The organism is Pseudomonas azerbaijanorientalis (genome assembly GCF_019139795.1).
Lineage (GTDB): Bacteria > Pseudomonadota > Gammaproteobacteria > Pseudomonadales > Pseudomonadaceae > Aquipseudomonas > Aquipseudomonas laurylsulfatiphila.
This window is the reverse complement of the sequence record NZ_CP077078.1, coordinates 113,094-227,371: the sequence shown is the minus strand read 5'-3', so window position 1 is coordinate 227,371 and position 114,278 is coordinate 113,094. Positions and strand designations below refer to the sequence as shown.

109 protein-coding genes (1 of these 109 only partly in view) are annotated in these 114,278 nt (G+C 59.8%); 58 read left to right on the top strand and 51 right to left on the bottom strand.

From position 1 onward, the window contains the following. The 5 genes from KSS91_RS01075 to KSS91_RS01055 form a co-directional block, all read right to left on the bottom strand. On the bottom strand, positions 1-1,139 hold the 5' portion of the coding sequence (locus tag KSS91_RS01075; RefSeq protein WP_217836799.1) for a GGDEF domain-containing protein. It extends 880 nt beyond the left edge of the window; the window shows 1,139 of its 2,019 coding nt (coding positions 1-1,139); it begins with the start codon at positions 1,137-1,139; its stop codon lies off the left edge, out of view. Next, complete coding sequence (locus KSS91_RS01070) at positions 1,136-2,014, bottom strand: endonuclease/exonuclease/phosphatase family protein (protein WP_015092913.1); 879 nt, start codon at positions 2,012-2,014, stop codon at positions 1,136-1,138. The genes KSS91_RS01075 and KSS91_RS01070 overlap by 4 nt, the downstream gene beginning before the upstream one ends. A gap of 14 nt (positions 2,015-2,028) precedes the next feature. Further along, entirely contained in the window at positions 2,029-2,670 is a 642-nt protein-coding gene (dsbA, locus tag KSS91_RS01065) for a thiol:disulfide interchange protein DsbA (protein WP_126048484.1), read from the bottom strand. Positions 2,671-2,869: 199 nt separating this feature from the next. Next, a complete protein-coding gene (locus tag KSS91_RS01060) occupies positions 2,870-3,499 on the bottom strand; it encodes a c-type cytochrome (protein ID WP_015092911.1) in 630 nt (209 codons plus the stop codon). A 45-nt stretch (positions 3,500-3,544) separates the two neighbouring features. Beyond that, a complete protein-coding gene (locus KSS91_RS01055; RefSeq protein ID WP_015092910.1) occupies positions 3,545-3,835 on the bottom strand; it encodes a c-type cytochrome in 291 nt (96 codons plus the stop codon). A 191-nt stretch (positions 3,836-4,026) separates the two neighbouring features. On the opposite strand from KSS91_RS01055, the gene yihA reads away from it, so the two are divergent. Further along, positions 4,027-4,671 (top strand): ribosome biogenesis GTP-binding protein YihA/YsxC, encoded by a 645-nt coding sequence (yihA, locus tag KSS91_RS01050; protein ID WP_008018454.1) that lies wholly within the window; start codon positions 4,027-4,029, stop codon positions 4,669-4,671. Between the two features lie 346 nt (positions 4,672-5,017). Here yihA and polA read toward each other — a convergent pair whose 3' ends face one another. Continuing rightward, positions 5,018-7,822 (bottom strand): DNA polymerase I, encoded by a 2,805-nt coding sequence (gene polA, locus KSS91_RS01045; RefSeq protein WP_217836798.1) that lies wholly within the window; start codon positions 7,820-7,822, stop codon positions 5,018-5,020. Between the two features lie 74 nt (positions 7,823-7,896). Here polA and KSS91_RS01040 point away from each other — a divergent pair, with 74 nt between their 5' ends. Both KSS91_RS01040 and KSS91_RS01035 read left to right on the top strand, forming a co-directional pair. After that, positions 7,897-8,187, top strand: coding sequence for a DUF2782 domain-containing protein (locus KSS91_RS01040; RefSeq protein WP_015092908.1), 291 nt, complete (start codon positions 7,897-7,899; stop codon positions 8,185-8,187). Positions 8,188-8,244: 57 nt separating this feature from the next. Beyond that, positions 8,245-9,195 (top strand): homoserine kinase, encoded by a 951-nt coding sequence (locus KSS91_RS01035; protein WP_015092907.1) that lies wholly within the window; start codon positions 8,245-8,247, stop codon positions 9,193-9,195. Between the two features lie 84 nt (positions 9,196-9,279). Here the strand turns inward: KSS91_RS01035 and znuA are convergent, their stop codons facing one another. Continuing rightward, positions 9,280-10,200, bottom strand: coding sequence for a zinc ABC transporter substrate-binding protein ZnuA (gene znuA / locus KSS91_RS01030; protein WP_217836797.1), 921 nt, complete (start codon positions 10,198-10,200; stop codon positions 9,280-9,282). A gap of 66 nt (positions 10,201-10,266) precedes the next feature. Here znuA and zur point away from each other — a divergent pair, with 66 nt between their 5' ends. From zur to KSS91_RS01010, 4 genes are read left to right on the top strand one after another with little or no spacing between them, the layout of a single operon-like run. Continuing rightward, positions 10,267-10,749, top strand: a complete 483-nt coding sequence (gene zur, locus KSS91_RS01025) for a zinc uptake transcriptional repressor Zur (RefSeq protein WP_008045818.1) — start codon at positions 10,267-10,269, stop codon at positions 10,747-10,749. Further along, positions 10,749-11,534, top strand: coding sequence for a zinc ABC transporter ATP-binding protein ZnuC (gene znuC, locus KSS91_RS01020; protein WP_217836796.1), 786 nt, complete (start codon positions 10,749-10,751; stop codon positions 11,532-11,534). Before zur ends, znuC begins: the two co-directional genes overlap by 1 nt. Continuing rightward, the gene (gene znuB, locus KSS91_RS01015) at positions 11,527-12,315 is read left to right on the top strand and encodes a zinc ABC transporter permease subunit ZnuB (RefSeq protein ID WP_015092904.1); all 789 of its coding nucleotides are present in this window, start codon (positions 11,527-11,529) and stop codon (positions 12,313-12,315) included. Before znuC ends, znuB begins: the two co-directional genes overlap by 8 nt. Positions 12,316-12,352: 37 nt before the next feature. Next, complete coding sequence (locus KSS91_RS01010) at positions 12,353-13,069, top strand: PA5502 family lipoprotein (RefSeq protein ID WP_217836795.1); 717 nt, start codon at positions 12,353-12,355, stop codon at positions 13,067-13,069. A gap of 123 nt (positions 13,070-13,192) precedes the next feature. On the opposite strand, the gene katE is transcribed toward KSS91_RS01010, so the two are convergent. Then, positions 13,193-15,331 carry a catalase HPII gene (gene katE, locus KSS91_RS01005; protein WP_217836794.1) on the bottom strand — a complete coding sequence of 713 codons (2,139 nt, stop codon included), beginning with the start codon at positions 15,329-15,331 and terminating at the stop codon, positions 13,193-13,195. A gap of 210 nt (positions 15,332-15,541) precedes the next feature. Between katE and KSS91_RS01000 the strand changes: the two genes are divergently transcribed. The 3 genes from KSS91_RS01000 to KSS91_RS00990 are packed head-to-tail and all read left to right on the top strand — an operon-like array spanning position 15,542 to position 18,057. Then, a complete protein-coding gene (locus KSS91_RS01000; RefSeq protein WP_217836793.1) occupies positions 15,542-16,549 on the top strand; it encodes a methionine ABC transporter ATP-binding protein in 1,008 nt (335 codons plus the stop codon). Further along, a complete protein-coding gene (locus KSS91_RS00995) occupies positions 16,549-17,223 on the top strand; it encodes a methionine ABC transporter permease (protein WP_008002212.1) in 675 nt (224 codons plus the stop codon). Before KSS91_RS01000 ends, KSS91_RS00995 begins: the two co-directional genes overlap by 1 nt. 60 nt (positions 17,224-17,283) lie before the next feature. Then, a complete protein-coding gene (locus KSS91_RS00990; protein ID WP_015092900.1) occupies positions 17,284-18,057 on the top strand; it encodes a MetQ/NlpA family ABC transporter substrate-binding protein in 774 nt (257 codons plus the stop codon). A gap of 173 nt (positions 18,058-18,230) precedes the next feature. On the opposite strand, the gene KSS91_RS00985 is transcribed toward KSS91_RS00990, so the two are convergent. Genes KSS91_RS00985 through KSS91_RS00965 form a run of 5 tightly spaced genes read right to left on the bottom strand, consistent with a single transcriptional unit; the run spans position 18,231 to position 22,133 of the window. After that, positions 18,231-18,866, bottom strand: coding sequence for an SCO family protein (locus KSS91_RS00985; protein ID WP_217836792.1), 636 nt, complete (start codon positions 18,864-18,866; stop codon positions 18,231-18,233). After that, complete coding sequence (gene cyoE, locus KSS91_RS00980; protein ID WP_217836791.1) at positions 18,863-19,762, bottom strand: heme o synthase; 900 nt, start codon at positions 19,760-19,762, stop codon at positions 18,863-18,865. The genes KSS91_RS00985 and cyoE overlap by 4 nt, the downstream gene beginning before the upstream one ends. Next, positions 19,750-20,823: a COX15/CtaA family protein gene (locus tag KSS91_RS00975; protein WP_015092897.1), complete on the bottom strand. Its 1,074-nt coding sequence runs from the start codon at positions 20,821-20,823 to the stop codon at positions 19,750-19,752. The genes cyoE and KSS91_RS00975 overlap by 13 nt, the downstream gene beginning before the upstream one ends. 10 nt (positions 20,824-20,833) lie before the next feature. Further along, entirely contained in the window at positions 20,834-21,427 is a 594-nt protein-coding gene (locus KSS91_RS00970) for a PA_0111/PP_0108 family redox-active disulfide protein (RefSeq protein ID WP_015092896.1), read from the bottom strand. Next, positions 21,393-22,133, bottom strand: a complete 741-nt coding sequence (locus KSS91_RS00965; protein WP_217836790.1) for an SURF1 family protein — start codon at positions 22,131-22,133, stop codon at positions 21,393-21,395. The genes KSS91_RS00970 and KSS91_RS00965 overlap by 35 nt, the downstream gene beginning before the upstream one ends. 71 nt (positions 22,134-22,204) lie before the next feature. On the opposite strand from KSS91_RS00965, the gene KSS91_RS00960 reads away from it, so the two are divergent. Beyond that, positions 22,205-22,408, top strand: a complete 204-nt coding sequence (locus tag KSS91_RS00960) for a twin transmembrane helix small protein (protein WP_053152840.1) — start codon at positions 22,205-22,207, stop codon at positions 22,406-22,408. A 33-nt stretch (positions 22,409-22,441) separates the two neighbouring features. On the opposite strand, the gene KSS91_RS00955 is transcribed toward KSS91_RS00960, so the two are convergent. From KSS91_RS00955 to coxB, 4 genes are all read right to left on the bottom strand, one after another. Further along, positions 22,442-23,329, bottom strand: a complete 888-nt coding sequence (locus KSS91_RS00955; RefSeq protein WP_015092893.1) for a cytochrome c oxidase subunit 3 — start codon at positions 23,327-23,329, stop codon at positions 22,442-22,444. Positions 23,330-23,354: 25 nt separating this feature from the next. Next, positions 23,355-23,906, bottom strand: a complete 552-nt coding sequence (locus KSS91_RS00950; protein ID WP_217836789.1) for a cytochrome c oxidase assembly protein — start codon at positions 23,904-23,906, stop codon at positions 23,355-23,357. Positions 23,907-24,032: 126 nt separating this feature from the next. Beyond that, positions 24,033-25,625, bottom strand: coding sequence for a cytochrome c oxidase subunit I (gene ctaD, locus KSS91_RS00945; protein WP_015092891.1), 1,593 nt, complete (start codon positions 25,623-25,625; stop codon positions 24,033-24,035). A gap of 82 nt (positions 25,626-25,707) precedes the next feature. Beyond that, positions 25,708-26,835 carry a cytochrome c oxidase subunit II gene (gene coxB, locus KSS91_RS00940; RefSeq protein ID WP_015092890.1) on the bottom strand — a complete coding sequence of 376 codons (1,128 nt, stop codon included), beginning with the start codon at positions 26,833-26,835 and terminating at the stop codon, positions 25,708-25,710. A gap of 369 nt (positions 26,836-27,204) precedes the next feature. On the opposite strand from coxB, the gene KSS91_RS00935 reads away from it, so the two are divergent. Then, entirely contained in the window at positions 27,205-27,855 is a 651-nt protein-coding gene (locus KSS91_RS00935) for a hypothetical protein (RefSeq protein WP_015092889.1), read from the top strand. 109 nt (positions 27,856-27,964) lie between these two features. On the opposite strand, the gene KSS91_RS00930 is transcribed toward KSS91_RS00935, so the two are convergent. The 3 genes from KSS91_RS00930 to KSS91_RS00920 all read right to left on the bottom strand — a co-directional run bounded on the left by KSS91_RS00930 (position 27,965) and on the right by KSS91_RS00920 (position 31,616). Further along, on the bottom strand, positions 27,965-29,491 hold the full coding sequence (locus KSS91_RS00930; RefSeq protein WP_217836788.1) for a SulP family inorganic anion transporter: 1,527 nt from the start codon (positions 29,489-29,491) through the stop codon (positions 27,965-27,967). Between the two features lie 90 nt (positions 29,492-29,581). Then, complete coding sequence (locus tag KSS91_RS00925; protein WP_217836787.1) at positions 29,582-30,313, bottom strand: carbonic anhydrase; 732 nt, start codon at positions 30,311-30,313, stop codon at positions 29,582-29,584. A 244-nt stretch (positions 30,314-30,557) separates the two neighbouring features. Beyond that, a complete protein-coding gene (locus KSS91_RS00920; protein WP_217836786.1) occupies positions 30,558-31,616 on the bottom strand; it encodes a PA0069 family radical SAM protein in 1,059 nt (352 codons plus the stop codon). A gap of 208 nt (positions 31,617-31,824) precedes the next feature. Here KSS91_RS00920 and KSS91_RS00915 point away from each other — a divergent pair, with 208 nt between their 5' ends. Both KSS91_RS00915 and KSS91_RS00910 read left to right on the top strand, forming a co-directional pair. After that, positions 31,825-32,130 (top strand): hypothetical protein, encoded by a 306-nt coding sequence (locus KSS91_RS00915; protein ID WP_217836785.1) that lies wholly within the window; start codon positions 31,825-31,827, stop codon positions 32,128-32,130. A 242-nt stretch (positions 32,131-32,372) separates the two neighbouring features. Next, positions 32,373-33,017 (top strand): dual specificity protein phosphatase family protein, encoded by a 645-nt coding sequence (locus KSS91_RS00910; RefSeq protein WP_217836784.1) that lies wholly within the window; start codon positions 32,373-32,375, stop codon positions 33,015-33,017. Between the two features lie 43 nt (positions 33,018-33,060). Here the strand turns inward: KSS91_RS00910 and KSS91_RS00905 are convergent, their stop codons facing one another. Together KSS91_RS00905 and prlC are read right to left on the bottom strand one after the other, a co-directional pair. Continuing rightward, complete coding sequence (locus tag KSS91_RS00905; protein WP_217836783.1) at positions 33,061-33,348, bottom strand: YheV family putative zinc ribbon protein; 288 nt, start codon at positions 33,346-33,348, stop codon at positions 33,061-33,063. Beyond that, a complete protein-coding gene (gene prlC / locus KSS91_RS00900) occupies positions 33,345-35,396 on the bottom strand; it encodes an oligopeptidase A (RefSeq protein ID WP_007969832.1) in 2,052 nt (683 codons plus the stop codon). The genes KSS91_RS00905 and prlC overlap by 4 nt, the downstream gene beginning before the upstream one ends. An 88-nt stretch (positions 35,397-35,484) precedes the next feature. Between prlC and KSS91_RS00895 the strand changes: the two genes are divergently transcribed. After that, positions 35,485-36,030 (top strand): gamma carbonic anhydrase family protein, encoded by a 546-nt coding sequence (locus KSS91_RS00895; protein WP_056726737.1) that lies wholly within the window; start codon positions 35,485-35,487, stop codon positions 36,028-36,030. A gap of 26 nt (positions 36,031-36,056) precedes the next feature. Then, positions 36,057-36,707, top strand: coding sequence for an HAD family hydrolase (locus KSS91_RS00890; RefSeq protein ID WP_217836782.1), 651 nt, complete (start codon positions 36,057-36,059; stop codon positions 36,705-36,707). 125 nt (positions 36,708-36,832) lie between these two features. On the opposite strand, the gene KSS91_RS00885 is transcribed toward KSS91_RS00890, so the two are convergent. The 9 genes from KSS91_RS00885 to KSS91_RS00845 all read right to left on the bottom strand — a co-directional run bounded on the left by KSS91_RS00885 (position 36,833) and on the right by KSS91_RS00845 (position 47,204). Further along, a complete protein-coding gene (locus KSS91_RS00885) occupies positions 36,833-37,459 on the bottom strand; it encodes an ABC-type transport auxiliary lipoprotein family protein (protein ID WP_217836781.1) in 627 nt (208 codons plus the stop codon). Beyond that, positions 37,456-38,394, bottom strand: a complete 939-nt coding sequence (locus tag KSS91_RS00880; protein WP_015092879.1) for an MlaD family protein — start codon at positions 38,392-38,394, stop codon at positions 37,456-37,458. Before KSS91_RS00880 ends, KSS91_RS00885 begins: the two co-directional genes overlap by 4 nt. Position 38,395: 1 nt before the next feature. Continuing rightward, the gene (locus tag KSS91_RS00875; RefSeq protein WP_015092878.1) at positions 38,396-39,199 is read right to left on the bottom strand and encodes an ABC transporter ATP-binding protein; all 804 of its coding nucleotides are present in this window, start codon (positions 39,197-39,199) and stop codon (positions 38,396-38,398) included. Then, entirely contained in the window at positions 39,196-40,344 is a 1,149-nt protein-coding gene (locus KSS91_RS00870; RefSeq protein ID WP_217836780.1) for an ABC transporter permease, read from the bottom strand. The genes KSS91_RS00875 and KSS91_RS00870 overlap by 4 nt, the downstream gene beginning before the upstream one ends. A gap of 54 nt (positions 40,345-40,398) precedes the next feature. Next, complete coding sequence (locus KSS91_RS00865; protein WP_217836779.1) at positions 40,399-41,427, bottom strand: DUF5924 family protein; 1,029 nt, start codon at positions 41,425-41,427, stop codon at positions 40,399-40,401. A gap of 231 nt (positions 41,428-41,658) precedes the next feature. Further along, a complete protein-coding gene (locus KSS91_RS00860; RefSeq protein WP_217836778.1) occupies positions 41,659-43,035 on the bottom strand; it encodes a M16 family metallopeptidase in 1,377 nt (458 codons plus the stop codon). 56 nt (positions 43,036-43,091) lie between these two features. Then, positions 43,092-44,750 carry a Na/Pi cotransporter family protein gene (locus KSS91_RS00855; protein WP_217836777.1) on the bottom strand — a complete coding sequence of 553 codons (1,659 nt, stop codon included), beginning with the start codon at positions 44,748-44,750 and terminating at the stop codon, positions 43,092-43,094. A gap of 293 nt (positions 44,751-45,043) precedes the next feature. Beyond that, a complete protein-coding gene (locus KSS91_RS00850; RefSeq protein ID WP_015092873.1) occupies positions 45,044-45,811 on the bottom strand; it encodes a TerC family protein in 768 nt (255 codons plus the stop codon). An 85-nt stretch (positions 45,812-45,896) separates the two neighbouring features. Then, on the bottom strand, positions 45,897-47,204 hold the full coding sequence (locus tag KSS91_RS00845) for a CitMHS family transporter (RefSeq protein ID WP_015092872.1): 1,308 nt from the start codon (positions 47,202-47,204) through the stop codon (positions 45,897-45,899). A gap of 417 nt (positions 47,205-47,621) precedes the next feature. Here KSS91_RS00845 and KSS91_RS00840 point away from each other — a divergent pair, with 417 nt between their 5' ends. Beyond that, positions 47,622-48,023 (top strand): GFA family protein, encoded by a 402-nt coding sequence (locus KSS91_RS00840; RefSeq protein ID WP_015092871.1) that lies wholly within the window; start codon positions 47,622-47,624, stop codon positions 48,021-48,023. On the opposite strand, the gene KSS91_RS00835 is transcribed toward KSS91_RS00840, so the two are convergent. Then, entirely contained in the window at positions 48,024-48,350 is a 327-nt protein-coding gene (locus KSS91_RS00835) for a DOPA 4,5-dioxygenase family protein (RefSeq protein WP_217836776.1), read from the bottom strand. An 83-nt stretch (positions 48,351-48,433) separates the two neighbouring features. Between KSS91_RS00835 and KSS91_RS00830 the strand changes: the two genes are divergently transcribed. After that, positions 48,434-49,099: an NAD(P)-dependent oxidoreductase gene (locus KSS91_RS00830; protein ID WP_217836775.1), complete on the top strand. Its 666-nt coding sequence runs from the start codon at positions 48,434-48,436 to the stop codon at positions 49,097-49,099. Between the two features lie 59 nt (positions 49,100-49,158). On the opposite strand, the gene KSS91_RS00825 is transcribed toward KSS91_RS00830, so the two are convergent. Further along, positions 49,159-50,109, bottom strand: coding sequence for a choline sulfate utilization transcriptional regulator (locus tag KSS91_RS00825; protein ID WP_217836774.1), 951 nt, complete (start codon positions 50,107-50,109; stop codon positions 49,159-49,161). A gap of 114 nt (positions 50,110-50,223) precedes the next feature. On the opposite strand from KSS91_RS00825, the gene betC reads away from it, so the two are divergent. The 3 genes from betC to KSS91_RS00810 all read left to right on the top strand — a co-directional run bounded on the left by betC (position 50,224) and on the right by KSS91_RS00810 (position 54,389). Then, the gene (gene betC, locus KSS91_RS00820) at positions 50,224-51,738 is read left to right on the top strand and encodes a choline-sulfatase (protein WP_217836773.1); all 1,515 of its coding nucleotides are present in this window, start codon (positions 50,224-50,226) and stop codon (positions 51,736-51,738) included. A 16-nt stretch (positions 51,739-51,754) separates the two neighbouring features. Next, entirely contained in the window at positions 51,755-52,675 is a 921-nt protein-coding gene (gene choX / locus KSS91_RS00815) for a choline ABC transporter substrate-binding protein (protein ID WP_217836772.1), read from the top strand. A gap of 145 nt (positions 52,676-52,820) precedes the next feature. Beyond that, complete coding sequence (locus KSS91_RS00810; protein WP_217836771.1) at positions 52,821-54,389, top strand: SulP family inorganic anion transporter; 1,569 nt, start codon at positions 52,821-52,823, stop codon at positions 54,387-54,389. Between the two features lie 90 nt (positions 54,390-54,479). Here the strand turns inward: KSS91_RS00810 and aroE are convergent, their stop codons facing one another. Together aroE and hemF are read right to left on the bottom strand one after the other, a co-directional pair. After that, positions 54,480-55,301, bottom strand: a complete 822-nt coding sequence (aroE, locus tag KSS91_RS00805; RefSeq protein WP_217836770.1) for a shikimate dehydrogenase — start codon at positions 55,299-55,301, stop codon at positions 54,480-54,482. Positions 55,302-55,314: 13 nt separating this feature from the next. Beyond that, positions 55,315-56,229 (bottom strand): oxygen-dependent coproporphyrinogen oxidase, encoded by a 915-nt coding sequence (hemF, locus tag KSS91_RS00800; RefSeq protein ID WP_126048423.1) that lies wholly within the window; start codon positions 56,227-56,229, stop codon positions 55,315-55,317. 164 nt (positions 56,230-56,393) lie between these two features. Between hemF and KSS91_RS00795 the strand changes: the two genes are divergently transcribed. After that, positions 56,394-57,371, top strand: coding sequence for an NADPH:quinone reductase (locus KSS91_RS00795; protein WP_217836769.1), 978 nt, complete (start codon positions 56,394-56,396; stop codon positions 57,369-57,371). A gap of 116 nt (positions 57,372-57,487) precedes the next feature. On the opposite strand, the gene tsaC is transcribed toward KSS91_RS00795, so the two are convergent. The 3 genes from tsaC to KSS91_RS00780 form a co-directional block, all read right to left on the bottom strand. Then, positions 57,488-58,045 (bottom strand): L-threonylcarbamoyladenylate synthase type 1 TsaC, encoded by a 558-nt coding sequence (tsaC, locus tag KSS91_RS00790; RefSeq protein WP_126048420.1) that lies wholly within the window; start codon positions 58,043-58,045, stop codon positions 57,488-57,490. 54 nt (positions 58,046-58,099) lie between these two features. Continuing rightward, positions 58,100-59,206, bottom strand: a complete 1,107-nt coding sequence (dprA, locus tag KSS91_RS00785) for a DNA-processing protein DprA (protein ID WP_217836768.1) — start codon at positions 59,204-59,206, stop codon at positions 58,100-58,102. A gap of 81 nt (positions 59,207-59,287) precedes the next feature. Next, positions 59,288-60,112 (bottom strand): peptidoglycan-binding protein, encoded by an 825-nt coding sequence (locus KSS91_RS00780; RefSeq protein WP_217836767.1) that lies wholly within the window; start codon positions 60,110-60,112, stop codon positions 59,288-59,290. 187 nt (positions 60,113-60,299) lie between these two features. Here KSS91_RS00780 and def point away from each other — a divergent pair, with 187 nt between their 5' ends. The 5 genes from def (at position 60,300) to KSS91_RS00755 (ending at position 65,013) form a co-directional block, all read left to right on the top strand. Beyond that, a complete protein-coding gene (def, locus tag KSS91_RS00775; protein ID WP_007969867.1) occupies positions 60,300-60,806 on the top strand; it encodes a peptide deformylase in 507 nt (168 codons plus the stop codon). 57 nt (positions 60,807-60,863) lie between these two features. Next, complete coding sequence (gene fmt, locus KSS91_RS00770) at positions 60,864-61,823, top strand: methionyl-tRNA formyltransferase (RefSeq protein WP_217836766.1); 960 nt, start codon at positions 60,864-60,866, stop codon at positions 61,821-61,823. Next, the gene (rsmB, locus tag KSS91_RS00765; RefSeq protein ID WP_217836765.1) at positions 61,820-63,130 is read left to right on the top strand and encodes a 16S rRNA (cytosine(967)-C(5))-methyltransferase RsmB; all 1,311 of its coding nucleotides are present in this window, start codon (positions 61,820-61,822) and stop codon (positions 63,128-63,130) included. The genes fmt and rsmB overlap by 4 nt, the downstream gene beginning before the upstream one ends. A gap of 22 nt (positions 63,131-63,152) precedes the next feature. Beyond that, positions 63,153-64,529 (top strand): Trk system potassium transporter TrkA, encoded by a 1,377-nt coding sequence (gene trkA, locus KSS91_RS00760; RefSeq protein ID WP_046042728.1) that lies wholly within the window; start codon positions 63,153-63,155, stop codon positions 64,527-64,529. Positions 64,530-64,695: 166 nt separating this feature from the next. Next, on the top strand, positions 64,696-65,013 hold the full coding sequence (locus KSS91_RS00755; protein ID WP_217836764.1) for a tetratricopeptide repeat protein: 318 nt from the start codon (positions 64,696-64,698) through the stop codon (positions 65,011-65,013). On the opposite strand, the gene KSS91_RS00750 is transcribed toward KSS91_RS00755, so the two are convergent. From KSS91_RS00750 to KSS91_RS00740, 3 genes are all read right to left on the bottom strand, one after another. Continuing rightward, positions 65,004-65,243, bottom strand: a complete 240-nt coding sequence (locus KSS91_RS00750) for a PilZ domain-containing protein (RefSeq protein ID WP_217836763.1) — start codon at positions 65,241-65,243, stop codon at positions 65,004-65,006. The two genes, KSS91_RS00755 and KSS91_RS00750, sit on opposite strands and share 10 nt — an antisense overlap. A 72-nt stretch (positions 65,244-65,315) precedes the next feature. Continuing rightward, positions 65,316-66,203, bottom strand: a complete 888-nt coding sequence (locus KSS91_RS00745) for a lysophospholipid acyltransferase (RefSeq protein WP_007969875.1) — start codon at positions 66,201-66,203, stop codon at positions 65,316-65,318. Between the two features lie 40 nt (positions 66,204-66,243). Then, positions 66,244-66,801: a DNA-3-methyladenine glycosylase I gene (locus tag KSS91_RS00740; RefSeq protein WP_007985082.1), complete on the bottom strand. Its 558-nt coding sequence runs from the start codon at positions 66,799-66,801 to the stop codon at positions 66,244-66,246. 81 nt (positions 66,802-66,882) lie between these two features. On the opposite strand from KSS91_RS00740, the gene glyQ reads away from it, so the two are divergent. From glyQ to KSS91_RS00720, 4 genes are all read left to right on the top strand, one after another. Beyond that, the gene (gene glyQ / locus KSS91_RS00735; RefSeq protein ID WP_003187265.1) at positions 66,883-67,836 is read left to right on the top strand and encodes a glycine--tRNA ligase subunit alpha; all 954 of its coding nucleotides are present in this window, start codon (positions 66,883-66,885) and stop codon (positions 67,834-67,836) included. Next, positions 67,833-69,887, top strand: coding sequence for a glycine--tRNA ligase subunit beta (gene glyS, locus KSS91_RS00730; RefSeq protein WP_217836762.1), 2,055 nt, complete (start codon positions 67,833-67,835; stop codon positions 69,885-69,887). The genes glyQ and glyS overlap by 4 nt, the downstream gene beginning before the upstream one ends. 6 nt (positions 69,888-69,893) lie before the next feature. Further along, positions 69,894-70,427, top strand: coding sequence for a D-glycero-beta-D-manno-heptose 1,7-bisphosphate 7-phosphatase (gene gmhB, locus KSS91_RS00725; RefSeq protein ID WP_217836761.1), 534 nt, complete (start codon positions 69,894-69,896; stop codon positions 70,425-70,427). Between the two features lie 82 nt (positions 70,428-70,509). Further along, positions 70,510-71,289, top strand: coding sequence for a lysophospholipid acyltransferase family protein (locus KSS91_RS00720; RefSeq protein WP_217836760.1), 780 nt, complete (start codon positions 70,510-70,512; stop codon positions 71,287-71,289). 372 nt (positions 71,290-71,661) lie between these two features. Here KSS91_RS00720 and gyrB read toward each other — a convergent pair whose 3' ends face one another. From gyrB to dnaA, 4 genes are read right to left on the bottom strand one after another with little or no spacing between them, the layout of a single operon-like run. Further along, on the bottom strand, positions 71,662-74,079 hold the full coding sequence (gene gyrB / locus KSS91_RS00715) for a DNA topoisomerase (ATP-hydrolyzing) subunit B (RefSeq protein ID WP_007969881.1): 2,418 nt from the start codon (positions 74,077-74,079) through the stop codon (positions 71,662-71,664). A gap of 5 nt (positions 74,080-74,084) precedes the next feature. After that, the gene (gene recF / locus KSS91_RS00710) at positions 74,085-75,188 is read right to left on the bottom strand and encodes a DNA replication/repair protein RecF (protein ID WP_007969883.1); all 1,104 of its coding nucleotides are present in this window, start codon (positions 75,186-75,188) and stop codon (positions 74,085-74,087) included. Between the two features lie 20 nt (positions 75,189-75,208). Beyond that, positions 75,209-76,312 (bottom strand): DNA polymerase III subunit beta, encoded by a 1,104-nt coding sequence (gene dnaN / locus KSS91_RS00705; protein ID WP_007969885.1) that lies wholly within the window; start codon positions 76,310-76,312, stop codon positions 75,209-75,211. 39 nt (positions 76,313-76,351) lie between these two features. After that, positions 76,352-77,875 (bottom strand): chromosomal replication initiator protein DnaA, encoded by a 1,524-nt coding sequence (dnaA, locus tag KSS91_RS00700; RefSeq protein ID WP_102700987.1) that lies wholly within the window; start codon positions 77,873-77,875, stop codon positions 76,352-76,354. A gap of 566 nt (positions 77,876-78,441) precedes the next feature. Here dnaA and rpmH point away from each other — a divergent pair. The 21 genes from rpmH (at position 78,442) to glmS (ending at position 98,710) form a co-directional block, all read left to right on the top strand. Further along, a complete protein-coding gene (gene rpmH / locus KSS91_RS00695) occupies positions 78,442-78,576 on the top strand; it encodes a 50S ribosomal protein L34 (protein WP_003213577.1) in 135 nt (44 codons plus the stop codon). 16 nt (positions 78,577-78,592) lie between these two features. Beyond that, entirely contained in the window at positions 78,593-78,994 is a 402-nt protein-coding gene (gene rnpA / locus KSS91_RS00690; RefSeq protein WP_015097448.1) for a ribonuclease P protein component, read from the top strand. Beyond that, positions 78,987-79,232: a membrane protein insertion efficiency factor YidD gene (yidD, locus tag KSS91_RS00685; protein ID WP_010207715.1), complete on the top strand. Its 246-nt coding sequence runs from the start codon at positions 78,987-78,989 to the stop codon at positions 79,230-79,232. Before rnpA ends, yidD begins: the two co-directional genes overlap by 8 nt. 2 nt (positions 79,233-79,234) lie before the next feature. Next, complete coding sequence (yidC, locus tag KSS91_RS00680; protein ID WP_015097447.1) at positions 79,235-80,914, top strand: membrane protein insertase YidC; 1,680 nt, start codon at positions 79,235-79,237, stop codon at positions 80,912-80,914. Between the two features lie 79 nt (positions 80,915-80,993). Beyond that, positions 80,994-82,364: a tRNA uridine-5-carboxymethylaminomethyl(34) synthesis GTPase MnmE gene (gene mnmE, locus KSS91_RS00675; protein ID WP_217836759.1), complete on the top strand. Its 1,371-nt coding sequence runs from the start codon at positions 80,994-80,996 to the stop codon at positions 82,362-82,364. Between the two features lie 550 nt (positions 82,365-82,914). Next, positions 82,915-84,813, top strand: coding sequence for a tRNA uridine-5-carboxymethylaminomethyl(34) synthesis enzyme MnmG (gene mnmG, locus KSS91_RS00670; protein WP_217836758.1), 1,899 nt, complete (start codon positions 82,915-82,917; stop codon positions 84,811-84,813). Continuing rightward, the gene (rsmG, locus tag KSS91_RS00665) at positions 84,810-85,454 is read left to right on the top strand and encodes a 16S rRNA (guanine(527)-N(7))-methyltransferase RsmG (protein WP_007969895.1); all 645 of its coding nucleotides are present in this window, start codon (positions 84,810-84,812) and stop codon (positions 85,452-85,454) included. The genes mnmG and rsmG overlap by 4 nt, the downstream gene beginning before the upstream one ends. 18 nt (positions 85,455-85,472) lie before the next feature. Continuing rightward, positions 85,473-86,270, top strand: coding sequence for a ParA family protein (locus tag KSS91_RS00660; RefSeq protein ID WP_007969897.1), 798 nt, complete (start codon positions 85,473-85,475; stop codon positions 86,268-86,270). 9 nt (positions 86,271-86,279) lie between these two features. Further along, positions 86,280-87,152, top strand: a complete 873-nt coding sequence (locus KSS91_RS00655; RefSeq protein WP_095964409.1) for a ParB/RepB/Spo0J family partition protein — start codon at positions 86,280-86,282, stop codon at positions 87,150-87,152. Between the two features lie 148 nt (positions 87,153-87,300). Continuing rightward, complete coding sequence (locus KSS91_RS00650) at positions 87,301-87,708, top strand: F0F1 ATP synthase subunit I (protein ID WP_007969901.1); 408 nt, start codon at positions 87,301-87,303, stop codon at positions 87,706-87,708. Positions 87,709-87,724: 16 nt separating this feature from the next. Continuing rightward, positions 87,725-88,594 carry a F0F1 ATP synthase subunit A gene (gene atpB / locus KSS91_RS00645; RefSeq protein ID WP_015097443.1) on the top strand — a complete coding sequence of 290 codons (870 nt, stop codon included), beginning with the start codon at positions 87,725-87,727 and terminating at the stop codon, positions 88,592-88,594. A 134-nt stretch (positions 88,595-88,728) separates the two neighbouring features. Beyond that, entirely contained in the window at positions 88,729-88,986 is a 258-nt protein-coding gene (gene atpE, locus KSS91_RS00640) for a F0F1 ATP synthase subunit C (RefSeq protein ID WP_003097235.1), read from the top strand. A gap of 58 nt (positions 88,987-89,044) precedes the next feature. Then, a complete protein-coding gene (locus tag KSS91_RS00635) occupies positions 89,045-89,515 on the top strand; it encodes a F0F1 ATP synthase subunit B (RefSeq protein WP_047535495.1) in 471 nt (156 codons plus the stop codon). A gap of 12 nt (positions 89,516-89,527) precedes the next feature. Beyond that, a complete protein-coding gene (locus tag KSS91_RS00630; protein ID WP_007969904.1) occupies positions 89,528-90,064 on the top strand; it encodes a F0F1 ATP synthase subunit delta in 537 nt (178 codons plus the stop codon). Positions 90,065-90,085: 21 nt separating this feature from the next. Continuing rightward, the gene (gene atpA / locus KSS91_RS00625; RefSeq protein WP_007969905.1) at positions 90,086-91,630 is read left to right on the top strand and encodes a F0F1 ATP synthase subunit alpha; all 1,545 of its coding nucleotides are present in this window, start codon (positions 90,086-90,088) and stop codon (positions 91,628-91,630) included. Between the two features lie 50 nt (positions 91,631-91,680). Beyond that, entirely contained in the window at positions 91,681-92,541 is an 861-nt protein-coding gene (gene atpG, locus KSS91_RS00620) for a F0F1 ATP synthase subunit gamma (RefSeq protein ID WP_007934344.1), read from the top strand. Between the two features lie 27 nt (positions 92,542-92,568). Then, the gene (gene atpD, locus KSS91_RS00615; protein WP_007969907.1) at positions 92,569-93,945 is read left to right on the top strand and encodes a F0F1 ATP synthase subunit beta; all 1,377 of its coding nucleotides are present in this window, start codon (positions 92,569-92,571) and stop codon (positions 93,943-93,945) included. Between the two features lie 45 nt (positions 93,946-93,990). After that, positions 93,991-94,416, top strand: coding sequence for a F0F1 ATP synthase subunit epsilon (locus KSS91_RS00610; protein WP_007969909.1), 426 nt, complete (start codon positions 93,991-93,993; stop codon positions 94,414-94,416). 113 nt (positions 94,417-94,529) lie between these two features. Continuing rightward, positions 94,530-95,897: a bifunctional UDP-N-acetylglucosamine diphosphorylase/glucosamine-1-phosphate N-acetyltransferase GlmU gene (gene glmU / locus KSS91_RS00605; RefSeq protein WP_217836757.1), complete on the top strand. Its 1,368-nt coding sequence runs from the start codon at positions 94,530-94,532 to the stop codon at positions 95,895-95,897. Between the two features lie 202 nt (positions 95,898-96,099). Next, a complete protein-coding gene (locus KSS91_RS00600; protein ID WP_095964407.1) occupies positions 96,100-96,876 on the top strand; it encodes a DeoR family transcriptional regulator in 777 nt (258 codons plus the stop codon). Between the two features lies 1 nt (position 96,877). Beyond that, positions 96,878-98,710, top strand: a complete 1,833-nt coding sequence (gene glmS / locus KSS91_RS00595) for a glutamine--fructose-6-phosphate transaminase (isomerizing) (RefSeq protein ID WP_015097441.1) — start codon at positions 96,878-96,880, stop codon at positions 98,708-98,710. Positions 98,711-98,755: 45 nt separating this feature from the next. Here the strand turns inward: glmS and KSS91_RS00590 are convergent, their stop codons facing one another. Genes KSS91_RS00590 through KSS91_RS00575 form a run of 4 tightly spaced genes read right to left on the bottom strand, consistent with a single transcriptional unit; the run spans position 98,756 to position 103,556 of the window. Next, positions 98,756-99,781, bottom strand: a complete 1,026-nt coding sequence (locus KSS91_RS00590) for a DUF2955 domain-containing protein (RefSeq protein ID WP_217836756.1) — start codon at positions 99,779-99,781, stop codon at positions 98,756-98,758. After that, on the bottom strand, positions 99,771-100,880 hold the full coding sequence (locus KSS91_RS00585; RefSeq protein WP_217836755.1) for an HlyD family secretion protein: 1,110 nt from the start codon (positions 100,878-100,880) through the stop codon (positions 99,771-99,773). Before KSS91_RS00585 ends, KSS91_RS00590 begins: the two co-directional genes overlap by 11 nt. Continuing rightward, entirely contained in the window at positions 100,873-102,384 is a 1,512-nt protein-coding gene (locus tag KSS91_RS00580; RefSeq protein WP_217836754.1) for an efflux transporter outer membrane subunit, read from the bottom strand. The genes KSS91_RS00585 and KSS91_RS00580 overlap by 8 nt, the downstream gene beginning before the upstream one ends. Positions 102,385-102,398: 14 nt before the next feature. Further along, positions 102,399-103,556, bottom strand: coding sequence for an AI-2E family transporter (locus KSS91_RS00575; RefSeq protein ID WP_217836753.1), 1,158 nt, complete (start codon positions 103,554-103,556; stop codon positions 102,399-102,401). A 549-nt stretch (positions 103,557-104,105) separates the two neighbouring features. Between KSS91_RS00575 and KSS91_RS00570 the strand changes: the two genes are divergently transcribed. The 5 genes from KSS91_RS00570 (at position 104,106) to KSS91_RS00550 (ending at position 111,392) form a co-directional block, all read left to right on the top strand. Beyond that, complete coding sequence (locus KSS91_RS00570) at positions 104,106-105,008, top strand: LysR family transcriptional regulator (protein ID WP_217836752.1); 903 nt, start codon at positions 104,106-104,108, stop codon at positions 105,006-105,008. Positions 105,009-105,134: 126 nt separating this feature from the next. Further along, complete coding sequence (locus KSS91_RS00565) at positions 105,135-105,761, top strand: glutathione S-transferase family protein (RefSeq protein WP_126048396.1); 627 nt, start codon at positions 105,135-105,137, stop codon at positions 105,759-105,761. Positions 105,762-105,824: 63 nt separating this feature from the next. Further along, the gene (locus KSS91_RS00560; RefSeq protein WP_217836751.1) at positions 105,825-107,855 is read left to right on the top strand and encodes a pyridoxamine 5'-phosphate oxidase family protein; all 2,031 of its coding nucleotides are present in this window, start codon (positions 105,825-105,827) and stop codon (positions 107,853-107,855) included. Between the two features lie 236 nt (positions 107,856-108,091). Further along, positions 108,092-109,288, top strand: coding sequence for a DUF3142 domain-containing protein (locus KSS91_RS00555; protein WP_217836750.1), 1,197 nt, complete (start codon positions 108,092-108,094; stop codon positions 109,286-109,288). Next, positions 109,275-111,392, top strand: a complete 2,118-nt coding sequence (locus tag KSS91_RS00550) for a hypothetical protein (protein ID WP_217836749.1) — start codon at positions 109,275-109,277, stop codon at positions 111,390-111,392. Before KSS91_RS00555 ends, KSS91_RS00550 begins: the two co-directional genes overlap by 14 nt. Before the next feature lie 3 nt (positions 111,393-111,395). Here the strand turns inward: KSS91_RS00550 and KSS91_RS00545 are convergent, their stop codons facing one another. Beyond that, positions 111,396-112,025, bottom strand: a complete 630-nt coding sequence (locus KSS91_RS00545; protein WP_217836748.1) for a LysE family translocator — start codon at positions 112,023-112,025, stop codon at positions 111,396-111,398. 146 nt (positions 112,026-112,171) lie between these two features. Between KSS91_RS00545 and KSS91_RS00540 the strand changes: the two genes are divergently transcribed. Next, positions 112,172-112,645 (top strand): Lrp/AsnC family transcriptional regulator, encoded by a 474-nt coding sequence (locus tag KSS91_RS00540; protein ID WP_007969928.1) that lies wholly within the window; start codon positions 112,172-112,174, stop codon positions 112,643-112,645. Positions 112,646-112,756: 111 nt separating this feature from the next. Here KSS91_RS00540 and lpdA read toward each other — a convergent pair whose 3' ends face one another. Then, a complete protein-coding gene (gene lpdA / locus KSS91_RS00535) occupies positions 112,757-114,157 on the bottom strand; it encodes a dihydrolipoyl dehydrogenase (protein WP_217836747.1) in 1,401 nt (466 codons plus the stop codon). Between the last annotated feature and the right edge of the window lie 121 nt (positions 114,158-114,278).

The window sequence follows — 114,278 nt, the reverse complement described above, 5'->3', positions numbered from 1 at the left end:
AACGTGGCGAAGTCGTCGAGAATCGGTAGCAATTCGTACCAGTTCAACCCGTTTTTCAGACGATCGCGCATGGATTCGGCTTGCGGGCGATGACGCTCGGGCAATGTCAGGTCTTCGAGCAGCCCCAGCAGCGTGTGTTCGATGTGGCTGGCCACCGAGCTGTAGGAGGGCTCTGGGGTATCCGGGAGTGCATAGAACGTGTCGTGACCGGATAGAGACTGATCTGCGGCGACCACCTCCTCTGTCGGAATCGCAAGCAAGGCCTGGCCATCCGGCGATGCTGGCACGATCAGCTCGTCGGGGTTCACTTGCGACTCAAGAGGTGTTTCGATGGTTTCCGGGGTCGGCTTCTCGGTCGACCCGGTTTCTGCCGCGCCTGCGATGGCGGTTTGAGGCTCCGCAGCCGCAGGTGCCAAGGCCACGACTGCCGGAGCAACGCAAGCCTCGGCTGGCTCGGTCGGCGCGGACGCCTCTTCAACTCGCTCAGCCATGGGTACTTCGCAGATTGCCGTCTCAGTCGCGACCGGGATGGGCTCGATAACCGCCGCAGGACTCTCGGCTACAGAAGCCGTTGGCGCAGCAGAAGCAGTCGTTGATGTCACCGTTTCTTCTGCTTCACGACCGCCGAACAATCGCTGCAGCAAGCCCGGCCGACCAGGTTCCGTCGGGGTCTCCAGCTGGCTCAGGGCCTTACCTTGCAAGCCACTCAGCTCGCTGAGCAACAATGGCATCTCACGCGCCTGACTGACCCGCGCATCCAGTTGCCTGGCGAAACTCTTGAGTGGCCGGCTCACATCCCGTGGCAGCGGCAATGTTTGCAGTTGAGTGACCAGTGCAGTCAGGGCGGCACTGGTCTGGTTGATCCGGGTTTCCCGACGCTGCTCGGAGTCGAGTACGGCTTTTTCCAGGCGTGGAATCAGCGCGGCCAGGCCGGCGTCCATGTCGTCGGTACGCACGACCTCGCGCATTTCCTTCATGCATTGGTCAACCGCGCGGTCAGTACCTTCCGCCGCCAGGGTGCTGCGCACCAGTCCACGGCGCAGCAAGTCTAGCCGCGCGTCCCAGCGACGTTCGAGCTTTTCCTGTTGTTCGATGCTTTTGAGGTATTTCTCTTTCCAGCGCTGTGCTTCGTCGCTCATTCATGGGTTCCGCGAGGGGCAGGACTCAACGCGGGCAATGCATCGGCCGTGAGCGAACCCGGCAGACGAATCTCTACCGCGACCGGCAGGTGATCGGAAATGGGCTGTGCCAGCACCTCGACCTTTTCCAGGGTCAGGCTCGGGCTCAGCAGGATATGGTCCAGGCAGCGCTGTGGACGCCAACTGGGAAACGTTGCTTCCATTTGCGGCGCGAGCAGGCCGAGATCGCGCAACGCGGAATTTTGCAGCAAGTCACTGGCATGGGTGTTCATGTCGCCCATCAGTACCTGGTGTTTGTAGTCGCCAATCAGATCGCGGATATAGGCCAGTTGCAGGCTGCGCGCCCGGGCACCCAGCGCCAGGTGCATCATGACGACCACCAGTGCTTCCGGGCCTTCGCCGAAGCGCACCAGGATGGCTCCGCGCCCCTTTGGGCCCGGCAACGGATGATCTTCAATGGCCCACGGGCGCAATCGACTGAGCACGCCATTGCTGTGCTGGGCCAGGCGACCGAGATTGCGATTGAGTTGTTGATACCAGTAGGGGAAGGCGCCGAGCTGGGCCAGATGCTCAACCTGATTGACGTAGCCTGAACGCAGGCTGCCGCCATCGGCCTCCTGCAAGGCGACCAGATCGAAGTCGCCCAGCAGATTGCCGATTTTCTGCAGATTGTCGGCACGCCCGGTGTGCGGCAGCAGATGCTGCCAGCCCCGGGTCAGGTAATGCCGGTAACGCTCGGTGCTGATGCCGACCTGGATATTGAAACTGAGCAAGCGCAGACGACTGTCTGCGGGCAAGCCCGTGGATTCCAGATGATGCTCGTTGACCCGCGGATGATGCAGGCCAACGATGCGTTCAGTACCCCATCGGCGCATGGCAGTGACTGCCCTTAGTTGGCGGCAGCCTTGTTAGCCGCTCGCTCTTTGTCGATCAGTTTGTCGGCCAGTTGCAGGGCCTGTTCGGCACCGCCGGCGGAGCCTACGTCAAAGCGGTATTTGCCATTCACAATCAGGGTTGGAACGCCGGAGATCTCATATTTTTTGGCCAGTTCACGAGCCTGAACGACCTGCCCCTTGATCGCAAAGGAGTCGAAAGTGGCCAGGAATTTTTCCTTGTCTACGCCCTGGGTAGCCAGGAAGTCGGCCATATCATTCTTATCGGTCAGCTTCATTTTTTTGTTCTGGATCGCGTCGAACACCGCGGCATGAACCTTTTGCTCAACACCCATGGATTCAAGAGTCAGGAACATTTGGCCATGAGCGTCCCAAGGACCGCCGAACATCGCTGGAATACGCTTGAAGTTCACATCCGATGGCAGTTTTTCGGCCCAGGGATTGATTGTCGGCTCAAAGTGATAGCAGTGCGGGCAGCCATACCAGAACAGCTCCACCACTTCGATCTTGCCAGGCACGGCGACCGGAACCGGATTGCTCAGTTCGACATAAGGTGCGGCGGGGGCTTCAGCAGCCTGGGCAGTCATGCCGAACAGGCTGGCAGCGGCAAAAACGGCGCTGATGATCAGATTACGCATGCTTCACTCCTGGACAAGTTTTTCGCCTCGCGCAACGTGTTTTCAGACAGGTCCTGGCGGGCTTGAGTTCTGTAGTGTAACGGCAGCGGCCACAAAAAAGGGCGGCCAAGGCCACCCTTTTTATACTCGTTGCAACGGATTAATCGAGCGTTAACGTTGCAGGCGATATTTACCCCGTTCAACGCCCGATCCGCCGGCCTTAGTGCAGGCCCTGGATGTAGCTGGACACCGCGGCGATGTCTTCGTCGCTCAGCCGCTTGGCGATGGTCTGCATGGTCTTGGCATCGCCATCGTTGGTGCGGCCGCCTTCTTCCTTGCGGAAATCGGTCAGTTGCTTGGCGATGTATTGAGCGTGCTGGCCACCCAGGTGCGGGAAGCCGGCGGCTGCGTTGCCGGCGCCATTTGGCGAGTGGCAGCCGGTGCAGGATGGCAGGCCCTTGGCCAGGTCACCGCCACGGAACAGGGCTTCACCGCGAGCGACGACTTTAGGATCGGCGGCACCAACGCTGCCTTTCTGGCTGGCGAAGTAGGCGGCGATGTCCGCCAGGTCCTGATCGCTCAGGTTGGTCAGCAGGCCGGTCATTTCCAGAACAGTGCGCTTGCCCGACTTGATGTCGTGCAATTGCTTGGTCAGGTAGCGTTCACCCTGACCCGCCAGTTTGGGAAAGTTTGGCGCCATGCTGTTGCCATCCGGACCGTGGCAGGCGCCACAGACGGCGGCTTTGGCCTGGCCAGCTTTAGCATCCCCCGGTTGTACTGCCTCACCTGCAGCATGGGCTATGCCGGAGATGCCCACGGTCAACAGCAGACTCACGATCAATTTCTTCATCAGCTAATCCAACTACGGCTAAGGGTTAAGAGTTATGGACCGGGCTTACTCGCTCATCCAAAGGATGATGGCTTGGTAATCCTCGGCACTGCAGTCCATGCACAAACCACGCGGCGGCATCGCCTTGAAACCCTGGGTCACGTGTTGCACCAGCGTCTCCATACCTTTCGCCAACCTCGGCGTCCAAGCATCCTGATCGCCTTTTTTCGGCGCCATGGGTAGTTGGCCGGAATGACAGGCACCACAAACACGGTTGTACACAGCTTCCGGATCCTGTGTAGCCTGAGCGCTGTAAAGCGGCATCAAGACACCGGCAGCTAGCAGCCATTTCGTCATAAAACGACCTTTTCAGGGTTGAGAGCGAGCTGCGTTCTAGTGCGCAATCAAGGTCTGTCGCTCTCGTGAACTTCATCCTACGCTGGGACAAAGCGCACACAAAATCTGCGGCATTATATACTGGCGTCACTGAAACGGAAGCGACACTGCTTGCCGCACCCATTCCTGGCGCCGCCCACATCGGAAATCCCATGCAACTCAAGAATCCCATCCTCGGTCTGTGCCAACAGTCCACCTTCATGCTCAGCGCCGCCAAAGTCGACCAATGTCCGGATGACGAGGGCTTCGAAGTCGCCTTCGCCGGGCGTTCCAACGCCGGCAAGTCGAGTGCCTTGAACACCCTGACCCACGCCAGCCTGGCGCGCACCTCGAAAACCCCGGGGCGCACGCAACTGTTGAATTTCTTCAAGCTAGACGATGAACGCCGTCTGGTCGACCTGCCGGGCTACGGTTATGCAAAAGTACCGATCCCGCTCAAGCAACACTGGCAGCGTCACCTGGAAGCGTACCTGGGTGGTCGCGAGAGTTTGAAAGGCCTGATCCTGATGATGGACATCCGCCATCCGATGACCGATTTCGACCTGCTGATGCTCGATTGGGCCGTGGCTGCCGGCATGCCGATGCACATTCTGCTGACCAAAGCGGACAAGCTGACCTATGGCGCGGCCAAGAACACGCTGCTCAAGGTTCAGGCGGAAATCCGCAAGGGCTGGGGCGATCTGGTGACGATTCAGCTGTTCTCGGCCCCGAAACGCATGGGCCTGGAAGAAGCCTATACCGTACTGGCAGGCTGGATGGAGCTGGCGGACAAGGGCGCCGAGGTAGAAGCCCAGTAAGGCAACGAAAGCTGTCTGGGCACTCCAGACAGCTTTCTGCAGGCAAAAAAAACCCCGGGCTTCATATGGGGAGGGAGAAGTTCCGGGGTTCAAGCTCTAGACCGCTAGGGCGGGGTCCAGATATCTGCCAACACTTAACACAACATAGGAGCATCGAAGGGCTTCACCAGCCATTCAGTACCTCTGAGTGGTGCTTCGCAAGATTAGTTCAGATTTTTTTCAAATAGCTTTGAAATAACGCCGATAACCTTCCGGACTAAACTGATTGCGCCCTTCTGCCGCGGCACTATGCCGCAGCAGAACACGACTCTTTTCTGTAGGAGCGAGCTCGCTCCTACAGGAAGGCTCAGTGAGCCTCATCCCAGTTATTTCCAACACCCACTTCGACCAGCAACGGCACGTCCAGTTTCGCGGCTTCGCTCATGTGTACGCGAATTTCATCGCGAACCTGGTCGACCAGGTCTTCACGCACCTCCAGTACCAGTTCATCGTGCACCTGCAAAATGACTTTGGCGTCGAGGCCGGACGCGGTCAGCCAGTTATCCACAGCGACCATGGCTTTCTTGATGATGTCCGCAGCGGTGCCTTGCATCGGTGCGTTGATTGCCGTGCGTTCGGCGGCGGCGCGTTCTTGCGGCTTGTTGGAGTTGATGTCCGGCAGATACAGGCGACGCCCGAAGAACGTCTCGACATAACCTTGCTCGGCGGCTTGGGCACGCGTGCGGTCCATGTACTGGCGTACACCGGGGTATCGGGCGAAGTAGGTATCGATGTAGGCCTTGGCGGTTTTGGTGTCGACGCCAATGTCCTTGCCGAGCTTCTGCGCCCCCATGCCGTAGATCAGGCCGAAGTTGATCGCCTTGGCGCTGCGGCGCTGGTCGGAGGTCACCTCGGCCAGTCCGACCTTGAACACTTCGGCGGCGGTCGCGGTGTGCACGTCCAGATTGTGGCGGAAGGCGTTCATCAGCCCTTCATCCCGTGACAGGTGCGCCATGATCCGCAACTCGATCTGCGAGTAGTCCGCAGCCAGCAGCTTGTAACCGGGCGGGGCCACGAAGGCCTGGCGGATACGACGCCCTTCGGCGGTACGCACCGGGATGTTCTGCAGGTTCGGATCGCTGGAGGACAGGCGCCCGGTGGAGGCGACAGCCTGGTGGTACGACGTATGGATCCGCCCGGTGCGCGGGTTGATCTGCTCCGGCAAACGATCGGTGTACGTGCTTTTCAGCTTGCTCATGGAGCGATATTCCATGAGCACTTTCGGCAATCGGTAGTCGTCTTCCGCCAGCTTGGCCAGCACCTCTTCGGCCGTGGACGGCTGGCCCTTGGCAGTCTTTTTCAGCACCGGCAGGCCGAGTTTCTCGTAGAGGATCACGCCGAGCTGCTTGGGCGAACCGAGGTTGAATTCCTCGCCGGCAATCTCGAAGGCTTCGCGCTCAAGTGCGACCATCTTGTCGCCCAGCTCGATGCTTTGCACGCCCAGCAGAGCGGCGTCGACGAATGCGCCCTGGCGCTCGATGCGCGCCAGCACCGGCACCAGCGGGATTTCGATGTCGGTCAGCACACTGGCCAGGCTCGGAATGGCCGAGAGCTTTTCGAACAGGGCCTGGTGCAGACGCAGGGTGATGTCCGCATCTTCGGCGGCGTAAGGCCCGGCCTGCTCAAGGGCGATCTGATCGAACGTCAGCTGTTTCACACCTTTGCCGGCGATGTCCTGGAAGCTCACCGTGGTGTGGTCCAGATACTTCTGCGCCAGGCTGTCCATGTCATGGCGCGTGGCCGTGGAGTTGAGCACGTAGGACTCGAGCATGGTGTCGAAGGCGATGCCGCGCACGGTGATGCCGTTGTCCTGTACGCCACCGATGGCGCAGTTGGCCAGGATGTTCATGTCGAACTTGGCGTGCTGGCCGACCTTGAGCTTGTTCGGGTCTTCCAGAATCGGCTTGAGCGCGCGCAGGACCGTGTCGCGGTCCAGCTGCTGCGGCACGCCGATGTAGGAATGGGTCAACGGGATGTAGGCCGCTTCGTTAGCCTGAACCGCGAATGACAGCCCCACCAATTGCGCCTGCTGCGCGTCGATGCCGGTGGTTTCGGTGTCGAAGGCAAACAGCTTGGCGTTGTTCAGCTTTTCCAGCCAGGCATCGAAACGCGCCTGATCGAGGATGGTTTCGTAGGCGGCTTCAGCAGCGGCGGCCGGTGCTTCGGCCTCTGGTTCGCTGAACAGATCGTTGGCCGGTGCAGGCTCGGCGGCAGCGCTCAGTTCCAGGCGTTTGGCGTCGCGATCAAGGTCGTTCAGCCAGCTCTTGAACTCCAGCAGGCTGTACAACTCGTAGAGTTTCGCCGGATCTTCCGCGCCCATTTGCAGGTCGTCGAGGCCAATGTCCAGCGGTACGTCGACCTTGATGGTCGCCAACTGATAGGAAAGGAAGGCCATTTCCTTGTGCTCTTCGAGCTTGGCCGGCAGGGTCTTGGCACCGCGAATCGGCAGGGTTGGCACGATGTCGAGCTGCGCATAGAGCTCGGTCAGACCGCCGTTCACACCGACCAGCAGGCCTGAAGCCGTCTTCGGGCCAATCCCCGGAACGCCCGGAATGTTGTCGGAAGAATCGCCCATGAGCGCCAGATAATCGATGATCTGCTCCGGAGCGACGCCGAATTTCTCCTTCACGCCCTCCACGTCCATGCTGCTACCGGTCATGGTGTTGACCAAGGTAATGTGACCATCGACCAGTTGCGCCATATCCTTGTCGCCCGTGGAGATGATCACCGGACGATCCGCCGCCGCACTGCTGCGGGCCAGGGTGCCGATCACGTCATCGGCCTCGACGCCTTCGACGCACAGCAGCGGGAAGCCCAGGGCGATCACGCTCTGGTGCAGCGGTTCGATCTGCACGCGCATGTCGTCAGGCATACTCGGACGGTTGGCCTTGTATTCGGCGTACATGTCATCGCGAAAAGTCCCGCCCTTGGCGTCGAACACCACGGCGAACGGACTATTCGGATATTGCTTGCGCAGGCTCTTGAGCATGTTCAACACGCCCTTGACCGCGCCGGTCGGCAGGCCTTTGGACGTGGTCAGCGGTGGCAGCGCGTGAAAGGCGCGGTACAGGTAAGAAGAACCGTCCACCAGGACGAGGGGGGCTTGGCTCATGAGCAGGATCAACCTTTTCGGCGGGTCCGGCGCTAGAATAGCGGGACCGTTGACGACAAAGGGACAAGGTTATCATGCGCACACTAAATCGCCTGTTGCTGGCTGGCTTGTTTGCAATCACACCATTGGCCGTCATGGCGGCGGACGATGCGCCATCGCCGGAACCGGATGTGACCATTCGCACGGAAGGCGACAATACGATCAAGGAATACCGCCAAAATGGCTTCCTGTATGCCATTCAGGTAACACCGAAGGGCGGAAAACCCTACTTTCTGGTGCGCGCCGATGGATCGGACGGTAACTTTATCCGCTCGGATCAGCCCGATATGCTGATTCCGTCGTGGAAGATTTTCGAGTGGAAGTAGTTTCTTAATTTCAATCGGCGCTGGCTCAACAATGGCGCCCGTACTGGCAGCTTAAACATGTCTGTGTTCACCCCCCTGGCTCGGCCCGAGCTGGAAGCTTTTCTCGCCCCTTATGGCCTCGGCCGCCTGCTTGATTTCCAGGGGATTGCCGCCGGTAGCGAAAACACCAATTTTTTTATCAGCCTGGAGCAGGGCGAATTTGTCCTGACCCTGGTCGAGCGCGGCCCGGTTCAGGAAATGCCGTTCTTCATCGAGCTGCTCGACGTGCTGCACGGCGCCGACCTTCCAGTGCCTTACGCCCTGCGCACCACCGACGGCGTGGCCTTGCGCGAACTGGCGGGCAAACCGGCGTTGCTGCAACCACGCCTGGCCGGCAAGCACATCAAGCAAGCCAATGCGCAACATTGCGCGCAGGTCGGTGAGTTGCTTGGCCATCTGCACCTGGCGACCCAGGCCAACATGATCAAGCGCAAAACCGATCGCGGCCTGGACTGGATGCTGGAAGAGGGCACGCAGTTCCTCTCGCACCTCGGTGCCGAACAGAAGGACCTGCTGCAACGGGCGCTGGAAGAAATCACCCGACAGAAAGAAAAAATCCTCGCTCTGCCGCGGGCGAACATTCACGCCGATCTGTTCCGCGACAACGCAATGTTCGAAGGCACACACCTGACCGGACTGATCGACTTCTACAACGCCTGCTCCGGGCCGATGCTCTACGATGTGGCGATTGCCTTGAACGACTGGTGCTCGGACGACGAGGGCGTGATCGATGGACCGCGAGCACGGGCCTTGCTGGGCGCTTATGCGGCCTTGCGACCGTTCACCGCTGCCGAAGCCGAGTTATGGCCGACCATGCTGCGGGTGGCTTGCGTACGGTTCTGGTTGTCACGCTTGATCGCGGCAGAGTCGTTTGCCGGGCAGGACGTGTTGATTCACGATCCGATGGAATTCCAGCTGCGCCTGGCGCAGCGGCAGACGGTCAATACGCCGTTGCCTTTCGCCCTTTAAAAAGCAAAAGATCGCAGCCTTCGGCAGCTCCTACAGAGATCGGTGTAGGAGCTGCCGCAGGCTGCGATCTTTTTGTTTCAGCGGTTACAGCGACTCCAGGCACCCCGCCAGATCATTCCCCAATTTCTCCAGCACCTGCTCATAGCCCTGGGCCGTCGCCGGCGTGTAACCGCCCAACGCATCCAGTTCCGCCAGCTTCACCGGCAAACCCGCCACCAGGGTTTCCGCCAGGCGCGGACGCAGCGGTGGTTCGCTGAACACGCAGGTCTTGCCGACTTCCTGCAAGCGCGCGCGCATCGCCGCGACATGCTGGGCACCGGGTTGCACTTCGGCCGCGACGCTGAACACACCCACGTGCTTGAGGCCGTAGGCGTCTTCGAAGTAATCGAACGCTTCATGGAACACGAAGTAAGGTTTGCCCTGAACATCGGCCAGGCGTTTCTTCAGGCGCACATCCAACGCATCGAGACGCTCGTCGAAGGCTTTCAGGTTGCTCTGATAGCGCACGGCATTGTCAGGATCAGCGGCACTCAGGTCAGCCGCCATTTTCGTGGCGATGACCCGGGCGTTGACCGGTGACAGCCACAAATGTGCATCCAGGCTGCCAGGGCGATGATCGTGGTCGTGTTCGTCGGCTTCTTCGGCGTGAGAGTGGCTATCTTCGGCAAAACGGCGCAGTTTCATGCCTGGCAAATCCTGCACGGCGACGCTGGGCTGCGTACGACCATTGAGCACGCGAGGCAGGAAACCCTCCATGTCCGGGCCGATCCAGTACAGCAGGTCCACCGATTGCACCTTGCGTACGTCGGAAGGGCGCAGTGCATAGTTGTGCGGCGAGGCACCCGGTGGCAGCAAGACCTCAGGAATCGCCACGCCGTCCTGCACCGCTGCGGCGATCAACTGCAGGGGCTTGATGCTGGTAAGGACCTTGACCTCGGCCTGCGCCGGACCGATCAGCAGAAAACTTGCGAAAAATGCGACAAAGATAGAAAAAAGACGGGACACGATGACCACTCGAAGAGGCGAGAACGGGTAACATAATAACGTCTCTCACAAAACTCGTCGCCGCTCATGCTAAAAACACCGATTGCCAGCCGCCCCCACGACCACTCGCATTGCGTTCACAGCGCTTTGTCCGAGGCCGATGCCCTGTGCGCTCGCCAAGGCCTGCGCCTGACCGCATTGCGCCGGCGGGTGCTGGAACTGGTGTGGCAAAGCCACAAGCCGCTGGGCGCCTACGACATTCTTGCGGTCCTCAGCGAGCAGGACGGTCGCCGCGCCGCGCCGCCGACGGTGTATCGCGCGCTGGATTTTCTGCTGGAGAACGGCCTGGTCCATCGGATTTCCTCGCTCAACGCCTTTATCGGCTGCAATCACCCGGAACATGCACACCAGGGTCAGTTCCTGATCTGTCGTGTGTGCCACGCCGCCATCGAGCTCGAGCAAAAATCCATCAGCGACGCGATCATCGCCAGCGCCAGGGATGTCGGGTTTGTCGTCGAAGGCCAGACCGTCGAAGTGGTCGGTCTGTGCTCGGGTTGCCAGGGGGCTTGATGAGCAACGCGCTGATCCGTCTAGAACAGGTTGCCGTCACGTTCGCCGGGCAACCGGTGCTGGACAACATTGAGCTGAGCGTCGAGCCGGGGCAGATCGTGACCCTGATCGGCCCCAACGGCGCCGGCAAAACCACACTGGTACGTGCCGTGCTCGGCCTGTTGATACCGGACAGCGGCAACGTCTGGCGTAAGCCCAAACTGCGGGTCGGCTACATGCCGCAAAAACTCCATGTCGACCCGACCCTGCCGCTGTCGGTGCTGCGCTTCCTGCGCCTGGTGCCGGGCGTAGACCGTGCGATGGCCTTGGCGGCACTCAAGGAAGTCGGCGCCGAGCAGGTCATCGACAGTCCGGTGCAAAGCGTTTCCGGTGGTGAAATGCAACGCGTGCTACTGGCCCGGGCCCTGTTGCGCGAACCGGAACTGCTGGTACTCGACGAACCGGTACAGGGTGTCGACGTGGCCGGCCAGGCTGAGCTGTACAGCCTGATCACCCGCCTGCGCGACCGTCACGGTTGCGGCGTGCTGATGGTCTCCCACGATTTGCATCTGGTGATGAGCACCACGGATCAAGTGGTTTGCCTCAATCGTCACGTCTGCTGTTCAGGCCATCCCGAGCAGGTCAGCGGCGATCCGGCGTTCGTCGAGCTGTTCGGAAAAAACGCACAAAGCCTGGCGATTTATCACCACCATCACGACCACGCCCACGACTTGCATGGCTCAGTGGTCAAGGCGCCCGCATCGGGCCAACCCCATGTTCACGGAGATGGCTGCAAGCATGGCTGATTTTCTGCTCTACGCCCTGCTTGCAGGCCTGGCCCTGGCCGTTGTCGCGGGCCCGCTGGGGTCTTTCGTGGTCTGGCGGCGCATGGCTTATTTTGGCGACACCTTGTCCCACGCGGCATTGCTCGGTGTGGCCCTGGGCTTCCTGCTGGATGTCAGCCCGACGGTTGCCGTGACCGTTGGCTGCCTGCTGCTGGCGGTGTTACTGGTGACCTTGCAACAACGTCAGCCATTGGCATCCGACACACTTTTGGGAATTCTCGCACCCAGCACGCTCTCTCTGGGCCTGGTGGTACTAAGCTTCATGCACGAAGTGCGGATCGACCTGATGGCGTATCTGTTCGGCGACCTGCTGGCAATCAGTCCAACCGATCTGGCCTGGATTCTTGGCGGCAGTGCGGCCGTGCTGGCCTTGCTGGTTGCATTGTGGCGGCCATTGCTGGCGATCACGGTGCATGAAGAACTGGCCAGGGTCGAAGGCCTTCCGGTGGCCGGATTGCGCCTGGCGCTGATGTTGCTGATCGCCGTGGTGATTGCCGTGGCGATGAAAATTGTCGGCGTGCTACTGATCACTTCGTTGCTGATCATCCCGGCGGCAGCGGCACAACGTCACGCCCGTTCGCCGGAGCAGATGGCACTGGGCGCAAGCCTGCTGGGCATACTCGCCGTGTGCGGCGGGCTGGCACTGTCCTGGTTCAAGGACACCCCGGCCGGCCCGTCGATTGTGGTGGCAGCCGCCGCGCTGTTTCTGCTGAGTTTTGTTCTGCCCCGTCGAGGGGTGTAGACTTGCTCGTTTTTTGCGCAAATAGAGAGTCGCAGGAATGAAGTCGTTCGCCTCCCGTTATCTGCTCCTTGTCGCATTTTCTTTGCTGCTGGGCGCCTGCCAAAGCACGCCACCGGCGGCCACCGAAGCCGCCAATGCGCGAGCCACGGCCATCGTACAGCTGGAACAAAACATCGCCAGCGATGAACTGGCCACCGCCGAAGACCAATTGGCGGCCTTGCAGACCGAATCGCCCAACGATGCCTCCCTTGAGCAGTACCAGCGGCAACTGGCCGAAGCCTATCTGCGCCGCAGCCAGATCGTGCTGCAAAAAGGTGATGTGGATGCCGCTGCGACCGCCCTGAGCCGTGCCCGCGCGTTGATGCCCAAGGCTCCGGCACTGACCGGCAGAGTCAACGGCTCGATTGCCCAGGCGCGCAAGGCCGAGCTGGAAAAAGCCGAAGCGGCCCTGAAGGCTGCCGAAGCCAAGCCAAAAGCCAAGGTCATCGATCTGACGGCTGAAAGCACCACGGTCGCGCTGAATATCAACGATATGGGCAAACTGCGTCGCCAACTGGATGCCATCGCCGCAGATGTGGTGAATTTTCAGTGCGATGTGAGCATTCAGGCTCCACGCACCGATGATTACCCTTGGCTGGCGACATTGCTGACAAAACGGGTGAACAAGCTCGATCCCGAGTTTGACCTGAAACTGGAGCGACAGATTTTGCGCAGTGTTCCGGCGCAGATGGTTCTGAGTCCGCGTAAACCTTAAAAAGCTTCGCGAGCAAGCCCGCTCCCACAGGGTTTGGGGTTGCCCACACATTTTGTGGTCAACACTTCTCTACTGTGGGAGCGGGCTTGCTCGCGAAGGCGGCCTTTCTGGCAATAAACATGTTCAGGCCGGAATCACCCTGGCCTTCGCCTCCCTGTCCCAAACCCGATGTTGCCCGATCGCGGCGAAAAACCCTTTGATCAATTTCGCATCCGTCCCCACGATCAATCCCGCATCAGCCTCCAGCTTCAACACATCCAGCAACTGCTTCGCTTCACCCTGCAAGGCGATAGCCTTCAGATGCTTGTACGCCTCCAGCAGGTAATGCAACGCCACGCCGTCCGTACTCAGCGCCTTGATCGACGCGGCTCCGCCCGGCACGAACACCGCGTCGAATGCCACCGACGGCGAGCCCTCCATCGAAGCATCGACCACCAGGGTTTTGCCATCGGCGGTTTTCACGGGTGCAGAGGTCGGCCCCAGTAACTTCGCGTGAGCGCCCTGCGCTGCAAGCGCTTTCTTCATCGCATCAATCGCAACGCTATCAACGCCATTGGCCGCCAGAATCGCGACTTTTCGCGTCTTGATGTTCTCCGGCAATAAATTGGCCTGGCTCAATGCCGGAGAGTGATCCGGTGCGGTTCTGCGCACCTCGACGGTTCCTCGAGCCGGCGCAGGCAATCCAAGGTTCTGCGCCACTCGCTTGGCCAACTCCAGATCGATATTGGCGAGAATTTCGTTCACTTCCCGGGCGCGGATCGCCTCACGCTCAACCTTGCCCAATTCAAAGCTGTAGGCCGAGATGATGTGCTCCCGTTCATGCTCACTCATGCTGTGGAAAAACAAGCGAGCCTGGGAGAAGTGGTCAGCGAACGATTCGCTGCGCTGGCGAATCTTGTTGGCGTCGATGCGCTCCGGATAACTCTCGAATCCTCCATCCTGAGCCGAAACAGGCGTTTCCTTTGGCCAGCCGCCATCGATGGAGTTCGGCTCATAAGACGCACGTCCCTTGTCGATGGTGGTGCGGTGCTGCGCATCCCGCTGACCGTTGTGGAAGGGCGACACCGGACGGTTGATCGGGATCTCGTGAAAATTCGGCCCACCGAGTCGGCTGATTTGCGTGTCGGTGTAGGAAAACAATCGACCTTGCAGCAGAGGGTCGTTGGAGAAATCGATCCCCGGAACGATATGCCCGGGGCAGAAGGCAACCTGCTCGGTTTCGGCGAAGAAGTTGTCCGGGTTGCGGTTCAGCACCATCTTGCCCAGCGGCGTGATGGGCACCAGTTCTTCGGGAATCAGCTTGGTCGGGTCGAGAATGTCGAAATCGAAGGCGTGTTCATTTTCTTCTTCGATGACCTGCACCCCCAACTCCCATTCCGGGTAGTCGCCGATCTCAATCGACTCCCACAGATCACGCCGATGGTAGTCGGCGTCCTTTCCCGCAAGTTTCTGCGCTTCGTCCCACACCAGGGAGCAAGTGCCGGCGGTAGGGCGCCAGTGGAATTTGACGAAGCGCGACTTGCCCTCGGCATTGATCAGGCGAAAGGTGTGCACGCCGAAGCCCTGCATGCTGCGCAGGCTTTTCGGGATCGCCCGGTCGGACATTGCCCACATCACCATGTGCGCCGACTCCGGTACCAGCGAAACAAAGTCCCAGAACGTATCGTGGGCCGAGCCACCGGTAGGGATTTCGTTATGCGGCTCGGGTTTGACCGCGTGCACGAAGTCGGGAAACTTGATCGCATCCTGTATGAAAAACACCGGCATGTTATTGCCCACCAGGTCGAAGTTGCCTTCGTCGGTGAAGAACTTCACGGCGAAACCCCGTACATCACGCACGGTATCGCCTGACCCTCGCGGCCCCTGTACCGTGGAAAAGCGCACGAACACCGGAGTTTTCTTCGCGGGGTCCTGCAGGAAACCGGCCTTGGTCAGCACCGAGTGGTTTTCATAGCTCTGAAAGTAACCATGGGCACCGGTGCCGCGAGCGTGAACGATGCGTTCGGGAATGCGCTCATGATCAAAATGCGTGATCTTTTCACGCATGATGAAATCTTCCAGCAGCGACGGTCCGCGGGCCCCGGCCTTCAGGGTGTTCTGGTTGTCCGCCACCTTCACACCCTGGTTAGTGCGCAAGGCCTGCTCAGTGGCATCGGAGCGAAATGCTTCCAGGCTGTCGAGCTTGGCGTTGGTGTTGTGGCGGTCCGGGGTATCGGTCCCGGCCAGGACGCTCTTGGTGGCGGCAGGCTTCTTGGTACTCATCAGGCGTGAACTCCTCAGGCATATTCCAGTGGCCTAAGTAGTGACTGACGAGCTTATTCAGCCGTTCCTTTTTTCTGACCTTTGATCGCGTTATTGCCAAATGACAGGACAAATGCGAAATAAATGCTAAGAACCTCTATACGGACAGGCTAAAATGCGCGCCCGGCTAACCGCTGACCCTTTTCCAACGCGCCCCACAAGGTTCGCTACGTGATCGAGTTTCAAAACGTCCATAAAACCTACCGCGTCGCCGGTAAGGAAATCCCCGCGCTGCATCCGACCAGTCTGACGATTGAGAACGGGCAGGTTTTCGGCTTGATCGGTCATTCCGGCGCAGGAAAAAGTACCCTGCTGCGTCTGATCAATCGCCTGGAAAACGCCAGTGGCGGCAAGATCACCGTCGACGGTGAAGAAGTCACCGCGCTCGACGCCAACGGCCTGCGCCGCTTCCGTCAGCGGGTCGGGATGATTTTCCAGCACTTCAACCTGCTGGCCTCCAAGACCGTCGCCGACAACGTCGCACTGCCACTGACCCTGGCCGGCGAACTGTCGCGCAGCGAGATCGATTCGCGCGTGGCCGAGTTGCTGGCGCGGGTCGGTTTGTCCGACCACGCGAAAAAGTACCCGGCGCAATTGTCCGGCGGGCAAAAACAGCGTGTGGGCATTGCCCGCGCCCTGGCGACCAAGCCAAAAATCCTGCTGTGCGATGAAGCCACCAGCGCTCTCGACCCGCAAACCACTGCATCGGTCCTGCAATTGCTGGCCGAGATCAATCGCGAGCTGAAACTGACCATCGTGTTGATCACCCACGAAATGGACGTGATCCGCCGGGTCTGCGACCAAGTGGCCGTGATGGACGCCGGCATGATCGTCGAGCAAGGCTCGGTGGCCGAGGTGTTCCTGCATCCGAAGCACCCGACCACCAAACGCTTTGTGCAGGAAGACGAGCAGATCGACGAAAGCGAACAGCGTGACGACTTCGCTCACGTACCGGGGCGCATCGTGCGTCTGACCTTCCAGGGCGATGCGACCTACGCGCCGTTGCTGGGCACCGTCGCCCGGGAAACCGGGGTGGACTACAGCATCCTGGCCGGTCGTATCGACCGCATCAAAGACGTCCCTTACGGGCAACTGACCCTGGCCGTGACCGGCGGTGACATGGAGGCGGCGTTCGCCCGCTTCACCGCAGCCGACGTCCACATGGAGGTGCTGCGCTAATGGAAGCCCTGACAAGTTTCTTCGCCAATATCGACTGGTTCGAAATCTGGCTGGCCACTGGCGACACCCTGCTGATGCTCGGCGGTTCGCTGTTGTTCACCGTGCTGCTCGGCTTGCCGCTGGGCGTACTGCTGTTCCTGTGCAGCCCGCGCCAGTTGCTGGAAGCCAAAGGTGTCTACGCGATGTTGTCGCTGGTGGTGAACATCCTGCGTTCGCTGCCGTTCATCATCCTGTTGATCGTGATGATTCCGTTCACCGTGTTGATCACCGGCACGTCCCTCGGCGTTGCCGGTGCGATCCCGCCGCTGGTGGTGGGCGCCACACCGTTTTTCGCGCGCCTGGTGGAAACCGCCCTGCGTGAAGTGGACCGCGGCATCATCGAAGCCACCCAGGCCATGGGTGCGACCACGCGACAGATCATCACCAATGCGTTGCTGCCTGAGGCTCGTCCGGGCATCTTCGCGGCGATTACGGTGACCGCAATTACACTGGTGTCCTACACGGCGATGGCGGGTGTTGTCGGCGCCGGTGGTCTGGGTGACCTGGCGATCCGCTTCGGTTACCAGCGTTTCCAGACCGATGTGATGGTCGTGACAGTGGTGTTGCTGCTGGTATTGGTCCAGGTACTACAAACCGTTGGCGACAAGTTGGTCGTCCACTTTTCCCGCAAGTAAGACATGAGCCGGCCATTCGCTGGCAGGCGCCAAACGGGCGCCTCACAAGGAGTTAGCTGAATGAAAAAACTACTCGTCGCCTTCGCTGCCGTTGCCGCATTCTCGGCCCACGCGGCTGACACCCTGACCGTCGCGGCCACCCCGGTGCCACACGCCGAGATCCTCGAATTCGTGAAGCCGACCCTGGCCAAAGAAGGCGTGGACCTGAAGGTCAAGGTCTTCACCGACTACATCCAGCCGAACGTGCAAGTCGCGGAAAAGCGCCTGGACGCCAACTTCTTCCAGCACCAGCCGTACCTGGATGAGTTCAACAAGGCCAAGGGCACAAACCTGGTATCCGTCGCCGGCGTGCACCTGGAACCCCTGGGCGCTTACTCCAGCAAGTACAAGACCCTCGCTGAATTGCCTGGCGGCGCCAACGTGGTGATCCCGAACGACGCCACCAACGGCGGCCGTGCACTGTTGCTGATGGCCAAGGCCGGGCTGATCAAGTTGAAGGATTCGAACAACATCCTGTCGACCGTGAAGGACATCACCGAGAACACCAAGGACCTGAAAATCCGTGAACTGGAAGCCGCGACCATCCCGCGCGTGCTGACCCAGGTCGACCTGGCGCTGATCAACACCAACTACGCGCTGGAAGCCAAGCTTGATCCGGCCAAGGACGCGCTGGTCATCGAAGGCAACGACTCGCCGTACGTGAACATCCTGGTGGCTCGCCCGGATGACAAGGACAGCGAAGCGATGAAGAAGCTGGTTGCAGCTTTGCACAGCCCGGAAGTGAAGGCCTTCATCCTCGAGAAGTACAAAGGCGCGGTAGTGCCGGCGTTCTGATTGAACTGCGGAAACGAAACAGGGGACGCCAAGTGCGTCCCCTTTTTTGTGCCTTGAAATATAGACCCCTGTGGGAGCGGGCTTGCTCGCGAAGGCGGTGTGTCAGCCACTATCAATGTCGGCTGAACCACCGCCTTCGCGAGCAAGCCCGCTCCCACAGGGTTTTGTGTCGCTTAATTACGCTTGAGCATCACCGGCAACTGCGCCACCAGCTTCGCGTTGTTCAACGGCGCCCGGATGAAGCCGCGCTGCGTGCCGTCCGGCCCGATCACCGCGAGGTTGCCACTGTGGTCGACGGTGTAGTTTGGCTTGTTGGTGTCCGCCGGAATGAACGGAATGCTCACCGCGTTGGAGACCTTTTGCAGCTCATCGATCGACTTTGGCGTCAGGCCGACAAATTGCGGGTCAAAGTAGCCCAGGTACTGCTTGAGCTGCTGGGGGGTGTCGCGATTGGGGTCGATACTGACCAGCACGATCTGCAACTTATCCACCGCCTCGGGCGGCAACTCGCTCTTGATCTGTCGCAGCTGGGCCAGGGTGGTAGGGCAGACGTCCGGGCAGAAGGTGTAGCCGAAGAACAGCAGGCTCCACTTACCCTTCAATTCATTGATCGAGACCGGCTGGCCGTCCTGATTGGTCATCGTCACGTCCGGCAGATTGCGGCTCTGCGGCAGCAAAATGATACCGGCGTCGATAAGCGCCGTCGGGTCGCCCTGGTCTTTCCCGGACAGTACCTTGTTGACGGTCAGGCCCAGGATCAGTGCGACCAGGGCGACGAGGATGAAGACGGTTTTCTGGGTTCGAGTCATAGGTTCAACAGTAAGTAGTGGTCTACGAGCAGGGCGATAAACAGCAGGAACAAGTAGTAAATAGAGTACTTGAACGTGTTGATCGCCGCGTGCGGCTGAGTGCCACGGTACAACACCACGGCCCATTGCAGAAAGCGCGCGCCCAGCCCGAGCGCGCAGACCAGGTAGAGCATACCGCTCATGTGGATCACGTAGGGCATCAGGCTGACGGCGAGCAGCGCAAAGGTATACAGCAGGATATGAATCTTGGTGTAGTGCTCGCCATGGGTGACCGGCAGCATCGGGATGTCGGCCTTGGCGTATTCCTCCTTGCGATGGATTGCCAGCGCCCAGAAGTGCGGCGGGGTCCAGGCGAAGATGATCAGCACCAGCAGCAGCGGTTCGGCGCTGACATGACCGGTGGCTGCGGTCCAGCCGAGCAAGGGCGGCGCGGCACCGGCCAGACCGCCGATGACGATGTTCTGCGGGGTCGCACGCTTGAGGAATCCGGTGTAGATCACCGCATAGCCAAGCAGCGAGGCGAGGGTCAGCCACGCGGTCAGCGGGTTGGTAAACGCCAGCAGCATGGCTTGCCCGAGGGCCGCCAATACCAGCGCGAACGTCAGCGCGGCGGTCGGAGATATCCGGCCTTCGGCGAGCGGCCGTTTGTGAGTGCGCGCCATCACAGCGTCGATGCGCCGGTCCACCACATGATTGACCGCCGCGGCGCCACCGGCACACAGGGCGATGCCCAGGTTGCCGAACACCAGCACCGTCCACGGCACCCCGGCACGGGTCGCGAGGAACATCCCCACCAGTGACGTGATGAGCATCAGCACCACGACTTTGGGTTTTGTCAGTTCCAGGTAGTCACGCCAAATCGCCTGACTGGGACGTTCGCCGATCAGAATCGCCATGGCATCTCTCCTTTTATTGTTATGGGCCCGGCTGAATGTTTACGCAGGCTGAAGCGCCAGCGCGTTGGCTGTTTGACCCGGACCAGACTGGTTCGGGCGTGGTAATTGACCAGCACCATGGTCAGCAACAGCGCCGCGCCGCCCGCGTTATGCGCGACGGCCAGCGGCAGCGGCAAATGGAACAGCACATTGCTGATGCCCAGGGTGATTTGTGCGCCAAGGGCGATCAGCACCAGGGCTGCCAGGCGTGTCATGCCGACCGCCTTCAATTGCCAGGCCAGACCGAGCAACACCAGGGTGACCAGCAAGGCGCCGATGCGATGGGTCAGGTGGATGGCCGTACGGGCATCGCTGTCCAGTTGCCCGCCGAGGTAATTCGGGCCGATGTGTTGGGTCAGATGAAAGCCATTGGCAAAATCGGCAGGCGGCAGCCATTGGCCGTGACAGGTTGGAAAGTCGATGCAGGCCACGGCGGCGTAGTTGGAACTGACCCAGCCACCGAGGGCGATTTGCCCGATCACCAGCAACAGCCCCGCCGTCGCCCAGTGCTGCAAACGTCGTGGCACGGTCAGCGCCGGCAGCACGCCGGACAGGCGCAAGGTCAGCAGAAACAATAGGCTCAAGGTCGCGAAGCCGCCAAGCAAATGCCCGGTGACCACCTGCGGCCAGAGCTTGAGCGTTACCGTCCACATGCCGAACGCGGCCTGTCCGATGACCACCGCCAACAGAAACAATGGCAACTTCACCGGTTGCCCCGGATGACGGCGATGCAACCACGCACGACCGGCCAACACCGCGATCAACACGCCCAGCGTGCCAGCGAAGTAGCGGTGGATCATCTCGTTCCAGCCCTTGTGGGCCTCGACCGGAGCGTCCGGGAAATGCAATTCGGCATGGGCCAGTTGGGCTTCGCTTTTCGGCACGCTGATGAAACCGTAGCAGCCTGGCCAGTCCGGGCAGCCGAGGCCGGCGTGGGTCAGGCGGGTGTAGGCGCCGAGCAACACCACAATCAGTGCCAGCAAGGTGGCAAACAACGCGAGGCGAAATCCAGGCTTGGCCATGACGATGCCCTTATCCGATGTTCGACAGTTTCAGCAGGTGGCGCAGATCGTTCAGCAGGTCCTTGCCCTTCACCGACGGGTCGTAGCGCAGCACCAGATTGCCGTGGGGGTCGATGATCCACAGGTGCGGCGCGTCATTGCTCTGAGCGCCTTTTGTGTAGGCAGGCAAGTCCAGTGAATAGCGTTGCAACTGCGGGTACTCGCGTTGAAGTTTAGTCTCGTAATCGCTGTTCAGCGCCTGCGCGGCGGCCAATGCATGGCTGGCGCGGGACGCATCGCGGCCGAGGCCGATCTGGATCTGCCGCGCCAGATACACCAGTTGCTGGCAGTCCACCGCGCAATCTTTGGGCGCGGTCACCAGGATTTGCCAACGCTCTTCCTGGGCCTGCACGCCAATGTCCGCGCGGGTCTGACCGTTGCCGATCAGTTCGCCGTGATAACTGCGGCCCTCGGGCACCCAGAAATTCAGCTTGTACATGCCGGTGGCAAGGATCATCGGACCGATTACCCCGAGTAGGATCAGCAGCAGTTGCATACGGCCCTTGCGCCGGTTCACCGAAGGTTTCGCCTCAGACATGCTGGGTGGATTCATGGCCGCTCCCATGGTGTTTCTCCTTTGCGTTGTGCCAGCCGAGATAGAGATAAAGACCGAACAGGGCGATCGCCATGGCGAACCACTGCACGGCATAAGCGATGTGTTTTTCCGGACCCATGGCGACCACCGGCCAGTCGGCCTGATAGGTGGCCGGACCGGTTTCGGCGCGTAGCTCAAAGGCAAAGCCTTCGCGGTTCAGCGTCTTCCAGAGACGGGCCGGTTCAACGGCCGTAATCAGCTTCGGCCACGTCGCTGTCGCCGGGTCTGCATGCAACTGAAATGGCGCACCGGGGGAGACGTAGACCCACGCGTCGAGGCTGACTGCCTCGGCAGGTGTCTTGAATTGCACGGGTGTGCGGCGTTCCGGCCAGGGCAGCCAGCCGCGATTGACCAGCAGCCAGAGCCCGCTGGCCTGATCATGAAAGGGTTGCAACAGCTCGACGCCGACCCTGCCGTTACGTTGACTGTTGTCGAGCAGCAGGCTGTGTTCGGCATCGAAGCGGCCGTGCAGGCGAACCCGGCGGAAAGCCGGGTCAGCGGCGTATTGCAGCTCGGTGCTGGCCATCGGCTCGGCGGCCCGGCGCTCGGCGTAGGTGTGCAGCAGCGCGCTTTTCTCCGCGCCCCGGCTCAATTGCCAGAACCCCAGGGACACCAGTAGCGGCAGCAACAGTGCGACCACCAGCGTTGGCACGATACCCGGCCGAAAGCGCTTCATGGCATTGCCAGAAAGTCGGTCATCGCGATAGCTATACTCAAGTGCATCGCTTGTCCCCCCGGAGTCCCACCATGCTCAAAGCAGCCATCGTCCTGATGCTGATTGCCACGGTTGTCAGCCTGTTCAGCGGCCTGTTTTTTCTGGTCAAGGACGACAGCAGCTCAAACCGCCTCGTCATTGCCTTGAGTGTGCGTGTCACGCTGGCCGCCCTTACCCTCGGTCTGATCACCTGGGGGTTTTTCAGCGGCCAGCTGGTGTCCCACGTGCCGTGGTAGCTCAAAGCTTCAAGCTTTTAGCTTCAAGCTGCTTCAAAGCACATAGACGAAAACGAACAACCCGATCCACACCACATCCACGAAGTGCCAGTACCAGCTCGCCGCTTCGAAGCCGAACTGGTGCTCGCTGTCGAAGTGCCCGCGCATGACCCGCATCAGCATCACGAACAGGATGATGGTGCCGATGGTCACGTGGGCGCCGTGGAACCCGGTGAGCATGAAGAACGTCGCGCCGTAGATGCCCGAACCCAGGGTCAGGCCCAGTTCGCGGTAGGCGTGCATGTACTCTTCGGCCTGGAAGATGAGGAATGCACAGCCCAACACTACGGTGAGCGCCAGCCAGAGTTTCAGTGCGCCGCGATGGCCCTTTTTCAAGGCGTGGTGGGCGATGGTCACAGTCACACTGGAGCTCACCAGCAACACGGTGTTGAGCAGCGGCAGACCCCAGGGGCTGATGACCTCCTTGGGCGGCGGAAACAGTTTCGAGTCGGGGTTGTCCAGCAGCGGCCAGGTGAACTGGAAGTTCGGCCACAGCATGTGCGTGATGCCTTGGGCGCCTTCACCGCCAAGCGCCGGCCCGGAGATGTGACGCACATAAAACAGAGCGCCGAAAAAGGCGATGAAGAACATCACCTCCGAGAAAATGAACCAGCTCATGCCCCAGCGGAACGAGCGATCCATTTGTGCGCTGTACAAGCCGTCGCGACTTTCCTTGATCACCGTGCCGAACCAACCGAACAGCATGTAGGCCAGCAGTAACCCGCCGACGAAAAAGATCAGTGGCCCGTGGGATTCCGGGCGCGCTGCTTTCAGATCATTGAACCAGGTGGCCAGGCCAAACACCGTGACGAACATGCCGACCGTGGCGATGATTGGCCATTTGCTCTGGGCCGGCACGTAATAATGTTCATGAGTTGCCATTTATTGTTCTCCTTATCGGGCACGCTCAGCCGCCAGTGTTTACAGCTACCGGTGGATGTCGGGCGGTGATATCGAACAGCGTGTAAGACAGCGTCAGGTGCTTCACATCCTTGGGCATGTCACGGTCAACGATGAAACGTACCGGCATCTCGATCCGTTGACCGGGCTGCAGCACTTGCTGGGTAAAGCAGAAACATTCGGTCTTGTGGAAGTACGCCGCCGCGGAGCTTGGCGCGATGCTCGGCACGGCCTGGGCACTCATCGGCTTATCGGTAGGGTTGTGGGCGATGAAGATCATCTCGTTCACCGCCCCCGGGTTAGCGGTCAGCTCGTCATGCTTGGGGTAAAAATCCCACGGCATATCGGCGGTATTGGTCGACAGAAACTGCACACGCACCTGCCGCGAGGTGTCGACCGTCTGCTGCCCCTCGTACTGCCCGGCGGTCTTGCCATTGATGCCGAAGGCCCTGCACATCACGTCGTAGATCGGCACCAGCGCAAATCCGAACACAAACATTGCCGCCACCACCGTTAGCAGGCGCGTGACCAGTTTCTTCATTGAAATCGAGTCAGCCATGGTTTCGAACCTCGACCGAGCCCCCTGTGGGAGCGAGCCTGCTCGCGAAGCAGACACCGCGGTTTAGCAGGCACACCGCGTTATCGTTCTTCGCGAGCAGGCTCGCTCCCACAGAAGGGCAGGTATTCATTTCACTTCCGGCGGCGTGGTGAAGGTGTGATACGGCGCCGGCGACGGGATGCTCCACTCCAGGCCTTCAGCCCCATCCCACGGTTTGGCCGGTGCTGGCGCGCCGCCGCGAATGGTCTTGATCACGATGAACAGGAAGAAGATCTGCGTGGCCCCGAACATGAATGCACCGACCGACGACACCATGTTGAAGTCAGCGAACTGCAGGTTGTAGTCCGGAATCCGTCGCGGCATGCCCGCCAGACCCACAAAGTGCATAGGGAAAAAGGCCAGGTTCATGCCGATGAACGACAGCCAGAAATGCAGCTTGCCGAGGGTTTCGTCGTACATGTGGCCGGTCCATTTCGGCAACCAGTAGTAGGCCGAGGCGAAGATCCCGAAGATCGCCCCCGGTACCAGCACGTAATGGAAGTGCGCGACCACGAAGTAGGTGTCCTGGTACTGGAAGTCCGCCGGGGCGATGGCCAGCATCAATCCGGAGAAACCGCCAATGGAGAACAGGATCACGAACGCAACGGCAAACAGCATCGGTGTCTCGAACGTCAGCGAGCCCTGCCACATGGTACTGGCCCAGTTGAATACCTTCACGCCCGTTGGCACCGCAATCAGTAGCGTGGCGTACATGAAGAACAGCTCGCCCACCAGCGGAATGCCGACCACGAACATGTGGTGCGCCCAGACGATGAACGACAGGAACGCGATACTCGCCGTGGCGTAGACCATCGAGGTATAGCCGAACAGCGGCTTGCGCGAGAAGGCCGGAATGATCGAGCTGACGGCACCGAAGGCCGGCAGGATCATGATGTACACCTCGGGGTGGCCGAAGAACCAGAACACGTGCTGGAACAGCACCGGGTCACCGCCACCGGCGGCGCTGAAGAAGCTAGTGCCGAAGTGGATGTCCATCAGCATCATGGTCACGCAGCCCGCCAACACCGGCATCACCGCGATCAGCAGGAACGCCGTGATCAGCCAGGTCCAGACGAACAGCGGCATTTTCATCAGCGTCATGCCAGGGGCACGCAGGTTGAGGATGGTGGCGATCACGTTGATCGCACCCATGATCGAACTGATCCCCATCAAGTGGATGGCGAAAATGAAGAAGGTCACGCTTTCGGGCGCATAGGTCGTCGACAGCGGCGCGTAGAACGTCCAGCCGAAGTTCGGCCCGCCACCGGGTGTGAACAGGGTCGACACCAGCATCAGGAACGCCGCCGGCAACAGCCAGAAGCTGAAGTTGTTCATCCGCGGCAGGGCCATGTCCGGCGCGCCGATCATCAGCGGGATCATCCAGTTGGCGAGGCCGACGAAGGCCGGCATCACCGCACCGAAGACCATCACCAGACCGTGCATGGTGGTCATCTGGTTGAAGAATTCCGGCTGGACGATCTGCAGCCCCGGCTGGAACAGCTCGGCGCGAATCACCATCGCGAACGAACCGCCAAGCAGGAACATGGAGAACGCAAACCACAGGTACAGGGTGCCGATGTCCTTGTGGTTGGTGGTCAGCACCCAGCGCATCAGGCCTTTGGCGGGGCCGTGGGCGTGGTCGGTGGCGGTATGAACATGTTCATCGATTACAGCAGTCATGTCCTGTCTCCTGCAAACAGATGGGCTGGGCAGGCCGGGGTGCGTAGCCCCGACCGGTTCCTTACGTGCGCAATAGACCGGGTCATTTGCTTTCCGCCTGTTTCAGCTCCAGCACTTCTTTTGGCGTGACCATGTCGCCCTTGTTGTTGCCCCAGGCGTTACGTTCATAGGTCACGACCGCTGCGATATCGACTTCCGAGAGCTGTTTGCCGAATGCGGCCATGGAAGTGCCAGGCTTGCCGTGGAAGACAATGCCCAGGTGATCTTCTTTTGGTCCGGTGGCGATTTTCGAGCCCTTGAGTGCCGGGAACATCGGCGGCAGGCCCTGGCCTTCGGCCTGGTGACAGGCCACGCAGGTAGTGTGATAGACCTTGTCGCCGCGCTCCTTGAGCTCGTCGAGCGTCCATTCCTTGCTGGTCAGCTCTTTGAGCTGCGCGGCCTCGACCTTGCGATCGGCCAGCCATTTTTCGTAATCGGCCTTTTCCTTGACCTCGACCACGGTCGGCATGAAGCCGTGATCCTTGCCGCACAACTCGGCGCATTGGCCACGGTAGATGCCGGGCTTGTCGATGCGGGTCCAGGCTTCATTGACGAACCCGGGTATCGCATCGCGCTTGACCGCGAAAGCCGGCACCCACCAGGAGTGGATCACGTCGGCGGAGGTCACCAGGAAGCGCACTTTGGTGCCGACCGGCAGCACCAATGGCTTGTCGACCTCGAGCAGGTAGTGCTCACTCTTGGCTTCCTTGTTGTGGATTTGATCCTGGGGGGTGGTCAGGTTGCTGAAGAACTCGACGTCCTGGCCCAGGTATTTGTAGTGCCACTTCCACTGGTAGCCGGTGACCTGGATATCGATCTCCGGCTCGCTGGCGTCGTACATCTTGATCAGGGTCGCGGTAGCGGGAACCGCCATGGCCACCAGGATCAGGAAGGGCACGATGGTCCAGAGGATTTCGACGGTGGTGCTTTCATGAAATTTGGCGGCCACCTGCCCGGTCGAGCGGCGGTGGAGAATCATCGACCAGAACATGGCACCAAAAACGATGATGCCGATCACCACACAGATCCAGAAAATGGTCATGTGCAGGTCGAATACTGCGTGACTGATTTCAGTCGCTCCAGGCGCCATATTCACAGTCCAGGCCGCTTGCGCCTGACTGAAAATCGACCACAACAGGAGGCCCATCCAGACATGTGGATGTCGCATCATTGCGGGTTCCCCTTATCGTTCTTGTTATCCCGCCGGCTTTCACCTGCGGCAAGGGAGCGGCTGCATCAGACTACGAACTTGAGCACCGGGCCTTGCTGCATATGCAGTCGGGCGTCATCAGCTAACTCCATTCCAACCCGAGTATAGACAGCACCACTGACCTCGCAATGCGAAGGCGTAAATCATCTGAAACAGCATTCACTTGCGTTGCAGGGCACGAATGGAGAAGGATGCAGACGAGTGGTGGCAAACCGATATAACGGAGCCGTCTCAAGGATGAAATAATTATGACAAATGCGTCTTAGCATTTTTCGTAAGCCAGCTAAGTTATGTCTTCCCTATTTCATTGCCTTGTTTCCTGGAGTTTTCATGAACACCGCCGCATTGCGCGAGCAGATCCAACAAGCCCAACAACACGAAGCCGACACCGGCCTGCTGACGCGTCAGCTGGAAAGCAAACTGCCTCACCTGCACCCGTCGATCCAGTTACCGGAAGCGGATGCCAATGGCGTGCTGACGCGTTTTGTCGCCGCCTATATCGAAGAAGTACCTGATCTGCTGGATGCAGCCAATGAAGTTGCCAGGGAAGCGGGCATCGAGTCACAGATCAAACCGGTGCTGAAAATCGCCGAACAGTACTTCCTCCAGCCGCCGACAGTCCTGAACGGTCACGTCGGGCTCGACAGCCTGCTGGATGAAGCCTACCTCGCGCACAGGTTTGTCGAAGAGGTCAACGACCTGTACATCAAGCATTTCGGCCAGCCACTGATCCCCCTGGACATGACTGTCGCCAACCTGATTGCTCACCAATTGATCGGTGAGGAGTTCGCCAACCAACTGGACGAGGTGGTGCATCACGCGGTGGACGAAATGCTCAACGACGAAAGCTTTGCGCTGGAGTCGGTGGAAGCCTATCGCGAGAAGCTCAGCAGCCCGGACACCGGCGCCGCATGGAAACGCTGGCCGTGCATGTCCCGCCGCCTGGGCGTAGGCCTGGAGCTGGATCAGCCGGCTGCCTGATCCCTGAAACCTGTGGGAGCGGGCTTGCTCGCGAATGCGGCGTGTCAGTCAACATAAACGTTGAATGATTGACCGTATTCGCGAGCAAGCCCGCTCCCACACAGGTATCTCAGCCAACCGCACCGATGCCGGTATTCGTCCGCACCCGCCCCTCAAGCCGACGCTTCAATCCCCGCGATTCGATCAACAGTTTCGAACCCTTGCCCGCATTGGCTCGCCCCCATTCCTCCAGTAACTCCAGACACGAGTGATCGATGTAGCTCAGGTTATTGAGCGGCACATGCACCGTCGTACCCACCGGAATGCTGCCCAGCACCTGGGTCAGCGCCGGCACTTTGAGGAAGGTCGCCGCGCCCGTCAGGCGCAACTCCATTTCCCCTTCCCGGGGCAGGTCGATCAGGCTGATCTTCAAGCGCGATGCTTTCAGCGCCAGTTTCACCATGGTCAGGCCAAAGCCAATCAACACGCCCGTCAGCAGGTCGGTCAAAACGATGGCCAACGCGGTTGCCGCGTAAGTGAACATCGGCGCCCGACCATACCGGCCCAAACCCCGAAAGACCTTGAGATCCACCAGTTTGAAACCGGTGTACACCAGCACGCCCGCCAGGCTTGCCACCGGAATGCTTTGCAGGACGCTGGACAGCAACAGCACGAACGCCAGCAGCCACAGGCCGTGGAATATGGTCGAAAACCGTGTGGTTGCCCCGGCCTGAACATTCGCCGAACTGCGCACGATAACGCCGGTCATCGGTAGTGCCCCAAGCACACCGCACAGCATGTTGCCGATACCTTGCGCCGTCAGTTCCCGGTCGAAGTCCGAACGCTGACCACTGTGCATCCGATCAACTGCCGCGGCTGAGAGCAAAGTTTCGGCGCTGGCGATAAAGGCCACGGCAAACGCCGCGATCAGCAGTGTCGGATCGACCAGGTTGAGCAGGTCCACCGGCTTTAGCCAGTCGATGGCCTCTGCCAGGTTGGCCGGCACCTCAACCCGTTTGACCTGCAACGCCAGCACCAGGCTGGCCAGCGTGGCCAGACCGACACCCAGTAGCGCCCCGGGAATGAAGCGCAAGGATTGCGGACGGAATTTTTCCCACAGCCACATGACAGCAATCGTCGACAGACCGAGCAAACCGGCTTGCCAGCCAAACGTGGGCAATGCCTGAGCCAACGCCGCCGGGAAGGCTGCCAGGTTATCGAGACCCGAGGGTTTGGGCACCGCATCCAGCATTACATGCACTTGGGACAGGACAATCAGTACACCAATCCCGGCCAGCATGCCGTACACCACCGCAGGCGCCGTCACTCGAAACCAGCATCCCAGCTTCAATCGACCCGCCACCAGTTGCAGCAAACCCGCCAGTAACAGGATGGGTCCAAGCATCGCGATACCGTGTTGGCGGACCAATTCGAAAACCAGAACGGCCAGACCCGCTGCCGGGCCACTGACTTGCAGCGGCGAGCCGGCCAACCAGCCAACCACCAGACCGCCGATGATGCCGGTGATCAGACCTTTGGCCGGTGGCAGCCCAGAAGCAATGGCAATGCCCATGCACAGGGGCAGGGCAACCAGAAACACGACCACCGAAGCCAGCAGCTCCCGAGGCAGAACAGCTTTGAGTCGAGCAGCACGCATGGTGAGTCTCCCGAAGTTTTCTTCAGGCATGGCAAAGCCAGGCTGCCTGAATGGCAGCCTCGGCTAAACCACACAACGATTTAGGAGGAGTTAGAAGCGCGCTTTGGGCGTCGCCACGGGAATTGGCAGGCTGCCATTGAGCGGCAGGAAACAGCCTTGATCGGCGTCGTACGCTTTGATTTCGCTGGTTTCGATGTTGTAGACCCAGCCGTGGATAAACAGCTGACCGTTGGCCATGCGCGAGGCAACCGACGGATGGGTACGCAGATGCTGCAATTGGGCGATCACATTCTCCTCGGTGAGGATGTGCATGCTTTCGCTTTCGTTAGAGCAGCTGCAGTTCTCCTGCACCATGGTCTTGGCCACTTCGGCATGACGCAGCCAGGCTTTGACCGTGGGCATTTTCTCCAGACTTTCCGGGTTGAGTACCGCGCGCATGGCGCCGCAGTCGGAATGCCCGCAAATGATAATGTGATGCACCCCCAGAGCCAGTACGGCGTACTCGATGGCCGTGGAGACACCACCGTTCATTTGCCCGTAAGGCGGCACAACGTTGCCGACGTTACGGGTCACGAACAGATCGCCTGGGGAGCTTTGTGTGATTAATTCAGGAACGATGCGCGAATCGGCGCAGGCGATGAACATCGCTCGTGGCCGCTGGGCCGTGGCGAGTCTCTTGAAGAGCTCTTCCTGCTGAGGAAAGACCTCATGATGAAAATGCAAAAAGCCGTCAACGATATGCTGCAACGCTGCATCGGCGGTTTCGGCCTCGGGTTGGGCGGAAGCCGACGCAGCCAACGGCTGTTTATCCTTGTCACTCATCAATTCATCCTCATTGGCGGGCTCAGGGAGTCATCCCGTGTGGTCCGGTGTGAAGCCAGTGGCTGGTTAAAAAACATCCAGGCCAAACATCTCGACCCATCAGTCACTCGATGAACAAGGTAGCGGCCGAATCTTAATTGAAACTGAATAAAACGCTCTAGAATGCGTGTTCCAGGTCACAAAAAACGTGACCAGCCTAAGGCGCGAGCGCGATCTTCAGTACTCAACCATAGGTCAATTGTCCTCAAATCAACGACATTTGGCGACCGGGCGGACAAAAGGCATTGCAGTCCAGGTCAAAGCCTTCCCGGTGATTGAGCCCCAGGCGCTTGATGGTTTTGGCAAAGCGCTGTGCCAGCAGGTCGGCGAAGGGACCTTCGCCGCGCATTCGAGCGCCAAAGCGGCTGTCGTAGAGTTCACCGCCACGGCTCTGGCGAATCAGGCTCAGCACATGCGCCGCCCGTTGAGGGTAGTGGGTCGCCAACCATTCCTCGAACAGAGGCGCCACTTCAAGCGGCAAGCGCAGCATCATGTAGGCGGCACTCTGCGCCCCGGCCGCATGGGCCTCAGTGAGCAGACTTTCGAGTTCGCTGTCGTTGATCATCGGGATCATCGGTGAACACAGAACGCCGACCGGGATACCCGCCTCGCGCATGACCCTGATCGCCCGCAGCCGCGCCTTGGGCGCTGCGGCGCGGGGTTCGAGGATGCGCTTGAGTTCGTCGTCCAGTGTGGTCAGGCTGATCATGACCGCCACCAGTCTTTGGCTGGCGAGCTCGGTCAGCAGGTCCAGGTCACGAAGAATCAGCGAGCCCTTGGTCACGATGGTCACCGGGTGCCGGTAGCGCAGCAGCACCTCAAGGGTCTTGCGGGTGATCCGGTATTCGCGCTCGATCGGCTGATACGGGTCGGTGTTGGAGCCGAGGTTGATCGGTGCACAATGATAGCCACGTTTGGACAACTGCTCCTCCAGCACATCCACGGCGTTGGTCTTGGCGATCAGTTTTGTCTCAAAATCCAGTCCGGGCGACATGTCCCAATAGGCATGACTGGGGCGCGCATAGCAATAAATGCAACCGTGCTCGCAGCCGCGATAGGGGTTGATCGAGCGATCGAAGGGCAAGTCCGGCGACGTGTTGCGGGTGATGATGGTTTTCGCCGTTTCAATGCGCACCTCAGTGCCTTGAGTAAGCGGCACCTCCTGATACCAGCCGTCGTCTTCGGCCACCGAATGACTGGGGGCGAAACGGTTGTGCGGGTTGGTCGCAGTGCCGCGGCCGCGGGGAGGAAATGGCGTGTGCATGAGAAACACCCGATTGCTGTATATACATACAGTACATCGATCAAAACCACTCGACCAGCACCGTTCGGCACTTTCTGATTATTTGTCATGCACGTTTGCGTGAAGCAACCGGGAGAAACATATAAAGCCTGGCTGTTGCGACAAAGCCGCATGTACCATTTTTTCGCTGAAAAACATAAACACCGATATTCTATAAAAGGATTTATTTATGTCGTTTTTTAATCGCCGCGGTATATTTCTGCAAAAACTTGGACCGACTATAGTCGACCCCGATGAAGTACTGGTATCGATGCAGTTCGCACTCAAGGAAGAAGGCTGGGATGAAGAAAACTCGGTCGTGACCACCTCTTTGCTGGACTCCACCACACTGATTGCGTCCTCATACGACGGCGGCCAGTCTTTTAGTATCGGCAGTGTCGACAAAGATATTGATGGTAACGGGACCATGAATTCCGATGATAAGGAAAAACTGCTGGCTCTGGCCAAAGCGTACGCCAGCATTGCGAAATATTGAACCAAAGGTCCAGGCAACTATATTTTTATTTATCAGGTCCGGTCGAAGTTAATAATCGATCGGGTTTGATTTTTTTGTCGCCTATAACAATGCTCTTTCAATGAGCGAGGCTCGATCCTTGATGAAACATTCATCATCCCGTCAGCTTCACGATTCTTTGACAGCCCTCTCACAGGCCTTTGACCGGGCGTGGCTGATCCTTGCCAGCATCTTCCCGTGCCTTTCAGAACGGTCGCTCAAGCATGCCTCTTTCACGTTTTTTATCTGCAATATGCCTGTCGCTGGTCACACTCGTTAACCTGACACCGGCATTTGCTGACAACAGCGCGATGCACCGTCCGGCAGATTGGGCTCAACCGATCGAGAAGCAATACAACCTCTTTCAAATGTCGCCAACCCTCTACCGCAGCGCCTTGCCGGACAAGGACGCGGTGCCGCTGCTGGAGAAACTCAAGGTCGGTACAGTGATCAACTTTTTGCCTGAAGCGGACTCCAGTTGGTTGTCCACACCAGGCATCACGCAAGTGCAGCTGCCTTATCGCACCAACCATGTGGATGACGCCGATGTGCTCAAGGCCTTGCGCGCCATCCAGTCTGCCGAAGCCAAAGGCCCGGTGCTGATGCACTGCAAACACGGCTCTGACCGTACCGGCCTGATGGCGGCCATGTACCGGGTTGTCATCCAGGGCTGGAGCAAGGAAGAGGCCCTGAACGAAATGACCGAGGGCGGCTTTGGTGACAGTACCCACTTCAAGGACGGCATCCGCTACATGATGCAGGCCGACGTCGACAAACTGCGCACGGCCCTGGCCAAAGGCGATTGCAGCACCAGCCCGTTCGCCGCGTGCTCGATGAAGAGCTGGTTCAAGTCCGCGCATATCGAATAAAAAAAGCCCCCGTTGCATGAAGCAACGGGGGCTTTTTTCTCACTCAGTGCTGTTCGTCGGGCTTTTTCTTCAGCTTCGGATTCGGGAAGAACTGAACCGCCTGGACCTTGGTGTCCGGGGCTTTGGGCGCGGTGGTGTTGACCCGCGTGCCAAGCTCCCTGGGCACCGACAGCCCTTGCTCATTGAGTGTGTCGGAGTAACCGCAGGCCACGCACTCCCGGTGCGGGACCTGGTCTTCGTTCCACATCATCAACTTGTCCGGCTCGCTGCATGCCGGGCAGACCGCCCCGGCGATAAAGCGCTTTTTCGTAATCACAGGCCCCTCACTCATGCTGCCGCGTCCTCACTCAGGCCGCTGTGGCGCAAGAGTGCGTCAATCGATGGCTCACGGCCACGGAAGTCGACGAACAGCACCATCGGCTCCTGGGAACCGCCACGGGCGAGGATCGCTTCGCGGAAAGCACGACCGGTGTCGGCGTTGAGCACGCCTTCTTCTTCGAACTTCGAGAACGCATCGGCCGAGAGCACTTCAGCCCATTTATAGCTGTAGTACCCCGCGGCATAACCGCCGGCGAAGATGTGCGCAAAGCTGTTGGGGAAGCGGTTGTAGGCCGGCGGACGCATCACCGAGACCTCGTCGCGCACGCCTTCGAGCACTTGCAGCACGCTGCGGCCGTCGCCATGGGTCGCGTGCAGTTCGAAGTCGAACAACGAGAACTCCAGTTGGCGGACCATCATCAGGCCGGACTGGAAGTTTTTCGCCGCGAGCATTTTCCCGAGCAAGTCCTGAGGCAGTGGCTCGCCGGTTTCGTAATGACCGGAAATCAGCGCCAGGCCTTCCGGTTCCCAGCACCAGTTTTCCATGAACTGACTTGGCAGTTCGACGGCATCCCATGCCACACCGTTGATGCCGGACACGCCAGCATGTTCGACGCGGGTCAGCAGGTGATGCAGGCCGTGACCGAATTCATGGAACAGGGTAGTGACTTCATCGTGGGTCAGCAGCGCAGGCTTACCGCTGTCAGCCGGGGTGAAGTTGCACACCAGGTTCGCCACCGGGCTTTGCAGCACGCCGCCAGCCGTGCGGCGACGGTCGCGAGCGCCATCCATCCAGGCACCACCGCGCTTGTTGGCGCGCGCGTAGAGGTCGAAGAAGAAGCGGCCGACGTGCTGGCCGTTTTCCTTGATTTCGAACAGGCGCACATCCGGGTGCCAGGTGTCGAAGCCTTTGAGTTCGGCAATCTCGATGCCGTACAGGCGCTGGACGATGGCGAACAGGCCGCTGAGCACCTTGTCGATCGGGAAGTAGGCACGCAGGGCTTCCTGAGCCACGCTGTAACGCTGTTCGCGGAGCTTTTCACCGTAGAAACCGCTGTCCCAGCTTTGCAGGTCCGGGCAACCTTGCTCGGCCGCGTAGGCCTTGAGCTGTTCCAGATCCTGGGCGGCGAACGGCTTGCTGCGCTTGGCCAGGTCGCGCAGGAAGCTCAGCACCTGATCGCTGGACTCAGCCATTTTGGTCGCCAGGCTCAGCTCGGAGAAACTGCTGAACCCCAACAGTTTTGCCAACTCCTGGCGCAGATCGAGGATTTCTTCCATGACCGGGCCGTTGTCGTTCTGGCCGGCATTCGGCCCCTGGTCCGACGCACGGGTGCAGTAAGCCGCGTAGACTTCTTCGCGCAGCGCGCGGTCCTGGGCATAGGTCATCACTGCGTAATAGCTCGGGAATTCCAGGGTGATCAGCCAGCCGTCCAGGTCCTTGGCCTGTGCCGCGGCAGCCATTTGCGCCTTGGCCGAATCGGTCAGGCCGGCGAGGGCGGCTTCATCGGTGACGTGCTTGGTCCACGCCTGAGTGGCATCGAGCAACTGGTTGGAGAAACGGCTGCCCAGTTCCGACAGCTTGCTCTGCACTTCGGCGTAACGTTTCTGTTCGGCTTCCGGCAGGTCGATACCCGACAGACGGAAGTCACGCAGGGAGTGTTCCAGGATGGTTTTCTGCGCCACGTCGAAACCGGCGGCTTCAGGACTGCTGGCCAGGGCTTCGAAGGCCTGGAACAGTTCGCGGTTCTGGCCCATTTCGGTGGAGTAGGCGCTCAAGGCAGGCAGGCACGACTCGTAGGCTTCACGCAGTTCGGCGCTGTTGCACACGGCATTGAGGTGGCTGACCGGGCTCCAGGCGGCACCCAGGCGGTCGTTGAGTTCGTCCATCGCCAGCACCAGGCCGGCCCACGTTGGCTGCTTGGCCTGGGTCTTGAGGATCTCGACGATGGCGGCGCGGTTGTCAGCCAGGATCTGTTCAATGGCTGGTTGTACGTGTTCGGCGCGGATGGCGGAGAACGGCGGCAGGTCATAGGACTGCAAAAGAGGGTTGTTCACGCTCACGGTTGATACCTTGGCTGGAGAAACATGCAGCCATCTTAATTACAATCGACGTTCACCGCAGCTATCAGCAACAGAGAGAAACCCTATCGTGAACCTTCGCAAGTATCAGAACCACACGCCGCTGCTGGGTAAAGGCGCTTTTGTCGATGGCTCGGCCGTGGTGATCGGCGACGTTGAAATCGGCGAAGACAGTTCGGTCTGGCCGCTGACGGTGATCCGTGGCGACATGCACCGCATCCGCATCGGCGCGCGCACCAGCGTGCAGGATGGCTGCGTGTTGCACATCACCCACGCCGGTCCGTTCAACCCTGATGGCTTTCCGTTGCTGATCGGCGATGACGTGACCATCGCCCACAAGGTCATGCTGCATGGCTGTTCGGTGGGCAGCCGGGTGTTGATCGGCATGGGCAGCATTGTCATGGACGGCGCCGTGGTCGACGATGACGTGATCATCGGTGCCGGCAGCCTGGTGCCACCGGGCAAGCACCTGCAAAGCGGCTTCCTGTATGTGGGCAGCCCGGTGAAGCAGATCCGGCCGCTGACGGACAAGGAGCGCGCCTTTTTCACCTACAGCGCGGCGAACTACGTGAAGCTCAAGGACCTGCATCTGGCCGAAGGCTACGACCAGCTTTGACCTGGCTCCCTTATTCAGGACTCAACATGCATTACCAAACCGTTTTGTTCGACCTCGATGGCACCCTGACCGACCCGCGCGAGGGCATCACCCGTTCGATCCAGTTCGCCTTGGGCAAACTGGGTATCGATGAACCGGATCTGGGCAAACTCGAACACTTCATCGGCCCGCCACTGTTGCAGGCCTTCATGCAGTTCTACGACTTCGATGAAGCCAGGGCGTGGGAGGCGGTGAATTTCTACCGCGAACGCTTCAAGGTCACCGGACTCTACGAGAACCGTGTGTTCGACGGCGTCACGCCGCTACTGGAAACCCTGAGCGAACAAGGCCGGCAGCTGTACATCGCGACCTCGAAACCCTGGGTGTTCGCTCGTGAAATCGCCCGGCATTTCGATTTTGCCAGGCACTTCAAGGTGATTTACGGCAGCGAACTGGATGGCACCCGGACCAACAAGGTCGATCTGATCGCTCACCTGATGGCCGAAGAAAATCTGGACCCGGCCAATACCCTGATGATCGGCGACCGCAAGCACGACCTGATCGGCGCGCGCAGCAATGGCCTGGATGCGGTGGCGGTGGGTTACGGGTTCGGCAGCCACGAAGAACTGAGCGCCGAAGCGCCGGCGTATCACTTTGAAACGCTGGCTGAGTTGCATCAGGCGTTTTTGCAGCGGTAGTTGAAACACGCCCCCTGTGGGAGCGGGCTTGCTCGCGAAGGCGGTGTATCAGGCAACATTAATTTCGACTGACACACCCTCTTCGCGAGCAAGCCCGCTCCCACAGGGGGCTGTGTTCTTTTACCTTAAGGTCTTGGTGGCGGCGCCAGTCTCTGTCCTTGCTCCACCGCCCAGCTCACCACTTGCGCGGTCAACTGATCATTCGCCTGACCGAACCCGGCCACCACCGCCGGGACCTGCACATTGCTCAACGGCTGGTGCACTTCGAAGCGGCGACTGGCGAGGATTCGCTGGTCGTAACTGCGCACCAGCAATGCATCCAGACGCACGACCACGCTGGCACTCGTACCCAAGTATTCAGTCTGGAAAGCCTGCAGGCTGCCGCCCAATTCAAGATCGGTCTGGAAAATGCTGTCATCGGTGCTCAATAACGACACCCGTCCGTCATGCTGGAAACCTTGCAACAGGCGATTGCGCACCAGCACCGGCGCCGGGTCGCTCCAGCGCGAGCCCTTGTAGTGGCTGATCACGTCGCCCTGAGGAATGACTGCAATGTTCGGACTGTTCAACGCTTCACTGGACTGGAACTTGGTCAGGCGCAGCGACCAATGCTGCGGCGTGCCCTGACTGGCCGCCGTGCTGCTCTGGGCTGAGGGCAATCGATAGACCTCGAAAAGCTCTGGCTTGGGCAGGATCGAGCACGAGCCGATCAGCGTGAAGCCAGCGAGGAGGGCAATCCGGATCAGCTTCATGGCGTGAATTCCTTGGTCTTGTCACTGCCCAGCAGGTAACCGCTGGGGTCGGCCTCCAGACGTTTGGTAATGACGCGCAACGAGGACAGGGTTTCGCGCATCTCACGCACGGCCGGGCCCAGGCCATTGAGGCCCTGCATGCCACTGTTGAGCGACTCCTGATTGGCGCTGATCAGTTTGTTGAGGGTGGCGCTACTCTCCTGCAGCGACTTCATCGCCTGCTCGGCACTGCCCAGCGCTTCCTTGCCATGCTCATTGAGCAACCCGTTGGCGTTACGCATCAGCGTCGTGGTCTGCTCCAGCATGTTGTTGGCCTGTTTGCCCACCGAAGCCAATTGCTGCATGGCCTGGTGGATATCCCCACGCTGATCGGCAATTGTTCCTGTGGTTTGCTCCAGATGCTCCAGGGTGTTGCTGATGCGCGCGATGTTTTCCGTGGAGAACATCAGGTTGGCGTTATGCATCAGCGTGCTGACTCCGGCCATCAGGTCTTCGCTGTCATTGAGCAGGCGGGCGATGGGCGATGGCGAGGCGACAATGGTCGGCAGTTTGCCATCCTTGCCCTTGAGCGTCGGGCTCTGTGGTGTGCCGCCGCTGAGCTGGATGATCGAGGTCCCGGTAACGCCGGTCAGGGCCAGTTTGGCCTGGGTGTCTTCCTTGACCGGGGTATCGCCAGCCAGACGAATTCGCGCCAACACCCGGCGCGGGTCTTTCGGGTCCAGGCGCAGCGAGATCACATCGCCGACCTTGATCCCGCTGTACTGCACCGAACTGCCCTTGGACAAACCGCTGACCGCCTCGTTGAACACAACCTCGTAGTCCTTGAACTCGGTGTCGACACTGGACTTCGCCAGCCACAGACCGAACAACAGCGCGGCCGTCACCACAATCACGGTGAACAGGCCGATCAATACATGATGGGCTCGGGTTTCCATGTCAGACCTCGTTGAGCTGTTGGGCGGCCGTCAATGCCGCACGGCCGCGAGGGCCATGGAAGTATTCGTGAATCCACGGATCGTTGGTTTCCGAGACCTTGTCGATGGCGTCCGCCACCAGCACCTTTTTCTGCGCCAGCACCGCCACCCGGTCGGTGATGGTGTAGAGCGTGTCGAGGTCGTGGGTTACCAGAAAGACACTCAGGCCCAGGGCATCGCGCAGGGTCAGGATCAATTGGTCGAACGCGGCAGCGCCGATCGGGTCGAGACCGGCGGTGGGCTCGTCGAGAAACAGGATGTCCGGGTCCAGCGCCAATGCCCGGGCCAGCGCGGCACGCTTGATCATGCCGCCGGACAGCGACGCCGGGTACTTCTCTGCTGCCGACAGCGGCAATCCGGCCAGGGCCATTTTCACTGCCGCGAGGTGCTCGGCATCGTTGCGGCTCAGGCCTGCGTGCTCGATCAGTGGCAGGGCGACGTTCTCGGTCACGGTGAGCGAAGAGAACAGCGCGCCTTTCTGGAACAGCACGCCGAATCGCCGTTCCACCAGCGAGCGCTCGTGCTCCGGCAAGGTCGGCAGGTTCTTGCCGAAGACTTTCACCACCCCTTCGCTGGGTTGGCGCAGCCCGACAATGCTGCGCAGCAGCACCGATTTGCCGCTGCCGGAGCCGCCAACCACGGCGAGGATTTCACCCTTGTACAAATCCAGGTCGAGGTTCTCGTGCACGCTCTGGCTTCCAAAGCGGTTGCACAGTCCACGGACTTCAATCACCGCCTCGGAGGGCGCTCTGGGGATACGACTCACCAACCCATCTCCATGAAAAACATCGCAGCGACCGCATCCATCACGATCACCACGAAAATCGACTGCACCACACTCGACGTGGTGTGCGCGCCCACAGATTCAGCGCTACCACTGACCTTGAAGCCTTCGAGGCAACCGATGGCGGCGATGAGGAAGGCGAAGATCGGGGCTTTGACGATCCCCACCAGAAAGTGCTGAACGCCGATGTCCGATTGCAACAGCGAGATGAACATCGCCGGCGAGATATCCAGCTTCACCGCACAGACCACCGCGCCGCCGATAATCCCCGACAGCATCGCCAGAAAGGTCAACATCGGCAGGGCGATCAGCAACGCCAGGACCCGCGGCACCACCAGCAACTCCACGGGGTCGAGGCCCAGGGTGCGGATGGCGTCGATTTCCTCGTTGGCCTTCATCGAACCGATTTGCGCCGTGAACGCACTGGCGGTGCGCCCGGCCATCAGGATTGCCGTCAACAACACACCGAATTCGCGCAGGAAGGCAAATCCCACCAGATCCACGGTGAAGACCGTGGCGCCGAAGGTGGCCAACACCGTCGACCCGAGGAACGCCACCACGGCGCCCACCAGAAAAGTCAGCAGGGCAACGATGGGCGCGGCGTCGAGACCGGTCTGTTCGATGTGGGCGATCATCGGCGTGACGCGCCAGCGCTTGGGACGGAACAGGCCGCGGGCGATGGTTTCGATGATCAGGCCAACGAAACCCAGCAGTTGCAGGGTGTCCTGCCAGACGGTGTCCACCGCGCGGCCAATGCGGGTCAGCAACTGAATGGAAACGCTGACTTCCGGTTCCTTGATAGGTACGCAGAAATCGGTCAACGAGCAGTAGACGGTTTGCAGCAACGCCCGATCGGCGGCGGAGAGTGTGCAATCAGGATGTTCGGCGGAGCGACCGAGGCGCTCGGAGCCGAGCAGCTCGACCAACAGCGAGGCGCCAGCAGTGTCGAGGGCGCCGAGTCCATTGAGGTCAATGGGGGTGTTGGTATCGTACTGGCCGTGGAGTTTTTCGCTCAACAGCTTGAGGTCAGCGTAATGGGCAAGCGTCCAGTCGCCCGTCACCCGCAACCGTGCAGGAGTGAGCGACGTGTCCAATCGGGCGTTGCCGGCCATCGTGCTGCTGATCATAAGCTCCGTGCTTGTTCAGTGATTAGGCAGCTCTACGTAATAGCACGAACCGCACTACTTTTCTTTGATCGCTGTGCTGTCCTTGACCTTGAAACGCAGCACGCCGATGAGCTGGCCATCTTCGGTCAGCACCCGGACCTGCCATTTGCCGGCCGGGTTGCCCGGGAAATTCTGCTTGTGGGTCCAGGCCCGGTAACCTTCCTTACGCCCGCCACGAATATCCAGAGGGATACGGTCGACCTCTTTGCCGTTGAACTGCCAGACGTGATAAATCCGCTCGTCCAGGCCACGCGGAGCATTGATCGCGGTGTAGGCGTAAAGCCCGCCATTGCGGATCTGTTCGGCGCTGACTTCGTCGAGGCTGGCGCCAGGCGTGCGGTCCTGCATTTGCGTACTGATGGCCACGTCGGTCATCCACAGCGTCGCCGGTGGCACCCACGAGCGCAGCCCCCACCCGACGGCACCAATGCCCAGAGTGATACTCAAAATCGCCAGTGCACTGCGCAGGGTACGAATCGGGAAGATCGACGCCAGGCTCGGGAACGACAGCAGCACCGAGATACCCAGTGCCCATTTGAAACTTTGCGCGGTAGTCAGGTGCATGATCACCGGCAACGCGGTGAGCAGCGCGGCGAACAGGGTCAGGGTGTGCAGGGCCAGAAATGCCCAGCGTCGTGGCGCCAGCCACTTGTAGTACAGCGGGTCGATGATCGAAATCAGTGCCGCGACGCCCAGCAGCCCGGTGAAAAACAACTGGCCGCTGTTCCACGTCGTGGTGATGAAGAAGAACGGCAGGACAAAAAACAGGCTTTCCTGATGGATCATCTGCGTTGCGTAACGCAGCAAGGGTTCCGGGATTTCGCGCTTGAAAATGCGCGTGAACAACTTGGTCAGGGTGTTCTCCAGCATCAGCCAGATCCAGCTGATCAGCATGATGGTGGTGATCCAGCTCGCCAGGCCTTGCTGGCGATCGACCAGGATGAAACTGCCTACCCCGGAGATGAAACCGGCAAGCGCAATGACCCCGGGGTAGCGCTTCATCAATTCGAGGATGCGCTGTACGAAACGGGGCAGGTTTTGCATTCGGCGGTTTCACAGTGGTTGTAGGAAAAAACCTCGACAGGGTACCGCTGGTGCGGCGCTGTGGCGAGAGTTTGCGGTCAGTTGCACCACGCAACCTGCGGGAGCGAGCCTGCTCGCGATGGCGGCGGATCAGTCAACTTTGATGTTAAATGACATGGCCTCATCGCGAGCAAGCTCGCTCCCACAGGGGATTGTGTTTCCCACAAGGGGTTTTCTTGCTAAACAGAATAGTTACTTCCTGCGATGCAAACGCCAGCCCACCAGCATCAACACGATCAAGCCCACCCCACCAACCACCAACCACATCAACTGGTCATAGCTGAACAACGGCTTCTCGATCCGCAAATAACCCGGCTGCAACAGCAGTTCACGCACGGCCTTGTTCGCCTCTTCCAGCGTCACCCCTTGCAGCTCCCGGGACGGGTTGGCGAAACGGCCGTCCTCGTAGTTTCCGATGGCGCTCCAATAGTAGTCGGCCAACGCACTGTTGCCTTGTGCGGCCCAGGCCTGGCGGGCGATCGCAGCCTGCTTCAGGCGGTTGAAGGTGTCGGCATTGAGGCCGTCCCTGAGCAGTCCGGCCTTCAAGTCGTCGAGCACTTGCTCGGCCTCGGGCACGTCGTCACGCTCAAGGTCGGCATTGAGGCTCATGAAACCCACGCCGCCGAACACTTCGCGCTCCGCCCAAGGGCCATAGGACAAACCATGAGCCAGGCGCAGCTGGCGATAGAGCGCCCAATCCAGATAGTCCTTGAGTAAATCGAAGGTTTGGTCGTGCCCATCTTCCAGCACCGGCTCCGGCACCAGCCAGTGCAGCTTGGCGCCGTTGCCGACCAGACCACGGGTCAAGGTGCGCTCATGGGCGGCGCTGGCCTGGATTTGCGGCAGCGGCGGATGCTCGCCGGGGGTGATCGCTTCCAGCGCGCCATACGCCCGCTCCAGATAGGCTGGCAGCAGCTTGTCGAGGTCGCCGACCACGATCAGGGTCATGTTGTTCGGCGCATACCAGTCCTTGCGCACCTGCTCCAGTTGTTCACGGGTCAGGCCATCGACTTGCGCACGCTCCGGGCATTTGAGGCCCAACTCGACGGCCAGTTGGTTGCTGGCCGTGTGGCCGAGGTCCTGGCGATCGAGCCAGCGTTGCAGGTGCGAGTAGTGGCCGCCATCTTCACGCTCGACCACTTGCTTGGCCGCGTTGATCGCGCTGTCGTCGAAGCGGGTCTGGGTCAGCAGCGCCAGCAACAGGTCGAGTACCTTGCGCTGGTTTTTCGCCGGGGCCTCGATGACGAAAGTCGTATCGGCATTGCTGGTGAAGGCATTCCACTCACCGCCCAAGGCCTGCATGCGCTCCTCCAGGCCACCTTCGCCACTGGCGTCGATGCCGCTGAACAACAGGTGTTCCAGCAGATGCGGCAATTCCTTTTCTTCGCAGTCGAAATCGTCCAGGCCAACGCCGACCACCAGCCGGATTGCCACATGCCCGCGATCAGTGCCGGGTTTGAGCAGCAACTGCAAGCCGTTGCGCAGCGTGTAGCCCTCGACCTGGAAGCGATCCAGGGCGAATGACGGGAGTGAACCAAGCAACAGGCAGGCGAACAACAGACAACGCATAACAAGCTTCCATACGACCAGCGTAAGTTCAACAGACTTCAGGCGACTGTGGACGTTCAGGGTGAATGAGTGATGTCGCTCAAATCGTCGACCACCAACGCACCGGTGTCCGATGTTTCCAGCACCACGTAGGCACTGCTGCAAAACAGCGAATTCAGACGCTTCATGTCGGCGATCAGCTCCAGGTGCAACGAGCTGGTTTCGATACTTTGCACGATTTTACGTTGCAAACGGCTGACATGAGCGTGGGCCAGACGCCGTTCCTGTGCGCGGAAACGACGTTTTTCACGCACCAGTTGGCGCGCACTTTCCGGGTCACCACTTAGAAACACCGACATCCCGAGCCGCAGGCTGGAAATCAACTGAGTGTGCAGTCCGGTCAGTTCCTCCAGCCCGACGTCGGAAAACGACCGGCGCTGCGAGGTTTTCTGCTGCTGAATCTTGCGCAGCATGCGTTCGATCAAGTCGCTGGAGAGCTTCAGGTTGATCGCCAGCTCAATGATTTCCGCCCAGCGCCGGCTGTCCTGATCGCTGAGGTCTTCCCGGGGCATTTGCGCCAGGTACAACTTGATCGCGCTGTAGAGCGCTTCGACATCGTCGCTCAGGCGGCGGACTTCCTGGGTGACTGCGGTTTGCTTGCCATGCAACACGTCGAGCATGGCTTCGAGCATGTTGTCGATCAGGTCGCCCATGCGCAAGGTTTCCCGGGCCGCGTTGGCTAGCGCCAGACCGGGCGTGACCAACGCCGTGGGGTCAAGATGCCGGGGCTTGGCCGTGCCGTTGGCCAGCGGGCGCTCCGGCAGCACCCAGGCGCAAAACCTGGCCATCGGTTCGAGGCTGGGCAGCAGGATCAGGCAGCGCACAGTGTTGTAGAGCAGGTGAAAGCCAATGACCATTTCCTGAGGGCTGAAATCCAGGCCATCGAGCCAGTGCACCAACGGGTCGAGCACCGGAATGATCAATAAAAGACCAATCAGTTTGTACAACAGGCTGCCCAGCGCCACTTGGCGTCCGGCGGCGTTCTGCATACTGGTGCTGAGGAAAGCGAGTACGCCGCTACCGATATTGGCGCCGATCACCAGCCCGATGGCCACCGGCAGGCTGATCACATTGGCACCCGCCAGGGTCGCGGTCAGCAGCACGGCGGCCAGGCTGGAATAGGAAATCATCGCGAACAGTGCCCCGACCAGAGCATCGAGCAGGATGTCGCCGGTGAGCGAGGCGAAAATCACCTTCACCCCTTTGGCATGAGTAATCGGATGCGCCGCCTCGACAATCAGTTGCAGCGCCAGAATGATCAACCCCAAGCCAATGGCGACACGGCCCAACTGCCCGAGCCGGGTCTGCTTGCGTGACAAAAAGAAAATCACCCCGACAAAAATCAGCAATGGCGACAGCCACGACAGATCGAACGTCAGCACCCGCGCCATCAGCGCTGTACCAACGTCCGCGCCAAGCATGGTGGCCAGCGCCGGGGTCAGCGCCATCAGACCCTGGCCGACAAAGGAGGTAACGAGCATGGCAGTGGCGTTGCTGCTCTGGACCATCGCCGTCACGGCGATCCCGGAGGCGAAAGCCAGCCAGCGGTTGGCCATGTTATGGCTGATGACATGACGCAAATTGGTGCCGTAGACCCGCAGGATGCCGGTTCGGACGATGTGCGTACCCCAGATCAGCAGGGCCACGGCGGAAAGCAAATTGAGCAGGGTGAGCATAATGACCCCCTGTGGTGTAGCGCCCCAAAGGAGCAAGTTAACGGTACCGCGCGACGCTCTACGTTCTGTACTTAAGCTGTAGTTGGCTAACGGTCTGCGCGCCAGCATCGCATAGCCAAAGAGGGGATTGAAACAAAACTGTCATGAAAACGGCGATCTTCCAGCCACACAAAGCACTGTGGGAGCGAGCTTGCTCGCGATGAGGCCATCAGATCCAACATCGATGTTGACTGACGGACCGCCATCGCGAGCAAGCTCGCTCCCACAGGTTTTGCGTATTTAGCGCTACCGGGTTACTGGCCCGGAATGTCCTTGCGCAGTTTTACCGGATCCTGCTGTTTCTTCTTTTTCGCGATGGCAGTGCGCATCTTGATGTTGATCGCTTCCACCGCCAGCGAGAACGCCATGGCGAAGTAGACGTAGCCTTTTGGCACGTGCACGTCCAGGGATTCGGCAATCAGCACGGTACCGACGATCAACAGGAACGACAGCGCCAGCATCTTCAGCGACGGATGCTTGTCGATGAACTCGCTGATGGTGCCGGAAGCCCACATCATCACCAGCACCGCCACGATGATCGCCGCGACCATGACCGGTACGTGGGAGACCATGCCGACCGCTGTGATGACCGAGTCCAGGGAGAACACGATGTCGATGATCGCGATCTGGATGATGGTGTAGAGGAAGTTGCCGCCCTTGCCCGAAGGCTCTTCGTTGGTTTCGTCTTCACCTTCCAGGGCGTGGTACATCTCTTGCGAGCTCTTCCACAGCAGGAACAGACCACCGAAGAACAGGATCAGGTCACGTCCGGAGATGCCCTGGCCGAACATGACGAACAGGTCATCGGTCAGGCGCATGACCCAGGTGATCGACAGCAGGAGGAGAATTCGCGTGATCATGGCCAGCGCCAGACCGAAAATCCGGGTGCGCGCCTGCATGTGTTTGGGCATGCGGCTGACCAGGATCGAAATCATGATGATGTTATCGATGCCCAGGACGATTTCCAGGGCGGTCAGGGTTAAGAAGGCAACCCAGATTTCAGGGTTGGTCAGCCATTCCATGTGTATTCCTTTGAGCGATTGTTAAACCACAAAGGGCCCGGGCTTCAAACAGCGAAGCCTGGACCCGAAGTGGTGAGTCTTGGGCTTATAGGGTGCTGAACATCGGGAAAGTCCCCAACAGCAGTGCAGCAATCAGTATGCAGATACAAACCAGCACTGCCCACTTCAGGGTGAAGCGCTGGTGGTCACCGAAATCAATACCGGCCAGGGCCACCAACAGATAGGTCGATGGAACCAGCGGGCTCAACAGGTGGACGGGCTGACCGACGATCGAGGCACGTGCCATTTCCACCGCGGTTATACCGTAGTGACTGGCGGCTTCGGCAAGTACCGGTAACACGCCGTAATAAAATGCATCGTTCGACATGAAGAAGGTGAACGGCATGCTTACCAGCGCCGTGATCACCGCCAGGTACGGGCCGAGGAAGTCCGGAATCACCGACAACAGACTTTTCGACATGGCATCGACCATGCCGGTGCCCGTCAGGATACCTGTGAAGATGCCGGCCGCAAAGATCAGCCCGACCACGGCCAGTACGCTACCGGCGTGAGCCGCGACGCGATCCTTCTGCTGTTGCAGGCAAGGATAGTTGACGATCATGGCGATACTGAACGCCACCATGAACAACACCGGCAACGGCAGCAGGCCGGCGATCAGGGTGCACATCAGGCCTAGCGTCAGGGCGCCGTTGAACCATATCAGCTTCGGACGACGGGCATCCGGGAACTGCGAAACACTGATTTCGCTGTGGTCGACTTCATCGCCCACCAGGTGCAGTTCACCCAGGCGCGCACGTTCACGTTTGCCATAGAAGTAAGCGATGGCCAGGATCGCCACCACACCGGCCAGCATCGCCGGGATCATCGGTACGAAAATAGCCGACGGGTCCACGTGCAGTGCGCTGGCGGCACGGGCGGTCGGACCGCCCCATGGGGTCATGTTCATCACGCCACCGGCGAGGATGATCAGGCCGGCCATGATCCGCGGGCTCATGCCGATACGGCTGTAGAGCGGCAGCATGGCGGCCACACAGATCATGTAAGTGGTCGCGCCGTCACCATCGAGGGAAACGACGAGCGCCAGTACAGCGGTGCCGACCGAAACTTTCAGCGGGTCGCCCTTGACCATTTTGAGGATCTTGCGCACGGCCGGGTCGAACAGGCCGGAGTCGATCATCAGGGCGAAATACAAGATAGCGAACATCAGCATCACGCCGGTCGGCGCGAGCTTGGTGATGCCTTCGAGCATCATCGGGCCGATTTTGGGGCCGAAACCGCCGAACAGGGCGAAGATGATTGGAATGAGGATCAGGGCGATCAGCGCAGACAGGCGCTTGGTCATGATCAGGAACATGAACGTGATGACCATGGCGAAGCCAAGGAAAGTCAGCATGGGAGTACTCCAGGCGTAGCGCGGCTAGGGAATGGGCGGATCGGGCGGGATCAGCGCAGAACGGGAAGCACGAGATGTACGGACGGAGGCACAGCGAAGTGGCGGGTAGGAGAGGGCATCAGAATCACCATTGTTGTTGTTAAATGGGCCTTTCGAGCAATCGAACACTCGCATTGGCCACCGGTCTTTTGCCGGTAGTGGCGGCGATCCTAATCGGGGAAGCTTTCAGCCAGCTTTCGCAGTTGAAAGCTTTGACCGGATGCACGACCGGTCGTCGGACGGGGGCAGGGAGGTGAACCGGGTTACGGCCTTCGCGAGCAAGCCCGCTCCCACACTGGATCTGTGTCGTACACAAAGCCAATGTGGGAGCGGGCTTGCTCGCGAAGGCGTCAGTCATTACGCAGCAGGAGGAATCTCATGAACAATGTTCACACCGGCGGTTGCCACTGCGGGCAGCTGCGCTATCAATTCAGCGGGCCACTGCACGATATCGTCCACTGTCATTGTTCGATTTGCCGACGGGTCAGCGGCGGCATCGTGACCACCTGGATCACCGTGCCGGCATCCGCCTTTCAATGGCTGGCCGGGACGCCGTCGCGGTACGACTCTTCATCCACCTGCGCGCGCTATTTCTGCGGTCACTGCGGGGCGCAACTGGCGGTGGTAACGCACCTGAGCCCGGACAGCATCGACCTGACCATCGCCACCCTCGACCACCCCGAGCAGGCACCGGCGCAGCGGCACATCTGGACCGACAGCCGCTTGCCGTGGCTGCATCTGGACGAACACTTGCCCGGCGAGGCTGAAGAAACACTCTGATCAAAAAATAGACAGGTCCAGCGGTCGAATCGCACCCATCCAGATCGCATGCTCGGTGTGGTCACGCAGATCGTCGCCGGTGTCCGGGTGTAGAAACACCACCAGGCCCTTGCGGTTGAGCGCCAGCCACGGCAGCACGTCGCCCAGCACCTGCGGCTCGAACGCCAACTGGCAGCTCCAGTCCGGGTGCGGACCGACCGGGCGCTCGTGCACACGGCCCATTTTCACTGGAAACAATTGCGCCGCCCGCTCACACAGGGCCCGCGCCTGCCCGATCGAGTCGGCATCGAAGTAAACATGGGCGTGATAGCCCGTGATCTGCTGCATTGCAATCCCCCTGAAAGCTGTTCGAACCCTCACCCTTTCCTGCGGGTCACACGTCATATAGACGCTGGAAAAAGGGTTCAGCCATGAAAAATGCCGAAACCCCCGTTGTGAAAGTGGTGCTTTATGGTGCCATGAGTAGCCTGGGCAGTGCGCTGATGGCTGAAATGCTAAGGCGTCAGCATGAAGTGATCGCGATTCTCGATGACCTCAATGCGCTGGCACCCCGTCCGGGGCTGCGCACCAAGACTGGCGACCTGTTCGACGCGCAACGGGTCAAGCAGAGTGTGGCCGGCAGCTCCGTGGTCGTCTGCTTGCTGGACGCTCCTGGCTTACCGTTCAACAGCGAACACGTGGAAAAAACCATCGTACCGGGTCCGGTCGAGCAAGTGCTGGCAGTCGACGCCTTGATTGAAGGCCTGCAAGGAGCAGGCGTTGCCCGGCTGTTCCTGGTTGGAGATTTCGCGGTGCTGGACGAGCCCGAGCTCGAGGACAGCCTGCAACGTCACGCCGCAGAGGAAATCCGCGAAGCACTGCAAAGCAGTCCTTTGCAGTGGACGCTGGTTAACGAACCGCGCGGGGTACCGGGGCTGACCATCGAACATTTCGCCAAACCCGGTGGCAACCTCGAACCGGGGCTGGCCGAACCGCTCGGGCGATTGGCTCGCACCGCCGTGGGCATTGCCGATGAATTGCACCTGAAACTGCACATCCGCGAACACGTCAGTTTCATCGCGACCTCGGAACCTTGAAAGATCGCAGCCTTCGGCAGCTCCTACAGGCGCTGCCGAAGGCTGCGATCTTTTGACGCTCAAACCGCAATCGAAGGAAACGCCAACCCCGTCAACGACTCCGCGCTGCCCGCCTGTTCAGCCATCAACCAATCCACAAACTGCTGGATCAACACCCCACGCCGTTTACGCTGGGGCAAAACCACGTAATAGCCCAGCCGGGACATCACCGTTTCGCCGATCGGTCGACACAACAACCCTTGCGCCAGCAAGTTATCCACAAGGTGGCGCCAGCCGATGGCCACGCCCTGACCACCAATCGCCGCCTGAATCAGCAAGGTGTAATTGTCGAAACGCAGTTGCCCGGGCGCCGGGGGCGAGGTGATGCCCAATTCGCGGAATACGCCGCTCCAGTCGAACCAGTTACTGCTGTTTTCCCCGCGCAGATGCAGCAATGGAAACTCGAGCAATGCCTGGGGGGGCAAAGGCAGGGAACGCTCACTGAGCAACTGCGGGCTGCACACCGGAAACACTTCCTCACTGAACAGCCAATGGCTTTCACCCTGCTTGAAGCGGCCATCGCCGAACAGTACCGCCACGTCGATATCGGTACGTAGCATGTTATGACTGCGTTCACTGGTGACCAGGCTGACATCCACCTGCGGATTGGCCGCGTGAAAGCGATGCAGACGCGGCATCAACCAATAGGCGGCGAAGGCAAAATCCGTGGCCACCTGCAGCACTTCATGCTGTTGCTGGGCACTGATTGCGCTCAATCCTGCGTCGATATTCTGCAATCCGAGCTGAACCTGCTGAAAAAGTATCAGCCCGGCTTCAGTCAGCTCGATACCGCGATAAATGCGATCGAACAATCGAGTCGCCAGTTGTTCTTCAAGGCGCTTGATCTGCTGACTGATGGCCGGCTGCGTGGTGCCGAGTTCAACCGCCGCCGCGGTAAAGCTGCGCTGACGGGCTGCCGCTTCGAAAGCACGAAGCAGATCCAGTGACAGGTCACCCAGGGAGTCATACATAAGCTGTGCTTATCCTAGTCATTGCCGTGCATGGGCTTTACCGCAAAGAGCTTGGGTTTCATTCTCGAAGCCAGCACTCTCGCATAAACATCCACTATGGAATGCCGCGATCACATGAAGCGCAAGAACATTCTTTTCATCATGGCCGATCAAATGGCCGCGCCAATGTTGCCGTTCTACGGTCCATCGCCCATCAAGCTGCCCAATCTCAGCCGCCTCGCCGCACAAGGTGTTGTGTTCGACTCGGCTTATTGCAACAGCCCCCTGTGTGCGCCGTCGCGTTTCACCCTGGTCAGCGGCCAGTTGCCGAGCAAGATCGGCGCCTACGACAACGCTGCCGATTTCCCCGCCGACGTACCGACTTATGCCCATTATTTACGCCGCCTCGGCTACCGCACCGCCCTGTCGGGAAAGATGCATTTCTGCGGGCCGGACCAGTTGCACGGCTACGAAGAGCGCCTGACCAGTGACATCTACCCGGCCGACTACGGCTGGGCAGTGAACTGGGATGAACCGGACGTGCGTCCGACCTGGTACCACAACATGTCCTCGGTGCTGCAAGCCGGCCCGTGCGTGCGCACCAACCAGCTGGATTTCGACGAAGAGGTGGTATTCAAGGCCCAGCAGTACCTGTTCGACCATATCCGCGAGGATGGTGACCAGCCGTTCTGCCTGACCGTTTCCATGACTCACCCACACGATCCGTACACGATTCCCAAGGCTTTCTGGGATTTGTACGACGATGCCGATATCCCGCTGCCTACAACCCCGGACCCGCATGATCTCGATCCGCACTCGCAACGTTTGCTCAAGGTCTATGACCTGTGGGACAAGCCACTGCCTGTGGACAAGATCCGCGATGCCCGCCGCGCCTATTTCGGCGCGTGCAGCTATATCGACAGCAACGTCGGCAAACTCCTGCAAACCTTGGAAGATACCGGGTTGATCGACGACACCATCATCGTGTTTTCCGGTGACCACGGCGACATGCTCGGCGAGCGCGGCCTCTGGTACAAAATGCACTGGTATGAAATGGCTGCACGGGTGCCACTACTGATCAGCGCACCGGGGCAGTTCGGTGCCGGCCGGGTCAGCGCCAGTGTTTCCACGGCGGACCTGTTGCCGACATTCGTCGAACTGGCCGGCGGCTCGCTGGAACCGGGCCTGCCGCTGGACGGCCGCTCGCTGGTGCCGCACCTGCAAGGGCAGGGCGGCCACGATGAAGTGTTCGGTGAATACATGGCCGAAGGCACCATCAGCCCGCTGATGATGATCCGCCGCGGTGCCTATAAATTCATCTATAGCGAAGACGACCCTTGTCTGCTCTTCGACGTACACAATGACCCTCGCGAACTGGAAGAACTCAGCCATTCGCCGCAACATCGCCAGCTGTTCGACGATTTTCTCGCTGAGGCGCGGGCGAAATGGAATATTCCGGCAATCCACCAGCAAGTGCTCGCCAGCCAGCGGCGCCGGCGTTTCGTGGCCGAGGCGCTGACCCTCGGCAAGCTGAAGAGCTGGGATCACCAGCCGCTGGTGGACGCCAGTCAGCAATACATGCGCAACCACATCGACCTCGACGATCTGGAACGTAAAGCACGTTATCCACAACCCTGCCAAAACCAATAACGTTAAGGGGAAGTCCATGCAAAGGTTATCCACAGTACTGACGGTCGGGCTCCTGGCTCTGGGCAGTGCATCGGCGTTTGCCGATCAGAGTTGCGAGACCGTGAAGATGGCCGACCCGGGTTGGAGCGACATCGCCGCGACCAATGCCATCACCGGGTTTCTGCTGGACGGCATGGGCTACAAGGCCAAGATCGACACCCTCGCGGTTCCGATCACTTTTGGCGGGCTCAAGGATGGCCAGGTCGATGTGTTCCTGGGTAACTGGATGCCGGCACAGCAGGGCTTCTATGACAAATTCGTCGCCAACGGCGATGTCACGCAACTGGCGAAGAACCTCGACGGCACCGAATTCACCCTCGCTGTTCCGGATTACGTATGGAATGCAGGTGTGCATAACTTTGCCGACCTGAACAAATACGCCGACAAGTTCGACCGCAAGATCTACGGCATCGGCTCCGGTGCACCGGCGAACATCTCGCTGCAAGAGATCATCAAGAAAAACGATTTCGACATGGGCCAGTGGAAACTGGTCGAATCCAGCGAGCAAGCCATGCTGGCGGAAGTGTCCCGCGCGGTGAAAAAGCAGAAATTCGTGACCTTCCTCGGCTGGACCCCGCACCCGATGAACGTGCAACTGAAAATGCATTACCTCAAGGGTGGCGAGAAGTACTTCGGTGACACCGGCAGCGTGCACACACTGACCCGCAAAGGTTATGCACAGGCCTGCCCGAACGTTGGCAAACTGCTGACCAACCTGAGTTTCACCCAGGATATGGAAAACAGCATCATGGCCGAGGTGGTGAACAACAAGGTCAGCAACGCCGACGCAGCCAGGGCGTGGATCAAGGCCAACCCTGCGGTGCTGGACAAGTGGCTTGATGGAGTGAAGACCGTGGATGGCAAGGACGCGCTGCCGGCGGTCAAAGCCAAGTTGTAACCAATACTTGTGGGAGCGGGCTTGCTCGCGAAGGCGGTGGATCAGTCGACATTAATGTTGTCTGACCCACCGCCTTCGCGAGCAAGCCCGCTCCCACAGATCATGTCCTGCTACCCTTGCGCAAAATTCCCGACCGAGAGGCCCCATGGCCCTGCCAAGCCGCCATTCACTCTTTCCATTCCTCAGTTGGTTGCCCAAGCAAACCCGCGCCAGCGTCGGGCGCGACCTGGTCGTCGGCCTCAGCGGCGCGATTCTGGCGTTGCCGCAATCCATTGCCTACGCGCTCATTGCCGGCCTCCCCCCGGAATACGGCCTCTATGCCGCAATCATCCCGGTGCTGATCGCCTGCCTCTGGGGTTCGTCGTGGCATTTGATCTGCGGTCCTACAGCGGCCATCTCGATTGTCCTGTACGCCAGCGTCAGTCCTCTGGCCATTCCGGCGACGCAGGACTACGTCACCGTGATCCTGTTGCTCACCTTCCTGGCTGGCATCTTTCAATGGCTGCTGGGTTTGCTGCGATTTGGCGCGCTGGTGAATTTCGTCTCGCACTCGGTGGTACTCGGCTTCACCCTTGGTGCTGCCGTGGTGATTGCCATCGGTCAATTGCCTAACCTGCTGGGACTGGACTTGCCCAGCCAAGCCACCGCGCTGGACAGTTTCATCACGTTATTGCGCCATCTCGGCGAAATGGACAAACCTTCGCTGGCGCTGGGGCTGGCGACCCTGGTGGTCGGCGTAATCCTCAAACTGTGGTTGCCACGCTGGCCGACGCTACTGATCACCCTGATCCTTGGCGGACTGCTGGTCTGGCTTTGGCCGTCGATGTTCGGCCATGTGCAACTGGTCAGCGCCTTCACCGGCAAGCTGCCGCCTTTCAGTCCGTTGCCGCTGGATCTCGATCTGATCCTGCGCCTGCTGCCCAGCGCCGTGGCGGTTGGCATGCTCGGGCTGGTCACCAGCCTGTCGATTGCCCGCTCGATCTCGGCACGTTCGCAGCAACTACTCGACGCCAACCAGGAAGTTCGCGCCCAGGGCTTGTCGAACATGGTCGGCGCGTTTTTTTCCGGATCGCTGTCGGCCGGCTCTTTCACTCGCTCAGGCCTGAGCTATGAAGCGGGCGCCTGTTCGCCACTGGCCGGGATTTTTTCGGCATTGTGGGTTGCGCTGTTCGCGATCTTCGGCGCGAGCCTGATCGCGCATATCCCGATTCCGGCCATGGCCGGCAGCATTCTGTTGATCGCCTGGGGCCTGGTGGACCATCGCGGCATTCGCGCGTTGTTGCGGGTCAGCCGCGCCGAGTTCGTGGTCATGGCGCTGACCTGCGTCGCTACGCTGCTGCTGGAATTGCAGACGGCAATCTACGCCGGCGTATTGGCCTCGCTTTTTTTCTATCTCAAACGCACATCGCAGCCACGGGTGCAGCATGTACGTGATGGCGATGAGGACATTCTGCGGGTTGGCGGTTCGATCTTTTTCGGTGCCAGCCACTACCTGCAAGTACGCCTGCAACGCATGCACGGCGCGCGCGTGGTGATCGAGGCGCAGCAGATCAACTTCATCGATTACTCAGGGGTGGAAATGCTGCACCAGGAGGCGCGACGATTGCTGCGCCAGGACCGCAGCCTGACCTTGCGCCGGGCCCGGCCGCAGGTGATGGAAGAGCTGAGGAAGCTGGAAGGGGCCGAGAAATGCCCGATCCGGTTTGAGGACTGAGCCGAAATCGGTGTCGCGCCATTCGCGAGCAGGCTCGCTCCCACAGGTTCTTGGTGACCCCCTGTGGGAGCGAGCCTGCTCGCGAAGCTTTTAAAGGGCCAACTGCCGACGCAACTCAGCCAGCACCGGCGCTGTATCCGGTCGCACGCCGCGCCACAGGAAAAACGCTTCCGCGGCCTGCTCGGCCAACATCCCCAAGCCATCCATCACCACCGCCGCCCCGTGTTCGCTGGCCCAGCGGCAGAACGAGGTCGGCTCCTTGCCGTACATCATGTCGTAGCACACCGTTTTGCCCGGTTCGATCAGGCTCGGCGCAATCGGCGGCACATCGCCCGTGAGGCTCGCGGAAGTCGCGTTGATGATCAGGTCCACCGACTCCTGCAACCAGTCGTAGCCACTGGCCGAGACCGGCCCCAGATCGCAGAACAGCTCCGCCAGCAGCTCGGCCTTGTCCACCGTGCGGTTGGCGATGATCACCGAAGCCGGCTGCTCGGCCAGCAGCGGCTCCAGGGCACCGCGCACCGCGCCGCCAGCGCCGAGCAGCAGGATACGTTTGCCCTTGAGGCTGAATCCGGCGTTAACCGTCAGGTCCCGCACCAGCCCGGCACCGTCGGTGTTGTCGCCCAGCAGGCTGCCATCGGCCAGTTTGCTCAAGGTATTGACCGCACCGGCGCGCTGCGCCCGCGCCGTCAGGCTGTTCGCCAGCCGGTAGGCCTCTTCCTTGAACGGCACCGTCACGTTGGCGCCGCGTCCTTCGAGGAAAAACGTCCGGGCACAGGTGGAAAAGTCGTCCAGCGGCGCCAGCAGCGTGTTGTAGTCCAGCTTTTGCGCGGTCTGCTCGGCGAACAGGCGGTGGATCAACGGTGATTTGCTGTGGCCAATCGGGTTACCGAATACGACATAACGGTCCATCAGGATTCCTCGTTCAAGCTTCGGCCAACCAATCGCGGTCCTGCAGGAAGTACTCCGTCAGGCGCGCTTCTTCGCTGCCAGGCTCGGCCTTCCAGTCGTAGCCCCAGCGCACTTGCGGTGGCAGCGACATCAAGATCGACTCGGTACGCCCACCCGATTGCAGGCCGAACAACGTGCCGCGGTCGTAGACCAGGTTGAATTCAACGTAGCGGCCACGGCGGAACTCCTGGAACTCACGCTGCTGGGCGGTGAACGCGTCGTTCTTGCGGCGCTGCACGATCGGCAGGTAAGCATCGATGTACGCGTCACCGATGGCACGCATGAAGGCGAAGCTGGTGTCGAAATCCCACTCGTTCAGGTCGTCGAAAAACAACCCGCCGATGCCACGCGGCTCGTGACGATGCTTGATGTGGAAGTAGCTGTCGCACCAGGCCTTGTAACGCGGGTAGACGTCCGGGCCGAAAGGCGCACAGGCCTGCTCGGCGATGCGATGCCAGTGGATGCAGTCTTCTTCGTTACCGTAATACGGGGTCAGGTCGAAGCCGCCGCCAAACCACCAGACCGGTTCTTCACCTTCTTTTTCAGCGATGAAAAAGCGCACGTTGGCGTGGGAAGTCGGCACATGGGGGTTGTGCGGGTGAATCACCAGCGACACGCCCAAGGCTTCAAAGCCACGGCCCGCCAGTTCCGGCCGGTGGGCGCTGGCGGAGGGTGGGAGACCGCTGCCGAAGACGTGGGAAAAGTTCACGCCACCCTTTTCAATTACCGTGCCGTTTTCAATCACGCGGGTGCGACCGCCACCGCCAGCCGGCCTGGTCCAGGCGTCTTCGACGAATTGCGTGCCACCGTCTTCGGCTTCCAGGGCGGCGCAGATACGGTCTTGCAGGTCGAGCAGGTAGGCTTTTACGGCCTCGGTGCGGGTCGTCATGTCATCACCTTGAATCGGGCAAAACTACGCGGCGCTCCATTGGAGCGGGGGTCAGCGCAAATGGGCCCGTAGCATACCATCGCAAGTCCACCAGTCGCAGTTGACGAAGATCAAGCTTAGGAGTCCGATAGGGCGCTTGGTAAAACGACCTATGGAGAGTTCCGATGGCAAAGCGTATCCAGTTTCGCGCCCATGGCGGCCCCGAAGTGCTCGAGTATGTGGATTACCAACCCGCCGAGCCAGATCCGAAGGAAGTGCGCGTGACCAACAAGGCCATCGGCCTGAACTTCATCGACACCTATTACCGTAGCGGCCTGTACCCGCCGCCATCCCTGCCATCGGGCCTCGGCTCGGAGGGTGCGGGCGTGGTCGAGGCGGTAGGCAGCGAGGTGTCCCGCTTCAAGATTGGCGATCGCGTGGCCTATGGCAGCGGCCCTCTGGGCGCCTATAGCGAAGTTCATGTGTTGCCCGAGGCCAATCTGGTGAAACTGCCGGACGCCATCAGCTTCGAACAGGCCGCTGGCGTGATGCTCAAGGGCCTGACCGTGCAGTACCTGCTGCGTCAGACTTATGAACTCAAGGGTGGCGAAACCATCCTGTTCCACGCCGCAGCCGGCGGGGTAGGCTCACTGGCCTGCCAATGGGCGAGGGCCTTGGGCGTGAAGCTGATCGGTACGGTCAGTTCGGCCGAGAAAGCCGCACTGGCCAAGGCCAATGGCGCTTGGGCGACCATCGACTACAGCCATGAAAACGTCGCCCAGCGCGTGCTGGAATTGACCGACGGCAAAAAAGTCCCGGTGGTGTACGACGGCGTTGGCAAGGACACCTGGCTGACGTCACTCGACAGCGCCGCACCGCGTGGCCTGGTGGTGAGTTTCGGCAATGCGTCCGGCGCGGTCGATGGCGTGAACCTGGGGATCCTGGCGGGGAAAGGCTCGCTGTATGTGACCCGGCCAACCCTGGGCACTTATGCGAACAACGCCGAGAATCTGCAACGCATGGCCGACGAGTTGTTCGAGATGATCATCAGCGGCAAGCTGACCGTGGACATCAGTCAGCGTTTTCCACTGGCTGACGCGGCGAAGGCGCAGACCGAGTTGTCGGCACGGCGTACGACGGGTTCGGTTGTTCTGTTGCCCTGAATGGGTAGTTGACTGGTAGGGCCCCTTCGCGAGCAAGCCCGCTCCCACACTGGATTTGTGAACGACACAGATCCAGTGTGGGAGCGGGCTTGCTCGCGAATGAGGTTAACCCGGTCTCAATCCGGGCGCACAACCTTGCCGGTCGCCAGATCGCGAATCACGCTCGGGTTCTTGCGCCCACCCAGATTGCCACCCAGTACCAGATCGAGCTGCCCACGGAAGTACTGCTCGACGCGAATCCGCGTACGTGCCGCCGGGCGCCCCTGCGGGTTGGCCGACGTCGATACCAGCGGCCCGACCAGCGCGCACAAGTCCCGCACCAGTGGGTGATCACTGACCCGCAGCGCCACGGTTTCATGCACGCCGGTAATCCACTGCGGCAGCAGGTTCTGGTGCGGCACCAGCCAGGTGTTCGGCCCCGGCCAGGTACTGGCCATGCGGTCCATCCACAATTCGGGGAAGTCATCGAAGAGGAAATCGAACTGACGGATGTTGTCGGCGACCAGGATCAGTCCTTTATCCTCAGACCGCCCCTTGATCAGCAGCAGTCGCTCCACCGCTTCCTCGTCCCACGGGTCGCAACCCAGGCCCCAGACTGCTTCGGTTGGGTAGGCAATCACCGCCCCGGCGCGAATTGCTTGCGCGGCTTGTTGCACACGCCAACTGTTGACCATGAAAAACTCTCCAGAATAAGGCTCTGCGCAGTTTACCGATCTTGTTTATAAAACCTAGCTCACCCGTGCAAACCAGCGCCCGCTTTCGCAAATAGCGCGACCGTCCATTTCAAGTTCCGTCAACGCCGCCAGTACTTTCGGCAAGGCCCAGCCGCTTGCGTCGGACAACGCTTCACTGGTCAGAGGTGCGGCATGCAGCAACTTCAACAGGGGGTGGGTCGTTTCAGGGGTAGAGGATTCTGTGGATAACGGCAGTCGTTGCCAGCCGCGCAAGGCTTCGAGGATATGTTCGATGGTTTCCACCAGCACCGCACCGTCACGAATCAACTGATGGCAGCCGCGGGCACCGGGATGATGGATCGACCCGGGCATCGCAAACACCTCGCGCCCCTGTTCCGCCGCCAGCCTCGCGGTGATCAGTGAACCGCTGGCGACACTGGCTTCGACCACCAGCACTCCGAGGGACAAACCACTGATGATCCGGTTGCGCCGGGGGAAGTTGCCGGCGCTGGGGCCTGCATCCAGCGGAAACTCCGAAAGTACCGCGCTGCCCGAGGCGATCATGGCGTCCGCCAGGCGTCTATTTCTCTGTGGATAAAACTTCTCGAGCCCCGTGCCGAGCACACCGACCGTTTGCCCGCCAATGTCCAGCGCGGCCTGATGTGCGGCGGCGTCAATGCCCAGGGCCAGGCCGCTGGTAATGACAAAACCGGCACCCGCCAGGCTTCGGGAAAACGCGGCAGCGGTGTCCATCCCCGGCCGGGAAGCGCGACGGCTGCCAACCATCGCCAGTTGTGGTTTTTCCAGAATGCCGGGATCGCCGGCGACAAATAACAGCGGTGGTGCATCGCTGATTTGTGCCAGCAGCGCCGGATAGTCCGGTTGGTCCCACATCAGTAAATGCTGGGCCGGATGCTCCAGCCAGGCCAATGCATGACTGGCGCCGTCACGGATCTCAGCGCTACGCCTGGCCTCGGAACAGGCCAGTGGCAAACCCAGCGCGCGCCAGGCACTGGCCGGTGCACTGAGGGCTTTGGATGCCGAGCCGAAGGCTTCGAGCAATTTCTTGAAGCGCGCCTGGCCGAGTTCCGGCAAACGATGCAGGCGTAAACGAGCTTCCAGTTCCGCGGGGGAAACCGGTGTAACGGCAGGCAGCGACATGGATCATCCTTGATCGTTATGAGCACCCGTACAAACGGGAATAAGCTGTGGATAACTCTGTTGGTAACTTGTGAAGCACTTCTATGGATTTCGCACCTTGTCCATCACCGACAGCGAGCGCGAAGCGCTAAGCACCAGCCCATAACTGAGTTTGTCGTAGGTACGGAAAACCATCAGCAGACCGGCGCGCTCATCAGGAATTTTCAACGGCTGACCAGTGATCCGGTCCCGCACTGTTTCGCCGGTTTTCATCACTGCCAGCAGATTGCCTTCGACCAGACCGTCACGCTGCCCCTTGTTCAGCGTAACCACGTCCAACTCGCCGATCTGCGTGACCCCGCGCGGAACATCGATGATCAAACCGTTGATTTCATGGCTCGGTGCCCTGGGCATGAAGTTCGAGTTGATCGCGTGCTCTTCACCACTGAACAAGCGATCGCCGAGGCGGACCTCCTGGGTCGTGCGCTGCAACTCCAGGGTGGCGACGTCACCTTCGATGGCCACGACATCGCCGCCGCCGATGTCGTCGGCATTGATCCCCAGGATTTCCTTGCTCTGCGGATCGGTGTAGACCTTGCCTTGGCGGAAGATACCGTACGCCGGTTTTGCCGGATCGAAATGGCCGCGGGCAAAGATGCGGTCACCCGCGCCGCTGAGCACCCGCTCGGAATCACCAGCGACGATGTAAGGCGCCTTGGTGAAATCCTCGGCCTTGTCGACGATGCGGTTGCTCAGCAGAAAGCTGTTGATCGATTTCAGCGCAATGCCGGGGATAACCTCGGTCACCGGGCTGCTGCGAACCTGAGGCGACAGCTTTATGGTGGGAATATCTTCCCGAAGTTGCACCTGCCCGTACGCCCAACCTGCCGAAGCCAGGAGCAGCAGGGCGAGTAGTGATTTCCTCATGCGGTGAATCCCTTTATTATGTGCATTCGCGTGAAACGCCAGAGCCGTCAGTGGCTCGCTCCCGGCATGCTTGTCAAAACTTGCTTGTCAACAGAAGGGAGCTACGTTTTACAACGGTAGCCTGCATTTCTTCGGACCCGCCAGGCCATCGACCCGACCTTACTTCACACGTGCACTGATCAAGCTTATGGCCATTTTAAACATCCTCGAATTCCCTGATCCGCGTCTGCGCACTATCGCCAAGCCAGTGGCCGTAGTGGACGACGAAGTGCGTCAGTTGGTCGACGACATGTTTGAAACAATGTATGAAGCGCCTGGCATCGGCCTCGCCGCTACCCAGGTCAACGTGCACAAACGTATCGTCGTGATGGACCTCTCCGAAGACCGCACCGAGCCTCGAGTGTTCATCAACCCCGAGCTCGAACCGCTGACCGACGACATGGGCCAGTACCAGGAAGGCTGCCTGTCGGTGCCGGGCTTCTACGAAAACGTCGATCGCCCGCAACGGGTCAAGGTCAAGGCGCTGGACCGCGATGGCAAGCCATACGAACTGATCGCCGAAGATTTGCTCGCGGTGTGCATCCAGCACGAATGCGACCACCTCAATGGCAAATTGTTCGTCGATTACCTGTCCACGCTCAAACGCGACCGCATCAAGAAGAAACTGGAAAAGCTTCATCGCCAGAACGCCTGATGCCCATCTTCAAAGGCTTGCTGCGGCAAGCCTTTTTCTTTTCAAGAGACGTCACCCATGACTGAGCCACTGCGCATTGTCTTTGCCGGCACCCCGGAATTCGCCGCCGAACACCTCAAGGCCCTGCTGAGCAGCCCTTACGAGATCGTCGCGGTCTACACCCAACCGGATCGTCCGGCCGGTCGCGGGCAAAAACTGATGCCGAGCCCGGTCAAGCAGCTTGCTCTGGAGAACAACATCCCGGTACTGCAGCCGCCAACCCTGCGCAACGAAGACGCGCAAGCCGAACTGGCCGCGCTGAAACCGGACTTGATGGTGGTGGTCGCCTACGGCCTGATCCTGCCGCAAGTGGTGCTGGATATTCCTCGCCTGGGTTGCATCAACAGTCACGCCTCGCTGTTGCCGCGCTGGCGCGGTGCGGCGCCGATCCAGCGTGCCGTGCAAGCAGGTGATGCCGAAAGCGGCGTGACCGTGATGCGCATGGAAGCCGGCCTCGACACCGGGCCGATGCTGCTTAAAGTCACTACGCCGATCAGCGCCGAAGACACTGGCGGCAGCCTTCACGACCGTCTGGCCGAAATGGGTCCACCGGCCGTGGTTCAGGCGATTGCCGGCCTCGCCGCGGGTACGCTGGAAGGCGAAGTGCAGGACGACAGCCTGGCCACCTACGCGCACAAATTGAACAAGGACGAAGCTCGCATCGACTGGAGTCGCCCGGCGGTTGAACTGGAGCGTCTGGTCCGTGCCTTCAACCCATGGCCGATCACTCACAGCACCTTGAATGGCGAAGCCCTGAAAGTGCTGGCCGCGAACCTGGCCGAAGGTAAAGGTGCACCCGGTGAAATCCTCAGCGCCAGCAAGGACGGCCTGATCGTCGCGTGCGGCGAGCAGGCCTTGTGCCTGACCCGTCTGCAATTGCCCGGCGGCAAGGCGCTGAACTTCAGCGACCTGTTCAACAGCCGCCGTGAGAAATTCGCCACTGGCACTGTCCTCGGTCAAGCGGCGGACACTCAATGAATCCGCGTCTGGCCGCCGCCAAGGCACTCGCCGCTGTCCTGAACGGAAAAGCCTCGCTCAACAGTTCACTGCCAACGCAGTTGGACAAGGTCGAGGACCGTGATCGCGGCTTCACCCAGGACCTGGCGTTCGGCACCGCGCGCTGGCAGCCACGTTTGTCGGCGCTGGCGGCCAAGTTGCTGCAAAAGCCGTTCAAGGCTGCCGATGCCGATGTCGAGGCGCTGTTGTTGGTCGGCCTCTATCAGTTGCTCTACACCCGCGTGCCGGCCCATGCCGCGATTGGCGAGACGGTCGGTTGCGCCGACAAATTGAAAAAGCCATGGGCCAAGGCCTTGCTCAACGCGGTTCTGCGTAACGCTCAGCGTGAAAGCGAAACGATTTTCGCCGAACTGGAACGCGATCCGGTGGTACGCACCGCCCACCCGCGTTGGCTGCAGAAATCCCTGAAGGCGTTCTGGCCAGAGCAATGGGAAGCCATCTGCGCCGCCAACAACGCGCATCCGCCAATGATCCTGCGGGTCAACCGTCGCCATCACAGCCGGGATGCCTACCTCGGTTTGCTGACCGATGCCGGTATCGCCGCCACACCCTGTGTCTACAGCCGTGACGGTATCGTGCTCGAAGCCGCCGCCGACGTGCGCAGCCTGCCGGGTTTCGGCGAGGGCTGGATCAGCGTGCAGGACGAAGCGGCGCAACTGGCCGCTGATCTGCTCGATCTGGCACCGGGCCAACGGGTACTGGATGCCTGCTGCGCACCCGGCGGCAAGACGTGCCATATTCTCGAAGCCGAGCCAAAACTGGCCGGGGTGGTGGCGGTAGACCTGGAAGCCAAGCGTCTGGTGCGAGTGCGGGAAAACCTCGAACGCCTGAAACTGAGCGCCGAACTGATTGCCGCCGACGGCCGCGACACTCAGGCGTGGTGGGACGGCAAGCCGTTCCAGCGCATCCTGCTGGACGCGCCATGCTCGGCGACGGGCGTGATCCGTCGTCATCCGGACATCAAGCTGACCCGCCAGCCCGACGATATTGCCGCGCTGGCTCTGCTGCAAGGCGAGCTGCTCGACGCCATGTGGAACACCCTGGAAGTCGGCGGCATTCTGCTATATGCCACCTGCTCGACGCTGCCGACCGAGAACACCGAAGTCATCGAAGCGTTCCTCGCCCGCACGCCGGGCGCCCGTGAACTGGACCTCGCCACGGCGGCCGGCATCAAGCAGCCCCATGGCCGCCAGTTGCTTGCCCAGGAAGGCGGCCACGACGGGTTCTACTACGCCAAGCTGATCAAGATCGCCGCCGCGCGCGGTTAAACGGATTCAATGGAGTGACTGGATGAAAATCATCATCCTCGGTGCAGGACAGGTCGGCGGTTCGCTGGCAGAACACCTGGCCAGTGAAGCCAACGACATAACCGTGGTCGATACCGATGGCGAACGCCTGCGCGACCTCGGCGACCGCCTGGACATCCGCACGGTGCAGGGCCGCGGTTCGTTTCCGACCGTGCTGCGCCAGGCCGGCGCCGACGACGCCGACATGCTGGTCGCCGTGACCAACAGCGACGAAACCAACATGGTCGCCTGCCAGGTCGCCCATACCCTGTTCCACACCCCGACCAAGATCGCCCGGGTTCGTGAGGCCGCGTACCTGACCCGCGAAGAGCAGTTGTTCCAGAATGAAGCGATTCCGGTGGACGTGCTGATCAGCCCGGAACAAGTGGTCACCAACTACATCAAGCGTCTGATCCAGCATCCGGGCGCCTTGCAAGTGATCGACTTCGCTGAAGGCAAGGCGCAACTAGTCGCGGTTCGCGCCTATTACGGCGGGCCGCTGGTGGGCCAGCAACTGCGACAGTTGCGTGAACACATGCCCAACGTCGAAACCCGCGTGGCCGCCATTTTCCGCCGCGACCGGCCGATCCTGCCCCAGGGCGATACCGTGATCGAGGCCGACGACGAGGTGTTTTTCATCGCCGCCAAAGCGAACATTCGCGCGGTCATGAGCGAAATGCGCCGTCTCGACGAAACCTACAAGCGCATTGTCATCGCCGGTGGCGGGCAGATCGGCGAGCGTCTGGCCGAGGCCATCGAAAGCCGTTATCAGGTAAAGATCATCGAGATGAACCCGGCACGCTGCCGTCACCTCTCGGACCACCTCGACAGCACCGTGGTTTTGCAGGGCAGCGCCTCGGACCGCGACCTGCTGATGGAAGAGAACATTGCCGACGCCGACCTGTTCCTCGCCCTGACCAACGACGACGAAGCCAACATCATGTCTTCGCTGCTGGCCAAACGCCTGGGCGCGAAGAAGGTGATGACCATCATCAACAACCCGGCCTATGTCGATCTGATCCAGGGCGGCGACATCGACATCGCCATAAGCCCGCAACTGGCCACCATCGGCACCTTGCTGGCCCACGTACGCCGTGGCGACATCGTCAGCGTGCACTCGCTGCGCCGTGGCGCGGCGGAAGCCATCGAGGCGATTGCCCATGGCGATGCGAAATCAAGCAAGGTGATCGGCAAGGCCATCGAGAACATCGGCCTGCCGCCGGGCACCACCATCGGTGCGATTATCCGCGACGAAGAAGTGATCATCGCCCACGACGACACCGTGATCGAAGCGGGCGACCATGTGATTCTTTTCCTTGTGGATAAAAAACATATTCGCGATGTGGAGAAGTTGTTCCATGTGGGGTTGAGCTTTTTCTGATCCGGATTTAGCGCTGGCCTGCCTTTGTAGGAGCGAGCTTGCTCGCGAAGAACCCGAGAGCGACGCGGGGTGTCTGGTTTCCTGCATTATCGTTGACGACCATCGCGAGCAAGCTCGCTCCTACAACAAATCAACGCCTGAAATGCTTCAGGGAAGGAATCCACCGATGATCGAATCCCTGGAAAAAATGCTCGCCAAGGGTGTGGATAACGCTTTGCTGCGCTTCGGCCTGGGCAAGGGTTATCTGGATCTGGGGGAAAACGCCAAGGCGGCGGAGCATTTTCAACGCTGCGTCGAATTCGATCCGAAGTATTCGGCGGCGTGGAAACTGCTGGGCAAGGCCCATCTGGCGCTGGCGGACTCTGCGGCCGCGCGGCAGGCCTGGGAACAAGGCCTGGAAGCTGCTCGCAACCATGGCGACAAGCAGGCAGAAAAGGAAATGACGGTGTTTCTGAAAAAGCTGGATCGCTCCGTTCAGAGATAGCGCAAGCCAATCCCTTCGGCATCCACCAACACCACTTCCATGCGTACTCGCGGTGCGCCTGTGGGTAAGTCTTGCACCTGCCCGTAGACCACCGCGCCCTGAGGCAACGCCGACAGTTTCGGATGCTTGACGTAAACCCCGGTGGTCGACAGGTTGCGCGTCTGGCCCAGGCATTCGCCGATGTTTTCGTGACTGATCTTGATGCGGAATGACTTGCGATGTTCGGACATCTTCTGCGCCCTTTGATGAACGGTTGTGGATAACCCCGAATCCCGGGTTATCCACAGATCATGCCAATTGAATCAATACCAGCGCTCTTCACCCGGTGGCCGCTTCTTGAAGCGCTTCATGCTCCACATGTACTGGCTCGGGTAAGCGCCGACATAACGCTCGACCACTTTACTCATGGCCGCACAGGACTCCGCCGTATCGGTGCTGTACATGGCCTCTGGCGCGGCTTCGAGGATCACTTTGTAGCCTGAACCGTCGGGCAGGCGCAGCGCATGCAGGAACACGCCGACCGCTTTGCCACCGGCGAGCATGTTCGGCACGAATTTGCTGGTCAGTGCCTGGGTGGCGAAGAACGGGACGAAGATCCCGGCGGATTCGGCCGGTTCCGGGTCGGCGGGAATGCCCACTGCACCACCTTTGCGCACTTCCTTGATGACGCTGAGGATGCCTTCCTTGGTGGAAGCAGCGACCTTGTTACCCAGTTGCACCCGCTGCTTTTGCAGCAACTCGTCCACCGCCTTCAATTTTGGCGGGCGGTAGAAAATGATCGGTTTGCACTGGCTGCAATAGAAGTGATTGAGCACTTCCCAATTGCCCAGGTGGCTGGTGATGCCAACCACGCCTTTGCCGGAGGCGAGGGCGTCCTTCAAAATGTCGAGGCCCTCGACCTCGCGCACCAGGTCGATGGAGCGCTGGGCCGGCCAGATCCAGGCGCAGGCGCTTTCGGTCAGGGACTTGCCGATGTCCTTAAGGCTCTGTCCGACTAAACGTTCGCGCGCGGCGGGGTCCATGTCCGGAAAGCACTTGGACAGGTTGATCCGTACCACGTCGCGGGAACGGTTCGGGGTTTTCCACATGACCCAGCCAATCGCCGAGCCCACGGCCTGCACGGCCCGCCACGGAAGCAGGGCAAACAGCCGCAGAGCGCCTACCAGCAAGGCGCCTTTCAACTTATCCACAGGTCACTCCTGATCTTGTGCTGTGCGCGAGGCGGCCATTCTAACCGCCGTTCGCCAACTGCGCGTAGCGGTCGCAGTCCCGAGTGTGATCCATGACCATGCCCGAGGCCTGCATCAGCGCGTAGCAAATGGTCGGCCCGACGAAGGTGAAACCGGCTTTTTTCAGGCCTTTGCTCATTTCCACGGCGGTCGGCGTCACGGCCGGGACTTCGCTGCGGTCCTTGAAATGATTGATCACAGGCGTGCCACCGACGAACGACCAGAGAAACGCCACCGGGTCCTCCAGCGCCAGCCAGGCCTGGGCATTGCGCCGGGCCGCGTTGAGCTTGAGGCGGTTGCGGATGATGCCCGGATCGAGCATCAGTTCGTCGATTTCGGCATCGCTCATCTGTGCCACGCGCTGGACATCAAAACCAAACATCACCTGACGATAATGCTCGCGTTTGCGCAGCACGGTGATCCAGGAAAGCCCGGCCTGGAACCCTTCGAGCAAAAGCAACTCGAACAATCCCTGCGCATCGCGTAGCGGCGTGCCCCACTCCTGATCGTGATAAGCCATGTACAGCGGATCTTCGGAACACCAAAAGCAGCGCGGCATAAGGCTCCAGGGGGCGTGCGCAGCAATGAATCGGGTATACTCCCGCTCTTTAAATCGCAGCCCAAGAAACAGGTGAATTTCGTGAGCCAGCCTACGCCAGCCGTGCGTACCTTCCAAGACTTGATCCTCGCCCTCCAGCAATACTGGGCCGAGCAAGGTTGTGTGGTACTTCAGCCCTACGATATGGAAGTAGGCGCCGGCACTTTCCACACCGCTACATTCCTGCGCGCCATTGGCCCGGAAACCTGGAACGCCGCCTATGTGCAGCCAAGCCGCCGTCCGACTGACGGCCGCTACGGCGAAAACCCGAACCGTCTGCAGCACTACTACCAGTTTCAGGTGGTCCTGAAGCCGAACCCGGACAACTTCCAGGAACTGTACCTGGGCTCCCTCAAGCACGTCGGCCTGGACCCGCTGGTCCACGACATCCGCTTCGTCGAAGACAACTGGGAATCGCCGACCCTCGGCGCCTGGGGTCTGGGTTGGGAAGTCTGGCTCAACGGCATGGAAGTGACCCAGTTCACTTACTTCCAGCAAGCGGGCGGCATCGAGTGCTACCCGGTGACCGGCGAGATCACCTACGGCCTTGAGCGTCTGGCCATGTACCTGCAAGGCGTGGACTCGGTCTACGACCTGGTCTGGGCTGACGGTCCGTTCGGCAAAGTGACCTACGGCGACGTGTTCCACCAGAACGAAGTGGAACAATCGACCTACAACTTCGAACACGCCAATGTCGACAAGCTGTTCGAACTGTTCGATTTCTACGAAAGCGAAGCCAAGCGCCTGATCGAGCTCGACCAGCCGCTGCCGTTGCCGAGCTACGAAATGGTGTTGAAGGCTTCCCACACCTTCAACCTGCTGGATGCGCGCCGGGCAATCTCGGTGACCGCACGTCAGCAATACATCCTGCGTGTACGCACCCTGGCGCGTTCCGTTGCGCAAGCCTACCTGCTGGCTCGCGCCAAGCTGGGCTTCCCGATGGCGACCCCGGACCTGCGTGACGAAGTACTGGCCAAGCTGGAGGCTGCACAATGAGTGCTCTGGATTTTCTGGTTGAACTGGGCACTGAAGAACTGCCACCCAAGGCCCTGAACACCTTGGCCGAGGCGTTTCTTGCCGGTATCGACAAAGGCTTGCAAGCTGCCGGCCTGAACTACGAGACCAAAACCGTTTATGCCGCGCCACGCCGCCTGGCTGTGCTGATCACCTCGCTGGCCACCCAGCAGCCGGATCGCAGCATCAACCTCGATGGCCCGCCACGTCAGGCTGCATTCGATGCCGAAGGCAACCCGACCCAAGCGGCCCTGGGTTTTGCCAAGAAGTGCGGCGTCGAGCTGAGCGAAATCGATCAGAGCGGCCCGAAACTGCGCTACAGCCAGAGCATCGCCGGCAAGCCGACCGCGAGCCTGCTGCCGACCATCGTCGAAGATTCGCTGAACGACCTGCCGATCCCAAAACGCATGCGTTGGGGTGCGCGCAAGGAAGAGTTCGTGCGTCCGACCCAATGGCTGGTGATGCTGCTCGGTGACCAGGTCATCGACTGCACCATCCTCGCCCAGAAAGCCGGTCGCGATTCCCGTGGTCACCGCTTCCATCATCCGCAAAGCGTGCGTATCGGTTCGCCGTCCAGCTACCTGGCCGACCTGCGTGCTGCCTACGTGCTGGCCGATGCCAACGAGCGTCGCGAGATCATCAGCAAGCGCACCGAGGAGCTGGCCACCCGTCAGGAAGGCACGGCAATCGTTCCGCCGGCCCTGCTCGATGAAGTGACTGCGCTGGTCGAATGGCCGGTGCCGCTGGTGTGCTCGTTCGAGGAACGCTTCCTCGACGTGCCGCAAGAAGCCCTGATCACCACCATGCAGGACAACCAGAAGTACTTCTGCCTGCTGGATGCCGACGGCAAGTTGCTGCCACGTTTCATCACCGTGGCCAACATCGAAAGCAAAGACCCGCAGCAGATCATCGCCGGTAACGAGAAAGTAGTTCGCCCACGCCTGACCGACGCCGAGTTCTTCTTCAAGCAAGACAAGAAGCAGAAGCTCGAAGACTTCAACCAGCGCCTGCAGAACGTGGTGTTCCAGGAAAAACTCGGCAGCGTCTACGACAAGGCCGAGCGCGTATCCAGACTGGCTGCGTTCATCGCTCAACGCATCGGCGGCAACGCCGCGTGGGCCGCTCGTGCGGGCCTGCTGTCGAAGTGCGACCTGTCGACCGAAATGGTCGGTGAGTTCCCGGAGATGCAAGGTGTCGCCGGTTACTACTACGCCCTCAACGATGGCGAGCCGGAAGATGTAGCACTGGCCCTGAACGAGCAGTACATGCCGCGCGGTGCCGGCGCTGAACTGCCGTCCACCCTGACCGGTGCGGCCGTGGCCATCGCCGACAAGCTCGATACGCTGGTCGGTATTTTCGGCATCGGCATGCTGCCGACCGGTAGCAAGGACCCGTATGCCCTGCGCCGTGCGGCACTGGGCGTGTTGCGCATCCTGATCGAGAAACAACTGGACCTGGACCTGACCGAGGCCGTGGCCTTCGCCGTGGATGCGTTCGGTACCAAGGTCAAGGCTGCCGGCCTCAATGACTCGGTGCTGGAATTCATCTTCGACCGTCTGCGTGCCCGTTACGAAGACGAAGGCGTCGATGTCGCCACCTATCTGTCGGTGCGTGCCCTGAAGCCGGGTTCGGCCCTGGACTTCGACCAGCGCGTGCAAGCGGTAGAGGCCTTCCGCAAATTGCCGGAAGCCGCTGCCCTGGCCGCGGTGAACAAGCGTGTGTCGAACCTGCTGAGCAAGGTCGAAGGTTCGGTGCCTACAGTCGTGGAAGCCAAGTACTTCGACAATGCCAACGAGTTCTCCCTGTACTCGGCGATCCAGCAGGCAGACCAGGCTGTACAGCCAATGGCTGCTGCACGTCAGTACAGCGAATCCCTGGCACGCCTGGCTGCATTGCGCGAGCCGGTGGATGCGTTCTTCGAAGCCGTGATGGTCAACGCGGAAGACGCGAAAGTCCGCGCCAACCGTTATGCGTTGCTGGCGCGTCTGCGTGGCCTGTTCCTCGGCGTTGCCGATATTTCGTTGCTGGGGTAAGACTGTTTGAAACTGCTGATTCTCGATCGGGACGGGGTGATCAATTACGACTCCGACGCTTACATCAAGTCGGTGGATGAGTGGATTCCACTCCCTGGTTCGATCGAAGCCATCGCGCAGTTGAGCAAGGCCGGCTGGACGGTAGCCGTCGCTACCAACCAGTCGGGCATCGCTCGCGGCTACTACGACCTCGCTACCCTGGATGCCATGCACGAGCGCTTGCGCACGCTGGTAGCGGAGCAGGGTGGTGAAGTCGGCCTGATCGTCTACTGCCCCCACGGGCCGGACGAAGGCTGCGATTGCCGCAAGCCGAAACCCGGGATGTTGAAAAGCATCGCCGCACATTACAACGTGTCGCTGACTGATCTATGGTTCGTCGGCGATAGCCTTGGTGACCTGGAAGCCGCTAAAGCCGTCGATTCACAGCCAGTTTTGGTAAAGACCGGAAAAGGCGAAAAAACCTTGGGCAAGACCTTACCGGCAGGCACCTTGATTTTTGACGATCTGGCGGCGATTGCCGCAGAACTTATCCACAATTAGAGCGTTTTCGAGACTCCTGACCAGGGAGTGATCGGGAGTGTGCTTTATATAGACGGGCAAAGCCCGCACGGTAACCGTCACCATGTTGATACTGCAGGCCATCAGAACCTTCCTCTTTTACCTGCTGCTGGGCACCAGTTCCTTGCTGTGGTGCAGCCTGAGTTTTTTTATCGCGCCGTTTCTGCCGTTCAAGGCGCGCTATCGCTTCATCAACGTGTACTGGTGCCGCTGCGCCTTGTGGCTGAGCAAAGTGTTTCTGGGTATCAGCTACGAAGTGAAGGGTGCCGAGAACGTCCCTGAACGGCCTTGCGTCATTCAGTCGAACCACCAGAGCACCTGGGAGACGTTCTTTCTCTCTGCCTACTTCTCACCGCTGAGCCAAGTGCTCAAACGCGAATTGCTCTATGTGCCGTTCTTCGGTTGGGCCATGGCCATGCTGCGACCGATCGCCATCGATCGCGACAACCCGAAAGCCGCACTCAAGCATGTGGCGCAGAAAGGCGATGAGTTGCTCAAGGACAATGTCTGGGTGCTGATCTTCCCTGAAGGCACGCGCGTTCCTTACGGCACCATCGGAAAGTTCTCGCGTGGTGGCAGTGCATTGGCGGTCAACGCCGAATTGCCCGTGTTGCCGATTGCGCACAACGCCGGCAAGTTCTGGCCGAAAACCGGTTGGGCGAAGAAGCAGGGTGTCATCACCGTGATCATTGGCACACCGATGTATGCCGAAGGCACCGGACCAAGAGCCATTGCTGAATTGAACGACCGGGTCCAGGCCTGGAACGAGCAGATGCAACGGGAAATGGGCTCACTGCCACCGGCTCCGCAAGCTCCGGTTTCAAACGACCAGGTGGCTGTCTGAGATTCTGTGGATAACCTGTGTACCGTTTCATCGAAAACCGTCGTTATTTGTACGTAACTTTATGATTCTTTTACATATTTCTTAGAATGATAAATCCCATAAAAACGTGCATAAGTTTTTTTCGGACGTAAAAAAACCGGCTGATATAGCCGGTTTTTTTATGCCTGTAATGTAGATGCTTCAGGCTGTGTACAAAGCTAGTCGAGAGTGAAACAGGTGGGGAAAAAATCAAAAGATCGCAGCCTTCGGCAGCTCCTGCAGGGATATCAATTTCTGCCTGTAGGAGCTGCCGAAGGCTGCGATCTTTTGACCTCAACAAATAAAAAGGCCAACGCATGAGCGTTGGCCTTTTGTATGGCGGGGCGACCGGAATCAGAAATCCAGGTTGGACACCGCCAGGGCGTTGCTCTCGATGAAGTCACGGCGAGGTTCGACCGCATCACCCATCAGGGTGTTGAAGATCTGGTCAGCGCCAATGGCGTCTTCGATGGTCACTTTGAGCATGCGGCGCGAGCCCGGGTCCATGGTAGTTTCCCACAGCTGATCCGGGTTCATCTCGCCCAGACCTTTGTATCGCTGGATGGTGTGACGCTTGGTGCTTTCGGCCATCAACCACTCAAGGGCTTCCTTGAACTCGGTGACCTGCTTCTTGCGCTCGCCACGCTGGATGTACGCGCCGTCGTCCAGCAAGGTGCTCAGTTGAGCGCCCAGGGAAACCACGGTCTTGTAGTCGTTGCTGCCGAAGAAGTCGCGGTTGAAGGTGACGTAGTTCGACAGGCCGTGGGAGATCAGTTCGACCTCTGGCAGCCAGACGTTACGTTCACGATCTTCACGCAGGCTGGCCTTGTAGACCAGGCCCGACTTCTCGACGGTGCGCAGACGCACTTCGTACTGGGCCAGCCAATCCTGCATCGCTGCGTGATCGGACAGTTGATCCATGCTGACCGCCGGCAGGTAGATGAAGTGCTCGGTCAGTTCCTGTGGGTACAGGCGCGACAGACGCTTGAGGGTCTTCATGACCAGACGGAAGTCGTTCACCAGACGCTCAAGGGCTTCGCCGGAGATACCCGGTGCTTCCTCGTTCAGGTGCAGGCTCGCATCTTCCAGGGCCGACTGCGTCATGTACTCTTCCATGGCGTCGTCGTCTTTGATGTATTGCTCTTGCTTGCCTTTCTTCACTTTGTACAGCGGCGGCTGGGCGATGTAGATGTAGCCACGCTCGATCAGCTCCGGCAGTTGACGGAAGAAGAAGGTCAGCAGCAAGGTACGGATGTGCGAACCGTCGACGTCAGCATCGGTCATGATGATGATGTTGTGATAGCGCAGCTTGTCGATGTTGTACTCTTCGCGACCGATGCCACAGCCCAGCGCGGTGATCAAGGTGCCTACTTCCTGGGAAGAGATCATCTTGTCGAAGCGTGCCTTCTCGACGTTCAGGATTTTACCCTTGAGGGGCAGAATCGCCTGGGTCCTGCGGTTACGTCCCTGCTTGGCAGAGCCGCCCGCGGAGTCACCTTCCACGAGGTACAGTTCGGACAGGGCAGGGTCCTTTTCCTGGCAGTCCGCCAGTTTGCCCGGCAGGCCGGCGATGTCCAGTGCGCCTTTGCGGCGGGTCATCTCACGGGCCTTGCGCGCCGCTTCACGGGCACGTGCCGCGTCGATCATCTTGCCGACGACCAGCTTGGCTTCGTTCGGGTTTTCCAGCAGGAAGTCGGAGAAGTACTTGCCCATTTCCTGTTCGACCGCGGTCTTCACTTCGGAAGACACCAGCTTGTCTTTGGTCTGGGAGCTGAACTTCGGATCCGGTACCTTCACCGAAATGATCGCGGTCAGGCCTTCACGGGCATCGTCACCGGTAGTGGCGACCTTGTGCTTCTTGGCCAGGCCCTCTGCTTCGATGTAGGTGTTCAGGTTACGCGTCAGTGCGGAACGGAAACCCACCAGGTGAGTACCGCCGTCGCGCTGTGGAATGTTGTTGGTGAAGCACAACAGGTTCTCGTTGAAGCTGTCGTTCCACTGCAGGGCGATTTCCACGCCGATGCCGTCTTCACGCTGGATGTTGAAGTGGAACACCTGGTTGACCGGGGTCTTGTTGGTGTTCAGGTATTCAACGAACGCACGCAGGCCGCCTTCATACTTGAACAGCTCTTCCTTGCCGCTGCGCTCATCCTTGAGGACGATACCGACACCGGAGTTGAGGAAGGACAGTTCACGAATCCGCTTGGCCAGGATGTCCCAGCTGAAGTGGATGTTCTTGAAGGTTTCGCTGGAAGCCTTGAAGTGGATCTGCGTACCGGTGGTTTCTGAGTCGCCAACGATTTTCATCGGTTCTTGCGGAACACCGTGGACGTAAGTCTGTTCCCAGATCTTGCCACTACGGCGAACGGTCAGGACCAGCTCTTCCGACAGGGCGTTAACGACCGACACACCCACACCGTGCAGACCGCCGGAAACCTTATAGGAGTTGTCGTCGAATTTACCGCCGGCGTGCAGCACGGTCATGATGACCTCGGCTGCCGAAACGCCTTCTTCTTTGTGTACGTCTACCGGGATGCCACGGCCGTTGTCGCGAACGGTGATGGACTCATCCGGGTGGATGATGATGCTGATGTCGTCGCAGTAGCCGGCGAGCGCTTCGTCGATCGAGTTATCGACCACCTCGAACACCATGTGGTGCAGACCGCTGCCATCGTCGGTATCACCAATGTACATACCGGGACGTTTGCGTACGGCATCCAGGCCTTTCAGCACTTTAATGCTCGTTGAGTCGTACGTATTTTCTTCGCTCAATGCCTTCACTCCCGATGGTCGTGGGTCTGGGTGATACGGCCCTGTTCCACGTGGAACAGAGCGACTGGCGTTTCCGTCTGCCAGCCTTCCCTCAATAATTCGTGATCTACACAGGTGATAAATACCTGGCAGCGTAAGTCTTCCAACAAGCGGCAAAGCGCGCGACGGTGGTGCTCGTCCAGCTCGGACGGCAAGTCATCCACCAGATAAATACACTGACCGCGTCGAGCCTGACTGACCAGGTGCCCTTGGGCAATCCGCAATGCGCAAACCACCAACTTCTGCTGGCCACGGGACAAGATGTCCGCGGCGTTATGTGCGCCCAGTCTGAGACGCAAATCAGCACGTTGTGGTCCGGCCTGGGTATGCCCCATTTGCTGGTCCCGCTGCAGAGACCCGGCGAGCACAGCACTCAGTTCACGGTCCTTGTCCCAGCCGCGGTAATAGCTGAGCGTCAAGCCTTCAAGCTCAACCAGTTCGCTCAAGGTTTGTTCAAAGACTGGTTTCAAGGCTTTGATATAAGCGCGGCGGTATTCATCAATTTCAGCGCTGGCCTGGCACAGTTCCCTGTCCCAAACCGCTTGCGAAACGGCGTCAAGTGTACCATGCCGCAGCCAAGAGTTTCTCTGGCGCAGGGCCTTCTGCAGGCGCTGCCAGGTTGACATGAAGCGCGGTTCCACGTGGAACACGCCCCAATCGAGAAACTGTCGGCGAATCTTCGGCGCGCCTTCCAGCAATCGAAAGCTGTCAGGATTGATCAGTTGCAGTGGCAGGATTTCCGCCAGTTGCGCGGCGCTGCGGGCGTTCTGCCCATCGATACGGATCTGGAATTCGCCTTGGCGATCCCGCGAAATGCCCAGTGCGCTGTGCCCACCCTCCGCCAGTTCAACCTGGCCAAAGACGGTGCACGCCAGTTGCTCGTATTGAATGACCGGCAACAGTCGGGTGCTACGAAACGAACGGGCAAGCCCCAGCAGATGGATGGCTTCCAGAACACTGGTTTTGCCGCTGCCGTTGGCGCCGTAAAGGATATTGATGCGTGGGGAGGGGGAGAAGGTCACCGGGTGCAAATTGCGCACCGCGGTGACCGAGACGCGACTTAAGGACATCTAGCTTCTGCTGGGCATGATTACAGACGCATCGGCATGACAACGTAGGCCGAGTCGTCGTTATCCGATTCCTGCACCAGCGCACTGCTGTTGGAGTCGGACAGGATCAGACGAACCTGCTCGGTGGTCATCACGCCCAGCACGTCGAGCAGGTAGCTCACGTTGAAGCCGATTTCCAGAGAGCCACCGTTGTATTCAACGCCCACTTCTTCTTCCGCTTCTTCCTGCTCCGGGTTGTTCGCCTGAATCTTCAGCTGACCGCTGGCCAGTTGCAGACGGATACCACGGTACTTCTCGTTGGACAGGATCGCGGTACGGCTGAACGCTTCGCGCAGCGCCTGGCGATCGCCCAGTACCAGCTTGTCGCCGCCTTTTGGCAGAACGCGTTCGTAGTCCGGGAATTTGCCGTCGACCAGTTTCGAGGTGAAGGTGAATTCACCGGTGGTGGCGCGGATGTGGTGCTGACCCAGAACGATGCTGACATTGCCATCCGGCTCGGTGAGCAGGCGTGCCAGTTCGAGGATACCTTTGCGCGGTACGATGACCTGGTGACGATCCGGTTGGCCGATATCGGCCTGCATCGAGCACATGGCCAGGCGGTGACCGTCGGTGGCCACGGCGCGGATCACACCAGCGGAAACTTCCAGCAACATGCCGTTGAGGTAGTAACGCACGTCCTGCTGGGCCATGGCGAAGCTGGTGCGCTCGATCAGACGGCGCAGCTTGCTTTGCTCCAGGCTGCAGGTCAGCGAGCCCGGGCCTTCTTCCACGGTTGGGAAGTCGTTGGCCGGCAGCGTCGACAGGGTGAAGCGGCTACGGCCGGCCTTGACCACAAGCTTCTGCTCATCGACCTTGATGTCGATCAGCGCATCGTTTGGCAGGCTCTTGCAGATGTCCATCAGCTTGCGCGCAGGCACGGTGATGGAACCCGGATCCGCCGGCTCTTCGAGTTGAACACGACCAACCAGCTCGACTTCCAGGTCGGTACCGGTCAGCGACAATTGCTGGCCTTCGACAACCAGCAGCACGTTGGAGAGCACCGGCAAGGTCTGGCGGCGTTCGACGACGCCTGCGACCAGTTGCAGGGGTTTCAACAGGGCTTCGCGTTGAATGGTGAAATGCATGGTCTAGTCCCTTGCCTTAATTAGCTGCGCTGGTGTTCATCAAGTGGTCAGTGTACGCAGCAGGTTCTTGTAGTCCTCGCGGATGTCCGCGTCGGATTCCTTAAGTTCGTTGATCTTGCGGCAGGCGTGCAAAACTGTCGTATGGTCGCGGCCGCCAAACACGTCGCCGATTTCCGGCAGGCTGTGGTTAGTCAACTCTTTGGACAAGGCCATTGCAACCTGACGCGGACGTGCGACCGAGCGAGAACGACGCTTGGACAGCAAGTCGGAGATCTTGATCTTGTAGTACTCGGCGACGGTGCGCTGAATGTTATCCACAGAGACCAGTTTATCCTGCAACGCCAACAAGTCCTTCAGGGACTCGCGAATCAACTCGATGGTGATATCGCGCCCCATGAAGTGCGAGTGGGCGATCACGCGTTTGAGCGCGCCTTCCAGCTCACGGACGTTGGAGCGAATACGCTGGGCAATGAAGAACGCGGCGTCATGCGGCAGCTCGACCTTGGCCTGATCGGCCTTCTTCATCAGGATCGCCACGCGGGTTTCCAGCTCCGGTGGCTCGACCGCTACGGTCAGGCCCCAGCCAAAGCGGGATTTGAGGCGTTCTTCAAGGCCTTCGATTTCTTTCGGGTAGCGGTCACTGGTGAGAATGACCTGCTGGCCACCTTCGAGCAGGGCGTTGAAGGTGTGGAAAAACTCTTCCTGGGAACGCTCTTTACGGGCGAAGAACTGAATGTCATCGATCAGCAACGCATCCACCGAACGGTAGAAGCGCTTGAATTCGTTGATCGCGTTCAGTTGCAGGGCCTTGACCATGTCCGCCACGAAACGCTCGGAATGCAGGTACACCACCTTGGCGTTCGGGTTCTTCTTTAATAGGTGGTTACCCACAGCGTGCATCAAGTGGGTTTTACCCAGGCCGACGCCACCATAAAGGAAGAGCGGGTTGTAACCGTGCTTGGGGTTGTCGGCCACCTGCCAGGCGGCGGCGCGTGCCAACTGGTTGGATTTACCTTCGACGAAATTCTCGAAGGTAAAGGTGCGGTTCAGGTAACTGGTGTGCTTGAGCGCACCTTCGACTTGCACGGTACGTTGCTCGGCACGAACCGGGGCCTGTTGCGAACTGGCGCCGGCCATCGGATCGAAGCTGTCACGGGAAGGTTCTTCCTCGGTGACCTCGGCCATTTTTTGCGTGGCGCGCTTGGTCGAAGCCGCAGCAGGTGCTGGCGGCGGCGGACTGGCGGGGGTTTGAGCAGCCTGGGCCTGGGAAGCGGCGGCTGCCAGGGGAGCATTTGGCGCGGCACGCGGTGCCGAACTGCGTTTGCTGCCTATTAATAAGGAAAGCGCAGGCGCCATGCCATTGCCGTGCTCATCGAGCAATTCGAGAACACGCCCCAGGTACTTTTCGTTGACCCAGTCCAGAACAAAACGATTGGGTGCATAGACACGCAACTCGTCGCCTTCGGCTTCGACCTGTAGTGGACGGATCCAAGTGTTGAATTGTTGGGCAGGCAGCTCATCGCGCAGAAGCTCCACGCACTGCTGCCAAAGTTCCACTGACACGGATATCCCCTAAGTTGAAAGCCGGTGAGGCAAAAACAAGCGGCCATTGTAGCGACCAGACGCCGACTTATCCACACGAAGGTGGTTCATCGACCAAGAAGAATCGCCGTTTCATACGCAAAAAAGACGACCAGTGGTCTGTGCATAAGCTCTGTGGATAACCGGGGTTAAGGTCATTGCACAAGTGGGAGCGAAACTCGGTGGATAACCGGCCTGTGGATAAACCGGCTTTCCACACACAGGTTATCCGATAGCGCAGCACAGGCTGAACACGGTTTTCCACTGTAGTTGTCATTCTCTGTACAGCAGGTAAAACAAGGGTCAAAGGCACTTATCCACAGAAGGGTCCGGGCCTAGCTTTTATAAGCTTTACAGAAAAGCTTTAAATACTTTCCTTTCTTATTTTTATATTTACCCGCGGTTCGTTCAGCGCAAAAGGGCTGGAGATCTATTTATAAGGAAACGCTGGTTGGAAATTGACCTGAAGGCTTGCTTTCTCTAGAATCCCCGGTCTCTTAAAACGGGGGCCATTCCGGCCCGTTGTGGACGAACCAGGTAACACGACAATGAAACGTACTTTCCAACCAAGCACTATCAAACGCGCTCGTACCCACGGTTTCCGTGCTCGCATGGCTACCAAGAACGGTCGTGCCGTACTGTCGCGTCGTCGCGCCAAAGGTCGTGCGCGTCTGGCAGTTTGATAAGCCGGCACTGGAGGTGAGTCAGGACTTCAGTCGGGAAAAGCGTCTGCTTACTCCCCGGCATTTCAAGGCAGTCTTTGACTCCCCTACCGGCAAGGTTCCGGGGAAAAATCTCCTGCTCCTTGCGCGCAACAACGATCTTGATCACCCCCGTCTCGGGTTGGTTATCGGGAAAAAGAGCGTAAAGCTCTCCGTCGAGCGCAATCGCCTCAAACGTCTGATGCGCGAATCGTTTCGTCTGAACCAGGATTCACTGGTCGGCTGGGACATTGTTATCGTCGCGCGCAAAGGTTTAGGTGACGTAGAAAACCCCGAATTGATTCAGCATTTCGGCAAACTCTGGAAACGCCTGGCTCGCAGTTCGCCGGTACCAGCAGTCAAAACCGAAACTGTAGGGGTAGACAGTCCAGATGCGTAAACTGGCACTCGTTCCGATCCAGTTTTATCGCTATGCCATTAGTCCCCTGATGGCCAGTCACTGTCGTTTCTACCCCAGTTGTTCCTGCTACGCGTTAGAAGCCATCGAAAATCATGGCCTTCTTCGCGGTGGCTGGCTGACCTTTCGTCGTTTAGGTCGCTGTCATCCGTGGAATCCCGGTGGTTATGACCCGGTTCCACCTATCCCTACCTCCCGTTCTTCTTCGATGGCCGAGTAATCATGGATATCAAACGCACGATCCTGATCGTCGCCCTGGCAATCGTGTCCTACGTTATGGTTCTTAAATGGAACCAGGACTATGGCCAGGCTGCCCTGCCGACTCAGAATGTTGCCACCAATACGACTGCATCGGGCCTGCCGGATACGGCATCTGGCTCCAACGCTTCCGCCAGTGACGACATTCCACGTGCTGCTAGCGACACCAGCGCACCTGCCGAAACACCGGTGGCTGTGAGCAAGGACCTCATCCAGATCAAAACGGATGTACTGGACCTGGCTATCGACCCACAAGGTGGTGATGTTGCCCAGTTGACCCTGCCGCTGTATCCGCGTCGTCAGGATCACCCGGAAATTCCGTTCCAGCTGTTCGATAACGGCGGCGAACGTACTTATCTGGCACAAAGCGGTCTGATCGGCACCAACGGTCCGGATGCAAATCCGGCCGGTCGTCCGGTTTACTCCTCGGAGAAGAAGGTTTATCAACTGGCTGACGGTCAGGACCAATTGGTCGTGGACCTGAAGTTCAGCAAGGACGGCGTCAACTACATCAAGCGTTTCACCCTGAAACGCGGCCTGTATGACGTAACCGTTTCCTACCTGATCGACAACCAGAGCGCCCAGCCCTGGACCGGTGCGATGTTCGCCCAGTTGAAGCGTGACGCCAGCGCCGATCCTTCGTCGACCACGGCGACCGGCACCGCGACTTACCTGGGCGCCGCCCTGTGGACAAGTTCGGAGCCGTACAAGAAAGTGTCCATGAAGGACATGGACAAGGCGCCGGTGAAAGAAACCGTCACTGGCGGTTGGGTTGCCTGGTTGCAGCACTACTTCGTGACCGCATGGATTCCGGCCAAGGGCGAAAACAACGTCGTCCAGACCCGAAAAGACAGCAAAGGCAACTACATCATCGGCTACACCGGCCCATCGATGAGTGTTGCCCCGGGTGCCAAGGCCGAGACCAGCGCTGTTCTGTACGCAGGCCCGAAAAGCCAGGCCGTGCTGAAAGAGTTGTCCCCAGGTCTGGAACTGACCGTCGACTACGGCATTCTGTGGTTCATTGCCCAGCCAATCTTCTGGTTGCTGCAACATATCCACGCGCTGGTCGGTAACTGGGGCTGGTCGATCATCTTCCTGACCATGCTGATCAAGGGGATCTTCTTCCCGTTGTCGGCTGCCAGCTACAAATCCATGGCGCGCATGCGTGCAGTGGCACCGAAACTGGCCGCGCTGAAAGAGCAACATGGCGATGACCGGCAGAAAATGTCGCAAGCCATGATGGAGCTGTACAAGAAAGAGAAGATCAATCCGCTGGGTGGTTGCTTGCCAATCCTCGTGCAGATGCCGGTTTTCCTCTCGCTGTACTGGGTTCTGCTGGAAAGCGTTGAAATGCGCCAGGCGCCGTTCATGCTGTGGATTACTGACCTGTCGATCAAGGATCCGTTCTTCATTCTGCCGATCATCATGGGTGCAACCATGTTCATCCAGCAGCAGTTGAACCCGACTCCTCCGGATCCGATGCAGGCGAAGGTCATGAAAATGATGCCAATCATCTTCACCTTCTTCTTCCTGTGGTTCCCGGCGGGTCTGGTGCTGTACTGGGTAGTGAACAACGTATTGTCTATCGCCCAACAGTGGTACATCACTCGTAAGATCGAAGCGGCTGCCAAAGCAGCTGCCTGATTTACACTGTGGATAACCACTCAAGACGCCCCCTAGTGGGGCGTTTTGCTATCTGTCACTTTTGTCTGGATACCGGTTTATGAGCGTTCCTCGTGAAACCATCGCCGCCGTCGCCACCGCTCAAGGTCGTGGCGGTGTAGGCATCGTGCGTATCTCCGGGCCGTTGGCCAGCGTTGCGGCCAAGGCTTTCAGTGGTCGTGATCTCAAACCGCGATTTGCCCACTACGGTCCCTTTTTCGGTGAACACGACGAGGTGCTGGACCAGGGCATCGCGCTGTATTTTCCGGGGCCAAACTCGTTTACCGGCGAGGATGTGCTGGAACTCCAGGGACATGGTGGCCCGATTGTTCTGGATATGTTGCTCAAGCGCTGCCTGGAACTGGGTTGCCGGCTTGCCCGGCCGGGGGAATTCAGCGAGCGTGCGTTCCTCAACGACAAGCTTGACCTGGCCCAGGCCGAGGCCATTGCCGACTTGATTGAAGCCAGTTCTGCCCAGGCTGCGCGAAATGCGTTGCGCTCCCTGCAAGGTGCTTTCTCGTCACGTGTGCATAACCTCACCGAGCAATTGATCGGCCTGCGCATCTACGTCGAAGCGGCCATCGATTTCCCGGAAGAGGAAATCGACTTCCTCGCCGATGGCCATGTCCTGAGCATGCTCGACAAAGTGCGCGACGAGTTATCCACTGTCATGCGTGAAGCCGGGCAGGGTGCCTTGCTGCGAGACGGCATGACAGTGGTCATTGCCGGTCGTCCGAATGCCGGTAAATCCAGCCTGCTCAATGCACTGGCCGGGCGCGAAGCAGCGATCGTGACTGAAATTGCCGGCACCACCCGGGACGTACTTCGGGAACATATCCACATCGATGGGATGCCGCTGCATGTGGTGGATACCGCCGGTCTGCGCGATACCGATGATCATGTGGAAAAAATCGGCGTGGAACGTGCCTTGAAAGCCATCGGTGAAGCGGATCGGGTACTGCTGGTGGTCGATGCCACCGCGCCGGAAGCCCTCGATCCGTTCGCACTGTGGCCGGAATTTCTCGAAACCCGTCCCGATCCCGCGAAAGTTACCCTGATCCGCAACAAGGCCGACCTTACGGGCGAAACCATTGCCATGGAGATCAGCGACGACGGCCACGTCACCATCAGCCTGAGCGCCAGGTCCGGAGGTGTCGGTCTGGAGCTGCTGCGTGATCACCTCAAGGCCTGCATGGGCTACGAGCAAACGTCCGAAAGCAGCTTCAGTGCTCGCCGGCGCCACCTGGAAGCGCTACGTCATGCCAGTACTGCCCTTGAGCATGGTCGTGCCCAGTTGACCCTGGCCGGTGCTGGCGAGTTGTTGGCCGAAGATCTGCGCCAGGCTCAGCAGTCGCTGGGAGAAATCACCGGCGCCTTCAGCTCTGACGATCTGTTGGGGCGAATTTTCTCCAGCTTCTGTATCGGCAAGTAGCCCTCCTGGTATTCACAGACAGGCCGTTCGTGCCTGTCTGCTCTCTCTTTTTCTGAATAACCCCTCCAGTGCCGAGCGGACTTTGCCTGCTTGAGCGGAATTCTCGTGCCTGAATTTCGGGCAAACGACACTTTTCTGTGGATTAAGCCCTGTGAATAACCGCCGCTAAGGTCAGTTGATAACAGGGCCTGAAAACTGAACATAACCGCCTCTGTGGATAACAACCCCTTTCATCCACAGGCTTACACCGGTTATCCAAGGGCCTCATTGGCACATGAACACAGGGTTTTGAATCGCTGTACATATTGAAAATAAAGGCCTGTAGAGATCTATCCACAGAAAGGCAGGTGCATAGAAATAAACATAAAAACAAAGATTTAATAAATTTCTCTCTTTTTAATTTCTATAACTCCGACTTTTCCACAGCTGGTTAAATTTTGTGCAAAGGGTTCTTTAGGAAGGGCGAAGTCCCTATACTTGTCGACTAGGTCCGAAAACCTGAGCTCAAACTATTCCTGAATTACCTACTTAAGCAGGCACGAGGTGCGTGGTGGATTTCCCTTCCCGTTTTGAAGTGATCGTCATCGGCGGCGGTCATGCCGGTACCGAGGCAGCACTGGCCTCAGCACGTATGGGGGTGAAAACCCTGTTGCTGACGCATAACGTGGAAACCCTCGGTGCCATGAGTTGCAACCCGGCCATTGGCGGGATCGGCAAAAGCCATCTGGTCAAGGAAATCGACGCCCTCGGCGGCGCGATGGCCATGGCTACCGATAAAGGCGGTATCCAGTTTCGTGTGTTGAACAGCCGCAAAGGCCCGGCCGTGCGTGCAACCCGTGCACAGGCCGACCGGATTCTGTACAAGGCCGCTGTCCGCGAAATCCTGGAAAACCAGCCGAACCTGTGGATATTTCAACAGGCCGCTGATGACCTGATCGTCGAGCAGGAACAAGTGCGCGGCGTAGTGACCCAGATGGGCCTGCGTTTCCTCGCCGACTCGGTGGTTTTGACCACTGGCACCTTCCTCGGTGGACTTATCCACATTGGATTGCAGAATTTCTCCGGCGGCCGTGCCGGTGATCCACCGTCGATTGCTTTGGCTCACCGTCTACGTGAATTGCCTTTGCGGGTCGGTCGCCTGAAGACAGGTACGCCGCCGCGTATCGACGCCCGTTCCGTGGATTTCTCGGTGATGACCGAGCAGGCCGGCGATACGCCGATCCCGGTGATGTCGTTCATGGGTTCCAAAGAGCAGCATCCACGGCAGATCAGTTGCTGGATTACCCACACCAACGCCCGTACCCACGAAATCATCGCGGCCAACCTCGACCGTTCGCCGATGTATTCCGATGCAGGCGAGATCGAAGGCATCGGTCCGCGTTACTGCCCGTCGATCGAAGACAAGATTCATCGCTTTGCCGACAAGGAAAGCCACCAGGTCTTCATCGAACCGGAAGGTTTGACCACGAACGAGCTGTACCCGAACGGGATATCCACATCCTTGCCGTTCGATGTGCAATTGCAGATCGTGCAATCGATCCGCGGTATGGAAAACGCACACATCATGCGCCCGGGCTACGCCATTGAGTACGACTACTTCGATCCGCGCGACCTGAAGTACAGCCTGGAAACCAAAGTGATCGGCGGCCTGTTCTTCGCCGGGCAAATCAACGGCACGACCGGTTACGAAGAAGCCGGCGCCCAGGGTTTGCTCGCCGGAACCAACGCGGCACTGCGCGCGCAGGGCAAAGATGCCTGGTGCCCGCGTCGCGACGAGGCCTATATCGGCGTGTTGGTCGACGACCTGATTACCCTCGGCACCCAAGAGCCGTACCGGATGTTCACCTCCCGCGCCGAATACCGTTTGATCCTGCGCGAAGACAACGCCGACCTGCGCTTGACCGAAAAAGGTCGCGAACTGGGCCTGGTGGATGACGCGCGTTGGGCGGCTTTCTGCAAAAAACGCGAAAGCATCGAATTGGAGGAGCAGCGCCTGAAAAGCACCTGGGTTCGCCCGGGCACCGAACAGGGCGATGCGATTGCCGAAAAATTCGGCACGCCGCTGACCCACGAATACAACCTGCTGAATCTCTTGAGCCGTCCGGAAATCGACTACGCTGGTCTGATCGCCGTGACCGGAGGCGGTGCAGAAGATCCACAGGTCGCCGAACAGGTCGAAATCAAGACCAAGTACGCCGGTTACATCGATCGTCAACAGGATGAAATCGCCCGCCTGCGCGCCAGCGAAGACACCAAATTGCCTGTGGATATCGATTACACGAATATTTCCGGTCTCTCCAAAGAGATCCAGAGCAAGCTCGGTGCGACCCGCCCTGAAACCTTGGGCCAGGCTTCGCGTATCCCGGGCGTAACGCCGGCAGCCATTTCGCTGTTGATGATTCATTTGAAAAAACGCGGCGCGGGCCGTCAGTTGGAGCAAAGCGCTTGAGTTCGTTGGTCACTTCGCAACATGCAGAAGAGTTATCCACAGGTGCCCGCCAGCTTGGCGTCACGCTGACAGAAACCCAGCATGCGCAACTGCTGGGTTATCTGGCCCTGTTGATCAAATGGAACAAGGCTTACAACCTCACCGCCGTGCGTGATCCGGACGAAATGGTCTCCCGTCACCTGCTCGACAGTCTGAGCGTGATGTCATTCATCGAAAACGGACGCTGGCTCGACGTTGGCAGTGGCGGCGGCATGCCTGGCATTCCGCTGGCTATCCTGTTTCCCGAGTCCCAGGTGACGTGCCTGGACAGCAACGGCAAGAAAACCCGCTTCCTGACCCAGGTCAAACTCGAACTCAAACTGGATAACCTGCAAGTTATCCACAGTCGCGTCGAAGCGTTCCAGCCTGCCCAGCCCTTCAACGGGATCATTTCCCGGGCGTTCAGCAGCATGGAAAACTTCAGCAACTGGACTCGCCACCTCGGCGATAGCGAAACACGCTGGCTGGCAATGAAGGGCGTTCATCCGGCCGATGAGCTGGTAGCATTGCCGGCAGACTTCCACCTCGATAGCGAACACGCCCTGGCCGTACCTGGTTGCCAAGGCCAACGCCATCTGCTGATACTGCGCCGCACGGCATGATTGGGAACACAAGCAAGAATGGCTAAGGTATTCGCGATAGCGAACCAAAAAGGTGGCGTGGGCAAAACCACCACCTGCATCAACCTCGCAGCATCCCTGGTCGCGACCAAGCGCCGGGTGCTGTTGATCGATCTCGATCCACAGGGCAACGCCACCATGGGTAGCGGTGTGGATAAACATGGCCTGGAAAACTCGGTCTACGACCTGTTGATCGGTGAGTGCGACCTGGCCCAGGCCATGCACTTCTCCGAACACGGTGGTTACCAGTTGTTGCCGGCCAACCGCGACCTGACCGCGGCCGAAGTGGTGCTGCTGGAAATGCAGATGAAGGAAAGCCGTCTGCGCAGTGCGCTGGCGCCTATCCGGGAAAACTACGATTACATTCTGATCGACTGCCCGCCGTCGCTGTCGATGCTGACCTTGAACGCACTGGTTGCCGCCGATGGGGTCATTATCCCCATGCAGTGCGAGTACTTCGCACTCGAAGGCTTGAGCGACCTTGTGGATAACATCAAGCGTATCGCTGAACTGCTCAATCCGAACCTCAAGGTCGAAGGCCTGCTGCGGACGATGTACGACCCGCGCCTGAGCCTGATGAACGATGTCTCGGCGCAGCTCAAGGAACACTTCGGCGAACAGCTCTACGACACCGTCATTCCGCGCAACATCCGTCTGGCCGAAGCGCCAAGCTACGGCATGCCGGCGCTGGCGTACGACAAAGCGTCGCGAGGTGCCGTTGCCTATCTGGCATTGGCGGGCGAAATGGTTCGTCGTCAACGCAAAAACTCACGCATCGCCGCCGCTCAGGCAACTTAAGGAATCCCCATGGCCGTCAAGAAACGAGGTCTCGGACGTGGACTGGATGCTCTGTTGAGTGGTCCGACTGTCAGCTCGCTGGAAGAACAAGCGGCGCAAGCCGATCAGCGTGAGCTGCAACACCTTCCCCTGGATCTGCTCCAGCGCGGCAAATACCAGCCGCGTCGTGACATGGACCCGCAGGCGCTGGAAGAACTGGCGCAGTCGATCAGGGCCCAGGGTGTCATGCAGCCCATCGTGGTTCGCCCGATCGGCAGCGGTCGTTTTGAAATCATTGCGGGCGAACGTCGCTGGCGTGCCAGCCAGCAGGCGGGGCAGGAAACCATCCCGGCGATGGTTCGCGATGTACCCGATGAAACCGCGATCGCCATCGCCCTGATCGAGAACATCCAGCGCGAAGACCTGAACCCGATTGAAGAGGCGGTGGCCCTGCAGCGTTTGCAGCAGGAGTTCCAGCTGACCCAGCAACAGGTGGCCGAGGCTGTGGGCAAGTCCCGGGTGACCGTGGCCAACCTGTTGCGCCTGATTTCCTTGCCGGAAGTCATCAAGACCATGCTGTCCCACGGCGACCTGGAAATGGGTCATGCCCGTGCTTTGCTCGGTTTACCGGAAAATCAACAGGTTGAAGGGGCGCGACATGTTGTCGCACGCGGGCTGACCGTGCGCCAGACTGAGGCACTGGTTCGCCAGTGGTTGAGTGGCAAACCGGAGCCTGTGGAACCCCAAAAAACGGACCCGGATATCGCTCGCCTCGAACAGCGCCTGGCCGAGCGCCTAGGCTCTGCGGTGCAGATCCGCCACGGCAAGAAGGGTAAAGGGCAGTTGGTGATTGGCTACAACTCCCTGGATGAGCTTCAAGGCGTACTTGCTCATATACGCTGAAACATTTCCTCATGTAGCGCGCAGTCGGAAATCACTACCTGACAGTTGAATAGGGGCAGAACCGCCCCTATACTCTGCGCGCATTTTGTCGGCACAAATTATGCCAAGTTATTGAATTCTGGCAGCCGACCATTGGAGAGTAAAAGTGATGGAAACCCGCACGCCAAACCGCTTGCCCTTCCATCGCCTGGCAGTTTTTCCGGTGTTAATGGCTCAATTTGTCGTTTTGCTCATTGCTGCTTTGGCGCTCTGGCAATGGCGGGGAGTCGTTGCCGGGTACTCGGGACTTTGCGGAGGCCTGATAGCCTTGCTGCCCAATGTTTATTTCGCTCACAGGGCATTTCGGTTTTCCGGCGCCCGAGCAGCCCAGTCCATCGTCCGGTCTTTTTATGCCGGCGAGGCAGGCAAACTGATTTTGACGGCAGTGCTGTTTGCACTGGTGTTTGCAGGTGTGAAGCCATTGGCGCCGATTGCAGTATTCGGTGTCTTCGTGCTGACTCAGTCAGTCAGCTGGTTCGCTCCCCTGCTGATGAGAACAAGACTTTCGAGACCTTAGGGCGTTTGAGGCAACCATGGCAGAAACAACCGCTTCGGGCTATATCCAGCACCACTTGCAGAACCTGACCTTCGGTCAGCACCCTACCGGCGGCTGGGGCTTTGCCCACACCGCAGCAGAAGCCAAGGAAATGGGCTTCTGGGCTTTCCACGTCGATACACTTGGCTGGTCGGTCGCATTGGGTCTGATCTTCGTTCTTCTTTTCCGCATGGCGGCAAAGAAAGCGACCTCGGGTCAGCCTGGTGCTTTGCAGAACTTCGTTGAAGTACTGGTCGAATTCGTCGATGGCAGCGTGAAAGACAGCTTCCATGGCCGTAGCCCGGTGATTGCACCGCTGGCACTGACCATCTTCGTCTGGGTGTTCCTGATGAACGCCGTCGACCTGGTACCGGTCGACTGGATTCCTCAACTGGCCATCCTGATCTCCGGCGATGCGCATATCCCGTTCCGTGCCGTGTCGACTACCGACCCGAACGCGACCCTGGGCATGGCGTTCTCGGTTTTCGCACTGATCATCTTCTACAGCATCAAGGTCAAGGGCCTCGGCGGTTTCATCGGCGAGCTGACCCTGCACCCGTTCGGCAGCAAGAACATCTTCGTTCAGGCCCTGCTGATCCCGGTGAACTTCCTGCTGGAATTCGTGACCCTGATCGCCAAGCCGATCTCTCTGGCTCTGCGTCTGTTCGGCAACATGTATGCCGGCGAACTGGTCTTCATCCTGATTGCTGTTATGTTCGGCAGCGGTCTGCTCTGGCTCAGCGGCCTGGGCGTCGTTCTGCAGTGGGCGTGGGCTGTGTTCCACATCCTGATCATCACCCTGCAGGCGTTCATCTTCATGATGTTGACCATCGTCTACCTGTCGATGGCGCACGAAGAAAACCATTAAGACCAGTCTCGACTAGTCTGATGTCCTTCCCGGTCAAACGGGAAGGGGCTCTTCACGGGGCCTCTGAAACGATTTGTTTTACCGCTTTAAATTAAAAAAACCTAAACCATACGACGTAAAAGTCGGGAGGAAAGATGGAAACTGTAGTTGGTCTAACCGCTATCGCTGTTGCACTGTTGATCGGCCTGGGCGCACTGGGTACCGCAATTGGTTTCGGCCTGCTGGGCGGCAAGTTCCTGGAAGGCGCAGCGCGTCAGCCAGAAATGGTTCCAATGCTGCAAGTTAAAATGTTCATCGTTGCCGGTCTGCTCGACGCCGTAACCATGATCGGTGTTGGTATCGCTCTGTTCTTCACCTTTGCGAACCCGTTCGTTGGTCAGATCGCTGGCTAATTACTCGGATCTTCTGGGTAATTTGGTGTGATGGACAACGTAACTGCGAGGTGTTGGCGTGAACATTAATGCGACCCTGATTGGCCAGTCCGTTGCGTTCCTGATTTTTGTACTGTTCTGCATGAAGTTCGTATGGCCTCCGGTCATCACGGCTCTGCACGAACGTCAAAAGAAGATCGCTGATGGTCTGGACGCTGCCAGCCGAGCAGCTCGCGACCTGGAGTTGGCCCAAGAAAAAGCGGGTCAGCAACTGCGCGAAGCGAAAGCTCAGGCAGCTGAAATCATCGAGCAAGCCAAGAAACGCGGTACCCAGATTGTCGACGAAGCCCGTGAACAGGCTCGCGTCGAAGCTGACCGTGTGAAGGCTCAGGCTCAGGCCGAGATCGAACAGGAACTGAACAGCGTCAAAGACGCGCTGCGCGCCCAAGTGGGTAGCCTGGCCGTTGGCGGTGCTGCGAAGATCCTGGGTGCCACAATCGATCAAAACGCGCACGCAGAGCTGGTTAACCAACTGGCTGCTGAAATCTAAGCGAGGGCGATCATGGCAGAACTGACCACGTTGGCCCGACCTTACGCTAAGGCGGCCTTCGAGCACGCTCAGGCCCACCAGCAACTGGCCAATTGGTCAGCCATGCTCGGCCTGGCAGCAGCGGTGTCGCAAGACGACACCATGCAGCGCGTGCTCAAGGCCCCGCGACTGACGAGCGCAGAAAAGGCCGCCACGTTCATTGACGTGTGCGGCGACAAGTTTGATGTAAAGGCACAGAACTTCATTCACGTCGTTGCCGAAAACGACCGTCTCCCGCTGTTGCCGGAGATCGCCGCTCTGTTCGACCTGTACAAGGCCGAGCAAGAGAAATCGGTAGACGTTGAAGTGACCAGTGCCTTCGCATTGAACCAAGAACAGCAAGACAAACTCGCCAAGGTTCTCAGTGCACGACTCAACCGGGAAGTGCGCCTGCAAGTCGAGGAAGATTCATCCCTTATTGGGGGTGTTGTCATCCGCGCCGGCGACCTGGTTATCGATGGCTCGATTCGCGGCAAAATCGCGAAACTTGCCGAAGCATTGAAATCTTGAGTTTGAAGGGGCAGCAGAGCAATGCAGCAACTCAATCCTTCCGAAATAAGTGAAATTATCAAGGGCCGCATCGACAAGCTCGATGTGACCTCCCAAGCCCGTAACGAAGGCACTGTCGTCAGCGTATCTGACGGCATCGTGCGGATTCACGGTCTGGCCGACGTAATGTACGGCGAGATGATCGAGTTTCCGGGCGGCGTCTTCGGCATGGCCCTCAACCTTGAGCAAGACTCTGTAGGTGCCGTTGTATTGGGCGCATACCAGACTCTGGCTGAAGGCATGAGCGCCAAGTGCACTGGCCGCATCCTGGAAGTTCCGGTTGGTAAGGAACTGCTGGGTCGCGTAGTCGACGCACTGGGTAACCCAGTTGACGGCAAAGGTCCGCTGAACAACACCGAGACCGACGCGGTCGAGAAAGTTGCTCCAGGCGTGATCTGGCGTAAGTCGGTAGACCAGCCTGTACAGACTGGCTACAAGGCTGTCGATGCCATGATCCCTGTCGGCCGTGGCCAGCGTGAGCTGATCATCGGTGACCGTCAGATCGGTAAAACCGCTCTGGCGATCGACGCGATCATCAACCAGAAAGACAGCGGCATTTTCTGCGTCTACGTAGCGATCGGTCAGAAACAATCGACCATCGCCAACGTTGTTCGCAAGCTGGAAGAAAACGGTGCACTGGCTAACACCATCATCGTTGCTGCGAGCGCTTCGGAATCTGCAGCACTGCAGTTCCTGGCTCCGTACTCCGGTTGCACCATGGGCGAATACTTCCGCGACCGCGGTGAAGACGCGCTGATCGTTTATGACGATCTGTCCAAGCAAGCAGTGGCTTACCGCCAGATTTCCCTGCTGCTGCGCCGTCCACCAGGCCGTGAAGCTTACCCAGGCGACGTGTTCTATCTCCACTCCCGTCTGCTGGAGCGCGCATCCCGCGTTTCGGAAGAGTACGTAGAGAAGTTCACCAACGGCGCAGTGACCGGCAAAACCGGTTCCCTGACCGCACTGCCGATCATCGAAACCCAGGCTGGCGACGTTTCCGCGTTCGTTCCGACCAACGTGATTTCCATCACCGACGGTCAGATCTTCCTGGAATCGGCCATGTTCAACTCGGGCATCCGCCCTGCAGTGAACGCCGGTGTTTCGGTATCCCGTGTGGGTGGTGCCGCTCAGACCAAGATCATCAAGAAGCTGTCCGGTGGTATCCGTACCGCTCTGGCTCAGTACCGTGAACTGGCGGCATTCGCCCAGTTCGCTTCTGACCTGGACGAAGCGACCCGTAAGCAACTTGAGCATGGTCAGCGCGTTACCGAGCTGATGAAGCAGAAGCAATACGCGCCAATGTCGATCGCCGACATGTCGCTGTCGCTGTATGCCGCTGAGCGTGGGTTCCTGACCGACGTTGAAATCGCCAAGATCGGCAGCTTCGAACAAGCGCTGATTGCTTACTTCAACCGCGATCACGCCGACTTGATGGCGAAGATCAACGTGAAGGGTGACTTCAATGACGAAATCGATGGCGGCCTGAAAGCCGGTATCGAGAAGTTCAAGGCCACCCAAACCTGGTAAGCCGCAGCGGGAGCCTAGCGGCTCCCGCTTGCTAACCTGATAGGTGTTACATGGCAGGCGCAAAAGAGATTCGCAGTAAGATTGCGAGCATCAAAAGCACGCAAAAGATTACCAGCGCCATGGAAAAAGTGGCGGTCAGCAAAATGCGCAAGGCACAAATGCGCATGGCTGCTAGCCGTCCTTATGCGGAGCGCATCCGCCAGGTTATTGGCCATCTGGCCAACGCTAACCCGGAATATCGCCACCCGTTCATGATCGACCGTGAAGTAAAGCGTGTCGGTTATGTCGTAGTGAGCAGTGACCGTGGTCTGTGTGGTGGCTTGAACACCAACCTGTTCAAGGCTTTGGTCAAGGACATGGCGGTAAACCGCGAAAACGGCGTCGAGATCGATCTGTGTGTAGTTGGTAGCAAGGGTGCGGCTTTCTTCCGCAACTTCGGCGGTAACGTCGTTGCAGCTATCAGCCACCTGGGTGAAGAGCCGTCGATCAATGATCTGATCGGCAGCGTCAAGGTGATGCTGGATGCCTACCTGGACGGCCGTATTGACCGCCTGTCCGTGGTGTCCAACAAGTTCATCAACACCATGACGCAACAGCCTACCGTGGAGCAGTTGATTCCACTGGTGGCAACCCCGGATCAAGAACTCAAGCACCACTGGGACTATCTCTACGAACCGGATGCCAAGGAGCTGCTCGACGGCTTGATGGTCCGTTACGTGGAGTCGCAGGTCTACCAGGCGGTGGTCGAGAACAACGCGGCTGAACAAGCTGCGCGGATGATCGCGATGAAGAACGCTACCGACAACGCCGGTGATTTGATCAGCGATTTGCAGCTGGTCTACAACAAGGCGCGTCAGGCTGCGATCACCCAAGAGATCTCGGAAATCGTCGGCGGCGCTGCCGCGGTTTAACGGTTCAAATATTCAGAGGATCCAGCTATGAGTAGCGGACGTATCGTTCAAATCATCGGCGCCGTTATCGACGTGGAATTCCCACGCGACAGCGTACCGAGCATCTACGACGCCTTGAAAGTTCAAGGCGCCGAAACCACTCTGGAAGTTCAGCAGCAGCTGGGCGACGGCGTGGTTCGTACCATTGCGATGGGCTCCACCGAAGGCTTGAAGCGCGGTCTGGACGTCAACAACACTGGCGCAGCCATCTCCGTACCGGTCGGTAAAGCGACCCTGGGCCGGATCATGGACGTACTGGGCAACCCGATCGACGAAGCTGGCCCGATCGGCGAAGAAGAGCGTTGGGGCATTCACCGTCCTGCGCCAACCTTCGCTGAACAAGCCGGTGGCAACGAGCTGCTGGAAACGGGCATCAAGGTTATCGACCTGGTTTGCCCGTTCGCCAAGGGTGGTAAAGTCGGTCTGTTCGGTGGTGCCGGTGTAGGCAAGACCGTAAACATGATGGAACTGATCCGTAACATCGCCATCGAGCACAGCGGTTATTCCGTGTTCGCCGGTGTGGGTGAGCGTACTCGTGAGGGTAACGACTTCTACCACGAGATGAAGGACTCCAACGTTCTGGACAAAGTGGCACTGGTTTACGGTCAGATGAACGAGCCGCCGGGAAACCGTCTGCGCGTAGCACTGACCGGCCTGACCATGGCCGAGAAGTTCCGTGACGAAGGTAACGACGTTCTGCTGTTCGTCGACAACATCTATCGTTACACCCTGGCCGGTACTGAAGTATCCGCACTGCTGGGCCGTATGCCTTCGGCAGTAGGTTACCAGCCGACCCTGGCTGAAGAGATGGGCGTGCTGCAAGAGCGCATCACTTCGACCAAGCAAGGTTCGATTACTTCGATCCAGGCGGTATACGTACCAGCGGACGACTTGACCGACCCGTCGCCAGCGACCACCTTCGCCCACTTGGACGCCACCGTCGTTCTGTCCCGTGACATCGCTTCCCTGGGTATCTACCCGGCGGTAGACCCACTGGACTCGACTTCGCGTCAGCTGGACCCGAACGTGATCGGCAACGACCACTACGAAACCGCTCGCGGTGTTCAGTACGTGCTGCAGCGTTACAAAGAACTGAAGGACATCATTGCGATCCTGGGTATGGACGAGCTGTCGGAAGCCGACAAGCAGTTGGTAAACCGTGCTCGTAAGATCCAGCGCTTCTTGTCGCAGCCGTTCTTCGTGGCTGAAGTCTTCACCGGTGCATCGGGTAAATACGTTTCCCTGAAAGACACCATTGCTGGCTTCAAAGGCATCCTCAACGGTGACTACGACCACCTGCCAGAACAAGCGTTCTACATGGTTGGCGGCATCGAAGAAGCGATCGAGAAAGCCAAGAAACTGTAATCCCGGCGCCCGGCAACGGGCGCTAATTTAGGTTGAGGCAATCAGATGGCTATGACAGTCCATTGCGATATCGTCAGCGCGGAAGGGGAAATCTTTTCCGGTCTGGTCGAGATGGTGATTGCGCACGGTGCACTGGGTGATCTTGGTATCGCCCTGGGTCACGCGCCGCTGATCACTAATCTGAAGCCAGGTCCGATCCGCCTGGTCAAGCAGGGCGGGGAAGAGGAGGTGTATTACATCTCCGGTGGTTTCCTCGAGGTTCAGCCGAACATGGTCAAGGTACTTGCCGACACCGTGCAACGTGCTGCCGATCTGGATGAAGCCTCCGCTCAGGAAGCCGTTAAGGCTGCCGAGAAGGCCTTGCATGAACGTGGCGCTGAATTCGATTACGGTTCTGCTGCCGCACGTCTGGCCGAGGCTGCAGCCCAGCTGCGCACCGTCCAGCAGATCCGCAAGAAGTTCGGCCACTAAGGTTGCGCTTGTTGTGCGATTGATTAAAAAGGGTAGCCTCGGCTACCCTTTTTTCTTTTCCGTTTTTTACAACCTGGTCGCAGCCGCTGACCACCCAGGATTGGTAGCCAGTCATGTCACTTGAAATCGTTATTCTCGCTGCTGGCCAAGGCACGCGTATGCGTTCAGCTTTGCCGAAAGTTTTGCACCCGATTGCCGGCAACTCCATGCTCGGCCATGTTATCCACAGCGCCCGGCAACTTGATCCACAGCGCATTCACGTGGTGATCGGCCACGGCGCCGATGCCGTGCGCGAACGCCTGGCGGCGGATGATCTGAACTTCGTCCTGCAGGATAAGCAGCTGGGTACCGGTCACGCCGTTGCTCAAGCCGTGCCGTTCATTCAGTCCGACACCGTGCTGGTGCTTTATGGCGATGTGCCGTTGATCGAAGTCGATACCCTGCAACGTCTGCTCAAGCAGGTGGGGCCAGAGCAATTGGGCTTGCTGACCGTAGAGCTGGATGACCCGACCGGTTACGGCCGCATTGTTCGTGATGTGCAGGGCAAGGTCACGGCCATTGTCGAGCAGAAAGATGCCAATGAAGCCGAGCGCAAAATCACCGAAGGCAATACCGGCATTCTGGCGCTGCCTTTTGCCCGTCTTGGCGACTGGATGAGCCGTCTCTCCAATAACAACGCCCAGGGCGAGTACTACCTGACCGACATCATTGCCATGGCCGTGAGCGATGGTCTGGTGGTGGCCACCGAGCAACCGCACGACGCCATGGAAGTGCAGGGCGCCAACGATCGCAAGCAGCTTTCCGAACTGGAACGGCATTATCAATTGCGCGCCGGTCGTCGTTTGATGGCTCAAGGTGTGACGCTGCGTGACCCGGCTCGTTTCGATATCCGCGGTGAAGTCACAGTTGGCCGCGACGTGCTGATCGACATCAACGTGATCCTCGAAGGTAAGGTCGTCATCGAAGACGACGTGGTGATCGGCCCGAACTGCGTGATCAAGGACAGCACCCTGCGCAAAGGCGTGGTCATCAAGGCCAACAGCCATATCGAAGGTGCAATCCTGGGTGAAGGCAGCGACGCCGGTCCGTTCGCTCGTCTGCGTCCAGGTACCGTGCTGGAAGCCCGCGCGCATGTGGGTAACTTCGTCGAATTGAAAAACGCGCACCTGGGCGAAGGCGCCAAGGCCGGTCACCTGACTTATCTGGGCGATGCCGAGATCGGCGCGCGCACCAACATTGGTGCTGGCACCATCACCTGCAACTACGACGGCATCAACAAGTGGAAAACCGTGTTGGGCGAAGATGTGTTCATTGGCTCCAACAACTCGTTGGTGGCGCCTGTGGATATCCTCGACGGCGCGACCACAGCGGCTGGCTCGACCATTACTTCGACTGTGGATAAATCCCAGCTGGCCATCGGGCGTGCTCGCCAGAAGAACATCGATGGCTGGAAGCGGCCGGAGAAGGTCAAGAAGGGCTAAGTTATCCACAGACCTTGGAAATTAAAAGATCGCAGCCTTCGGCAGCTCCTACAGGGAAAACATAAAACCACTGTAGGAGCTGCCGCAGGCTGCGATCTTTTTTCGTTTATCCACAGGTCTTTTCATCACTCCGCGCTTGACGAAATTTCGCCGATAGGTTTTGATTGCTTCCGTTATCTTTCGAATCGAAACTTACCCAGTCATGTCGAAGCGCAACACACCTCAACGCCGTCACAACATCCTCGCCTTGCTCACTGAGCAGGGCGAAGTCAGTGTGGATGAGTTGGCCAAGCGCTTCGAAACGTCGGAAGTTACGATTCGCAAGGATCTGGCGGCACTTGAAAGCAATGGTCTGTTGCTGCGTCGTTACGGCGGGGCGATCACCATGCCTCAGGAACTGGTGGCCGATCTTGGTCAGCCGGTTTCCAAGTACAAACAAGCCATCGCCCGTGCCGCCGTCGCGCGGATTCGCGAGCATGCGCGCATCATTATCGACAGTGGCAGTACCACCGCTTCCATGATCCCGGAACTCGGCCAACAACCCGGCCTGGTGGTGATGACCAACTCGCTGCATGTCGCCAATGCCTTGAGCGAACTTGAGCATGAACCGGTGCTGTTGATGACCGGTGGCACCTGGGACCCGCACTCCGAGTCTTTCCAGGGGCAGGTTGCCGAGCAGGTACTGCGCTCCTACGACTTCGACCAGCTGTTTATCGGTGCCGATGGCATCGATCTGGTTCGCGGTACAACCACCTTCAATGAACTGCTCGGACTGAGCCGGGTCATGGCCGAAGTCGCCCGTGAAGTCGTCGTGATGGTGGAGGCCGACAAGATCGGCCGCAAGATTCCCAACCTGGAGCTGCCCTGGAGCAGCGTCCATACCCTTATTACCGATGAACGCCTGCCGCTTGAGGCTCGCGCTCAGATTCAGGCCCGCGGCATCAATTTGATATGCGCGGCTGTCAGTCAGGAGAAATAGCATGTGTGGAATTGTCGGCGCAGTCGCAGAACGTAACATCACCGCCATCCTCGTCGAAGGCCTGAAACGCCTTGAATACCGTGGGTATGACAGCGCTGGCGTGGCGGTTTACACCAACGATGAAAAACTCGAGCGCCTGCGTCGTCCGGGCAAGGTCAGTGAACTGGAGCAGGCATTGACCACCGAGCCGCTGGTCGGTCGCCTGGGCATCGCCCACACCCGCTGGGCTACCCACGGCGCACCGTGCGAGCGCAATGCCCACCCGCATTTCTCCGGTGACCTGGCGGTGGTGCACAACGGCATCATCGAAAACCACGAAGCCCTGCGCGAACAACTAAAGGCCCTGGGTTATGTGTTCACCTCGGACACCGATACCGAAGTCATCGCCCACCTGCTGAACCACAAACTCAAGGATCTGAGCGACCTGACCGTGGCCCTCAAGGCAACTGTCAAAGAACTGCACGGTGCTTACGGCCTGGCAGTGATCAGCGCCAAGCAACCTGATCGTCTGGTCGCGGCCCGCAGCGGCAGCCCGCTGGTGATCGGCCTGGGCCTTGGGGAAAACTTCCTGGCCTCCGACCAGTTGGCCCTGCGTCAGGTCACTGACCGCTTCATGTACCTGGAAGAAGGCGATATCGCCGAAATCCGCCGCGACAGCGTGCAGATCTGGGACGTTGACGGCAAGGCTGTCGAGCGCGAAGCCGTGCAGTACCGTGATGGCGCCGAAGCCGCTGAAAAGGGCGAGTTCCGCCACTTCATGCTCAAGGAAATCCACGAGCAACCGTCCGTGGTGCAGCGCACCCTGGAAGGTCGCCTGAGCCAGAACCAGGTGCTGGTACAGGCATTCGGCCCACAGGCGGCCGAGCTGTTTGCCAAAGTGCGCAACGTACAGATCGTCGCGTGCGGCACCAGTTACCACGCCGGCATGGTCGCGCGTTACTGGCTTGAAGAGCTGGCCGGCATTCCTTGCCAGGTCGAAGTCGCCAGCGAATTCCGCTACCGCAAGGTGGTGGTGCAGCCGGACACCTTGTTCGTGACCATTTCCCAGTCCGGCGAAACCGCCGACACCCTGGCCGCGCTACGCAACGCCAAGGAGCTGGGCTTCCTCGCCAGCCTGGCGATCTGTAACGTCGGCATCAGCTCGCTGGTGCGTGAGTCCGATCTGACCCTGTTGACCCAGGCCGGCCGCGAAATCGGTGTGGCCTCGACCAAAGCCTTCACCACGCAATTGGTCGGCCTGTTGTTGCTGACGCTTTCCCTGGGCCAGGTTCGTGGCACCTTGGCCAAAGACGTAGAAGCGACCCTGGTCGAAGAACTGCGTCGTTTGCCAACCCGCCTGGGCGAGGCGCTGGCCATGGACAGCACTGTGGAAAAAATCTCCGAGCTGTTCGCCGAGAAAAACCACACGCTGTTCCTCGGTCGCGGCGCGCAGTTCCCGGTAGCGATGGAAGGTGCACTCAAGCTCAAGGAAATCTCCTACATCCACGCCGAAGCCTACCCGGCCGGCGAGCTGAAACACGGCCCGTTGGCGCTTGTGGATAACGACATGCCCGTGGTGACCGTGGCGCCGAACAATGAGCTGCTGGAGAAGTTGAAGTCCAACCTCCAGGAAGTCCGCGCCCGCGGTGGCCAGTTGATCGTCTTCGCCGACGAGAAGGCCGGCATGACCAACGGTGAAGGCACCCACGTGGTGCACATGCCGCACATCCACGACATCCTGTCGCCGATCCTCTACACCATCCCGCTGCAGCTGTTGTCGTACTACGTCGCCGTGCTCAAAGGCACCGACGTTGACCAGCCGCGCAACCTGGCGAAGTCGGTTACCGTGGAATAAGTTATCCACAACGAAAAACCCCCTCTTCAGGGGGTTTTTCTATATCTAGGAGAGCGTAATTCGCCGTTGCCGCCGCGTGTCGAGCAAATACACCATCAAACAGGCATACAAAGTCACCAGAATGAACAGCCCCATGCGGATGGCGAAGGCGGTGTAGACGTCCTTGCCCGCTGCGCTGTCCTGTACCGATTGGCCGAGCAGAATGATCAGGGTTGCCAGGCTGTTGAGCCAGAAACTCGGTGGTTGTCGGGTTTTGGCCAGGCCGTAGAGTTTTCTGGCCGCCAGTAAACCGAACAGCAGCATCCACAGAAAAAACATCCACAGGTTCACGAACAGGCTCAGCGCGCACCAGAAAAGGATCGCCATCAGGCCGCCGAGCAGGGTCGAGCCGAGTAATTCCTGGCCGGCGTTGCGGGCGCTGGTTGCGCAGCTCTGTTGGCCGAGGCTGACGGCTTTCATGATGATCGGCAGATAGCTGGCCGGGTCGATCATGGCCAGCAGGAACGTCGGCAGCACCACCAGCGTGGCCCGTAGCGCCAGCCAACTGCTTTCGGTGGGCGTAAGGCTCGGGCCGGGCTTGGCCGGTGGGGCGCTGGCGGGGTCGGGAAACAGCCAATGGCTGATGGTCAGTGTCATGACGGCCAGGAACAGTCCCTTGACCAGGGCCACGATCACCTCGAGCGCCAGGGCGAATTCAGCGGTTCCGGCGGCACTGATCAAGGTCAGGCCCACCACCAGGAACGTCGCCACCAGCGGGTTGCCACCACGCAGGCCGTAACCGAAAGCCATGAACAGGCACAGTCCGACCAGCAACACGCCACTGAACGGGTAGTAACGCAGCAGGGGGATCAGCAGCAGGCCGGTCCCGGTGGTCAACATCAGGATCAGGATCAGGCCCAGGCTGGCCTTGAACGGCAACGGCCGGTTCATCGCTGCCAGCATCATCAGCGCCAGCATCGGCGCGAGGAACGGGATGGGCAGGGCCAGACCGAAGCTCGCCGCCAGGCACAGCGCCGTACCGAAGCCCAGGCGCAGCGCGCGCTGAACCTGGGCCGGGCGCTCAATACGCATAGGACATCCAGCTCATCAGGCGCAGAAACACGCGCCCTAGAAAATTCAGCGGGTTGCCCTCGCTCGGGAAGGCCATGACTTCGGCCTGTCCGCCGGAGCGGATGCCTTGTGGACCGGTCAACTCACCGGGTTCGAACTCGATGATGACCGGGAAGCGCTGGGCCGGGCGGAGCCAGTCGCGACTGTTCTCCACCTTCGGCAGGCTGCCCGGCTGGGTGGTCTGGCCGATATCGACGCCATAGCCGACGCTGCGCACATGGCCTTTGTAGATTTTCCCTGGCAGGGCGTCGAGGACGATGGACACCGGCGTCCCGGGCTGGACACTGCCGAGGTTGTTTTCGGTCATGTCGGCGCTGATCCACACGTCGTGGATGGCGATCAGGGTCATCACCGGTGCACCGGCGGAGGCGAACTGGCCGACATCGGTGCGCAAATCGGTGATCAGGCCGGCCGAGCGCGCGTGGACTTTGGTATTGCTCAAGTCCAGCTCGGCTTTTTCGAGGTTGCTGGCGGCGCTGAGCAACTGGGCGTTTTCGTCTTCGTTACCGCCTTGTTGTTCCCGCGCCCGTTGCACTTCGGCCTTGGCCGCAGCGACCTGACTGATGGACTCTTCCAGGGTGGCGCGGGAGATCTCGAGGCGGCGCAGCGAGATGGTGCCCGGGTCTTCGCGATACAGCCGCTCAAGCCGCTGGCTATCCTGGCGAGCCTTGAGCTCATTGGCCTGGGATGCGCGCAGGGACGCCAGCTTGGAGTCGACGCCAGCCGTGTTGGCGCCCACCTGGCGACGTGTCGACTCAAGGTCGGCGCGGGCGCGGTCGACGGCAATCTGGTACTGCTCCGGATTGACTTCAAACAGCAATTCGCCAGCCTTGACGTCCTGGTTGTTGCGTACGTGCACCTTGGTCACCCGGCCGGATACCTCGGCCGCCACCGGCACAATGAAGGCCTGTACCCGTGCCTGTTGCGTGTAGGGCGTGTAACGGTCGGCCATCAGGTACCAGACCAGGCTCAGGATGATCAGCAGTACTACCCAGTTGATGGCTTTTCTGGCCGGGTCGGCGGCAGGTGCCGAGGTGGCCGGTTGTGGGCTGTCAGTCATGGGCATTTTCCTTCGGTTCGTCGAGCAGGTCGCCCCAATCGGTCCGTTGTTGCATCTGTTGGCGGGTGGCCGGGTCGATCATCGGCTGGTCGCTGTACCAGCCACCGCCCAGCGCCTTGTACAGGGCGATCAGGCTGTTGACGGCAGTGCCACGGTTGACCAGGTAGATATCCTGCTGGGCAAACAGGGCGCGCTGTGCATCCAGCACACGCTGGAAGTCCGAATAGCCTTCACGGTACTGGGCATTGGCCAGGGTCACCGAACGTTCGGCGGCCACCGATGCATTGCTGAGGATCCGGTCACGCTCCAGCGCCTTGATCAAACCGGTCGCGGCATCATCAGCCTCGCGTGCAGCCTGGCGTACGCTGTCCTGGTAGATAACGATCAACTGCTGCAAGCGCGCATCCTGCACGCGGACGTTGTTGGTGATCCGACCATGGTCGAAGATGTCCCAGCGCAGGCTGGGGCCGGCCACCATGTCGAGGGTATTGGATGCACCGTTGAGCGAGCTGGCAGACCAGACGATGCTGCCCAGCAGGCTGATGGAGGGGTATAAGTCGGTCTCGGCCACACCGATCAACGCCGACTGCGCCGCCACTTGCAGCTCGGCCGCACGAACATCGGGACGCCGCACCAGCAGATTCGCAGGTACATCCTGCAGCACAGCCGTATCGAGCAATGGCACCACCCCGGTGTAGCGATCCAGGTCAGGGATGGAACCGGGTGGTTGGCCGATCAGCGTGGACAATGCATTTCGCAAGCTCGCCACCTGGCTCTCGAAATCCGGGATGGTACTCAGGGTCCCCAGGTACTGGGTCTTGGCCTGTTGCAGGTCGAGTTCGGCCTCGGCCCCGCTTTTGAACAGGCGCTCGGTGATCTCGTAGCTGCGTTTTTGCAAGGCGGCGTTACTGCGGGCGATGGCCAGGCGTGCTTCGGCGGTGCGCAAGGCGTAGTAGTTTTGCGCAAGTTGCGCGTGCAAGAGCACCAGGGCATTTTCATAGTTGGCCTGGGCGGCAAACCAGGACGCGTCGGCCGACTCGATGGCACGGCTGAAACGCCCCCAGAAATCCAGCTCCCAGCCGATATCGAAGCCGACACTGTGTTGCCAGAAATGCGTGTCCTGTGGGTTGGCACCGCCCGATTGTCGACGCTTCAGGTACAGGCTGTCGGCGCTGGCCTGCTGCAATTGCGGGTAGCGCCCACTCAGGGCGATGCCCAATTGCGCTCTCGACTCCATGACCCGCAGGCCAGCGACGTGCAGGTCGGGGTTGTGGGCATCGGCTTCGGCCATCAAGTGGTCCAGCACCGGGTCGTTAAACACGCGCCACCATTGGCGGCTGTCAGGTTGCGCGTGTTGTTGGCCGGCGAGCTCCAGGGCCGGGCTGTTCCAGTGATCGACCCAAGGCTGGGCCGGCGACTGGAAATCCGGGCCCAGTTGCACGCAGCCCCCCAGAAAGGCGGTCCCACAGAGCAGCAGCCGGCTGATGCGAGCAGGACGTGGCATCAAGCGCAAACTCCTCAGAGGGGACGCTGATCGTTCATGGTCCCGATTTGCGGTGTCTCGTTCAACGCCTCGATCTCTGGTGTTTCGTTCAGTAGTTCGGCAGACGGTTGGTCCTGGACCCATTGCCAGAAGAGCTGGTAGCCCACCGCCAGCGCAACCGGGCCGATGAACAAACCAATGAAACCACCACTGACCATGCCGCCCAGGGCGCCAATCAGAATCACCGGCATGGGGACATCGACGCCGCGGCCAAGCATCAACGGTTTGAGGACGTTGTCGGCCATCCCGGCGATAAGGCTATAGATGCCAAACACAACAGTGGCCAGGCTCGTCCCTTCGGTGGCGAAGACATAAGCGATCACCGGAAGGGTCACCAGCAGCACCGGCAATTGCATGATCCCCATCAGCAGCGCAACCATCGCCAGCAGCCCGGCACCGGGGACGCCCATGAGCACGAAGCCCACACCGACCAGCAACATCTGAATGAACGCGATGCCGACCACGCCCTGGGCCACCGCGCGGATGGTTGCGGTGCAGAGCTCGGTGATGCGTGGGCCACGCTCCGGTCCGGAAAGACGCGAGGTGATGGCCAGGGCGCTTCTTTCGCCGTTTTCGCCATAGGCCATGAACACGCCGGCAATGATCAGGGCGCCGATGAACAACAGAAAACCCACACCAACGTCGGCCATTTTGCCCAACAAGGTCAGGCCGATGGACTTGATGTAGGGCATCAGCTTCATGAACACGCTGCTCATGTTGGTGGCGGCCTGCATCCAGTAGTCGTAGAGCGGCTGGCCAATAAGCGGCAGGGACGCGATTTTTTCGCTGGGTAGCGGAATCTGCAGCGAATCGGACTTGAGGATCGCCAGGGTGCCCTGGACCGATTCACTGATCGAGGTGCCCAGCAGGTAGATCGGCACCATCAGCAAGGCCAGGGCGACCACCACGATCAGGGTGGCGGCACGACCGTCCTTGTTGACCAGCTTGCGCTTGATCAGCGCATGCAGGGGGTACAGGGTGATCGCCAGAATCAGTGCCCAGAGCATGAGGTTCAGGAAGGGGTGGAAGATCTGGAAGCAGAACAGTACCAGCACCGTAATCAGCCCGGCGCGTATCAGTACATCGAGCAAACCACCGGACAGTGCTCTAGCGGAAATGTTAGTGCGCAACATTTTCGAACTCCTTGCGGTGTCACACAGGTTAGCCAGGCCGTTGAAGTTCAACTCTTCCCTACGGTGAATCTTGAAAGCAGGATCGATAAACCGTCATCCATGCGTTAACAACTAACGCCTTTTTTCATGTAGGGAAAATTCAACGAGGTACCTACTAAAACCCAATAGGTAACAGGGTGGTTTGTAGTATAGGAGCAGTCGAATATTCCGCCTGATTACGCAGGCTGGAATTCTGCCGCTGTGGATATAGTCCGCTGACGAACCCATGCCGCAAGCGAGTGGGGCGTGGAGCCAAAGGCGCTTTTTCCCGGTCTGGCATTAGCCGCTTTAGCGGGCGGGGCCGGATCATTGCGGACAGTCGCACCCGTCGCAAGAAAATAATCCTCATTAATTATCAATAATCCCCGGTCCGCTCTTTGGGGGGGCCACGCTTCGTTTTTACGGTGGAGGCGCTAGAGTGCAGTAGCCCGTTGATTTAGTTGTTGGGCAGCCGCGCTTAACATCCCGGCCTTCGGTTGCGATTTATCAATCTGAAATGAGGACATGCCCATGGACCGCTTCCAGGAAATGCAGGTCTTCGCTGCCGTCGCCCAGGACCAGGGTTTTTCGGCGGCGGCGCGGCGTTTGGGTCTGTCGGCGGCCAGTGTCACCCGAGCAGTGGCGGCGCTGGAGCAACGTATTGGCACACAACTGCTCACGCGTACGACGCGCAGCGTGTATTTGAGTGAGGCCGGTCAGCGATATCTGGAGGACTGTCGGAGAATTCTCGCCGAGGTGCAGGAAGCGGAGGACTCGGCAGCGGGCAGCCATATCCATCCTCGTGGGCAACTGACCATCACCGCACCGGTCTTGTTTGGCGAGCTGTTTGTCACGCCACTGATGGTGAGCTACCTGACGCAGTTCCCCGAGGTCTGCATCAACGCGCTACTGGTAGACCGGGTGGTGAGCGTGGTCGAGGAGGGCGTCGATGTGGCCATCCGTATCGGCGAGCTCCCCGACAGCAATCAGCATGCAATCCGCGTCGGTGAGGTGCGGCGGGTGATCTGCGCCTCGCCTCAGTTTCTGGCCAGCCATGGTCGGCCCAGACATCCACAGGAACTGGCTCAGGCGCCGATCATTGCGACATCGGCCATTGGCCAGCTCAGGAGTTGGCCATTCATTGAAGACGGCGAAACCCTGAGTGTGCGGGCTGAACCGCGACTGGTGGTGACGGCGAATCAGGCTGCCATCACGGCAGCCAGTCTGGGGTTGGGGTTCACGCGGGTGCTGTCTTATCAAGTGGCGAGCAAGGTGGCTGCCGGTGAGCTGGAGATTGTTCTGGCTGACTTCGAACTGCCGCCATTACCCATCCACGTGCTCTATCAAGGCGGGCGCAAAGCCCCGGCCCGGGTGCGCAGTTTTGTGGATTTCGCGGTCAAGATCCTGCGCGAGCATCCGGCGCTCGAGCGTTGATTTATTTCACCCAGTGAAATAATTGATTGCGTTTGCTGGTGATTCTGTTGTTTTGCTTGTGAGTGGAAGATACGACCCACCGGCGCTGATCTTCCTGAGCAGCACCACAGACCCGAGGTGTCGACCATGCAAGCGATCAAACTCTACAACTTCCCACGTTCCGGCCACGCGCATCGTGTCGAGTTGATGCTGTCCCTGCTGAAATTGCCGACCGAATTGATCTTCGTTGACCTCGCCAAGGGCGAACACAAGCAACCGGCGTTCCTGGCGCTCAATGCATTCGGTCAGGTGCCGGTCATTGATGACGAGGGTGTGGTATTGGCCGATTCCAACGCGATTCTGGTGTACCTGGCGCAAAAGTACGGCAACGGCCGTTGGCTTCCGGCGGATCCGGTGGGGGCGGCCAACGTCCAGCGCTGGTTGTCGGTGGCTGCCGGCCCGATTGCCTTCGGCCCGGCCCGGGCCAGATTGATCACTGTATTTGGTGCGCCTTACAACGCTGAAGAAGTGATTGCCTACGCCCATACCGTGCTCAAGGTGATCGATCACGAACTGGCCGATACAGCGTATCTGGTCGGCACAGAACCGACGATTGCCGACGTCGCCGCTTACAGCTACATCGCCCATGCGCCGGAGGGCAATGTGTCGCTGGACGAGTACCCCAATATTCGCGCGTGGCTGGCCCGTATCGAAGCCTTGCCAGGTTTTGTCGGCATGCCGCGCACCGTCGCCGGCCTGCAAAAAACTGCCTGATGCTCGCGGCCCGGTATTGCCGGGCCGCCCCGACCTGCGCCAGTGGCGCAAGGGAGAAGCCATATGGACCGTTCACCCTGGCATGCCGGCGAGAAACAATTGCAGGCGCATGTAGGCGTTGCCGAACGAATGGAGATTTTCGGTCGTAAGGTGATTCGCAGCGAGATGCCGGACCAGCACCGCACCTTCTATCAGCAGTTGCCGTTCATGCTGTACGGAGCGGTAGATGCCGACGGTCATCCCTGGGCCAGCATCCTTGAAGGCCAGCCCGGATTCGCACTCTCGCCAGCACCTGGCTTGTTGCAGTTCAGCAGCCTGCCTGCCTTTGATGATCCCGCGCAGTTGAGTGACGGCACGGCCATTGGCCTGTTGGGTATCGAGTTGCATACCCGCCGTCGCAACCGCATCAATGGACATGTGCGTGCCATGACGACCGGCGGTTTCGCGGTGACGGTGGATCAGTCCTTCGGCAATTGCCCGCAGTACATTCAGTTGCGCCAGTTTCGTTCGGTGCCGCTGGCCGACCCTTCGACGCGAGTCGCGCAACATTTCAACGAACTGGATGACGCGGCCAAGGCCATGATCGCCGAGGCGGACACGTTCTTCGTTGCCAGTTATGTGGAGGTCGACGGCGAGCGCTCGGTGGATGTATCGCATCGTGGCGGTCAGACCGGTTTCGTACACGTGGAAGGCAATCGCCTGACCATTCCGGACTTTGCCGGCAATCTGCATTTCAACACCTTGGGTAACCTGCTGCTCAATCCCCGGGCCGGGTTGTTGTTCATCGATTTCAATACCGGGGATTTGCTGCAGCTCAGCGGGCGCACCGAAATCATCCTTGAGGGCCCGCAGGTCGAGGCGTTCCAGGGAGCCGAGCGCCTGTGGACAATCGATGTCGAACACGTCGTACGTCGCCCCGCCGCCCTGGCGTTGCGCTGGCGCTTCGACGGCGTATCACCCACCAGTTTGCTCACCGGCACCTGGGAGCAGGCCGCGGCGCGTTTGCAGGCCAAAGCCCTGGGCGATCAATGGCGGCCGTTGCGGGTGACACGCATTGAAGCGCAAAGCCACAGCATTCGCTCGATTTACCTGGAGCCCGCCGACGGAGCCGGATTACCGCTTTTCCAGGCCGGGCAGCATTTGCCCCTGCGCTTGAACATTGACGGTGAAGTGCACATCCGCACGTACAGTTTATCGAGCGCTCCGTCCGATGATTTTTTCCGCATCAGCGTAAAGCGCGACGGGCGGGTCTCTACCCATTTGCATGAGCGGATTCGGGTCGGCGACCTGTTGGAGGCGCGGGCGCCGCAAGGGCATTTCACCGTGGCGCCCCATGAGCGACGGCCATTGGTGTTGCTGGCGGCCGGGGTAGGCATCACGCCGCTGTTGTCGATGCTGCGCGAGGTGGTTTACCAGGGATTACGCACCCGCCGTATCCGCCCGACGTGGTTTATCCAGAGTTCGCGCACGCTGGCCGACCAGCCGTTTCGCGGCGAACTGGATCGCTTGCTCGAAGATGCCGGTGACGCGGTGCGGGTGGTGCGTCTGCTCAGCCAACCGGAAGCCGAGGCGGTGCAAGGCGCGGACTTCGACCTCAGTGGGCGGATCGACGTCGCGCTGCTCAAGGAGCTGCTGACAGTCGAGGACTACGATCAGCCGGACTTTGTCGTCTGTGGCCCCGGAAGTTTTACCCAGGCGCTGTACGACGGCTTGCGCGAGCTGGACGTTCGCGACTCGCGGATTCACGCCGAAACCTTTGGCCCGTCCACCTTGCGCCGACGCCCGGACCCCGATGCGGTGGTCATCGAGCAGCCGCCAGCCGCCACCACGTCGGTGCCCGTGGTGTTCCAGCGTTCGGCCAAGGAAGCGCGCTGGCAGCCGGAGGGCGGCAGTTTGCTGGAGTTGGCGGAAAGCCGTGGCCTGCGCCCGGAATTCAGCTGTCGCGGCGGCTCCTGTGGCACCTGCAAGACGCGCCTGGTCAGCGGTCAGGTGCATTACCCGCTGCCGCCAGCGGAGGTGCCGGATGACGGACAGGTGCTGATTTGCTGTGCGATTCCGGCGCAGGGGGCGCAGCCGTTGGTGCTCGATATCTGAAGGAAGATTACCGGTGAACATTGCCCGCTGGTCGATGGCTGGGTAGGGTAGTGGCAGAACGAAAAGGGCCGCAGAGGCTAAGACCATTCGGTCAAGCCCCTGATCTTGTGGGAGCGGGCTTGCTCGCGAAGGCGTCGTGTCAGTCAATATCAACGTTGCTGACACACTGCCTTCGCGAGCAAGCCCGCTCCCACAAGGTTTGTGGCCCTTTCTGCATTTCAGGAACAGGCGTTTCAATGGTTTTTTTCACTCGCTCGATCGCCTTGCTGATGGCGCTGGTGCTGACCGCCGGATGCGAAAGGCACGACGCACCGCCGCTGGATCAGCAACTCTACGTCTGGCAGCGGCAATGGACGCCGGCCCATGACGCAGCCCTCAGGGACAGCCGTGCCGACTTTTCAACGTTGCGGGTGCTGGCCTTGCAGGCCTTCCCCAATGCCGGTTGGAGCCGTGCCCGTATTGATCCGGTATTGCTCAGGCACGATGGCCGGCCGGTGATTGCGGTGGTGCGCCTGGACGGGCAGCTCAAGGCACTCGATCAGGAAGAGGTCACCGCGCAGATCCGCCAGGTGATCAGCGATTGGCAGGGGCAAGGGTTGAACCTCGCCGGCGTAGAAATCGACCACGATGCCGGTAATGCCCGGCTACCTTCGTACCGCGAATTTCTCGCGCATCTGCGTGAAGCATTGCCGACTTCGCTGCCGCTGAGCATCACGGCGTTGCCGTCCTGGCTCGACAGTCGCGAACTGCCGGCGTTGTTATCCTCAGTCGACAGCAGCGTGTTGCAGGTGCACGCGGTGAGCGATCCGCGTCGTGGCTTGTTTGATGCCGATCAGGCCCGGCAATGGGCGAAGGCCTGGAGCCGCGTCACGACAAAACCTTTCTATCTGGCGCTGCCGGCTTATGGCGTGGCGTTGCTGCCGTCGACGGACGGCGCACCGGTTGTGGAAAGCGAAGTGACGCTGGAGCGCGAAGGCCTGCGTCGGGAATTACTCGCCGATCCGCATTCGCTGCGCACCCTCGGCACCGAACTGCGTGCCGATCCACCCGAGCATCTGGCGGGCTTGATCTGGTTTCGCCTGCCACTGGCCAACGACCGCCGGGCCTGGAGCCTGACCACCTTGCGCGCCGTGGCGCGTGCTGATGCCCTCGACAGTCGGTTGACGCTGCAACTCTCGGCCGTCAATGGCCTCTATGACATCGGCATCAGCAACCAGGGCAACCTCGACAGCGCCTGGCCCGAACGCCTGACACTCGCGGTCAGCGGCTGTGAAGGGGCTGATGCCTTGGCCGGTTACGCGTTGCAACAGCGTCCGGATCTGCTTACCTTCACCCGCCTGCGCGATGGCCGAATTCCGGCCGGCGGACAGCGTGCCATCGGTTGGGCTCGCTGCGCACACATTGATCAAGGAGGTTCGAATGTTCACCCGTAACTGGCCGCGTCATTTGCTTTGCCTGAGCCTCAGCCTGCCGCTGGGCTCGGCGCTGGCCTGCGGCCCGGACTTCCCCATGCGCCTGCTGGACAACCGTGGCCAGTCGCTGGCGGAACTGCCCGAAGGCAACTTCAGTTTTGAAATCAGCCGCCTCGGCCACGCCATCAACGGCTTGAAGAACGTCACCTCTGGCGCCGACTACAGCGATCAACCTGACGCAGTAGCGCTACGGGATCAGGCCGAGCAGGCGGGACTTTCCGCAGAGCAACAAGTGTTGGTTAAACACCTGCGCGGTCTGACGGATGCCCGTCAGGTTGAAACCGAAGGCGCGCAACTGCCCCCGGAGCTCAGGTGGTACCTGGCGGGCGCTGTGGCATTTGGCGCGGGTGATAATGCCTTGGCCGCCGGGTATTTCAAGAAAGTGCTGGCCTTGCCCGCCGAGCAACGGGCTTCGCGCAGCACCTGGGCGGCTTACTCGCTGGGGCGCGCGTTGTACGCCATGAGTGCCGAAGCCAATGCGGCGCCGGATCTGCTCGAACAATCCCGCAAAGCCTTCGAGCAAACCCGGCAGATGAGCATCGACGGCTTCAGCGATCCGCTGGAACTGGGCGTCGCGAGCCTCGGCGAAGAAGCCCGGGTCGTGCGCGCTGCCGGCGACTGGAACCGTGCCATCGAACTGTACGCCACGCAGAATCTGCACGGTTCCGCGGTGGGCTATTCCTCGTTGAAGCTGTTGATGGCGGACCTGATGACGCTGCCGGATGATCAAGTGGCCGAGTTGCTCAAGGGCCAGCCCGTGCAGCAGTTGGTGACCGCGTCCTTGATCAGCCGCTTGGGCTGGTCGTTTGGCGAGCAACCACCGAACGAACAGAAAATGATCAAGCTGTTGCAAAACAGCACGCGCGGCAGTCTCGAAAACGCCGACCGACTGGCGGCGATGAATTATCAACAGGGCGATTACGCCAGCGCCAAGGCGTTCCTCGAGCATGCCGGCGATGGCGGGTTGGCCTGGTGGCTGCGGGCAAAACTGGCGGTGCGCGACGGCGATAAAAACGCAGCCGCCGCAGCCTATGCCAAAGCGGCCCAGGCCTTCCCGAAGAATGAATCCTGGGGCGAGCGACGGACTCCGGACTACGACTACGAAACGCTCCAGCCCAAATGTCGGGTCGAGGGTGAAAGTGCGATCCTCGCCCTGCAACGCGGGGATTACCTGCAAGCCTTCGACCAGCTGTATCGCAGCCAAAGCATTTACTGGTTCGACGCCGCCACCGTTGCCGAGCGCGTGTTGACCCTCGAAGAACTCAAGCACTACGTCGACACACAAGTGCCGGCCCCGCCACCGCTCAGCCAGCAGGAACGCGACAATTACGTGCCCTTGCCCGTAGCGGCGAGCCTGCGCAATCTGCTGGGGCGGCGTTTGTTGCGCGAAGGCCATTACGAGCAAGCGCCTGCGTACTTCGATAATGACGGCTTGCGTCACAAGGCCAGGTTGTACGGCGAGCAACGCCAGGCGGCAGATTCAGCCTGGTGGCCGACCCGTCGCGCCGCTGCACTGTTCAATGCCGCCTGGACGGCGCGTGAGTGGGGCATGGATATTCTAAGCAACGAAATGGCGCCGGATTACGCCACGTTCGGCGGTAATTACACCCTTGAAAACGCCGAACTCAAGGTCGGTCCATTGATGGCCGAGGACGAAGTGAAGCGTCAGCAGGCCAGCGCCGCCCAGCCCGATCAGCGTTATCACTATCGCTTCGTGGCCACGGCGCTGGCGAGCAGGGCGGCGGATAACCTGCCTCACACCAGTCAGGCCTTCGCGGCGGTGCTGTGCGAGGCCTCGGGGTGGAACAGCAGCCTCGAGGAGCAAAGTGCGATTTATCAGCGTTATGTCAAAGAAGGGCCTTACGTGGAATGGGCTGCCGACTTCGGCCACCAGTGCCCATACCCCGACTTCGAGAACGCCGACAAGCGCTACGTGACTCAAGTCACCAACGCAGCGCGTTCGGCCTTGCGCCCGTACAAGACGCCGTTGCAGGTCGGTAGTGTACTGGCGTTCGCGGCAGCCGCGCTGTTGCTGTTCAAGCGTCGCCGCCGCAAGGCGCCTTGAGGTTCAAGCCTGTTGCACAAAGGTCAGCCGCACGGCGAAACCGATCAACAGGCTGCCGAACAACCATTGTTGCAGGCGCTGGGCTGAAGGGCTGCGTTGCAGCCAGCGACCGAGTGCCGCGCCGATCAGGGCGTAAGCGCTGTCGAACAACAGACCGACACTGACCAGCACCACGCCCAGGGTCGCAAATTGTCCGAGCACCGGCCCGGCCTGTGGGTTGATGAATTGCGGCAGCAGCACCGAGCAGAACAACAGTGCCTTGGGGTTGAGCAGGTTGGTCAGCAATCCCCGCCGGATGGCGATGCTCCAGCGCGTTTTTTCGCCGGTTGTGTCGGCGCTTCCGAGGTTCGGCAGCATCGTCGTCCGCAGGCACTGAATGCCGATCCACAGCAGGTACGCGGCGCCTGCCAGGCGCACCACATCGAAGGTCCAGGGCGCCGCCTTGAACAGCGCCGCCAGCCCCAGCGCCGCCAATCCCACATGACAACCTCGGGCGATGCCCAAACCCACGGCGGTGGCCAGCGCGGCGCCTTTGCCCTGGCGGGCACCTGTCTGCAACAGCAGGATCATGTCAGGCCCCGGCAACAGATAGACCACTGCCAGCGCCATGAAAAACATCCAGAGTCCGTCCACGTTGCACCCCCATTCGTTGTCGATTCGGTAGTGCCAGTCTAGGGCCGGAGGGCAGGGCAGGTGCTTGCGTTGTCAGCTTCTATCGGGGGCTTTATTGGCATAATCTGCCACTTTCTTTCGAGTTAACTATCGGAATCTGCCAAACCATGAAACTTGACGCCTACGACCGCAAGATTCTCGCCGCACTGCAACGGGATGGCCGCCTGAGCAATGTGCAACTGGCAGACGAGATCGGCCTGTCGGCATCACCGTGCTTGCGCCGGGTACGGATGCTTGAAGAGGCGGGGGTGATTCGCGGCTACCAGGCCAATCTGGATCGCGACGAAGTGGGGTTGGGGCTGACGGTGTTTGTCGGGGTCAAGGTCGAGCGCCATAACGACGAACAGGCCGAAGCCTTTCGCCTGGCGGTGACGGCTTTGCCCGAGGTGATTTCTGCGTTCCTGGTGTCTGGGGAGTCGGACTTTCTGCTGCAGGTGGTGGTGCCGGACTTGCGTGCCTATGACCGGTTTCTCACCGGGCGTTTGCTGAAGCTGCCGGGTGTGAGCGACATCCGCAGCAACTTTGCGATTCATACGGTGAAGGCGCCAGGTGCGTTGCCGTTGGAGCATTTGCCGCTCTAAACCGAGTCGCCTGATTCGCGAGCAGGCCCGCTCCCACAGGGGTTGCGCTGTACCTGTGGGAGCGGGCTTGCTCGCGAAGGCGATAGATCTGCCATCCAAGTCCTGCAAGCCTTACATCTGCGTCGCCATCCCCTCCACATTCATCGCCGCCTGGCGCAACGCCTCGGAGCGGGTCGGGTGTGGGTGGCAGGTCAGGGCGATGTCTTCGGCCGAGGCGCTGAATTCCATGGCCACGCAATACTCGCCGATCATTTCACTGACGCTCGGGCCGACCAGATGCACGCCGAGGATTTCGTCCGTGCGCTCATCGGCCAGCACTTTGGCGAAGCCTTCGGTCTCGTGGTTGATTTTCGCCCGGCTGTTGGCGGTGAAGGGAAACTTGCCCACCTTGTACGCACGGCCTTCGGCCTTGAGCTGCTCCTCGGTCTTGCCGACGCTGGCCAGTTCCGGCCTGGTGTAGACCACGCTGGGAATCAGGTTGTAGTTAACCTCACCAGCCTTGCCGACGATCTGTTCGACACAGGCCATGGCTTCGTCCTCGGCCTTGTGCGCGAGCATGGGGCCGGAGGTCACGTCACCAATCACCCAGACTCCGGCGGCTTCGGTGCGATGCCCCTTGTTGGCGAGCATGCCGCGTTTGTCCGTGGCGAGGCCGACGTTCTCCAGGCCCAGGCCCTGTGTATAAGGTCGGCGCCCGATGGCCACCAATACGTAATCCGCTTCCAGCAACTCGGCAGTGCCGCCGGCGGCAGGCTCGATGCTGAGCTGTACACCGGTGGCGGAGGTGGTGGCGCTGGTCACTTTCGAACTCAGCTTGAAGCTCAAGCCTTGCTTGCTCAGGGAGCGTTGCAGGGTTTTGCCGGCTTCGATGTCCACGCCGGGGCAGATCCGGTCGAGGAACTCGACCACCGTCACCTGTGCCCCAAGGCGTCGCCAGACCGAACCCAGCTCCAGGCCGATCACGCCAGCGCCGATCACCACCAGATGTTTGGGTACCTCGGTCAGTGACAGAGCGCCGGTGGAGTCGAGGATGCGCTTGTTATCGATGTCCACGCCGGGCAGGGGAGTGGGTTCGGAACCGGTGGCGATGATGATGTCCCTGGCGCTCAGTTCGGTCTTGCCGCCGGCGCTGTCGGTCACCGTGACTTTGCCCGGCCCGTCGATGTGGCCCCAGCCCTTGATCCAGTCGACTTTGTTCTTGCGGAAAAGAAACTCGATGCCCTTGGTCAGCCCGGTAACGCTTTCATCCTTTTGCTTCATCATCTGGGCGAGGTTGAGGCTGGGCTTGACGTCGATCCCCAGGTTGGCGAACTCAGTGCCCATGGCCGCGTCGTACAGTTCGGAGGCATGCAGCAATGCCTTGGATGGCATGCAGCCGACATTCAGGCAGGTGCCGCCGAGTGTGGCGCGCCCTTCCACGCAGACCGCCTTCAGACCCAGTTGTCCGGCGCGGATCGCCGCGTTGTAACCGCCGGGGCCACCGCCGAGTATCACGACGTCATAAGTGCTCATGGATGTACTCCTGGATCGAAAGGGGATGGGTAAAAGTAGTTCCTGAATAAAATTACGAACGTAATATGTGCTCGCCACAACCTTTCGGTCAAGGCTTCAGGTTAGCGACAGCTTGGGCATC

Bases quoted from the DNA above. Each gene is read 5' to 3' on its own strand.
- KSS91_RS00910 (WP_217836784.1), top strand. From the start codon at position 32,373: ATGCCTCTTTCACGTTTTTTATCTGCAATATGCCTGTCGCTGGTCACA.
- KSS91_RS00610 (WP_007969909.1), top strand. From the start codon at position 93,991: ATGGCTATGACAGTCCATTGCGATATCGTCAGCGCGGAAGGGGAAATC.
- KSS91_RS00920 (WP_217836786.1), bottom strand. From the start codon at position 31,616: ATGCACACGCCATTTCCTCCCCGCGGCCGCGGCACTGCGACCAACCCG.
- KSS91_RS00540 (WP_007969928.1), top strand. From the start codon at position 112,172: ATGAAACTTGACGCCTACGACCGCAAGATTCTCGCCGCACTGCAACGG.
- KSS91_RS00850 (WP_015092873.1), bottom strand. From the start codon at position 45,811: ATGGAATGGCTGACCAACCCTGAAATCTGGGTTGCCTTCTTAACCCTG.
- recF (WP_007969883.1), bottom strand. From the start codon at position 75,188: ATGTCCTTAAGTCGCGTCTCGGTCACCGCGGTGCGCAATTTGCACCCG.
- KSS91_RS00935 (WP_015092889.1), top strand. From the start codon at position 27,205: ATGAACACCGCCGCATTGCGCGAGCAGATCCAACAAGCCCAACAACAC.
- KSS91_RS00855 (WP_217836777.1), bottom strand. From the start codon at position 44,750: ATGCTCACCCTGCTCAATTTGCTTTCCGCCGTGGCCCTGCTGATCTGG.
- dsbA (WP_126048484.1), bottom strand. From the start codon at position 2,670: ATGCGTAATCTGATCATCAGCGCCGTTTTTGCCGCTGCCAGCCTGTTC.
- KSS91_RS00555 (WP_217836750.1), top strand. From the start codon at position 108,092: ATGGTTTTTTTCACTCGCTCGATCGCCTTGCTGATGGCGCTGGTGCTG.
- betC (WP_217836773.1), top strand. From the start codon at position 50,224: ATGAAGCGCAAGAACATTCTTTTCATCATGGCCGATCAAATGGCCGCG.
- KSS91_RS00915 (WP_217836785.1), top strand. From the start codon at position 31,825: ATGTCGTTTTTTAATCGCCGCGGTATATTTCTGCAAAAACTTGGACCG.
- KSS91_RS00870 (WP_217836780.1), bottom strand. From the start codon at position 40,344: ATGATCAGCAGCACGATGGCCGGCAACGCCCGATTGGACACGTCGCTC.
- KSS91_RS01010 (WP_217836795.1), top strand. From the start codon at position 12,353: ATGAAGTCGTTCGCCTCCCGTTATCTGCTCCTTGTCGCATTTTCTTTG.
- glmU (WP_217836757.1), top strand. From the start codon at position 94,530: ATGTCACTTGAAATCGTTATTCTCGCTGCTGGCCAAGGCACGCGTATG.
- glyS (WP_217836762.1), top strand. From the start codon at position 67,833: ATGAGTGCTCTGGATTTTCTGGTTGAACTGGGCACTGAAGAACTGCCA.
- mnmE (WP_217836759.1), top strand. From the start codon at position 80,994: ATGAGCGTTCCTCGTGAAACCATCGCCGCCGTCGCCACCGCTCAAGGT.
- KSS91_RS00810 (WP_217836771.1), top strand. From the start codon at position 52,821: ATGGCCCTGCCAAGCCGCCATTCACTCTTTCCATTCCTCAGTTGGTTG.
- KSS91_RS00860 (WP_217836778.1), bottom strand. From the start codon at position 43,035: ATGCGTTGTCTGTTGTTCGCCTGCCTGTTGCTTGGTTCACTCCCGTCA.
- atpE (WP_003097235.1), top strand. From the start codon at position 88,729: ATGGAAACTGTAGTTGGTCTAACCGCTATCGCTGTTGCACTGTTGATC.
- atpA (WP_007969905.1), top strand. From the start codon at position 90,086: ATGCAGCAACTCAATCCTTCCGAAATAAGTGAAATTATCAAGGGCCGC.
- KSS91_RS01040 (WP_015092908.1), top strand. From the start codon at position 7,897: ATGCGCACACTAAATCGCCTGTTGCTGGCTGGCTTGTTTGCAATCACA.
- katE (WP_217836794.1), bottom strand. From the start codon at position 15,331: ATGAGTACCAAGAAGCCTGCCGCCACCAAGAGCGTCCTGGCCGGGACC.
- KSS91_RS00865 (WP_217836779.1), bottom strand. From the start codon at position 41,427: ATGCAAAACCTGCCCCGTTTCGTACAGCGCATCCTCGAATTGATGAAG.
- tsaC (WP_126048420.1), bottom strand. From the start codon at position 58,045: ATGGTCAACAGTTGGCGTGTGCAACAAGCCGCGCAAGCAATTCGCGCC.
- KSS91_RS00965 (WP_217836790.1), bottom strand. From the start codon at position 22,133: ATGAAGCGCTTTCGGCCGGGTATCGTGCCAACGCTGGTGGTCGCACTG.
- dprA (WP_217836768.1), bottom strand. From the start codon at position 59,206: ATGTCGCTGCCTGCCGTTACACCGGTTTCCCCCGCGGAACTGGAAGCT.
- KSS91_RS00795 (WP_217836769.1), top strand. From the start codon at position 56,394: ATGGCAAAGCGTATCCAGTTTCGCGCCCATGGCGGCCCCGAAGTGCTC.
- KSS91_RS00740 (WP_007985082.1), bottom strand. From the start codon at position 66,801: ATGCCGCGCTGCTTTTGGTGTTCCGAAGATCCGCTGTACATGGCTTAT.
- KSS91_RS00565 (WP_126048396.1), top strand. From the start codon at position 105,135: ATGCAAGCGATCAAACTCTACAACTTCCCACGTTCCGGCCACGCGCAT.
- hemF (WP_126048423.1), bottom strand. From the start codon at position 56,229: ATGACGACCCGCACCGAGGCCGTAAAAGCCTACCTGCTCGACCTGCAA.
- KSS91_RS00845 (WP_015092872.1), bottom strand. From the start codon at position 47,204: ATGCTGACTTTCCTTGGCTTCGCCATGGTCATCACGTTCATGTTCCTG.
- zur (WP_008045818.1), top strand. From the start codon at position 10,267: ATGCTAAAAACACCGATTGCCAGCCGCCCCCACGACCACTCGCATTGC.
- KSS91_RS00655 (WP_095964409.1), top strand. From the start codon at position 86,280: ATGGCCGTCAAGAAACGAGGTCTCGGACGTGGACTGGATGCTCTGTTG.
- KSS91_RS00650 (WP_007969901.1), top strand. From the start codon at position 87,301: ATGGAAACCCGCACGCCAAACCGCTTGCCCTTCCATCGCCTGGCAGTT.
- KSS91_RS00905 (WP_217836783.1), bottom strand. From the start codon at position 33,348: ATGAGTGAGGGGCCTGTGATTACGAAAAAGCGCTTTATCGCCGGGGCG.
- KSS91_RS00550 (WP_217836749.1), top strand. From the start codon at position 109,275: ATGTTCACCCGTAACTGGCCGCGTCATTTGCTTTGCCTGAGCCTCAGC.
- KSS91_RS00990 (WP_015092900.1), top strand. From the start codon at position 17,284: ATGAAAAAACTACTCGTCGCCTTCGCTGCCGTTGCCGCATTCTCGGCC.
- cyoE (WP_217836791.1), bottom strand. From the start codon at position 19,762: ATGGCGATTCTGATCGGCGAACGTCCCAGTCAGGCGATTTGGCGTGAC.
- yidC (WP_015097447.1), top strand. From the start codon at position 79,235: ATGGATATCAAACGCACGATCCTGATCGTCGCCCTGGCAATCGTGTCC.
- znuC (WP_217836796.1), top strand. From the start codon at position 10,749: ATGAGCAACGCGCTGATCCGTCTAGAACAGGTTGCCGTCACGTTCGCC.
- yidD (WP_010207715.1), top strand. From the start codon at position 78,987: ATGCGTAAACTGGCACTCGTTCCGATCCAGTTTTATCGCTATGCCATT.
- KSS91_RS00950 (WP_217836789.1), bottom strand. From the start codon at position 23,906: ATGGCTGACTCGATTTCAATGAAGAAACTGGTCACGCGCCTGCTAACG.
- znuB (WP_015092904.1), top strand. From the start codon at position 11,527: ATGGCTGATTTTCTGCTCTACGCCCTGCTTGCAGGCCTGGCCCTGGCC.
- KSS91_RS00600 (WP_095964407.1), top strand. From the start codon at position 96,100: ATGTCGAAGCGCAACACACCTCAACGCCGTCACAACATCCTCGCCTTG.
- KSS91_RS00975 (WP_015092897.1), bottom strand. From the start codon at position 20,823: ATGGCCAAGCCTGGATTTCGCCTCGCGTTGTTTGCCACCTTGCTGGCA.
- KSS91_RS00830 (WP_217836775.1), top strand. From the start codon at position 48,434: ATGAAAAATGCCGAAACCCCCGTTGTGAAAGTGGTGCTTTATGGTGCC.
- KSS91_RS00955 (WP_015092893.1), bottom strand. From the start codon at position 23,329: ATGGCAACTCATGAACATTATTACGTGCCGGCCCAGAGCAAATGGCCA.
- KSS91_RS00885 (WP_217836781.1), bottom strand. From the start codon at position 37,459: ATGAAGCTGATCCGGATTGCCCTCCTCGCTGGCTTCACGCTGATCGGC.
- glmS (WP_015097441.1), top strand. From the start codon at position 96,878: ATGTGTGGAATTGTCGGCGCAGTCGCAGAACGTAACATCACCGCCATC.
- KSS91_RS00995 (WP_008002212.1), top strand. From the start codon at position 16,549: ATGGAAGCCCTGACAAGTTTCTTCGCCAATATCGACTGGTTCGAAATC.
- KSS91_RS00890 (WP_217836782.1), top strand. From the start codon at position 36,057: ATGCATTACCAAACCGTTTTGTTCGACCTCGATGGCACCCTGACCGAC.
- ctaD (WP_015092891.1), bottom strand. From the start codon at position 25,625: ATGACTGCTGTAATCGATGAACATGTTCATACCGCCACCGACCACGCC.
- trkA (WP_046042728.1), top strand. From the start codon at position 63,153: ATGAAAATCATCATCCTCGGTGCAGGACAGGTCGGCGGTTCGCTGGCA.
- choX (WP_217836772.1), top strand. From the start codon at position 51,755: ATGCAAAGGTTATCCACAGTACTGACGGTCGGGCTCCTGGCTCTGGGC.
- fmt (WP_217836766.1), top strand. From the start codon at position 60,864: ATGACTGAGCCACTGCGCATTGTCTTTGCCGGCACCCCGGAATTCGCC.
- KSS91_RS00780 (WP_217836767.1), bottom strand. From the start codon at position 60,112: ATGAGGAAATCACTACTCGCCCTGCTGCTCCTGGCTTCGGCAGGTTGG.
- KSS91_RS00985 (WP_217836792.1), bottom strand. From the start codon at position 18,866: ATGACTCGAACCCAGAAAACCGTCTTCATCCTCGTCGCCCTGGTCGCA.
- atpB (WP_015097443.1), top strand. From the start codon at position 87,725: ATGGCAGAAACAACCGCTTCGGGCTATATCCAGCACCACTTGCAGAAC.
- KSS91_RS00925 (WP_217836787.1), bottom strand. From the start codon at position 30,313: ATGAGTGACAAGGATAAACAGCCGTTGGCTGCGTCGGCTTCCGCCCAA.
- KSS91_RS00840 (WP_015092871.1), top strand. From the start codon at position 47,622: ATGAACAATGTTCACACCGGCGGTTGCCACTGCGGGCAGCTGCGCTAT.
- KSS91_RS00825 (WP_217836774.1), bottom strand. From the start codon at position 50,109: ATGTATGACTCCCTGGGTGACCTGTCACTGGATCTGCTTCGTGCTTTC.
- KSS91_RS00930 (WP_217836788.1), bottom strand. From the start codon at position 29,491: ATGCGTGCTGCTCGACTCAAAGCTGTTCTGCCTCGGGAGCTGCTGGCT.
- lpdA (WP_217836747.1), bottom strand. From the start codon at position 114,157: ATGAGCACTTATGACGTCGTGATACTCGGCGGTGGCCCCGGCGGTTAC.
- KSS91_RS00970 (WP_015092896.1), bottom strand. From the start codon at position 21,427: ATGGGAGCGGCCATGAATCCACCCAGCATGTCTGAGGCGAAACCTTCG.
- KSS91_RS00560 (WP_217836751.1), top strand. From the start codon at position 105,825: ATGGACCGTTCACCCTGGCATGCCGGCGAGAAACAATTGCAGGCGCAT.
- polA (WP_217836798.1), bottom strand. From the start codon at position 7,822: ATGAGCCAAGCCCCCCTCGTCCTGGTGGACGGTTCTTCTTACCTGTAC.
- coxB (WP_015092890.1), bottom strand. From the start codon at position 26,835: ATGATGCGACATCCACATGTCTGGATGGGCCTCCTGTTGTGGTCGATT.
- KSS91_RS00880 (WP_015092879.1), bottom strand. From the start codon at position 38,394: ATGGAAACCCGAGCCCATCATGTATTGATCGGCCTGTTCACCGTGATT.
- KSS91_RS00835 (WP_217836776.1), bottom strand. From the start codon at position 48,350: ATGCAGCAGATCACGGGCTATCACGCCCATGTTTACTTCGATGCCGAC.
- KSS91_RS00575 (WP_217836753.1), bottom strand. From the start codon at position 103,556: ATGTTGCGCACTAACATTTCCGCTAGAGCACTGTCCGGTGGTTTGCTC.
- rpmH (WP_003213577.1), top strand. From the start codon at position 78,442: ATGAAACGTACTTTCCAACCAAGCACTATCAAACGCGCTCGTACCCAC.
- KSS91_RS00585 (WP_217836755.1), bottom strand. From the start codon at position 100,880: ATGACTGACAGCCCACAACCGGCCACCTCGGCACCTGCCGCCGACCCG.
- atpG (WP_007934344.1), top strand. From the start codon at position 91,681: ATGGCAGGCGCAAAAGAGATTCGCAGTAAGATTGCGAGCATCAAAAGC.
- KSS91_RS00960 (WP_053152840.1), top strand. From the start codon at position 22,205: ATGCTCAAAGCAGCCATCGTCCTGATGCTGATTGCCACGGTTGTCAGC.
- yihA (WP_008018454.1), top strand. From the start codon at position 4,027: ATGCAACTCAAGAATCCCATCCTCGGTCTGTGCCAACAGTCCACCTTC.
- rsmB (WP_217836765.1), top strand. From the start codon at position 61,820: ATGAATCCGCGTCTGGCCGCCGCCAAGGCACTCGCCGCTGTCCTGAAC.
- aroE (WP_217836770.1), bottom strand. From the start codon at position 55,301: ATGGACCGTTATGTCGTATTCGGTAACCCGATTGGCCACAGCAAATCA.
- atpD (WP_007969907.1), top strand. From the start codon at position 92,569: ATGAGTAGCGGACGTATCGTTCAAATCATCGGCGCCGTTATCGACGTG.
- def (WP_007969867.1), top strand. From the start codon at position 60,300: ATGGCCATTTTAAACATCCTCGAATTCCCTGATCCGCGTCTGCGCACT.
- dnaN (WP_007969885.1), bottom strand. From the start codon at position 76,312: ATGCATTTCACCATTCAACGCGAAGCCCTGTTGAAACCCCTGCAACTG.
- KSS91_RS00720 (WP_217836760.1), top strand. From the start codon at position 70,510: ATGTTGATACTGCAGGCCATCAGAACCTTCCTCTTTTACCTGCTGCTG.
- KSS91_RS01070 (WP_015092913.1), bottom strand. From the start codon at position 2,014: ATGCGCCGATGGGGTACTGAACGCATCGTTGGCCTGCATCATCCGCGG.
- KSS91_RS00570 (WP_217836752.1), top strand. From the start codon at position 104,106: ATGGACCGCTTCCAGGAAATGCAGGTCTTCGCTGCCGTCGCCCAGGAC.
- KSS91_RS01035 (WP_015092907.1), top strand. From the start codon at position 8,245: ATGTCTGTGTTCACCCCCCTGGCTCGGCCCGAGCTGGAAGCTTTTCTC.
- KSS91_RS00660 (WP_007969897.1), top strand. From the start codon at position 85,473: ATGGCTAAGGTATTCGCGATAGCGAACCAAAAAGGTGGCGTGGGCAAA.
- KSS91_RS00750 (WP_217836763.1), bottom strand. From the start codon at position 65,243: ATGTCCGAACATCGCAAGTCATTCCGCATCAAGATCAGTCACGAAAAC.
- KSS91_RS00630 (WP_007969904.1), top strand. From the start codon at position 89,528: ATGGCAGAACTGACCACGTTGGCCCGACCTTACGCTAAGGCGGCCTTC.
- KSS91_RS00755 (WP_217836764.1), top strand. From the start codon at position 64,696: ATGATCGAATCCCTGGAAAAAATGCTCGCCAAGGGTGTGGATAACGCT.
- KSS91_RS00590 (WP_217836756.1), bottom strand. From the start codon at position 99,781: ATGCGTATTGAGCGCCCGGCCCAGGTTCAGCGCGCGCTGCGCCTGGGC.
- KSS91_RS01055 (WP_015092910.1), bottom strand. From the start codon at position 3,835: ATGACGAAATGGCTGCTAGCTGCCGGTGTCTTGATGCCGCTTTACAGC.
- KSS91_RS01060 (WP_015092911.1), bottom strand. From the start codon at position 3,499: ATGAAGAAATTGATCGTGAGTCTGCTGTTGACCGTGGGCATCTCCGGC.
- KSS91_RS00580 (WP_217836754.1), bottom strand. From the start codon at position 102,384: ATGCCACGTCCTGCTCGCATCAGCCGGCTGCTGCTCTGTGGGACCGCC.